This is a genomic window from Brooklawnia propionicigenes (assembly GCF_030297015.1).
GTDB classification, from domain to species: domain Bacteria; phylum Actinomycetota; class Actinomycetes; order Propionibacteriales; family Propionibacteriaceae; genus Brooklawnia; species Brooklawnia propionicigenes.
The window spans coordinates 286133-401475 of sequence record NZ_AP028056.1 but is presented as its reverse complement, the minus strand read 5'-3'; the positions used below and the strand labels follow the sequence as shown (position 1 = coordinate 401475).

At 64.8% G+C, this 115343-nt stretch carries 93 protein-coding genes, 1 tRNA gene, 3 rRNA genes and 6 pseudogenes (2 of these 103 running past the window's edge); 72 read left to right on the top strand and 31 right to left on the bottom strand.

Going from position 1 to position 115343, the window contains the following annotated elements:
• The 8 genes from QUE25_RS01840 to QUE25_RS01805 form a co-directional block, all read left to right on the top strand.
• Nucleotides 1-68: the 3' end of a hypothetical protein gene (locus QUE25_RS01840; RefSeq protein WP_286267014.1), read on the top strand. The gene continues 535 nt to the left of window position 1, outside the view; only the last 68 of its 603 coding nucleotides appear in the window; the start codon falls outside the window, past its left edge; it ends in the stop codon at nucleotides 66-68.
• Complete coding sequence (locus QUE25_RS01835; RefSeq protein ID WP_286267012.1) at nucleotides 65-1066, top strand: MvdC/MvdD family ATP grasp protein; 1002 nt, start codon at nucleotides 65-67, stop codon at nucleotides 1064-1066. Before QUE25_RS01840 ends, QUE25_RS01835 begins: the two co-directional genes overlap by 4 nt.
• Nucleotides 1067-1076: 10 nt before the next feature.
• Entirely contained in the window at nucleotides 1077-1643 is a 567-nt protein-coding gene (locus QUE25_RS01830; RefSeq protein ID WP_286267010.1) for a hypothetical protein, read from the top strand.
• A 270-nt stretch (nucleotides 1644-1913) separates the two neighbouring features.
• Nucleotides 1914-7379: a hypothetical protein gene (locus QUE25_RS01825; protein ID WP_286267008.1), complete on the top strand. Its 5466-nt coding sequence runs from the start codon at nucleotides 1914-1916 to the stop codon at nucleotides 7377-7379.
• Nucleotides 7376-10645: a hypothetical protein gene (locus tag QUE25_RS01820; RefSeq protein WP_286267007.1), complete on the top strand. Its 3270-nt coding sequence runs from the start codon at nucleotides 7376-7378 to the stop codon at nucleotides 10643-10645. The genes QUE25_RS01825 and QUE25_RS01820 overlap by 4 nt, the downstream gene beginning before the upstream one ends.
• 56 nt (nucleotides 10646-10701) lie before the next feature.
• The gene (locus QUE25_RS01815) at nucleotides 10702-11574 is read left to right on the top strand and encodes a peptidoglycan-binding domain-containing protein (protein ID WP_286267005.1); all 873 of its coding nucleotides are present in this window, start codon (nucleotides 10702-10704) and stop codon (nucleotides 11572-11574) included.
• 67 nt (nucleotides 11575-11641) lie between these two features.
• Nucleotides 11642-12403 (top strand): peptidoglycan-binding protein, encoded by a 762-nt coding sequence (locus tag QUE25_RS01810; RefSeq protein WP_286267003.1) that lies wholly within the window; start codon nucleotides 11642-11644, stop codon nucleotides 12401-12403.
• A gap of 65 nt (nucleotides 12404-12468) precedes the next feature.
• A complete protein-coding gene (locus QUE25_RS01805; protein ID WP_286267001.1) occupies nucleotides 12469-13677 on the top strand; it encodes a peptidoglycan-binding domain-containing protein in 1209 nt (402 codons plus the stop codon).
• Between the two features lie 131 nt (nucleotides 13678-13808).
• On the opposite strand, the gene QUE25_RS01800 is transcribed toward QUE25_RS01805, so the two are convergent.
• Nucleotides 13809-14030 carry a type II toxin-antitoxin system PemK/MazF family toxin gene (locus QUE25_RS01800; protein WP_286266999.1) on the bottom strand — a complete coding sequence of 74 codons (222 nt, stop codon included), beginning with the start codon at nucleotides 14028-14030 and terminating at the stop codon, nucleotides 13809-13811.
• Nucleotides 14031-14350: 320 nt separating this feature from the next.
• On the opposite strand from QUE25_RS01800, the gene QUE25_RS01795 reads away from it, so the two are divergent.
• Both QUE25_RS01795 and QUE25_RS01790 read left to right on the top strand, forming a co-directional pair.
• A complete protein-coding gene (locus QUE25_RS01795) occupies nucleotides 14351-15910 on the top strand; it encodes an SIR2 family NAD-dependent protein deacylase (protein ID WP_286266998.1) in 1560 nt (519 codons plus the stop codon).
• Nucleotides 15911-16547: 637 nt separating this feature from the next.
• Nucleotides 16548-16967 (top strand): annotated as a pseudogene (locus tag QUE25_RS01790) (transposase); the annotation flags it as partial.
• 56 nt (nucleotides 16968-17023) lie between these two features.
• On the opposite strand, the gene QUE25_RS01785 reads toward QUE25_RS01790, so the two are convergent.
• On the bottom strand, nucleotides 17024-17779 hold the full coding sequence (locus tag QUE25_RS01785) for an SDR family oxidoreductase (protein ID WP_286266996.1): 756 nt from the start codon (nucleotides 17777-17779) through the stop codon (nucleotides 17024-17026).
• Nucleotides 17780-17903: 124 nt separating this feature from the next.
• On the opposite strand from QUE25_RS01785, the gene QUE25_RS01780 reads away from it, so the two are divergent.
• Entirely contained in the window at nucleotides 17904-19145 is a 1242-nt protein-coding gene (locus tag QUE25_RS01780) for an IS256 family transposase (RefSeq protein ID WP_043537034.1), read from the top strand.
• Here the strand turns inward: QUE25_RS01780 and QUE25_RS01775 are convergent.
• Both QUE25_RS01775 and QUE25_RS01770 read right to left on the bottom strand, forming a co-directional pair.
• Nucleotides 19135-22701 (bottom strand): non-ribosomal peptide synthetase, encoded by a 3567-nt coding sequence (locus QUE25_RS01775; protein WP_286266993.1) that lies wholly within the window; start codon nucleotides 22699-22701, stop codon nucleotides 19135-19137. The genes QUE25_RS01780 and QUE25_RS01775 overlap by 11 nt on opposite strands.
• A 3-nt stretch (nucleotides 22702-22704) precedes the next feature.
• Nucleotides 22705-23529: a SagB/ThcOx family dehydrogenase gene (locus tag QUE25_RS01770; RefSeq protein ID WP_286266991.1), complete on the bottom strand. Its 825-nt coding sequence runs from the start codon at nucleotides 23527-23529 to the stop codon at nucleotides 22705-22707.
• A 327-nt stretch (nucleotides 23530-23856) separates the two neighbouring features.
• Between QUE25_RS01770 and QUE25_RS01765 the strand changes: the two genes are divergently transcribed.
• From QUE25_RS01765 to QUE25_RS01755, 3 genes and pseudogenes are all read left to right on the top strand, one after another.
• On the top strand, nucleotides 23857-24396 hold the full coding sequence (locus QUE25_RS01765; protein ID WP_075888572.1) for an HXXEE domain-containing protein: 540 nt from the start codon (nucleotides 23857-23859) through the stop codon (nucleotides 24394-24396).
• Entirely contained in the window at nucleotides 24393-24812 is a 420-nt protein-coding gene (locus QUE25_RS01760) for an HXXEE domain-containing protein (RefSeq protein ID WP_075888570.1), read from the top strand. The genes QUE25_RS01765 and QUE25_RS01760 overlap by 4 nt, the downstream gene beginning before the upstream one ends.
• Nucleotides 24813-25020: 208 nt before the next feature.
• Nucleotides 25021-25893 (top strand): annotated as a pseudogene (locus tag QUE25_RS01755) (malate dehydrogenase); the annotation flags it as partial.
• Between the two features lie 234 nt (nucleotides 25894-26127).
• Here QUE25_RS01755 and QUE25_RS01750 read toward each other — a convergent pair.
• A complete protein-coding gene (locus tag QUE25_RS01750) occupies nucleotides 26128-26691 on the bottom strand; it encodes a TetR/AcrR family transcriptional regulator (protein ID WP_286266986.1) in 564 nt (187 codons plus the stop codon).
• A gap of 319 nt (nucleotides 26692-27010) precedes the next feature.
• Between QUE25_RS01750 and QUE25_RS01745 the strand changes: the two genes are divergently transcribed.
• The 5 genes from QUE25_RS01745 to QUE25_RS01730 all read left to right on the top strand — a co-directional run bounded on the left by QUE25_RS01745 (nucleotide 27011) and on the right by QUE25_RS01730 (nucleotide 34435).
• Complete coding sequence (locus QUE25_RS01745) at nucleotides 27011-27724, top strand: ABC transporter ATP-binding protein (RefSeq protein WP_286266984.1); 714 nt, start codon at nucleotides 27011-27013, stop codon at nucleotides 27722-27724.
• Nucleotides 27725-28422: 698 nt separating this feature from the next.
• The gene (locus tag QUE25_RS01740) at nucleotides 28423-30048 is read left to right on the top strand and encodes an ABC transporter permease (protein WP_286266983.1); all 1626 of its coding nucleotides are present in this window, start codon (nucleotides 28423-28425) and stop codon (nucleotides 30046-30048) included.
• Nucleotides 30045-33263, top strand: coding sequence for a non-ribosomal peptide synthetase (locus tag QUE25_RS01735; RefSeq protein ID WP_340312733.1), 3219 nt, complete (start codon nucleotides 30045-30047; stop codon nucleotides 33261-33263). Before QUE25_RS01740 ends, QUE25_RS01735 begins: the two co-directional genes overlap by 4 nt.
• Complete coding sequence (locus QUE25_RS14785) at nucleotides 33212-34000, top strand: beta-ketoacyl [acyl carrier protein] synthase domain-containing protein (protein WP_425332727.1); 789 nt, start codon at nucleotides 33212-33214, stop codon at nucleotides 33998-34000. Before QUE25_RS01735 ends, QUE25_RS14785 begins: the two co-directional genes overlap by 52 nt.
• Nucleotides 34001-34033: 33 nt before the next feature.
• Complete coding sequence (locus tag QUE25_RS01730) at nucleotides 34034-34435, top strand: NINE protein (RefSeq protein WP_286266979.1); 402 nt, start codon at nucleotides 34034-34036, stop codon at nucleotides 34433-34435.
• Between the two features lie 199 nt (nucleotides 34436-34634).
• Here the strand turns inward: QUE25_RS01730 and QUE25_RS01725 are convergent.
• Nucleotides 34635-34720, bottom strand: a tRNA-Leu gene (locus tag QUE25_RS01725).
• Between the two features lie 307 nt (nucleotides 34721-35027).
• On the opposite strand from QUE25_RS01725, the gene QUE25_RS01720 reads away from it, so the two are divergent.
• The gene (locus QUE25_RS01720; RefSeq protein WP_286266977.1) at nucleotides 35028-35279 is read left to right on the top strand and encodes a DUF5703 family protein; all 252 of its coding nucleotides are present in this window, start codon (nucleotides 35028-35030) and stop codon (nucleotides 35277-35279) included.
• 81 nt (nucleotides 35280-35360) lie between these two features.
• On the opposite strand, the gene QUE25_RS01715 is transcribed toward QUE25_RS01720, so the two are convergent.
• From QUE25_RS01715 to QUE25_RS01705, 3 genes are all read right to left on the bottom strand, one after another.
• The gene (locus QUE25_RS01715; protein ID WP_286266975.1) at nucleotides 35361-35876 is read right to left on the bottom strand and encodes an AMIN-like domain-containing (lipo)protein; all 516 of its coding nucleotides are present in this window, start codon (nucleotides 35874-35876) and stop codon (nucleotides 35361-35363) included.
• A 113-nt stretch (nucleotides 35877-35989) separates the two neighbouring features.
• Nucleotides 35990-36952: an aldo/keto reductase gene (locus tag QUE25_RS01710; RefSeq protein WP_286266973.1), complete on the bottom strand. Its 963-nt coding sequence runs from the start codon at nucleotides 36950-36952 to the stop codon at nucleotides 35990-35992.
• Between the two features lie 5 nt (nucleotides 36953-36957).
• A complete protein-coding gene (locus QUE25_RS01705; RefSeq protein ID WP_286266971.1) occupies nucleotides 36958-37848 on the bottom strand; it encodes an undecaprenyl-diphosphate phosphatase in 891 nt (296 codons plus the stop codon).
• 189 nt (nucleotides 37849-38037) lie between these two features.
• On the opposite strand from QUE25_RS01705, the gene QUE25_RS01700 reads away from it, so the two are divergent.
• Nucleotides 38038-38604 (top strand): DUF3090 domain-containing protein, encoded by a 567-nt coding sequence (locus QUE25_RS01700; protein ID WP_286266969.1) that lies wholly within the window; start codon nucleotides 38038-38040, stop codon nucleotides 38602-38604.
• Nucleotides 38605-38651: 47 nt separating this feature from the next.
• Entirely contained in the window at nucleotides 38652-39908 is a 1257-nt protein-coding gene (gene mshC / locus QUE25_RS01695; RefSeq protein WP_286266968.1) for a cysteine--1-D-myo-inosityl 2-amino-2-deoxy-alpha-D-glucopyranoside ligase, read from the top strand.
• 75 nt (nucleotides 39909-39983) lie between these two features.
• Here mshC and ftsH read toward each other — a convergent pair whose 3' ends face one another.
• On the bottom strand, nucleotides 39984-42044 hold the full coding sequence (ftsH, locus tag QUE25_RS01690; RefSeq protein ID WP_286266966.1) for an ATP-dependent zinc metalloprotease FtsH: 2061 nt from the start codon (nucleotides 42042-42044) through the stop codon (nucleotides 39984-39986).
• A gap of 70 nt (nucleotides 42045-42114) precedes the next feature.
• Here ftsH and dhaK point away from each other — a divergent pair, with 70 nt between their 5' ends.
• From dhaK to hisG, 5 genes are read left to right on the top strand one after another with little or no spacing between them, the layout of a single operon-like run.
• Complete coding sequence (gene dhaK, locus QUE25_RS01685) at nucleotides 42115-43107, top strand: dihydroxyacetone kinase subunit DhaK (RefSeq protein ID WP_286266964.1); 993 nt, start codon at nucleotides 42115-42117, stop codon at nucleotides 43105-43107.
• Between the two features lie 5 nt (nucleotides 43108-43112).
• On the top strand, nucleotides 43113-43721 hold the full coding sequence (dhaL, locus tag QUE25_RS01680; protein ID WP_286266962.1) for a dihydroxyacetone kinase subunit DhaL: 609 nt from the start codon (nucleotides 43113-43115) through the stop codon (nucleotides 43719-43721).
• Nucleotides 43718-46099 (top strand): dihydroxyacetone kinase phosphoryl donor subunit DhaM, encoded by a 2382-nt coding sequence (gene dhaM / locus QUE25_RS01675; protein ID WP_286266960.1) that lies wholly within the window; start codon nucleotides 43718-43720, stop codon nucleotides 46097-46099. Before dhaL ends, dhaM begins: the two co-directional genes overlap by 4 nt.
• A 23-nt stretch (nucleotides 46100-46122) precedes the next feature.
• Nucleotides 46123-46389 carry a phosphoribosyl-ATP diphosphatase gene (locus QUE25_RS01670; RefSeq protein WP_286266958.1) on the top strand — a complete coding sequence of 89 codons (267 nt, stop codon included), beginning with the start codon at nucleotides 46123-46125 and terminating at the stop codon, nucleotides 46387-46389.
• Nucleotides 46390-46428: 39 nt separating this feature from the next.
• Nucleotides 46429-47292, top strand: coding sequence for an ATP phosphoribosyltransferase (gene hisG / locus QUE25_RS01665; RefSeq protein ID WP_286266956.1), 864 nt, complete (start codon nucleotides 46429-46431; stop codon nucleotides 47290-47292).
• A 57-nt stretch (nucleotides 47293-47349) separates the two neighbouring features.
• Here the strand turns inward: hisG and QUE25_RS01660 are convergent, their stop codons facing one another.
• On the bottom strand, nucleotides 47350-47859 hold the full coding sequence (locus tag QUE25_RS01660; protein ID WP_286266954.1) for a hypothetical protein: 510 nt from the start codon (nucleotides 47857-47859) through the stop codon (nucleotides 47350-47352).
• A 325-nt stretch (nucleotides 47860-48184) separates the two neighbouring features.
• Between QUE25_RS01660 and infC the strand changes: the two genes are divergently transcribed.
• From infC to pheT, 6 genes are all read left to right on the top strand, one after another.
• Nucleotides 48185-48871 carry a translation initiation factor IF-3 gene (infC, locus tag QUE25_RS01655; RefSeq protein WP_286268464.1) on the top strand — a complete coding sequence of 229 codons (687 nt, stop codon included), beginning with the start codon at nucleotides 48185-48187 and terminating at the stop codon, nucleotides 48869-48871.
• A 78-nt stretch (nucleotides 48872-48949) separates the two neighbouring features.
• On the top strand, nucleotides 48950-49168 hold the full coding sequence (rpmI, locus tag QUE25_RS01650) for a 50S ribosomal protein L35 (protein WP_286266952.1): 219 nt from the start codon (nucleotides 48950-48952) through the stop codon (nucleotides 49166-49168).
• A 39-nt stretch (nucleotides 49169-49207) separates the two neighbouring features.
• Nucleotides 49208-49573 carry a 50S ribosomal protein L20 gene (gene rplT / locus QUE25_RS01645; RefSeq protein ID WP_286266950.1) on the top strand — a complete coding sequence of 122 codons (366 nt, stop codon included), beginning with the start codon at nucleotides 49208-49210 and terminating at the stop codon, nucleotides 49571-49573.
• A gap of 13 nt (nucleotides 49574-49586) precedes the next feature.
• Nucleotides 49587-50393, top strand: a complete 807-nt coding sequence (locus QUE25_RS01640; protein WP_425332751.1) for a TrmH family RNA methyltransferase — start codon at nucleotides 49587-49589, stop codon at nucleotides 50391-50393.
• A 274-nt stretch (nucleotides 50394-50667) separates the two neighbouring features.
• Nucleotides 50668-51714: a phenylalanine--tRNA ligase subunit alpha gene (pheS, locus tag QUE25_RS01635; RefSeq protein WP_286268463.1), complete on the top strand. Its 1047-nt coding sequence runs from the start codon at nucleotides 50668-50670 to the stop codon at nucleotides 51712-51714.
• Nucleotides 51711-54206 carry a phenylalanine--tRNA ligase subunit beta gene (pheT, locus tag QUE25_RS01630; RefSeq protein ID WP_286266947.1) on the top strand — a complete coding sequence of 832 codons (2496 nt, stop codon included), beginning with the start codon at nucleotides 51711-51713 and terminating at the stop codon, nucleotides 54204-54206. The genes pheS and pheT overlap by 4 nt, the downstream gene beginning before the upstream one ends.
• A gap of 142 nt (nucleotides 54207-54348) precedes the next feature.
• Here pheT and QUE25_RS01625 read toward each other — a convergent pair whose 3' ends face one another.
• Entirely contained in the window at nucleotides 54349-55566 is a 1218-nt protein-coding gene (locus QUE25_RS01625; protein WP_286266945.1) for a pyridoxal phosphate-dependent aminotransferase, read from the bottom strand.
• 136 nt (nucleotides 55567-55702) lie between these two features.
• Between QUE25_RS01625 and QUE25_RS01620 the strand changes: the two genes are divergently transcribed.
• Complete coding sequence (locus QUE25_RS01620) at nucleotides 55703-56251, top strand: TetR family transcriptional regulator (protein WP_286266943.1); 549 nt, start codon at nucleotides 55703-55705, stop codon at nucleotides 56249-56251.
• Between the two features lie 20 nt (nucleotides 56252-56271).
• On the opposite strand, the gene larE is transcribed toward QUE25_RS01620, so the two are convergent.
• The gene (gene larE / locus QUE25_RS01615) at nucleotides 56272-57120 is read right to left on the bottom strand and encodes an ATP-dependent sacrificial sulfur transferase LarE (protein ID WP_286266941.1); all 849 of its coding nucleotides are present in this window, start codon (nucleotides 57118-57120) and stop codon (nucleotides 56272-56274) included.
• 79 nt (nucleotides 57121-57199) lie between these two features.
• Here larE and argC point away from each other — a divergent pair, with 79 nt between their 5' ends.
• The 13 genes and pseudogenes from argC to QUE25_RS01550 all read left to right on the top strand — a co-directional run.
• Nucleotides 57200-58228, top strand: coding sequence for an N-acetyl-gamma-glutamyl-phosphate reductase (gene argC, locus QUE25_RS01610; RefSeq protein ID WP_286266939.1), 1029 nt, complete (start codon nucleotides 57200-57202; stop codon nucleotides 58226-58228).
• The gene (gene argJ / locus QUE25_RS01605; protein ID WP_286266936.1) at nucleotides 58225-59376 is read left to right on the top strand and encodes a bifunctional glutamate N-acetyltransferase/amino-acid acetyltransferase ArgJ; all 1152 of its coding nucleotides are present in this window, start codon (nucleotides 58225-58227) and stop codon (nucleotides 59374-59376) included. The genes argC and argJ overlap by 4 nt, the downstream gene beginning before the upstream one ends.
• Entirely contained in the window at nucleotides 59376-60287 is a 912-nt protein-coding gene (gene argB / locus QUE25_RS01600) for an acetylglutamate kinase (protein ID WP_286266932.1), read from the top strand. The genes argJ and argB overlap by 1 nt, the downstream gene beginning before the upstream one ends.
• Nucleotides 60287-61483: an acetylornithine transaminase gene (locus QUE25_RS01595; protein ID WP_286266931.1), complete on the top strand. Its 1197-nt coding sequence runs from the start codon at nucleotides 60287-60289 to the stop codon at nucleotides 61481-61483. The genes argB and QUE25_RS01595 overlap by 1 nt, the downstream gene beginning before the upstream one ends.
• Nucleotides 61480-62013, top strand: coding sequence for an arginine repressor (argR, locus tag QUE25_RS01590; protein ID WP_286266929.1), 534 nt, complete (start codon nucleotides 61480-61482; stop codon nucleotides 62011-62013). Before QUE25_RS01595 ends, argR begins: the two co-directional genes overlap by 4 nt.
• A gap of 124 nt (nucleotides 62014-62137) precedes the next feature.
• On the top strand, nucleotides 62138-63490 hold the full coding sequence (gene argH, locus QUE25_RS01585; RefSeq protein WP_425332750.1) for an argininosuccinate lyase: 1353 nt from the start codon (nucleotides 62138-62140) through the stop codon (nucleotides 63488-63490).
• A gap of 29 nt (nucleotides 63491-63519) precedes the next feature.
• On the top strand, nucleotides 63520-64788 hold the full coding sequence (tyrS, locus tag QUE25_RS01580; RefSeq protein WP_286266925.1) for a tyrosine--tRNA ligase: 1269 nt from the start codon (nucleotides 63520-63522) through the stop codon (nucleotides 64786-64788).
• Nucleotides 64789-65524: 736 nt separating this feature from the next.
• Nucleotides 65525-67042 (top strand): 16S ribosomal RNA (locus QUE25_RS01575).
• 339 nt (nucleotides 67043-67381) lie between these two features.
• A 23S ribosomal RNA gene (locus tag QUE25_RS01570) occupies nucleotides 67382-70472 on the top strand.
• Nucleotides 70473-70567: 95 nt separating this feature from the next.
• A 5S ribosomal RNA gene (gene rrf, locus QUE25_RS01565) occupies nucleotides 70568-70684 on the top strand.
• Together the 16S, 23S and 5S rRNA genes form the textbook arrangement of a ribosomal RNA operon.
• Nucleotides 70685-71004: 320 nt before the next feature.
• Nucleotides 71005-71868 (top strand): annotated as a pseudogene (locus tag QUE25_RS01560) (ISL3 family transposase); the annotation flags it as partial.
• Nucleotides 71869-71972: 104 nt separating this feature from the next.
• Nucleotides 71973-73469, top strand: coding sequence for an IS1634 family transposase (locus tag QUE25_RS01555; protein ID WP_425332726.1), 1497 nt, complete (start codon nucleotides 71973-71975; stop codon nucleotides 73467-73469).
• A gap of 15 nt (nucleotides 73470-73484) precedes the next feature.
• A pseudogene (locus QUE25_RS01550) lies at nucleotides 73485-74114 on the top strand (ISL3 family transposase); the annotation flags it as partial.
• 22 nt (nucleotides 74115-74136) lie between these two features.
• On the opposite strand, the gene QUE25_RS01545 reads toward QUE25_RS01550, so the two are convergent.
• Nucleotides 74137-74898, bottom strand: coding sequence for a hypothetical protein (locus QUE25_RS01545; protein WP_286266924.1), 762 nt, complete (start codon nucleotides 74896-74898; stop codon nucleotides 74137-74139).
• Between the two features lie 292 nt (nucleotides 74899-75190).
• Here QUE25_RS01545 and QUE25_RS01540 point away from each other — a divergent pair, with 292 nt between their 5' ends.
• From QUE25_RS01540 to QUE25_RS01520, 5 genes are all read left to right on the top strand, one after another.
• A complete protein-coding gene (locus tag QUE25_RS01540) occupies nucleotides 75191-75916 on the top strand; it encodes a VIT1/CCC1 transporter family protein (RefSeq protein ID WP_286266922.1) in 726 nt (241 codons plus the stop codon).
• A gap of 208 nt (nucleotides 75917-76124) precedes the next feature.
• Entirely contained in the window at nucleotides 76125-77501 is a 1377-nt protein-coding gene (locus QUE25_RS01535; RefSeq protein WP_286266920.1) for an ABC transporter permease subunit, read from the top strand.
• Between the two features lie 18 nt (nucleotides 77502-77519).
• On the top strand, nucleotides 77520-78497 hold the full coding sequence (locus QUE25_RS01530) for a branched-chain amino acid ABC transporter permease (protein WP_286266918.1): 978 nt from the start codon (nucleotides 77520-77522) through the stop codon (nucleotides 78495-78497).
• On the top strand, nucleotides 78490-79455 hold the full coding sequence (locus QUE25_RS01525) for an ABC transporter ATP-binding protein (protein WP_286266915.1): 966 nt from the start codon (nucleotides 78490-78492) through the stop codon (nucleotides 79453-79455). Before QUE25_RS01530 ends, QUE25_RS01525 begins: the two co-directional genes overlap by 8 nt.
• A complete protein-coding gene (locus QUE25_RS01520) occupies nucleotides 79452-80198 on the top strand; it encodes an ABC transporter ATP-binding protein (RefSeq protein WP_286266913.1) in 747 nt (248 codons plus the stop codon). The genes QUE25_RS01525 and QUE25_RS01520 overlap by 4 nt, the downstream gene beginning before the upstream one ends.
• A gap of 256 nt (nucleotides 80199-80454) precedes the next feature.
• On the opposite strand, the gene QUE25_RS01515 is transcribed toward QUE25_RS01520, so the two are convergent.
• On the bottom strand, nucleotides 80455-81729 hold the full coding sequence (locus tag QUE25_RS01515) for an ABC transporter substrate-binding protein (RefSeq protein ID WP_286266911.1): 1275 nt from the start codon (nucleotides 81727-81729) through the stop codon (nucleotides 80455-80457).
• A gap of 320 nt (nucleotides 81730-82049) precedes the next feature.
• Between QUE25_RS01515 and QUE25_RS01510 the strand changes: the two genes are divergently transcribed.
• Genes QUE25_RS01510 through QUE25_RS01485 form a run of 6 tightly spaced genes read left to right on the top strand, consistent with a single transcriptional unit; the run spans nucleotide 82050 to nucleotide 86532 of the window.
• A complete protein-coding gene (locus tag QUE25_RS01510) occupies nucleotides 82050-82976 on the top strand; it encodes a ParA family protein (protein ID WP_286266910.1) in 927 nt (308 codons plus the stop codon).
• Nucleotides 82961-83290 carry a hypothetical protein gene (locus QUE25_RS01505; protein ID WP_286266908.1) on the top strand — a complete coding sequence of 110 codons (330 nt, stop codon included), beginning with the start codon at nucleotides 82961-82963 and terminating at the stop codon, nucleotides 83288-83290. Before QUE25_RS01510 ends, QUE25_RS01505 begins: the two co-directional genes overlap by 16 nt.
• On the top strand, nucleotides 83287-84132 hold the full coding sequence (locus tag QUE25_RS01500) for a segregation and condensation protein A (protein ID WP_286266907.1): 846 nt from the start codon (nucleotides 83287-83289) through the stop codon (nucleotides 84130-84132). The genes QUE25_RS01505 and QUE25_RS01500 overlap by 4 nt, the downstream gene beginning before the upstream one ends.
• Nucleotides 84125-84739, top strand: coding sequence for an SMC-Scp complex subunit ScpB (gene scpB / locus QUE25_RS01495; RefSeq protein WP_286266906.1), 615 nt, complete (start codon nucleotides 84125-84127; stop codon nucleotides 84737-84739). Before QUE25_RS01500 ends, scpB begins: the two co-directional genes overlap by 8 nt.
• Complete coding sequence (locus QUE25_RS01490; protein WP_286266905.1) at nucleotides 84720-85463, top strand: pseudouridine synthase; 744 nt, start codon at nucleotides 84720-84722, stop codon at nucleotides 85461-85463. The genes scpB and QUE25_RS01490 overlap by 20 nt, the downstream gene beginning before the upstream one ends.
• 34 nt (nucleotides 85464-85497) lie before the next feature.
• Complete coding sequence (locus QUE25_RS01485; protein ID WP_286266903.1) at nucleotides 85498-86532, top strand: FKBP-type peptidyl-prolyl cis-trans isomerase; 1035 nt, start codon at nucleotides 85498-85500, stop codon at nucleotides 86530-86532.
• A gap of 13 nt (nucleotides 86533-86545) precedes the next feature.
• On the opposite strand, the gene gluQRS is transcribed toward QUE25_RS01485, so the two are convergent.
• Nucleotides 86546-87460, bottom strand: coding sequence for a tRNA glutamyl-Q(34) synthetase GluQRS (gene gluQRS, locus QUE25_RS01480; protein ID WP_286266901.1), 915 nt, complete (start codon nucleotides 87458-87460; stop codon nucleotides 86546-86548).
• 60 nt (nucleotides 87461-87520) lie between these two features.
• Here gluQRS and QUE25_RS01475 point away from each other — a divergent pair, with 60 nt between their 5' ends.
• The 11 genes and pseudogenes from QUE25_RS01475 (at nucleotide 87521) to era (ending at nucleotide 97484) form a co-directional block, all read left to right on the top strand.
• Nucleotides 87521-88504, top strand: coding sequence for a helix-turn-helix transcriptional regulator (locus QUE25_RS01475; protein WP_286266899.1), 984 nt, complete (start codon nucleotides 87521-87523; stop codon nucleotides 88502-88504).
• Nucleotides 88501-89448, top strand: a complete 948-nt coding sequence (locus tag QUE25_RS01470; protein WP_286266897.1) for a helix-turn-helix transcriptional regulator — start codon at nucleotides 88501-88503, stop codon at nucleotides 89446-89448. Before QUE25_RS01475 ends, QUE25_RS01470 begins: the two co-directional genes overlap by 4 nt.
• A 115-nt stretch (nucleotides 89449-89563) precedes the next feature.
• Nucleotides 89564-89731, top strand: a pseudogene (tatA, locus tag QUE25_RS14780) (twin-arginine translocase TatA/TatE family subunit); the annotation flags it as partial.
• Nucleotides 89732-89959: 228 nt separating this feature from the next.
• The gene (gene tatC, locus QUE25_RS01460; RefSeq protein ID WP_286266893.1) at nucleotides 89960-90865 is read left to right on the top strand and encodes a twin-arginine translocase subunit TatC; all 906 of its coding nucleotides are present in this window, start codon (nucleotides 89960-89962) and stop codon (nucleotides 90863-90865) included.
• Nucleotides 90855-92153, top strand: a complete 1299-nt coding sequence (gene tgt / locus QUE25_RS01455; protein ID WP_286266890.1) for a tRNA guanosine(34) transglycosylase Tgt — start codon at nucleotides 90855-90857, stop codon at nucleotides 92151-92153. Before tatC ends, tgt begins: the two co-directional genes overlap by 11 nt.
• Nucleotides 92138-93142 carry a ferrochelatase gene (hemH, locus tag QUE25_RS01450; RefSeq protein ID WP_286266888.1) on the top strand — a complete coding sequence of 335 codons (1005 nt, stop codon included), beginning with the start codon at nucleotides 92138-92140 and terminating at the stop codon, nucleotides 93140-93142. Before tgt ends, hemH begins: the two co-directional genes overlap by 16 nt.
• Before the next feature lie 69 nt (nucleotides 93143-93211).
• Nucleotides 93212-93682 carry a DUF5709 domain-containing protein gene (locus QUE25_RS01445; protein WP_286266886.1) on the top strand — a complete coding sequence of 157 codons (471 nt, stop codon included), beginning with the start codon at nucleotides 93212-93214 and terminating at the stop codon, nucleotides 93680-93682.
• A gap of 149 nt (nucleotides 93683-93831) precedes the next feature.
• Nucleotides 93832-94821, top strand: a complete 990-nt coding sequence (locus QUE25_RS01440) for a PhoH family protein (RefSeq protein WP_286266884.1) — start codon at nucleotides 93832-93834, stop codon at nucleotides 94819-94821.
• Nucleotides 94818-95276, top strand: coding sequence for an rRNA maturation RNase YbeY (gene ybeY / locus QUE25_RS01435; RefSeq protein ID WP_286266882.1), 459 nt, complete (start codon nucleotides 94818-94820; stop codon nucleotides 95274-95276). The genes QUE25_RS01440 and ybeY overlap by 4 nt, the downstream gene beginning before the upstream one ends.
• On the top strand, nucleotides 95273-96550 hold the full coding sequence (locus QUE25_RS01430; RefSeq protein WP_286268461.1) for a hemolysin family protein: 1278 nt from the start codon (nucleotides 95273-95275) through the stop codon (nucleotides 96548-96550). Before ybeY ends, QUE25_RS01430 begins: the two co-directional genes overlap by 4 nt.
• Entirely contained in the window at nucleotides 96543-97484 is a 942-nt protein-coding gene (gene era, locus QUE25_RS01425; protein ID WP_286266880.1) for a GTPase Era, read from the top strand. The genes QUE25_RS01430 and era overlap by 8 nt, the downstream gene beginning before the upstream one ends.
• A gap of 134 nt (nucleotides 97485-97618) precedes the next feature.
• Here the strand turns inward: era and QUE25_RS01420 are convergent, their stop codons facing one another.
• The gene (locus tag QUE25_RS01420) at nucleotides 97619-99094 is read right to left on the bottom strand and encodes a mannitol dehydrogenase family protein (protein WP_286266878.1); all 1476 of its coding nucleotides are present in this window, start codon (nucleotides 99092-99094) and stop codon (nucleotides 97619-97621) included.
• 337 nt (nucleotides 99095-99431) lie between these two features.
• Here QUE25_RS01420 and leuA point away from each other — a divergent pair, with 337 nt between their 5' ends.
• Nucleotides 99432-101213, top strand: coding sequence for a 2-isopropylmalate synthase (gene leuA, locus QUE25_RS01415; protein WP_286266876.1), 1782 nt, complete (start codon nucleotides 99432-99434; stop codon nucleotides 101211-101213).
• Nucleotides 101214-101308: 95 nt separating this feature from the next.
• The gene (folP, locus tag QUE25_RS01410; RefSeq protein ID WP_286266874.1) at nucleotides 101309-102196 is read left to right on the top strand and encodes a dihydropteroate synthase; all 888 of its coding nucleotides are present in this window, start codon (nucleotides 101309-101311) and stop codon (nucleotides 102194-102196) included.
• A 7-nt stretch (nucleotides 102197-102203) separates the two neighbouring features.
• Here folP and QUE25_RS01405 read toward each other — a convergent pair whose 3' ends face one another.
• The 7 genes from QUE25_RS01405 to QUE25_RS01375 form a co-directional block, all read right to left on the bottom strand.
• On the bottom strand, nucleotides 102204-102374 hold the full coding sequence (locus QUE25_RS01405) for a hypothetical protein (protein WP_286266872.1): 171 nt from the start codon (nucleotides 102372-102374) through the stop codon (nucleotides 102204-102206).
• A gap of 10 nt (nucleotides 102375-102384) precedes the next feature.
• Nucleotides 102385-103305 carry a carbohydrate ABC transporter permease gene (locus QUE25_RS01400; RefSeq protein ID WP_286266871.1) on the bottom strand — a complete coding sequence of 307 codons (921 nt, stop codon included), beginning with the start codon at nucleotides 103303-103305 and terminating at the stop codon, nucleotides 102385-102387.
• Nucleotide 103306: 1 nt separating this feature from the next.
• Nucleotides 103307-104248: a carbohydrate ABC transporter permease gene (locus QUE25_RS01395; protein ID WP_286266870.1), complete on the bottom strand. Its 942-nt coding sequence runs from the start codon at nucleotides 104246-104248 to the stop codon at nucleotides 103307-103309.
• Nucleotides 104249-104280: 32 nt separating this feature from the next.
• Nucleotides 104281-105591 (bottom strand): ABC transporter substrate-binding protein, encoded by a 1311-nt coding sequence (locus QUE25_RS01390; RefSeq protein WP_286266869.1) that lies wholly within the window; start codon nucleotides 105589-105591, stop codon nucleotides 104281-104283.
• Nucleotides 105592-105625: 34 nt separating this feature from the next.
• Entirely contained in the window at nucleotides 105626-106657 is a 1032-nt protein-coding gene (locus QUE25_RS01385) for a LacI family DNA-binding transcriptional regulator (RefSeq protein WP_286266867.1), read from the bottom strand.
• On the bottom strand, nucleotides 106654-109683 hold the full coding sequence (locus QUE25_RS01380; RefSeq protein WP_286266865.1) for a glycoside hydrolase family 2 TIM barrel-domain containing protein: 3030 nt from the start codon (nucleotides 109681-109683) through the stop codon (nucleotides 106654-106656). The genes QUE25_RS01385 and QUE25_RS01380 overlap by 4 nt, the downstream gene beginning before the upstream one ends.
• 172 nt (nucleotides 109684-109855) lie before the next feature.
• Entirely contained in the window at nucleotides 109856-110659 is an 804-nt protein-coding gene (locus QUE25_RS01375; RefSeq protein ID WP_286266862.1) for an isoprenyl transferase, read from the bottom strand.
• Between the two features lie 97 nt (nucleotides 110660-110756).
• Here QUE25_RS01375 and recO point away from each other — a divergent pair, with 97 nt between their 5' ends.
• Nucleotides 110757-111497 (top strand): DNA repair protein RecO, encoded by a 741-nt coding sequence (gene recO, locus QUE25_RS01370; protein WP_286266860.1) that lies wholly within the window; start codon nucleotides 110757-110759, stop codon nucleotides 111495-111497.
• 23 nt (nucleotides 111498-111520) lie between these two features.
• Here recO and QUE25_RS01365 read toward each other — a convergent pair whose 3' ends face one another.
• From QUE25_RS01365 to QUE25_RS01340, 7 genes and pseudogenes are all read right to left on the bottom strand, one after another.
• Complete coding sequence (locus QUE25_RS01365) at nucleotides 111521-112924, bottom strand: S1C family serine protease (RefSeq protein ID WP_286266858.1); 1404 nt, start codon at nucleotides 112922-112924, stop codon at nucleotides 111521-111523.
• 90 nt (nucleotides 112925-113014) lie between these two features.
• A complete protein-coding gene (locus tag QUE25_RS01360) occupies nucleotides 113015-113377 on the bottom strand; it encodes a hypothetical protein (RefSeq protein WP_286266856.1) in 363 nt (120 codons plus the stop codon).
• Complete coding sequence (locus tag QUE25_RS14775; RefSeq protein ID WP_425332725.1) at nucleotides 113374-113562, bottom strand: Rossmann-like domain-containing protein; 189 nt, start codon at nucleotides 113560-113562, stop codon at nucleotides 113374-113376. The genes QUE25_RS01360 and QUE25_RS14775 overlap by 4 nt, the downstream gene beginning before the upstream one ends.
• A 107-nt stretch (nucleotides 113563-113669) precedes the next feature.
• A pseudogene (locus tag QUE25_RS14770) lies at nucleotides 113670-113921 on the bottom strand (enolase N-terminal-like fold-containing protein); the annotation flags it as partial.
• Nucleotides 113922-113936: 15 nt separating this feature from the next.
• Complete coding sequence (locus QUE25_RS01350; RefSeq protein ID WP_286266852.1) at nucleotides 113937-114335, bottom strand: Fur family transcriptional regulator; 399 nt, start codon at nucleotides 114333-114335, stop codon at nucleotides 113937-113939.
• Nucleotides 114325-115302: a metal ABC transporter permease gene (locus tag QUE25_RS01345; RefSeq protein WP_286266850.1), complete on the bottom strand. Its 978-nt coding sequence runs from the start codon at nucleotides 115300-115302 to the stop codon at nucleotides 114325-114327. Before QUE25_RS01345 ends, QUE25_RS01350 begins: the two co-directional genes overlap by 11 nt.
• A 1-nt stretch (nucleotide 115303) precedes the next feature.
• Nucleotides 115304-115343 carry the 3' portion of a metal ABC transporter ATP-binding protein gene (locus QUE25_RS01340; protein WP_286266848.1) on the bottom strand. The gene runs 737 nt beyond the window's last position, so 40 of the gene's 777 nt are visible here — the last part of the coding sequence; the start codon falls outside the window, past its right edge; the stop codon is at nucleotides 115304-115306.

Below are 115343 nucleotides of genomic sequence, written 5' to 3'. Positions count from 1 at the left end.
CCCCGGTCGGGTGGAAGAGCGATCGCACCTCCGATGACTGCGCTCCCATCGACACCATCCTGACGTGACCTCGAGCGATCAGCGCCCCGTGCTGATCGTGGCGCCCACCGAAGACGTTCATGCCCGAGCGGTCGCCGCCGTGCTCGACCGCGATTTCGCCGTGCCCGCGGTGATCTGGGATCGGGCCACACTACCCAGGGACACCGCCATCGATTTTCGGGTGGGTGCCGCCGGCAGTACCGCGCAGCTGCACACCGACGCGGGCGACTTCCCATTGGACGACTTCCGCAGCGTCTGGTGGCGCCGGGCGCTCGGATTCGAGATCGACCCGGCGGTGAGCGACCCGCGCGTCCGCAGGTACTGCGCCACCGAATGCGATGCCTTCGTCAAGGGCGTCACCAGATCGCTGGCCGTTCCGTTCGTCAACGATCCATTCGCCGAGATCGTCGCGTCCCGGAAGCCGTTCCAGCTCGTTACTGCCAGCCGACTCGGAATCCCGATTCCAGAGACGCTGGTGACAAACAATCCGGCCGCGGTGACCGATTTCTGGCAGGCCCACCACGGCGATTGCATCTACAAGCCGCTGAACGCGCCCGACTGGACGCTGCCGGAGACCCGCGTCCTCACCCAGGACGACCTGACACATCTGGTAAAGCTGCGGCACGCGCCGATGATCGTCCAGGAGAAGATCGAGAAGGGAGTCGACGTCCGGGTGAACATCTTCGGCTCGCAGGTGTTCGCCTGCGAATTCGACTCTGCGTTGCCCGAGGCGCAGCTCGACTGGCGTCTCGACCTGACCGCGCAGTGGCGCGCGCATGACCTGCCAACCGCGCTCGGCGACCGACTTGTCGACCTGTTGCGAGTGCTGGGCCTGCACTATGGCTGCATCGATCTGCGACGTCAGCCGGACGGAGAGTACCGATTCTTCGAGGTCAACCCCTCGGGTCAGTTCCTGTTCGCCGAGATCGACACCGGCCAACCGCTGCTGAACGCCCTGGCGACCCTTCTCGTGGCGCAGGAGGCAGCCGCTTTCGAGCACCACCCAGAACCATCCGTTCGAGTTTGAGGAGCATGCAATGAACACCAGCCACGATGATCATCCCGATCCGACGGTGAATCCACTGGTCAGCGAAATGTTGGCCGCTGGGAAGGACCAGACCACGAGCATTGAGGGCTTTGTGGGCAAGGTCGAGGCAGGCATGGTCCGGATCTACGCCAATCTGGGGCTGAATCACTACATCGAGGTGCCCGAGGCCGCTCTCGTCCGCGTGGTGGAAGCGCGCGATCCGAAGGGGCCGGCCGTGTTGATACTGCGACGCGACGTGCCGATCACCTACGTCCAGACACACCACAGGGCCGGGATCTCGGTCAGCCAGTCCATCACCACCAGCATCGACGCGCTGAGCGCCATCGACATCGGTGACGTGAATGCGGCGCACGACTGTGGTTGCGGGCCGGTCCCGGCGCAGGCGATGGCGCGGCAATCGGGCGGCGGGCCCGAGGTGTCGATCTGTACCTGGAGTTGCCAGGAACGGGCGCTGCAGTGTCTGGCACGCAGTGGCCCTCTCACGTCGCTGTGGTGCTACCTCAACTACGGCCTGTGCCGGGTGGGCTGTGAGATTCCGCCGGTCATTTATGTCTGAGGCCACGAGACGCACTTGGCGTGATGCCTGCTGAGCCCGGGCCGCAATTGGTCACTCCGCACAGGTCGGTCCTGGTCCCATGGCCACCTAGAATGCAGCATCAACGCAGTTCCACGACCTTCGGTTTGCAGCTTGCGGCAGCTGAGGGCCCACAGTGATCAGGACCTCGTCCAGGAGTTGTCGCCCTCGGCGTGCGTCGCCTGATCTTGGCGCGGCTCGGCTTGATCGTGAGCCTCCCGCTTGGCCTCAAGGTCGACCACGGAGCGCCCCATGGGAACCTCGATCAAGGACTTGCTCGACAGATCCGGTGTCTTCCACCAGGTCATCTGCCCCCGCGAGATCGACCTGCTGCTGTCGGCTCTCGAGCTGACCGGGCCAGCGGAGCTCCCTCCCGGCGGCGTTCTCCAGGGAGAAGTCCGACTGACTCAAGACCTCAGCCAAAGTCCCATCCCAGGCTTCGACTTCGCGCTGGCCCTGCCCACCGGTGTCGTGCAGCCGGCACCGTTCAAGCTCGAGCTTCTGCCCGCGCAGGATCCGACGTCCTTCAAGTTCTGGCTGGTCCTGGCCGAGCAGGGGCAGGCCCGCTTCGTGTTCAAGTTCGTCGAGGGCATCGCGGGCATGGCGCTGACCGGCGCAAGGCTGGTCGTAACACCCGAGGGTGATGCCCACCTTCAGGCGCTACCGCCGGACGATCCCAAGCACGCGCCCGTCCTGGTCAGCCGTTCGGCGGAAGCCGGCGTCGTCCTGGGACCGGCGCTGCTTGTCGCCGGGTCCGCAGACACCCCGGCGAGAATCCGCTTCACTCCGGACACATCGTCTACCGCTGGGATCGTGGCCCTTGGACTCGAGCCGCCGACGGTGGTCTTCGGGTCGTCGAAGATCGGGTTCGACCTCCCTGCGCTGGTGATCGACGACAGCATCGAGGCCGGGGCGGCCGGAACGGGAGCGCCGGGGCTCGATCCACCGCTTGCGACCATTGCGGCAGACGAGCCATCGTGGCGGGGCCTGCTGGCTCGGCAACTCGACTTCTACCTGCCTGCCGAAGTGCCGTTGTTCGGCGGCCAACCGATCAAGGGCTATCTCGCCGTCCGGACCGGGGGTGGGGGAGTGAACCTGGTCGTGGAAACCAAGGTGCCGGCTCGTCCGGCCAGCGGCCAGCGCGGCGCACTCCCGGCGTATTCCGTGCGGATCGAGTGCATCGACCCCACGGCAAGTGGGCTGTCGGGGCTGCTGCCCACCTGCATCACCGCGACCATGGAGCTGCCTCTGGATGGTGCGAAGGCCGGCTTCAGCGAGCCCAGCGGAGCGAATCGGGAGATCACGTTCGCGGCCGGAAAGCCGGTCCGGGTCACGGCAACACTCGCGCGCGACCCCGTGAATGCGCCCGGGGAATTCAGGATCTCGGTTGGGGCAGCCGCCCAAGGGCAGGCCGGCATCCTCTCGGTCACCTCGACCTCGATGGGCGGAGCGAAGATATTCAATACGGCCGCCGCGCTGGCGACGGCGCTCATCGCCGACAAGGATGTCGAGCGCGCCGCCAAGGTCGGCGATGGTACCGGCGTGGTGCTCTACAGCCTCGTCGCGGTCGGGGCTGCGCTGTCGTCGCTGCTCACCGACGACAGCCGCTTCGTGCTGCACGGAGTGGAATTCGAGTCCAGCGGCCACGGGCTGCCGGTCGGTGGACCCTTGACGCTGAAGCTGGATTACTCCGTCGCGGTCCGCATCACCAAGGTCGACGTCGGGGTGCTCGCCGTCTCGATGCGTCCCGACCAACCCATGCGGATTCGGGTCCGGGACGCGCGGATGAGCATCGATCCCCGCAAGAGCGGGCTCCAGATGATCGGGCTGGACTTCGACCGCGCGCAGTTGGAGGTCGAGAACCCGGGCGCCTGGAACGTTGCCGGCCTCGAGTCGCTGTTCGACGTGCTGGGCAGCCGGTCGGGCCGCGGTTCCACCTTCGTGGAGGTCGACCTGCGCTTCAAGCTGAATCTGGGCCCCATTCGGGTGTCGGGCGCGACGATCCGGGCAACACTGAACAACAACGGCACGGTCGATGCCACTATCCGCGGCCTTGAGGCCGGGCTCACGATCCCGGGCGCGATCGAGGGGACCGGCCGGATACAGCTCCGCTCCGGAGGATTCGGTGCGGACCTGCTCGCACGCCTGCTTCCGCTCAACCTCGCCGTCGACGCCGGGATCGAGTACGCCCCGCCGATGATCGTGCTGCGGCTGGGAGTCGACCTGCCGGCGCCGATTCCACTCGCCAATTCCGGATTCGGCCTGTTCGGCGTGGGCGGGCTGTTCGGAATGGCCGCCGTGCCGCAGTATGCCGCCGACGCCGAGGACGACCCGGTGCTGCGCCAGCTCCAGTGGCAGCCGAAGGGTGTGGGCAGCTTCCGCGTGCTGCCCGGGCAGTCGACCTTCGGTTTGGAGGCCGTGGTCGGGACTCTGCCCGATCTCGGGTTCTCGTTCTCGTCCAGGGCCGGGCTGTTGATCTCGGTGCCCGATGTCGCAGTCCGAGGCGCCCTGAACGGGCGCGTGCTTCAGCCGCGCGTCCAGATCAGCGAGCCGAGTTATCCGCCGCCATCGGGGTTGAGTTTCCTCGGCTTCATCGGCGTCGACAGTACGGCGCTGAGTTTTGGGGTGCTGGGCGTGGTCGATCTCCGACCGCTGCTCGAGATCCGCGTCCCGATGGCTGGGCACTTCCCCCTCCAGGCCGACAGCGATGACTGGTACGTCTACCTGGGGGCCGACGGCGCCCCGGTGCAGGGCCGCTCGATGGGACCGATCTCCGCGAAGGTGCTGCCCGGAATACTCGATATCGGGGCGGACGCGTACCTGATGCTGCGGGGGCGGGGGATTGCCGACTGGCCCTACGGCCGCGGCTCCGCAGCCGCGCAGCTCACGATCACCGACGGGTTCGTGGCCACCTTCGGGTTCGGGGTGCAGACTATGTTCGGCGCCCGGCCGATCGCCTGGGCCGAGCTGTTCGCGAGCCTCGACCTGCTGCTCGGCACCAAACCCCCAACCCTCGCCGGCTTCGGCCGTGCGGGCGGCAGCCTGCATCTGGGGCCGTTCTCGCTCGGCGTGCAAGCGGCGGTCAACTTCATGGTGCGGGAGCAGGCCAGCTACCTGTGGGCCCAGGTCACCGGACGCATCGAGTTGCTGTTCTTCGACCTCGAGGCGACGGTGACGCTGGCCTTCGGAGATGAACCGCAGCTCACCCTGCCCGACGCCGACCGTCACCCGCTCGACCGTTTCGCCGGCTCCGTGCGCGACGGATCGCTGGGCGCGCTCACCGACGACAGCTACCGAGTGCTTGCCCCGCTCGTCGAAGACCCGAACCGGATCACCCCCGAGATGTATGTCTGGCCCGACGCCATCGTCTCGCTGCCCTTCGCCATTGCGCCGGTGATCGGACCGGACGCCGGCTCGCAGTTCCCCGGGATCCTCGGACCAGGCGCCCTCGCGCCCATGAAGGTCGGCAGCGAGATGCTCTGCTACCAGTGGCAGCTCGATGCGCTGACACTGCGGGACGTCACCGCAGAGCCCGACCCGACCGTCGGCGGAACCGTGCCGCCGGGCGCCGGGCTCGCGGCCAGCTGGCAGGTGCCGCGCATCGCAGGTGCCGGTTCGTCGGACGTCGCGGAACTCGTCCTGCTGTCGAACGGCAGGGATCTGTGGGTCAATCGCCTGGCCGATGCAGGCGAGGAACGACGGCCGCCGATACTGCAGGCGTCGGCCGACCTGTGCCGGCGACGGGTGAGCGCCCAACCGGGATGGGCGGTGGGGTGGCTGGCAGGCCCGGCGAATCCCGGCTTCCGGCTGCCGCCCGAACCGGTGACCACGAACCGCCTGCACAGCCGCGTCCAAGCCACCATGCATCACTTCGGGGTGGCTCTGGAGACCGGGCCGACGGCACTGGACGAGGTCTTCACGGTGCCGCCACCGTTCTGGATCGACCCTGCGCAGCTGATCGGCTGGCCCGCATCCGAGGAGATCAAGCACGTCTTCCACGGTCACCTGGACGCTCCGAACCTGCGCGCTCCCGCTGACATGACCGTCGGTGAGCTGATCGAGGCAGGCTGTGCGTTCGTCGCCCAGCAGATCACCCTCGATCCGGTGGAAACGATCCTCGACGGCCTGCTCGTCCTGGCTGCAGAACGTGAGTTGTTCGAGATCGGTGAACGATTCGCCGGCATCCAGGTGTGGGACGACCTGGGTGAGCAGTGGCCGGTCACCGACTTCATCGACCTGCCAACCGGGCAGAGCGCCGCGCTGCTGCGAGCGCCCTCGGCCGATGGCGTCTCGTCGATCACCGTGACCTTCCCGATCGGGGCGACGCTGGGCGTCGTCGGTCTGGGCGGGGTCACGGTGAGCGCCTGGGAGGCCGCGAAACGCGAGAACGACGCCATCGCCAGCGAGGTCAGCAGGCTTCAGCAGGCAGCCTCCCAGGGCCCGAAGACCGACCCGAGCGTGAACTCGCCGCACGAGCGCGCCATCTTGGCCCCCGGTCGGCTGTATCGCATCGACGTCGACATGTCCTGGTCCGGTGAGATCTCGAAACAGGATAAGTCGGGGCAGATCGTGGTGGTGGCGACCAGGTCGGACGAAACCACATACACACCCCAGGGCTCCGCCACCGCGCTGCCGACCCGGCGGCAACTGTTCTTCCGGACCGCGCCGGTACCGCAGCCGCAGCCACTGCCCCGTTACGGTGCGCAGGGCTACCTTCCATGGCTGCTCATCAGGCAGGACATGTTCCAGCCCGAGATGCTGGAGCGTTACCTGGGCGGTTACGAGCCTGCCCAGAGCGAGGCGTACCGGTTCTGCGATGACCCGCTGCGCGCGCATTTCCGTCAGGATCACGTTGCCGCGTTGGCCAAGACCTATGGCTTCGATCTGCGCGTCGCCGTCCGGCGGCTCGACCGGCCGGGCCCGCAGCATGCGCTGCCGCAGTTGTTGCCGATGGCGTGGACGGCTGCACTCCGTCCGGGTCACCTGTCGTACGCCGACCAGCTTCGCTGGAGCTATGCCGTCGACTCCGCATGCGGCGTGCCGAGACCCGGAGCGACGGGCAGCGCCTCGCTGCAGCTCGATCCCGAGGCCTGGTACGAGGTGTATGTGCTGGCGAAGGCCGCCAATCCGCTGCTCGCGGACGGGCGTTTGCCGGGGGTGACGTTCCGGACCTCGCGGTGGCGAACACCGCGCACGATGCTCGCCGGTCTGGGGTTCCCGACGGCGGGTGAACCCAGCCCGGCCGGTCTGGTCGTCGGAGATCTGCTGGTCAACACACCCGTGAGCGTCGGCGGTGGTTTTTCCGAGGACGACCAGGAGTACCAGCGGGCACTGTCGGCGCTGGGGCTCGAGGGCTGGCCGCTCGCCACGGTGCCGCGGCTGAGCCGGCTCTGGGTGCGGGGCGCGGGCGCCGGCTGGCTGCTGGCCGGTCTGATGATCGAGTCGCCCGAGCCGATTCACCGGCCCGGTCGGCTGACGGTCAGCCTCGCACTGAAATCCGCCGCCGGCGGTGAGACTTCGTTCGATATCGGACGAAGCGATCGTTCCGGATCGCGGCTGATCCACCTGGCCAGTCGGCCGTTCCAGGTCAATGATCCGCTGGGCGGGTTCGCACAGTTCGTGCTGAGAGCCAGGAGCTGGCTCGGCACGGAGGTAATCGATCTACGCGGTATGTCGGCCGTCCCACGCAGGCCCGCGTTCTGGGAGGACCCGTCATGAGCTCACTGTTCGCCCCACCCGAACTGCTGTCCGCCTACGCCATGGCCGAGGACGGCAGCGGCCCCGACCTGCCCTTCGGCACCCACCTGCGCATCTTCGCCGGGTTCGGCGCCAGCTTCCCGCTCGCCCCATTCGCGGTGTACAAGATCGTCAGCCAGCCATCGGAGCTGCTCGACGTCCGAGTTCTCGACCGCGAAGGCCGGCCTCATCGCGACCTCGACCTTGCTCGCCTGGGTGTGGCCGACATCCAGCTGGGACTCCACGACGACGACAACTGGCGGACCGTCCGGCTGGAACTGATCGACCCCGACGCCCGGTTGGAGGGTGCGGCAGTGCTGGGCCCTCGCGGCAGACGATTCGCCGGCCTCGTCCGCGACGAGCCACGCTGGCTGTTCTCCGGGCCGTTCATGCACCGGCTGCACCTGTGGGGCAGCTCCAGCCAACTCGGGATCAACCCGTGGCGCGTGCCCTGGTACGAGTTGTTCGAGGGCTCCCACGAGCTGGCCGGAGTGCTGGCTCTGCCCATCGACGGCGAGTACACCTGGTACGCCCACGGGGACTCAACTGCCGCCGAGGGACGAGTGGAGCGCGGCGCTCCGCAGCGCCTCAACCCGATGGACCGCCCGGACGGTCAAGACGTGGGCATCTCGTCGGATCAGGAACTGCGGCGGGTGGCGGCGATGCTGGCATCGGGGCAGTTGGGTGGCGGGCTGGAGACGCTGCTGGCCCACCTGGTCGACGATCGGCCGCCGCCCTGGAAGCAGCACGAGCACCAGCCGATGCAGGACCCGAACGGCAAACGGCAGGTTGTTCGCGCTCCCCGGCTCGGGACCCTGCAGACCGCGGTGATGGATCCAGGGTTGGCCCGCCACTTCGGCTTCGCAACGCAGTTCGATGATCTGCCCGACCTGGATGGCGGGGGCGGCTGGGACACCTTAGCCATCGTCGGCCTGCTGGCGCTGGATCCCCGCGAGTACCTTCGCCGAGGTCTGGACCTGACCGCCCTGCACGATGACCAGCGTCCGGGAACCCATGCCCTGCTGGAGTCTTTGATGTGGGCGCTGGAGAACTCGAGCGGGCTGGACCCTCGTCCGGCCATCGCGGAGCGGATGCGTTTCGTGCGTAACGAAGGCTTGGTCGCGGCCCCCTTCCTCACGGTGGTGGCACCCGTGCCGCCCTGGCTGCCGCCGACCCTCGCCAGACCCCAGGTCGTCGATCACCGCTGGCAGAGCGCCACCGATGGATACCCTTCGCGGCTGTACCGGGCGAGCCTGGCGTTCCCGCAGCCACAGGTCGCCTCCCTGGCCGCCCTGGCAGCTCAGTTCGACGGCGAGTGGACGGCGCGTCACGACCAGCTGGATATCGCCGATGGTGATCCGGGGCAGCGGGCCGTCCCGCGGGTCGTCGGCCATGAGACCGACCCGTCCGCTCGGGTGCGGGGGCTGGGTGGTGGCGCGCTGGAGCCGGCGGGCCTGCTGTCCGACAAAGCCATTCCCGACGTCGGCCCCCTCGACTACCGCGTCTGGGCGTCGGACATGTTCGGGCGATTTGGTCAGCCGGTCGATTTCACCGTTGAACCGCCGCCCCGCCCGGTTCCGCCACCGCCCGTGCTCAGATACCACCTCGAGCGAGCCGAGATCGACCCTTTGGTCAGTGCGGATGAGTCCCCCGGCGTGATCAGGCTCATGGTCGCGATACCTCACGCATTCCCCGCCAGCAGGTTCACCCCGGCCGAGTCGCAACTGCTGGGATCGGCGATCGTCGTCCCCCGCATCGACGATCTGGCCGCAGGCTCCTGGACGATCGAGTCGTTGACCCTCAAACTCGGAGGCAGCAATAGAACAGTAGGAACCACAGATAGCGGGTTCACCGAGGTCGAACTGCCGTTGCCGCGCCTGTCTCCGCAACAGCGCGGACGCTGGACACTGACCGGATACTTCACGGACACCACCGGTGTGCATTCCGAGGTCGCGACACTGCCCATCGAGGTGACCGACCCGCGTCCACCGAAGGTCTACCCGACGGGCATCGGGTTGTTCTGGAGTTCGGCGCCGGGTCCATCGTCCGAGGTCGAACTCATGCTCACCTGGCCCGCTGTGGACGGGTCGAAGCATCGGGTCTATTTGAGCGACCAGCAGGGGCTGAGGCTTCGGCCCCAGGACGTCGCGGAGGCTGTCGCAGGGGTGGCGCCCTCACGTGGCCGCGTCGCGGCGGCGGGCTGCCGGCGGGTGCTCGACGGTGGCCAGATCGACCGCACAGCGTTTCGGCTGCTGACCGAATCGCCGGTGGTGGCCGGAGCAGACGGGGCGGTCTTCACCACCCGGCTGCCGCGCAGCCTGGAGACGGTGCAGTTTCTCCGGATCGTGCCGCTGGGGCCCGACGGAGCCGAGCCACCCTTCGACAGCTGTGGCATCGTGGCGGTCGCCGTTCCCGACAGCCGTGGCCCGGTCGCCCCACGCATCGACGGTCACGTAGATCCGGCCACGGGTGCGGCGACGCTGCGCGTCGTGACCGATGGATTCGACCGTAGCGCTCTCCAGCGGGACGAGCCCGGTCTGTTCGATCCGGGTGTGGCGGGGACAGAGCCCCCACGATTCCGGATCAGGCGCGCGGTCGGCCCGGTCGCAGATCCGGTCTACGCGCGGGTGCTGCGGGAAGGACCGATGCAGATCCTCAACTCAGCCGCGACGCCCGCCGTGTTCGAGGCGACATTCCTCGACGATGGCGGCGTCGGTCGAGGGCTGGAGCCCTTCGTCCGGTACGTCTACTGGGCAGAGGTTCGGCTGCCGCCCGAACGCCGGATCCCGGCCGGAGTCACCCTGCTCGACCCACCGGGGGGCGTCACCGTGCCGAATCCGGCGGCCAGGCAGCCGCACCCACGACCGCTCAGCCCACCGTCGGCGCCGCGCGTCCTGATGCACCTGCCTCCCAACCCTCCCGACCGGCCCGGCGTCGACACAATCACCGTCCTGCGGGAGCCCGGAGACGCCGTGGACGAGGTGAAACTCACCATCACCGTGGCGGACGCGCCCCGATCGCACGCCTTGGCGATCGGACCCTACCGGGCCGCCATCTGGTACCAGTGGCCCGGCCACACCATCCGCCCGGCGGTGGCCGAACTGGCGTGGCCTGAACTGTCTGACGGCGTCGTCCCCATCGTTGTGAAGGTGCCGGTGGCGGTCGACCCGGATGCAGTCCTGGGCCTGCGGGTCGCGTTCGTCGATCCTGCCGGCCGAATCGGCGAGATCGCCTCGCTGAACGTCTGAACAATCCGAAACCGGTCGATCCTGTTGGATCAGTCCCACTCAGAGTAGGAGCAGTCATGCACGAGATGGTTCGGCAATCCTGGATGCGCTTCAATGAGCCCCTCGAGGGCATCGTCAACTTCATGTACCTGGACGTCAAGGGCTGGGTCAGCACCGGCATGGGCAACAAGATCGACGAGACCGTGCGGCCGAACTCGGCACCGTCGGCAGCGGAGCGTCAGGCATCCTTGCGGCTGGCCAATCAGCTGAACTGGTACGACCAGAGCACCGGCGCAGCCGCTTCACCAGCCGAGGTGGCGGCCGCCTGGGACGCGGTGAAGGCACGCCTTGATCTGGCACCGCAGGGACACAGGGCCTTCGAAGGGCTGACCCGACTACGGGTGACGAACGCGGAGATCGCGCGCATCGTCCAGCTGAAGCTGTTGGAGATGGAGCGCACGCTGATCACTCGTCCGGAGTTCAGCGGCTTCGCGGCATGGCCGGCCAATGCGCAACTCGGCACCCTGAGCATGAGCTGGGGGATGGGTCCGATGTTCCGCTTCCCCAAGTTCCAGGCGTTCGTGGCGAGCGGGCGGTGGGCAGCGGCCGCGGAGGAGTGCAAATTCAACCCGGACGAAGGCACCATCCGCTATCGCAACAAGCTCGACCGAATGTACTTCCTCCTTGCTCAGAAGGTCGCCGACCAGCACCTGCCCGTCGAGTACTTGGTCATTGCGCTCGACTCGGTCTTGGCCGTTCAGCACGGCCTGTGGATGCTGGGCTACAACCCCGGTCCCCAAGACGGTGGGGACGGCCCGAAGACCCAGGCCGGAGTCAGGTCCTTCCAGACCGCCGTGGGTCTGCCGGCCAACGGCGCCTGGAATGACCCGGCCACGCAGATGGAGTTGGCCGGCGCGCTGGCCTCCGACGGATGGACGATCGCCGGCTGACCAGTCCATGCGGCCTGAACGAACACTCACCGAAACTCAGGATCATCTCAACGAAACGGAGTCCACCATGTCATTCACCATCGAAATGAGTCATCCGCTGGGTCCCGCATCGCAACAGGGCGGTTATGGCGGGCCAGGGGTCGGCGGTCATCAGGGTCCGCACTGGTACATCGCATTCGGCATGGATCTGGCGGCACCCGCCGGCACCAGCGTGTTCGCCGCATTCGATGCGCACCTGACCAAGGTGCAGCAGCACGTACCGGCCGCCGACACCGGCGCCGTTTACGGCGCCCAGCTGTTCATGCGCTCACCCAACGACATGATGGGCGCCTTCTACACCCACATCACAGGCGTGCCGGCCGCGCTCACGGTCGGGTCAAGGGTCTCCCGCGGCGACTACCTGGGCCGGATCTACGCGTCCGGAGGAATCCCGGCGCACCTGCACATGGCCCTCGTCGAGATCATCGGCGGCGCCCCGAACGGCCAATACACCGGTGTCAACCTCTACAACAGCTTCCTCAACACGCCGGGACCGTGGACGGTCACGTTCTTCCAGAACGGCACCCCGCCGAGCATCACCGCAGGCGGTGGGGGACCGACCACGATCGACCTGTCGTCCCTGCGCGGCGTTCAACAGGGTCTGGCCGCACTCGGGTTCGATCCGGGCCCAATCGATGGGATCAACGGGCCACGGACGCGAGCGGCCGTCTCCGCCTTCCAGAGCCAGGTGATGCTGATGAGCCCGCCGACCGGATCGGCCGATCCCGTGACCAAGGCCGTGCTGGCTGCCAAACTCCGCCTCGCCGGCTTCGTTGTGGTGGGCGCCTAGCGTGGCCCGGACTGTCGGACGATGTCGTCCCAACCATCCACCTCATTGAAGGATTCGAGGTCATCATGGAAAAGTGCTTCGCAGGTTCTGCTTCGGGAGCGAACACCGAAACCCTGTCGATAGTCGGCAACATCGTCGAGGTGGTCGTCATGGTGGACTACCTGACCCATCGAGTGTCCAATGGTGGTGCTCCGATCGTCTTCGACGCTCCCGGTGCAACGGACTTCTTCGATGTCAAGGGAGATCGCTGTGAGCAGTTCGCCCGCTTCCTCAAGCTCAAGAACGCGCACGTCGACCAGGCACTGATCGATGCCTTCTGCCGTCAGAGGAAGGTCCGCGATGGGGACAAGAGCATGGTCCCGGACATCATCACCCACGAAGGCGCCCTCAGGGAGTTCTACGAGGTCAAGCCCGCCTCAACGACGGGACGAAGAGACGGCCGGCAGAAGATCCGCAACTTCTGCGAACTGAACGCCGGCCACGGCATGCCGTACTGTTCAGACCCCAACCCGGAAGGGGGCGCCGTACCGCGGGGGAACACCTACAACCCGAACTACCGCAGAGTGTTCTGGAGAGGGCAGTACAGCAGCATTCCGGCTCAGGTATCGCTGCGCTTCGAACGCGATTCCGACTCCTTGGTGCTCTACCGGTTCTGCGTCGAAGTGACCCCGGAGGTGGTCAACGAAACGGTTCTCCTGTTGCTGGTGAAGGCGGCCATCGTCACACTCATTCTCACGCGTGGTGCCGCCATAGGTGTGCTGGTGCCCGCGGCCGCCGCCTATCTGCTTTTCATGCGATCGCCGTTGCTGGGCAGCGTGGGCCAAAATGGCGCCAACGGGCGGGCCGACGCCAAGTACGCGCAGCGGCTCTTGAATCAATGGCGAGCGCCTCGCGGATTGCCTCTGCTTGCTGTGGATGGCGTGCCGGGCAACAACACCATCACCGCCATCCGTGACTTCCAGCGCGCCGAAACACCTGCCTGGGTCGACGGTCTCATCGAACCGGGGAGAAACACGATCAAGCGAATGGAGACGCTCTTCCTCAACTCGCTCAATGACGGCTTCGACGCGTCCATCATCAACGATGGTGAACGCCGGGAATGGGTGGACGATGTCACCTACGCCGCGGCCCTGTTGGCACCAGGCAATCAGGATCCTGCGCCCGCGCCGGGGGAGGCCGTGGTCGTGCCGATCGAGCCGAACGCGGTCGTCGTGACCGAACTCCAGCAGATCCTCGACATGGTGCATGACGCAGATTTCGGCCCGAATCAGTAGCGAGATGGGGCAAGACGGCCAGTGCGCCTTGGCACTGGCCAGACTGTGGAAACGGCCTGCCCTCAAGCACCCGGCGCGTGCGTGAACTCAGAGTTGGAGATGGACGCGGAGCGCGTCGTCCAGTTCGGCCATCAGGTGGTCGAAAGACGCCCGATTACGCGGCCGAGCCGCTCGACCGAGACCGAACGAACCTGTTCGGCCTGGGCTTTCGAATCCACGTGGATGCCCGTTTCGGCAGCGGGGAGGAGAACTTGAAAGGGGAAGACCCGAGTGGTGTTGCTCGTCACGGGGACCACGGTGACCACACCACGACCCAGCCGGGCTGCGGTGGCGTTGGCATTGTCATTGCTCACGATCACCGCTGGCCGACGCCTGTTTGCTTCGCCCGTTCCTACCACGGTAGCTTTCCCGCTCGTGTCCCCTTGCCCACTCTTGGGCGCGGATCAAGTGCGTGGGGGTCGGCCCGCCGGACTGGCCGAGTTCCATGAGGACCGTCGCGAGAATCGGCGATCAAACGGCTCAACATGAGCCGCGAACACGGCCCAACTCAAGTGCTCTGTCGGCTCACTTCCAGTTGACACAACGCAGCTAGTTCCAACCGTCGGCGGACGGGCGGGGCCGTCGGGAGGAGGGCCCGTGAGTTCCCGGCGCGGATACGCGGTAGGGTCCAGTCATGGCTGATCGTGGGCATCTTTTCGTGGTGCAGGCGGATCTGACAAGGCTCGCCGCCGATGCGTTCCTCATCCCATGCGACAGTGAGCTCCATGTGACTGGCACGTGGCGTCCATTCGTCGAGCCCGGCGCGCCCTGGCAGGCCAAGCATGAGTGGTTCCGGCCCGAAGGCGTCCAGCTCGAGGACGGCGTCGCGGTGCTGCCCGACCCGACCCCGAAGGACCCTTCCCCCGACCAGGTGGTGGGCCTGCGGGTGCTGGTCGATACCGTCGGCGTCGAGAGCATCCCGGCGATGGTGTCCAGGTCGTTGGACGCCGTGCGCCGCGCGGCCGCCCGCGCCACCCGGCACGGCGGCCGGGCGCTGCCGCTGGTCGCGTTGCCGATCCTCGGCGTCGGTCAGGGCAAGTTCCCCGGGCGCCGGGCCGAGGCCGTCCGTGAACTGGTCGGTCAGCTGCTCGACTTCGTGACGATTCACCCGGTCGACGTCGCCCTCACCCTGCGGCGCACCGCCGACTTCGCCGCCGCCCAGTGGGAGCGCCAGCGCAGGACCCGTGACTTGGGCGCGGACTTCTGGCCGGAGCTGACCCCGGAACAGGGAGAGCTGGCCGATGAGCTCGGGACGAAGGCCGCCCACGGGGAGTTGTCGGTGTTCGCCGGAGCCGGCGTGAGCCGCCCGGTCGGGTTCCCCAGCTGGAAGGACCTGCTCCAGGGCCTGTCGCCTGACCAGAAGCTCGTGTTCACCGAGGAGACCGACTACCCGCAGGTCGCCCAGGACCTCAACCGGCCGGACCTGAACGACGAGGTGGCCAAGAAGCTCACCACCGGCAAGCACGCCCTCGCCCACGCGCTGCTGGTCGACCTGCGGACGCCGTCGCTGGTGACCACCAACTACGACCCCTGCTTCGAGAACGCCGCCATCGTGATCCACCAGGATGAGCCTTTGCGGGTTATCGCCCGCCAGTTGGTCATCGGCGGCGGGCCGTGGCTGCTCAAGCTCCACGGTGACGTCGCCTACCCCAAGACGATCGTGCTGACCCGAGGCCAGTACGACGCGCTCGAGAATGATCTCCCGGCGCTGCGCGGCGTGGTGCAGACCCTGATGCTGACGAGCCATCTGCTGTTCGTCGGGTTCGGGTTCGCCGACGACGACTTCCTCGCCATGTCCCAGGCCGCGCAGAAGGTGCGCGATCTGGCCACCGACCAGCCCGCAGACGCCAAAGCTGGCACCGCGATCGGGTTGTGCCAGGCTAAGGGGCGCACGTATGCCGAGCTGGATTACCACCATCTGCGCAGCGATCACGACCTGACTGCCGCTGCCCGCCAGCTCGAGATCCTGCTCGATCGCGTTGCTTGGCGGTGCCAGATCGCCGGACGTGGCCGGGCCAGCTATCTCCTCGACCCGGGCTACCAGCAGGACGGCACCGATCAGGACCGGGTCCTCGCGGAGGCTCTCACCCAGCTCCGTGCCACTGCCGAGCAGTGGCAGGGCAGTTCCGGCGCCCAGGCGGTGCGCGACCTGATGGACGACCTCGGCTGGCAACCCTCGGCAGCCGACCGGTAGCGCGCTCCTCCAGCTTCTGCCCACACGTTCCCCGCTCGCTTGGCCGGGCACTGGAGGGAATCGAGAGTACGTGGACCGATTTCACCGTCGTCCCATATGGGCTGTTCCCGGCGATACCCGCATGGGTCCACTCGGGAATCGTGGCTGCCGAAGTCGAACTCATCTGCGGAGGCAGGTATGAGATACCGGAGCCTATCCACGCAGAGGCGGATCCACAACGGTTCATCTGCGTTTCGTCGGCCTCCCCCGATGCCCGCTCGGTCCCGGGCTAGTGATGAGTTCAGTTTTAGTGGACGAGACAACGCATTGACATAAAACCATGAGCAACGAACTGGATCCGCTTGACGGCGGCCTGAATGCCATGAATGCAGGCACCGCATCTTCGACGATGTGAAGAAGACGCTAGCCCAGTTCATGTCCAAGCCGTGAACACAGCCAAGGGGTGGAGGGCCTTGTCTGTGCAGACGTCCACCCATCTCGATGCCAGAGAAAGGATTTGAACCTCTCACGGATTCGCACAGATATTGCGCTGACTAGGAAATGAGCTTCTGGCTTTTGGGCGTTCTTAGGCATCAGGGGCTGGATAGGGCTTGATTCAAGTTCTCTCCGATCTCGTACGAAGGCCGGCACCGGCCTGGTCAAGGCCATGCTCCACTCGGTCTACGACCAGCCCGACGCCCACGCCGTCCACGCCCAGTTCGACCGGTTGCTCGACTACACCAGCGACAAGCTCCCCGCCGTCACCGACCACCTCGACCACGCCCGGGCCGACATCCTCACCTTCACCAGCTTCCCCGTCGAGGTCTGGCACCAGATCTGGTCGAACAACCCCACCGAACGCCTCAACCGGGAAATCCGCCGCCGCACCGACAGCGTCGGGATCTTCCCGAATCGCGCAGCGATCGTCCGGCTCGTCGGCGCCGTCCTGGCCGAGCAAACCGACGAATGGGCCGAAGGACGCCGCTACCTCGGCCTCGAAATCCTCGCCAAGAGCCGCATGGCCCTCATCACCAACCAGCCCGAACAGGAGACCACCATGCCCGCACTCGCCAGCTAACCCCGCCCTACAGGATCACCAACGGCTACACCACTACCCGGGACTTGACCGAACGATCAGGCTTGTGCCAACAAGGATGCAGGTTCTGGCCAGTGCACCCCTAGGTCAGCCAACAATGAGTTGGTTTCGCGGGCAGAGAACTGAGCGCCGTAACGGTCCTGCCACACGTGCGCGTTGAGCAGACAGTTGCGCACCGCCACGTCATCCGGATGCTCGGTGAAGTGCGATTCCAACAGGGACCGGAATGCGGAGCTGGGGACTTGCCTGCAGGGGGCGGACACCAAGGCGTGGAGGGTCTCCATCGACGGGCGATGGGGGTTCATGATATGGAAACTGTGACTGTCGGGAAGCATGGGCGCATGGACCAGAGCGCTCACCGCGTGGGCCGCTGTGTCCACGTATGACAGATCAGTGATTTCCGCGAGATTGTCGGGGATCGATCCGAACCTGGCGATGACGTTGATGAGCGCAGCATAGGTGTTCGCGAGCCCTGTCTGGGCCATGGCCCCTGTCCGAGAATCGAAGCACAGATTACCCAGTCGGAGCGCAGCACCGTGCAGCCCGGAATCGAAAGCCTCGAAGCACTGCTTCTCAGACTCGAATTTGCTGTGTGAGTACTGGTCCAGGAAACTTTGCCCGACGTCACGGCACAGCTCCCCATAAATTCCGGACTCCTCTGGGGGAACCCCCATGACCTGGGAGGTCGAGACATGGAAGAGCCGAGCGCTCGCATGGCGGGCAAGATCAATGACGTTCTCCACTGCCCGCAAGTTGCGGGCGTCAATGGTCCCCGGAGCGGCGAAGTGCGACACGTAGTAGAGCCCCCTAGAGTGGTGTAGCCCCCACAGTGGCCGTGGCCGTCGATGACGGCAGGGCGGTCACCGTGGGATCCTTCGAGTTCACCTACCAAAGCTCTCTCAAAGGAAATCAACCACGATGACCGCTCCTCACATTGTCGACCCCGCCCGCGTGCTGGGCAACCTGCTGACCGAAGCCTCTCCGGACATGATGCGCCAGCTGCTGCAGAACATGATCAACGCCCTCCTCTCGGCCGATGCCGACGCCGTGTGCGGCGCCGAATGGGGACAGCCCTCAACCGAGCGGGTCGCGCAGCGCAACGGCTACCGCCACCGCCCGCTGGACACCCGCGTCGGCACCATCGACGTGGCCGTCCCGAAGCTGCGCTCCGGCAGCTACTTTCCCGAGTGGCTGCTGGAGCGCCGCAAACGAGCCGAAGCGGCCCTGATCACGGTGATCGCTGACTGCTACCTCGCCGGCGTCAGTACTCGTCGGATGGACAAACTCGTCAAGACCCTGGGCATCGACGGCCTGTCGAAGTCACAGGTCTCACGCATGGCCGCCGACCTCGACGAACACGTAGCGCAGTTCCGGCACCGCCCCCTGGGCGAGGCCGGGCCGTTCACGTTTGTTGCAGCTGACGCGTTGACGATGAAGGTCCGCGAAGGCGGACGCGTGATCAACGCCGTGGTCCTCGTCGCCACCGGCGTCAACGGCGACGGACACCGCGAGGTCCTGGGCCTGCAGGTCGTCACCTCCGAGACCAAACCGGCGTGGAACACGTTCTTCGCCGATCTGGTGGCCCGCGGCCTTGCGGGGGTCCGACTGGTCACCAGCGATGCCCACGCCGGGCTGGTGGAGGCGATCGCGGCGAACCTGCCTGGCGCGTCCTGGCAGCGCTGCCGAACCCACTACGCCGCGAACCTGATGTCCGTGACCCCGAAGAGCATGTGGCCCGCGGTCAAAGCGATGCTCCATTCGGTCTATGACCAACCCGACAAAAAGTCGGTCCAGGCGCAGTTCGACCGTCTGCTCGACTACACCGCCGAGAAGCTACCCGAGGTTGCAGAGCACCTCGAAGCCGCCCGGGCAGACGTGCTCGCGTTCACCGGCTTCCCCAAGGACGTGTGGACCCAGATCTGGTCGAACAACCCCGCCGAACGCCTGAACCGTGAGATCCGCCGCCGCACCGACGCGGTCGGGATCTTCCCCAACCGGGAAGCGATCATCCGCCTCGTCGGCGCTGTCTTGGCCGAGCAGACCGATGAGTGGGCAGAAGGGCGCCGCTACCTCGGCCTCGACGTCCTCGCACGATGCCGACTCAGCACCATCACCAACGCCGTTGAGGAGGTGACCGAACCCCTCGCCCTCACCGCCTAGACGAAGGAACCGCTACACCACTCCACTGGACTTGACCCGACACGTCCGCAGCTGCGTGGATGATGGTGTCCACGTTCATACACGAGTCCAGCTGTGCTTCGTCCAGCCCAAGGTTGGCGCGTTCCATGTCCCCGACGACAACGTGCACCCGATCTGTAAGTGTGTCTGTCACCTCATCGCCGAAGCGTGCTCGAAGTATCTCCCACAGACGTTTCTCGGCCTCGTCCTGGGACCCGCCCCGAACCAAGCACCACAGTTCTGTATCCTGCGGCATCTCCTGAATCATGAGGTAGCCGCCCAGGAAGCCGGTAGCTCCGGTTATGAGTATTCGCTGTGGGTCGGGTTGCCTGAGTAGGGCGAGCCCTCCCCACGCGCGGGCATGATCGGCTGGGTCATACAGCCGCCCCGAAATGGGCTTTGCTGCAGGCCGACACGAGGCGGTCTCAGGCACCTGCTGGCCCACCACTGTGGCCAAGGACTGAACAGTGGGGTTCTCGAAGACGTCGTATACCGACACCGTGAGACCAGCGGCTCGCAGGGTCGCATGGAACTGAATGACCGAAAGCGAGTCCGCGCCTGCCTCGAAGACGTCGTCGCTGAGCCCGAGATCGTCCAGATCCAGCACATCCAGCCACACCCTCTGGATGAGGCGTTGTTGCGGGGTCCACTTCTGAGTCGTCGACGCGGTGTGATGCCGTGGTTGAGGGACAGGCAACAGTGCAGTGTTGACCTTTCCGTTGCTCGACATGGGAATGCAGTCAACCCGCATGACATGGGACGGCAGCATGTACTGGGGGAGCCGGGCTCGCAGGGTGTCCCTCACATCGCTCGGGGTGAACTCCTGGTCACTGACGTAATAGAGGCATAGGACGCTCTTTGAATCGGGCGGGACTTGTTTGACCGCCGCCGCCACGTGGATGACATCCAGCTCACGGATCGTGGCGGACTCGATCTCCGCCAGCTCGATCCGGTGGCCGTTGACCTTGACCTGGGAATCCCGACGCCCGAGGAACTCTATCTCGCCATCTTGGCCCATACGTCCGAAGTCGCCCGTTCGATAGACGCGACCCAGCTCAGGTGTTGACACAAAGGCTTGGTCCGTCTGCTCCGGTGCATTCAGGTAGCCGAGGGCAACTCCTTGACCTCCGATGCAGATCTCGCCGATGCATCCCACTGGGCTGACCCTCTGGTGATGATCCGTGATCCACATTGTTTGGTTGCGCATCGCATGTCCATAGGGAATGCTCCGCCATGTGGGGCTGACCTCGGCCACATCGAACCAGATGGACCAGATTGCCCCTTCAGTTGCGCCGCCGAGACTCAAAACATGCGCTCCGGTGGCAAGACGAGAGATACGATCCGGCAGATCCACCGGGATCCAATCACCGCTGAGCATGACCAGGCGAAGGTCCCAAGGGACTGAGAACGCCTGAGATCCGGTCGCCTTCCAGTACGGTCGCAGGAGCCCCGCGCCAGTTCGTTCCAGCTCCTCGACTACGAGTCCCATGATCGCTGGAACCGTGTTCCACACGGTAATCCCATCCTTGACCAGCCCGTTGGCCAGTGTTGGGATGTCACGCTGGTCCTCATACAGAAACAGCTGGGCCTGCGAGATGAGGGCCCCGTGGATGTCGAAGACAGACAGATCGAAGGAGAATGAGGAGACTCCGGCGATTCGGTCGGATGGGCCGATGCTGTGGGTTTCGATGACATCCTCGATCGTGTTCATCACGGATCTGTGCGAGATGACCACCCCCTTGGGGGTGCCAGTGGTGCCCGAGGTGAAGATGGCATATGCGGGACTGTCGAGGGTCACGGTGTCGCGCTTGCGAGGTGATTCCTTGTGCAGCTCGATCGTCCCCTCGGGAGTGATCCGGGCTCGTGCCCGGCTGGTGTCCAGAATCTGTCGGTGGCGGGCTGGAGGCTGTCCCGGATCCAGAGGGATGTAGGCGGCACCCGTCTGAAGGACGCCCAGCATCGCTGCGATGGTTGAAGCCCGTCGATAGCCATCGACCGCTACGTAGTCACCCACGCCCACACCCATCGCGACCAGTTGTTGGTGGACGAGCCGTGCGTGATCGAGTAGTTCTCGATTGGTGTGCCAGCCTTCGTTGTCGCAGACGATTGCGTGGTCGGGTCTGGCCGCCATGGCTTGGAGTGCCGCTTCATGGAGCAGACGGGTGCCCTGACGGCCGCCGGTGGAGTTCACCGTTGTCCATACTGTCTGATCACCCTTCGGGAGTCGGACGGCTGACACCGGATCCTCGCCGTCGATGATGGCTTCCAACATGGCGACCACGTCATCAAGGATCCCTTGCGCGATTCGATGGGTGATGTAAGGCTCGCGATAGTCCACCGACAACGCGACGCCGCGATGAGACTCCAAAAGCTGGAAGTCAACGAGCACCTGTGGGGTTGAGGAGCACGACCACACAATCTGGCCAAGGGATTCCGAGCCATCGTTGAAGCCACGTGAATCCGCCATCATCGCAGTGAACACGATGGGCAATCCACCACTGATGGTCTCCCCGGTTCGGTCCCTGAGCTCTCGAGCCAGATCAAGAGTGCTGAAACCGCTGTGGGCCAGGCATCGGCCCAAATGAGTCCAGTTGTTCGACGCGTCCAACCAGAAGTCGTCGTCGGCAGCCCTCACCGGGAAAGGCATCGTTGACGTGTACTCCCCCAGCACCATGCCGCCAGGATGATGACGTGAGGGACGGTCGGCGGTCGTGAAGTTGACTGTGAACTCGGCGGTGCCCGACCATCGACGCAGCGCTTCGACATAGGACTCGATGACTACAGCAAGAGGCGGCAGGCTGCGAGCAGAGGCGGCTGTGCGGAGCCTCTCCCAGCGCGGGGAGTCCAAGACGGTGCGTACTCGGCGGAAAATCCCAGTAGGCCTTCCGGAGGTAGGAACTGCGACTGGCAGATGTGGGGCCTGCGGGACGGAGGAGAACTGGCTGGTCCAGAATGCCCGGTCCACGTCGAGGTGTCTGGCGTGTCTGGCGGCGATGTTCATACAGAGGTCGGCGAAGGTGGGTTCGTCGTTGGGGCGTTCCGTCAGTTCATGCCCATTCACAACATCATTGATCTCCTTCAACACAGCGAAGATGCTTGGGCCGTCGAGGAAGAAGAGGTCGAAATCAACGGCGAGGATCTGTCGGTCACCGGGAAGCCGTACGACAGTGAAACGGAAACAGGGCCATGTCGTGACGTCCATGACCTCCGAGACCCTGTCGTCCCTGAACTGGTCAAGACGCTGCGCGGCATAATCATCGTCGAGTCGGCTCCAATCGACGACCTCGACGGTGTACGGGGTGGTTTCAACCGGGCGCTGGACTCCGTCATTCGGTGAGGCAACCATACGCAGCATCGGATGACGGGCCACCACTTCGTCTATCGCGTGGCCAAGCGCCTGTGGATCCAGTGCACACTCGAAGTCATGATGCCCTGCTGTCGAGACTCCTCCGAGTGGGATCTCAGAGCTTCGACCTTGGAGGTATGCCGTCTGGAGTTGGGTCAACGGCACTGAAGTGGTCACTCGACTGGACGCCATGAGTCAGCTCCTCTCGTCGATTCGACCGACTTCGATTGAATGGACAACTTGCTGGGTTGGTCGAAGCCCGAGCATCTCGTGGGCCCGATCGAAGTCGAGGTCTCCGATACAGCAGGATCCGAGTCCACAGGTGCAGGCTGCCAAGCTGATAGTGGCGGCAAGAACCCCGGCATCGATGAGCGCCAGCGGATATCCCATGTCGTGGTACTTCGGCATGATGACTGCCAGGTCGGCAATCAGGATGAGCGACAACGCGGACGATTGGTGGATCATTCGGTTGGTGAGGAAGTGGAGTGACTCGTCCCACGAGCGAGCGTCGCTGTGGCGCACCAGTCGATTGTCGATGGGATCGACCGCATAGACACCGGAGGGCACTCCGGTGACCCGATTCGACTTGATGTGCACGTAGCAGTCGATGGCGTACAGTCCGCCAGCGCTCGGCCAGCCGCGTCTGCCCTGAGGGAGATCGTCGGCAGGGCGATGTCTTAGGCCGGACAGCAGAGTGGCCAACTGTGCAAGCTCGACGGGCTCGTCGTTGAAGGAACGAATCGTCCGCCGTCGGGCGAGCCAGTCGGCGAGTTCAACATCCGGTAGTTGAACCGTTGTCGTGCCACGAGGTTGTCTGGTCGCCTGCGTGGTCCGGTAGGCCGTCGCATGCTCGCTGTCCGCCAGTGTCTGGTCGTCCATGAGCAGATCGCCGAGGGTAGCTGACAGGCCATGTGCCAGCTGCCTCAGGCCCGGTGGAGAAGTGACCAGGGCACCCAGTTCGGTAAGGGCATCGATGAGCTGTTCGCTTCGTTGAGGCTCAAGGCCAAGCAATGAGAGCACGTCATCCTTCGTCGCTCCCGTTTGGGTGAGTTCCGCAATCGCTTCGATGGGTTCCCCGCAGGATCGCGGGAACATGCATCCGGCGATCACGCAGCCATCAGAAGTCGGGCGGACATTGACCGCCTCATTCCAGAAGAGCTCCTGTACATGAGACAGGGCACCTGAGCTTGGCGTGGGCATCTCGCGTCGCTTCTCCTCTGTGGATGTGCATTGTGCGCGTCGAGGACGTGGCGGTTCGTCGTCATTGGCTGGGAACCTCGCCGTTCTCTCCGATTGGGTACTACGCTACTGCGGGTAGCGTAAATACGCCAAAAGGGAGGTTATCCCATGAATGGGCAGCTTGAAGGTCATAAGCGGTGGACGGTCCCGCTGAGTCTCGCGTTGTCATTCCTCGCCAACGACGGTGAGGAGCTCCTGACCATCGTCCCATCGTTACCGGAGACCCTGGACAGAGTGTCTGAGCGAACGGCGGGCAGAGTCCCGATTCCCGGGCTGCTGCGAGACATCGACCAGACCCACATCAACGTGGGTGTCGCCATGATGGGTGCCCTGTGTGCCGCTGCCGTGGCGGACGGCGTGCGCAGCCGGGGCAGGGGCGCGCTGTACCAGGACTTCCAGTGGGTTTTCGGGCTGCACGGCCTCAGCCACATCGGCGCCTCGCTCGTCACCAAGGGCTACACGACAGGAGTGCTGAGTTCGCCCACCGTCGTGCTCCCGCAATTCGCCTACGTGATGCGCGCCCTGGATCAGGCACAGGTTCCCCATCGAATCCATCCTGTCCGTGCGATCAGCCGGGTGGCTGGCTGGTTGGCCGTGTCCCACCTGACCGGCTACATCGTCTCCCGGGGTAGGCGGACGGCCCGATGACCGACACGGATCGCGCCTGGGCCTGGACCGCGCTGCTGCTCGGCATCCACCAGAGCGAGGAAGTGGCGCTGTCCATCGCCGCATGGCTCTCCGACGTCGGCACCACCGGGATCGGCTGGTTCGACGAGCACATCCGCACCAACCCGCTGGCCGGAACCAATCCTGCAGCTCGTGCGGGGGTCGTCGCCGGGCAGGGCGTGGCGCTGTGGGTGGTGTATCGACTGACCCGCGACAGTCGCACCCTCACCAGGTGGGTCACCAGTGCTCTGGTGCTCAGTTGGGCGGCAGCCTTCTGCATGCATCTGGGCATGTCAGCCCGCACCCGCTCGTTCATGCCGGGCACGGCGACGTCGATCATCCCCGGAATCCCCGGGGCCATCTGGGTGTTGCGCAGGATCCGTGAGTTGACGGCGTGAGACCCCGGGTACTGGTGCAACGATGCAATGTCCGGCTCGCTCCACTCCCGGCGTGAGGCCATGAGTGGGGGAGACCGGTCTGTCGCCGCCACCGCACCGATCCGACTTCGCGTCGGGTCACTGCGTCGGCACAGCCCAGGGTTGGGCTTCCTCAGCGCCCGTTCTGGTTGGCCATCGCGTCCAGGACCGGGCGCAGCGCCATCCACCACTGCTCGAGGTGCCGGGGGCGGTGAAGGTCCTCGAGGGCGTGGCCATGGAGCTCGAGGACTGCGCTTTCCCGACGCTGTGCGGGGTGGAGATCGGCGACGGGGCCAACCACATCTTCGACGGCGCGAATGTCGCGATGCTGGTCGGGGCCTCGCCCCGCACCAAGGGCATGGAACGTTCCGATCTGCTGGGGGCCAACGGGGCGATCTTCGCTGCCCAGGGCCAGGCGCTGGCGGCGAACGCGGCCAGTGATCTGCGTGTGGTGGTGACCGGTAATCCGGCGAACACGAACGCCTACATCGCCTACCACAACGCGCCGGGTGTCCCGGCTGAGCGGTTCACGGCGTTGACCCGTCTGGACCACAATCGGGCCCTGCACCAGTTGGCGGTCAAGGCGAAGCGGCCGGTGGGTGAGGTGACGAACATGACCATCTGGGGCAACCATTCGTCGACCCAGTATCCGGATGTGTTCAATGCGCGGATCAACGGTGAGAATGCCGCCTGCTGGGTCGGTGACGACGCCTGGATCAATTTCGAGTTCATCCCGACCGTCGCCAAGCGGGGGGCTGCGGTCATCGCGGCGCGTGGCGCATCGTCGGCGGCGTCGGCGGCGGATGCGACGATCAAGCATGTGCGGGACTGGTTCGCGGGGACTCCGGCTGGTGGTTGGACGTCGATGGGTGTGGTCTCCGACGGGTCCTATGATGTCCCTGCTGGGTTGGTGTCGTCTTTCCCGGTGACGACCTCGAAGGGTGACTGGAAGATCGTGCAGGATCTGCCGATTTCGGCGTTTGCCCGGCATTTCATCCAGACCTCGGTGTCCGAGCTGGTCAGTGAGGCCGAGGCGGTGAAGGAGCTCGGCTTCGTCAAGTGAGGCAGTGCGCCTGATACAACAGGGTCGGTCACCGCTGTGGTGGCCGACCCTGTGCGTTGACTCCAGAGGAACACGATGGCGCGGGCTGGGTACTGCTCGGGGAGCACACGACGGGTGCCGAGCATTGAGCACGTCGAGGGGTCCCGAACGTCACGACCAACCCGACCCCATTGGGTGATGTGACGGGCGCGGAGACCCGTGTGCCACGTCGAGGCGCGCCAAGCGACCCCGGGCTCAGCGGGCTGTCAGCAGACCACCAATGATGGTCGTCACCTCATCCTCAGTGAGAGGTGAGTGCAGGAACACCAGTCGATAGACAGTGCCTCCGATGAGCATGTCGGCGAGCTGATCCGTAGGTATGGTCGTCGCCAGACAACCGGCCAGGGCCGTGCGTTCCAGAACCTCGGCGAGTAGCTCTCGAACCGGATCGATGATGCGTTCTCGGTAGCGGAGGCGGAGTTCAGAATCACTCTGCTCGTGAAGACTCAGTGCGATGCTCACCCATGAATCTTTTCCCGCATTGACGGACTGCACGAGCATGGAGGAGACAGCTCGTAGGTCCGCGACCGGATCGTCCGTCGGTGTGAATGTGCGGTCGCCGATTCTGGAGACCACTGCGTCGACGACGATGTGTGCCAAGGACGGCCACCGCCTGTACAGGGTGGTCTTGGCAATGCCACATGATGTCGCGATGTCATCTATCCTCAAAGCGGAGTAGCCCTTCGTTGACAAGAGATCCCACGTAGCCGCCAGCGCTCGTTGAGTGACCAATGGATCCCGTGGCCGTCCAGTCCGCATGATGGTTCCTCCCCACTTGAACCCCTCCCTGTTACGCTACTCGAAGTACCGTAAGTGTGTGAACGGAGGTTACGCATGGCGTGATGGTACTGCTCGGTGGTCGGGAGTCAACGAAAGGTGCGTCTGCCGGCGCGATGTGACCACGACGAGTGACGCCCAGTGTTCTTGTGGTCTCGAATGGCGGGGCCGTTCACTGTCTCAGGAAAAACGCGGTGGTGACGTGTTTGTTGCGCAGTCGACAGTGATTGCGGTGTGCCGGGAACTCTAGGTCGTGAGCTCGTCTTGATTGCGAGAAAGCCACGCCACAAAGGCTCGTCACGTGATCGTCGCTGATGTCAAAGGAATGATTATGGCGCTTATCGCTGCTCGGGACGTGCGCCGGGTGTATCGCACAGGCAATGTTGATGTCCGTGCGCTGGATGGTGTGTCGCTGAACATCGAAAGTGGTCAATTGACCACGATTGTTGGCCCTTCCGGTTCAGGGAAATCGACCCTGCTAAATATTCTCGGCGGAACGGATCAGCCCACGTCTGGTTCGGTTGTCTGCGATGGTGTAGAGATCGAGAACCTGTCTGAAGCTGGGCTGACCAAGTACCGGCGCGAACGTGTGGGGTTCGTTTTTCAGTTCTACAACCTGATTCCCACCCTGACGGCGGCTGAGAACGTCGGTATTGCTTGCAGAGGCATCAAGGGCGCCATCGAACCATCCGAGATCCTGGAGACTTTGGGCCTGGCGGGCCGCGAGCGGTCGTTTCCCCATGAGCTGTCGGGTGGCCAGATGCAGAGGGTGGCCATCGCCCGTGCGCTCGCCAAACGGCCAGCTCTGTTGTTGTGTGACGAGCCAACTGGTGCCCTCGATTCCAAGACCGGTGATGAGGTCATGAGGACTCTGCGCCAGGCTGCCGAGACCTCGAATGCGGCTGTGGTCGTTGTCACCCACAATGAGGGTTACTCGCGGTTGGCGGATCGAGTTGTCAGGCTGCGTGACGGAAAGGTCTCGACGGCGCGACGGATGCTTGAGACGGATATCTGATGCACGCGTCGGGAGCCAGGTACAAGCGGGCCATGCTTCGGCGGGGCATGGCTGGCTCATGGACCCAGTTCGTTGCCGTGTTCTGCATGGCGATGCTCAGCGTCCTCGCATACACCGGACTGGAAGGTGGATGGCGAGGGATGCGGGTCAGTTTAGACGACTATGCGAGGCAATCGCAGACCGCCGACATCTGGGTGACTCTGGCTCCGGGGGTCGCCGACGTCGAGTTGCCCGAGGTCCGCGACACGCCTCATGTGGTCGGGGCGGAATCGCGCCACGCCTCCGTTGCTCGAGTTGTCACCGATGCTGCAGACACATGGCTGTCCCTGACTTCCACTGAGGATGTGGACTTTTGGTCCATCAGCCTGCCCCGCCCGGTTGAAGGGAGTACGCCTACGGATGGCGGCGAAGGAGTGTGGCTCAGCGAAGGGTACATGGACGCCCATGGCTTCGATGTCGGAGATCGGCTCATGATCAGGTCGATCACCGGTCAGGATGTCCAAGTGATGATCCGGGGAGAGGTTCTGTCGCCGGACCAGTTGTACGATGTCGAGGAGTCCGTGTTCTTGGTCCCCGAGCAGGACATGTTCAGCTACGGGTACGTGACTCCCGCGACGGCGACCAAGTTGTGGGGTGAAGGCTGGACCAATCGCACTCCAGGCCGCGTTGTCGTGAGGGCCGATGACTCCGACGCGGCCGTGGACGCGTTGTGGGGAAGCATCGGTGACCGCGCTTCCCGGATCACCACTCGTGAAACCGACCCGCACATCGCCCCTGCATATGATCGGGTCAAGGTGATCCGCAACGTGTCGGTGCTCTTCGCGTCGCTGTTTCTCCTTGTGGGGATCCTTGCGATGTACTCCTCCACGAAACGCTTGGTGGATCGCGAACTCAAAACTATTGCAACCCTCCAGTCCATGGGCTATGGACGCGGAGAGTTGCGTCTCCACTTCTCCATGTTCGGTGTGATCACCGGCCTTGCCGGGTCAGTGGTGGGCCTGGGACTGGCCCCAGTCCTGTCGAGAGTCGTACTTGCCTCACAGTCAGGCCAGTTCGATCTGCCCTCATGGCGTGTCAGCTACACATTGGTTCCGCTTGTGGTCACCACATTGGTTGTCACCGCCTGCGTTGCTGGTGGGTTCTTGGCATCAGGTTCGGCGCTCACGGATGCCCCGGCACTTCTCATGAGGCCGGGACTGGTGAAGGTCTCATCGGCCGCTGTGAGAATGCGCAACATGGGCTCCGGAAATCACTGGGGTGTGCGCTGGGCGTTGCGGGACACTGCATCCAATCTCATGCGATTTGTCATGGGAATTGTGGGGGTTGCCGGGTGCCTCATGCTGCTGTTCACGGGTTTCGGTCTTCCGGACACGATGCAGAATCGAGCGGATACGTCGTTCAGTCCCACCTCGCTTGACTATGCGTATCGAGTCACTGTCACCGGGATGTCGAGCCGTCCAGTGGCCATCGAGGGGCTCGGTGCTCTGCCCCAGTACCTCATGCAGATCCCAGTCCTCACCGATCCGTCTGACGGATTTGACAGGGTACTCACCATCTTGGACGAAGGCGACAGGTTCCGACAGAGAACCTCCGACGGGCCTCTGCCTGCTGAGTCCGGCCTGCGGGTCACCGAGGACACTGCCACGCGTCTCGGTCTGGCCGAGGGGTCCAGGGTCGTCTTGGATCTTCCAGGCGATCTTGGACGGTTGGACCTGGAGGTCTCGGTAATCGTCGCCACGGAGATGCCTCAGGGGTTCTTCATGTCCCGCGCTCAATGGGAGTCCTTGGGGCAGCAGTTCTCGCCTTCCGCGATCCTGGTGGGTGATGATGCGGTCCCCGACGTGATCCAGGCCGATCCACGAGTGGTCAATGTGGTCAGCCGAGCCTCCCAGCAGGACAACGCTGTCAACATCAGATCCAGCCTTGGAGGGATTTTCAACCTCATGAGGGTGATGGCGATCATCCTGTGCGTCATTGTTCTCACCTCCTTGGGAAATCTGACCTTCGATGAGCGGCGCCGTCAGTACGCGACATTGAGCGTTCTGGGCATGTCATCGGGACAGTTGCGCCGCCTCTCCTCCCTCGAAGTGCTGGTGTCTGCCCTGATCGGAGTGCTGCTCGGAATACCCGGTGGCCTGTGGTTCCTGGGGATCTATGTGAGGCAGGTTGCGAGCCCGAGGCTGCACTACGCGCCGGTCATCACGCCCAGGTCGGTGGGAATCGCGGTTCTGATCGCTTTGCTGTCAGCCTGTGCCACCGTCATCCCGTTGGGTCTTCGCATTGCACGGATCGACGTGGTCGAGGCCTTGAAGGAGGCAGAATGACGAGGACAGAAGCCGCGGTGGCCCCGAGCACCGGTTGCGGAGAGCCCGGTCGTCCCACGTCGTGGCCTCAGAACACCATGCTCAGACAGTTCGAGCTCAATCCCGCCGACACCACGCTCACGTTGGTGCGCCTGATGCGAGTTCGTGGCGAAGTAGATCCTGAGCTTCTTCGGTGCGCGGTCGACTCGGTTCTGCGTCGGGATCCGGGTCTCGCTGTACGCCTAGCCCGCACTCAGTCGGGGTGGAAATCCATCCCGGGTCCTCACCCTGACCAGCGGTGTCGACTCGTGGAGATGGACCCGGAAACAACAGAGGGCGATGTGATCACAATGGCCCGTCATCTCCAAGAGATGGCGATGCCGATTGAGAATGCCCCCCTGGTAGACGCAGAACTCATCGTCACTGACAAGCGGGCGACATACCTGCTGGTGCGGGCGTCTCATCTGGTCTGGGATGCGCGTACCGGATACCTGGTGTGCGATCGGGTGGGGCAACTGTGCGCGGGCCATGATCCCTACTCGGACCCTGACGTCGCAGGTGCTGTCCTGGATCCTGTCCGTGCTGATGAGGCGGAGATGGAGAGGGCTACCGAGTCCTTTCGTCAGGATTTCAAGGACTTCGCGACCTTCGGGCATTCGGCGATGCTGGGCGTCAAGGACGAGAAGGGACGGTTGACTGGTCGTCGCGATGAGTTGGTCCTGGATGGTGAGTTTGCATCGAGCCTGCGGTCCACGATGTCAACTCACCGGATTCCGGCGAGCGCCTTCTTCATCGCAGTGGCGGCGCTGCTGCAGGCCCGACTGACCGATGAGGAAGTCGTGGTCTTCGGCTGTCCGGTGAGCACCCGAGTCTGTCAGCAGGCCTGTGGATGTCATGTGAACACCCTTCCGGTGAAGGTTGCGGTTGAGGGCGGCCGTACCTTCTTGGAGTACGTCAAGACGGTTCAGATCAGCATTCTGGAATCGTTGCGTCGACGTGGAGTGGACTACTCGGCGACGGGGATGACTCCGGTCCTTGGAAGTCTGGCTTCCTGCTTCACACACCAAGGTGTGGAGCCCTCAGGGCTCGACGAGGAGATCAGGCTCGAGCCACTGCAGGTCCCGCTTGGTCATGTTGCCTTCCCTTTGTCGGTGGTGTCCTCGGAGTTCATTGACGCAACGGGAGGAGGATTCCGATGCGTGATCGAGGTGGGCAGCTGGGCTGACGACATCGACGTCGTGGGTGCGTTCAGCAGCCTCATTCGTCAGATCTTGTCCGACCCATGCTCTCCGTTGGACTCGATCGGGCTGGTCGATCCGGACGGACCAAGCCCGGTTCTCGAGGCCCTGGCGGCGTACGGGCGGGGATCGACAGCCACGGTGGTCGACATGATGGGGCGGACGGCCCAGCGCTATCCGGACCAAGTGGCGCTCATCGAACCGGGCCGAATCGTCAGCCACCGGCAACTGGATGTTGATGGCAGGCGTCTGGCCTCTGAGATCAATGCTCGGTGGCCCGAAGCGGAGCATGTTGTCGTCTGTCACAGGTGGGGCATCGACGAGGTCCTCGCGGTGACGAGTGTACTCCGAAGTGGACGAGCATATGTTCCGATCGACCCCGATCTGATATCGCGAATCCCGTCTGTCTTCGAGACACTGGGTCGAGTACCTGTCATCGGGGATTGCGAGACCGTCGCAACACTGGCGGATCATGGTGTCACCGCGGTGGAGCTGTCCGAACTCCTTGCAGGGGCTCAGGACACTGTTCCGGATCAAGCTGAAGTGGATCTCGATGCTCCGGCCTACGTCATGTTCACCTCCGGATCCACGGGACGCCCCAAGGGTGTGGAAGTTTCCCACCGTGCCTTGGGGGCGTTCCTCACTTCATGGCTGCAGGTGGTGACCTGTGGCCCGGGTGAGTCATGGGTACGGCTCCATCATCTGGCCTTCGACGCTTCAGTGCTGGACATCTTGGTGCCGCTTGTTTCGGGTGGGGCAGTCCACTTGCCCGACCTTGATGTGGTCCGCGATGTCCAGAGATGTGCTCGCGCCCTGGTCGATTCGCGTGCGACCTCCGTACTGCTGACGCCCAGTCTTGCTGATCAGATCATGCGATTCCTTCCCGACGAAGGGTTACCAGCGCTGCGCGTCACGGTGCTGGGTGCAGAAGCGGTGCCGATCGCAGTGGCGTCCCAGTGGGCGACTCGCGTGATGCCCCGTGGCGGTCGCGTCCTGAACGCTTACGGGCCGACGGAGTCAACCGTCGCCTGTATCACGGGGGATCTGACATCTGATGACCTGAGTCAGGACGGTGGGGGTGCCCCCCTGGGTACTCCTCTTCCTCATGCTGGCGTGGCCACGGTGGACTCAGCGCTGCGCTTGGTACCGCCGGGTGTCCCCGGCGAGTTGCTCGTCGCCGGAGAGAGCTTGGCGACGGAGTACTTGGGTATGCCCGAGGAGACCCAACGTGCGTTCATCACGGATCCCGGACGGTTGAAGGGGCGGTGGTACCGCACCGGAGACCGAGTGAGGTTGTGCAGAGACAACAGGTTCGTGTTCTTGGGGCGAATGGACGGCCAGGTGAAGCTCGGTGGGTTCCGAGTCGAGCTCGGAGAAGTGTCGGCGGCGCTCAGGCGCGTGACGGGCGCTGCTGTCGTCGCCGCCTTTATGGATCCTGAGCAACCCTCGCGGCTCATGGCTGCTGTGGTCTCTGACAGAGCCAGGGACGTGCCCACGTGGAAAGCGGGAATGCGCCAGTTGCTTCCCGCGTGCATGGTGCCGCAGCGCATCGCGTGCGTGTCATCGATGCCGACCAACGGTAATGGGAAACTGGACGTGGCTGCACTGGCAAGGCTGATCGCCCATGAACAGGTGCCGGCACGGACCATCACTGATCCTGTCGAGCGGGAGATTCATCGAACTGTCGCCTCAGTGATCGGCCACGAGGATTTCACATGCACGGAGAACCTCTTCGATGCAGGGCTGACATCCCTCTCGCTGATTCAGGTGTTTGACGTGCTGCAGTCCGCCTACCCCGAGGCTGGTCTGGCTGTCGTCGACCTGTTCCAGAACCCGACGATCGAGTCATTGGCACTTCGCGTGCGTCCTGCCCGCGAAGTGGAACTCCGGGATCGAGAACTTCAGGAAGCACGCGAGGCGGAACGTAGGGCTCGGCGCGAGCACGAATGGCAGAGAAGACGCGAGATCAACGCGAAGCACCACCGGAGGGATGGCTAATGAGCGGGTTCGACGTTGCGATCACCGCTGTGGCGGGTCGCTACAGCCAAGCAGATTCGACTCGCGAGCTGTGGGAGGCGTTGGTCGACGGGAGGGAACTGAACGTCAACGCTCCCGATCCGGTGTCCGATGGCCACATTCCGCGGGTACCCAGTGTGGCGAACATCGACGAGTTCGATCATGAGTTCTTTGGGATATCCCCAGCTGAAGCGGAACTGATGGATCCGCAGCAGAGGCTCATGCTGACCTGTGCGTTCGAGGCGCTCGAGAACGCGGGTCGCGCCAGTGGCGATGAACTGAGATGGGGTGTGTTCGCCTCAGCATCGTTCAGCACATACCTGCTGAACAACGTTCTGTCCGCACGTCCTCAGGTGGTTGAGGACTCCAACATGCTCGCCCTCATCGGGAACTTGCCGGATTCGGTCGCGACGCGCCTCGCCTACAAACTGAACCTGGTGGGACCGGCCATGACCGTCCAGACAGCGTGTTCTTCATCGTTGGTGGCGTTGCAGGTGGCATGCCGGAGCCTCCTCGACTATGAGTGTGATGGGGCCATCGTCGCGGCGTGCTCATTGACGGTGCCTCAAGCGCGGACCCGATCGCGTGGTCGCGGGCCGACGACCCCGAGCCAGGCTCCTGAGGACGAGGCGAATTGCGCCGACCGCCGGGTCAGTTCGATGCCTACCAGGGCCCCTGGCCTAGGAGGACGCCCAGGTCATCGCCCCCGGGCAGCTTAGGATCGGGGTCACGATGGCGCGAGGAGACTGACAGTGACAGCATCATCACCCGGACAGTGGAGCGTGCCACCGCAACCTCCATCGAGCGAACCACTGTCGAAGAGGAAGGCAGCGTTGTTTGCTTTCTTTCTTGGTGTCTTTGGCGTCCACAACTTCTATCTGGGCCAGCGCAAACGCGGTTTCGGCCACATCGTGCTGCTCGGCGTCGCGTTGGCCGGACTCCTCGCTGCGATGCTCTACATGCTGTTCATCGTGTTCTGGTACTCAGATCTCTACCTCGGCAACACCATGGATCGCAGGGCCGAGGTTCTGCTTAACGTGCTGGTGGTGCTGCCTCTCGTGCTCATCGGCGCCAACCTGGCCTGGGCGATCATCGAGGGGATCGCGATCCTGGCTGGCCGGAGTTCCCAGAGCAAACCGGGGCCGTCACCTTGATTTGGGTCTCGAAAGAATGAACCTGTACCGGGAATTCGCGCCTCGTGTCGAAGGGCCCTGAGCAGTTCTCGGGCCGGGCCGGCTTGGGGGGTTGCCACACGAGATTTGGAGCCAGTTGCGGCTGGCCCCGAACACTTCCCGAAACGACAAAACCCGGACCTACCAGGAAAGATGCCTAGTAGAGCCGGGTCGAGACGAGTGTCCGAGAGAGGACTTGAACCTCCATGCCCTAAAACGGGCACTAGCACCTCAAGCTAGCGCGTCTACCTATTCCGCCACCCGGACCGGTGTCGTTGCTCATTTTTCGAGCGCCAAGAAACAATAGCATCAAAGCGCCCCGAACCGCGAACTGGTGGTCGTAGCTGGTCAGCACTCAATGAGCCGCCGATTCCGTCCGTAGCGTCGATGCCTTGGCTCGGTCTTGCAGCGACCGTGCAGCACCATCACGGAGCGCCATCACGGTGCATTCGGCAGATGCGCACACTCTCACGCAGGCGGCATCCTGGGCGCAGAGAGCGGATATCCCCCCACCGTCCCCACGCTGGTGGCACGATAGGACATCAACCGGATGCGACTCATCTTGGGAGGTGTGATGGGAGAACCAGCCACCACATACATCACGTCGTGGTCGTTGAGGAAGGAGTTCGTCTCGGGGGCCGAGTTCGAGGTCGGCCAGATCAGCCTCCCCAGGTGGATCACCAACCGGCAGGTGCAGCGAGTGCTCACCGAGCAGGCCGAGGTGGGTGGCTGGGAGCTCATGAGGCTTCGCCGATATCGCGACGGTAGCTGCCAAGCCTGGCTGCGACGCAGGATCATCCGAGCCAGGCCCACTTACCCTCTGTGAATCCGCTCGGTTGCGACGCCGCCGACCTCCGCGAGTAGTCCTCCCCGTCGCGTGCGCCCGCTGCCTGCACCGGACGAACGGTCAACTCTGGATGTCGATGACCAGCCGGTTCGGCGCCTCCATACCGAAGACGTAGAAGCCGCGCTGAGCGTCCAGGCCGATATTGATCACCGAGATCCCCTCGAAGACCGGGTCGAGATAGACCCCGCGAATCCCGCCGTGCGCGCTGCCGTCCAGCAATCCACTGAGCACCGTCTCCCCGTTTGGAATCCTGAGCCCATGCACGGTGACGCCGAGCACCGCGGACGCGCCCGGAATCACGATCGGTAGGCCGCTGCCCTGCGCGCGGGGATCGGTCACATAGCCGGCCGACCAGGCCACCGAATTCGAGGCGCCGGCGTCGAATTCGATCACGACCCGGTCGAAGCCGTCATGGGCGCCGGTGCGCACATCGGTGATCAGCAGGTCGCTGAGCGCGCCGGCAGGGGCTGCCGAGGTGGAAGCGGTCGCATATGGAGCGGGACTCACCGGATCGTTCTCATCGGTCGGGTAGACCGTGGTCTCCACGGTGACCGTTGTCGTGGGAGCTGGCGCCATCGGCGTCGTTGTCGGCGAGGGTTCAGGCGTGCCGTATGATCCGCACCCCGATAGCACGAGCGCGACCGCCGCCGCGCACACCGCCACGTTCATTCTCATGCCTGATTCTGGCATCACTCCCGGCCAAGATGAGGCCCTCCGGTGACATCGTCCAGCGCAGCCACGATCGGTTTCGGCAGGGTCTGATCGTCCACCGAGAGCAGGGACGACAGCTGCTGCACGGTCCGAGCCCCCAGCAGCGGCGCGGTCACGCCCGGGGCGTCGCGCACCCACAACAACGCCACCTGGGCAGTCGTCAATCGCAAGCCATCGGCGGCGCGGGCCACCGCATCCACCACGGCATTCGAGCGGGCGTCCAGGTAGGGCTCGATGAACCACGCCATGTGGTCGCGTCCGCCGCGGGAATCCCGCGGAGTCCCACCTCGGTACTTGCCGGTGAGCACGCCGCGGCCCAGTGGCGACCAGGGGAACAGCCCCATCCCGTGATGCTGCAACGCCGGCAGCACCTCGACCTCGGCGCGTCGCGCCAGCAGCGAGTACTCGATCTGGCCACTCACCAGCCGGGCCCGGCCGGGCACCGCCCGCTGCCAGGCCGCCGCCGTGCCCAGTTGCCAGCCGATGTAGTTGCAGACCCCCACGTACCGGACCATTCCGGCGCTGACGGCCTGGTCCAAGGCTGCCAGGGTCTCCTCCAGAGGGGCATCGCCCCAGGCGTGCACCTGCCACAGATCCACGTGATCGGTGCGCAGCCGCCGCAACGAATCGGCTAGATCGTCCAGCAGCGCGCCCTTCGAGGTGTCGACCACCTGGGATCCGCCATGGGTACCGAAGCCGGCTTTGGTGGCGATCACCAGATCATCGCGGCGCAGATCGCTGCGCATGAACCGGCCGAGGAGTTCCTCGGCGCGTCCACCGCCGTAGGCGGGGGCGGTGTCGACTAGGTCGCCGCCGGCGTCCACGAAGGTCCGCAGCAGCGCCCGCGCAGTGTCCGGAGCGACATCTCCGCCCCAGGTCATGGTGCCCAACCCCAGGCGGCCGACGCTCAGCCCGCTGGCGCCCACCGCACGTCGTCGCATGGGCTTCAGCTTACGCAGCCGGTGACGATCGGGGCCTGCGGATCGAGGTAGCCGGTCAGGAGCAGCACGGCGAGCAGCACGGCCAACCCCAGCCGGTAGAGCACGAACGGTGTGAACGAATGCGTGGTGATGTAGCGCAGCAGCCAGGCGATCACCGCATACCCGACGAAACCGGCGATCAGGGTCGCCAGGATCGTCGGCCCCCAGGCCACGCAGGCGTCTTCGCCGATGTCCTTGAGCTTGTACACACCCGATCCGAAGACCGCGGGGATCGCCAGCAGGAAGGCATAGCGAGTCGCCGCCGGGCGCGAATAGCCCAGGAACAGGCCGGCCGAGATGGTGCCACCGGAGCGGGACACCCCCGGGATCAGCGCGCAGGCCTGCGCGAGGCCGTAGATGATCGCGTCCCGCCAGCTCAGATCGGTCAACCCCTTGGGGCCCAGCTGCCGGCGCGCCGCGCCCGGCACGGGCTCCCGTCTGGCGGCCATCCGGTCGGCCCAGCCCAGCACCAGACCGACACCGCCGAGCATCGCGACGGTGATCCACAGATTACGCAGCGTGGTGTCGATGGCGTCCTGAAAGAACAGACCCAAGATGATGATCGGCATCGAGCCGGCGATCACGAACCAGCCCATCCGGGCGTCCGGATCGCTGCTCGGGACCTTCTTCACCAGCGACAGCGCCCACTGCTTGATGATGCGGACGATGTCGTGCCAGAAGTAGATGAGCACGGCGGTCTCGGTGCCCAGCTGGGTGACGGCGGTGAATGCCGAACCCGGATCGTGACCGGAGAAGAAGAGCTGCCCGACAACCAGTTGGTGGGCGCTGGAGCTGATCGGCAGGAACTCGGTGAGCCCCTGGACGATGCCCAGCACGATGGCTTCTAGCCAACCCATTGGCGATCCTTCCGACGCGCAGACAGCCCTCGGCAGGGCCAATCCCGCCCGCTAGCCTAGCTGTCGGCCTCCCCCCGGCCTGCGCACACGCCCGTTCGCGAGCAAGCCCCGAGCTGATCCCTGGCACAGATTCAGCGAACCGGTGCTCAATCCCAGCGGCCCGTCGCCAAGACGCTTACCCTGAGTTTCATGGAGCTGACCCATCGGTACGCCTTCCCTGACAGGTTTGTCAGTGGCGCCGTGGGCGAGCCCGAAAAGCGGGTTTTCTTCGTGCAGACGCGCCAGGGATCGCGGATGACCAATGTGGTTTGCGAGCGCCAGCAGATCCGTGTGCTGGCCGAACACATCAGTCAGGTACTCACCGAACTGGAGCAGATCGGTGGCATCCGCTCCGATCGTGAAGCCGGTCGGGCGCGTCCCTGGGACAGCGATCCTCTCGATGTTCCGCTCGATGAGGATTTCCGCGCCGGGACGATGGCCATCACCTGGGTGCCGGAGACCTCGTCGTTGAAGGTCGAGTTGTTCGCGCAGGGGGTCTACCGCAAGATGGCCCATCCCGGCGCACTGGGCGAGGACGACAAGGTGCTCCAGGTGGTCATCACGCTCGATCAGGCGCGGGACTTCATCGTCCGCACCGGCAAGCTGCTCGGCTCGCACAATCCGAGCTGCCCGTTCTGCGGTCAGCCCATCTGGCCGAACGGGCATCTGTGCCCGCGCTGCAATGGTTACCGCAAACAGCTGATCGACTTCGCGTAGTGAACCGGCGGCCAGCCGGATTGGGTGCTACCGCTAAATTTAGGGTCATGCATGCCTGGCCTGCCGCTCGCGTTCCGAACCTGCCCCGCAACACCAATCCTGAGATCGATGATCGGGTCCGGGTGTGGGACACCGAATCCCGTGCGCTGAAGGCGGTAGGGCCCCAGACCGGTTCTGCCGGTCTCTATGTCTGTGGCATCACCCCGTACGACGCCACCCATCTGGGTCACGCGTTCACCTACCTGACGTTCGACCTGCTGCAGCGGGCCTGGCGCGACCTGGGGCTCGATGTCACCTATGTGCAGAACATCACCGACGTCGATGATCCGCTGCTCGAGCGCGCCGAGGAGACCGGCGAGGACTGGCGGGAGCTGGCCGCATCGCAGGTCGAGCTCTTCCGCACCGACATGCGCTCGTTGCGGGTGCTGCCGCCCGACCACTATGTGGCGGCGACCGAAGCCCTCGACCTGGTCATCGGCACCGTCCAGGAGCTGGACGCCAAGCAGTTCGCCTACCGGGTCGCCGATGAGCAGTATCCGGACTGGTACTTCCGCTCCGACGCCGTGGAGGGATTCGGGCAGATCTCCCATCTGACTCGCGCCGAGCAGTTGGCCGAGTTCGCCGAGAAGGGTGGTGATCCGGATCGTGCCGGCAAGGTGGACGCCTTGGACTCGCTGGTCTGGCTGTTGAAGCGGGACGGTGAGCCGTCGTGGCCCTCCGCGCTGGGGCAGGGGCGCCCGGGCTGGCATGTGGAGTGCACGGCGATCGCGCAGCACTACCTCGGCTCGGACTTCTCAGTGCAAGGCGGCGGACGCGACCTGGCCTTTCCGCATCACGAGATGTGCGCGGCTGTCGGACGCGCGGTCACGGGGGAGCGCTTTGCCCAGGCATATGTGCATGTCGGCATGGTCGCTCTCAACGGCGAGAAGATGAGCAAGTCGCTGGGCAATCTGGAGCTCGTCTCGCGGTTGCGTGCCGGGGGAGTCGCGGCGCCGGTCATCCGGCTGGCACTGCTCGCCCATCACTACCGCAACGATTGGGAATGGTTCCCCACCGACATCGAGAGGGCGCAGCGGCGGGCCGACGCCTGGGTCGCCGCATTCCGGGCACCCGCCGGCACTCCCGCCGGACCGGTGATCGATGATCTGCGTCGTGCCATGCGCGGTGACCTCAACTCGCCTCGGGCGCTTGCCGCGGTGGACGAATGGACGGCCGCCGCGCTGGCCGGTGATGGCACCGACTCCCAGGCGCCCACCCAGGTCGCCGAGGCTGTGGACGCCCTGCTGGGGGTTTCGTTCGACTGAACAAGAACCATCGTGTGGGATTCCTGGCAGGCAGGAGTCCCACACGATGATCATTCAAGCGGTGAGTTGCGCCGGTCAGTCTGCGCTGGTGCCGACCGACTCGGAATGAAAGTCGTCTTGCACCGGACGCTCGATTCCGGCGATCTTGTAGACCTCGGCCTCGTCCAACGTCTCCTTGATGAGCAGCTCGTTGGCGATGGCATCAAGCTTGTCCCGATTCTCATTGAGCAGCTCAACCGCCTTGGCATGGCACTTGGTGATGATCGCCCGTACCTCTGCGTCCACCACCGACAACGTCTCGTCGGAGATGCCGAGCTCGCGCGGGTTCACATCGTCGAACAGCACGGTCATGGGGCCGACCTTGGCCGACATGCCCCACTTGCCGACCATCTGGCGGGCGATCGAGGTGGCCGAGCGCAGATCCGACTCGGCGCCGGTGGTGACCACGCCATAGACCGCGGCCTCGGCAGCCATGCCGCCGAGCGCGCCGACGATGCGTCCGAGCAGGTACTGCTCGTCATAGCCGTAACGGTCGGTATCGGGTGTCGACAAGGTGACACCGAGTGCCTGGCCGCGCGGGATGATCGACACCTTGCGCACCGGGTCGGCGCCCTTCTGCAGCATGCCGAGCAGCGCGTGACCACCCTCGTGGTATGCGGTGCGGCGCTTCTCGTCCTCGGGGATGAGCACGCTGCGCGCCACACCCAGCTGGATCTGCTCCAAGGCGTTGGTGAAATCAGCCTGGTAGACCAGCGTGTCGTTGCGCCGTGCCGCCCGCAGCGCCGCCTCGTTGGCGAGGTTGGCCAGGTCGGCGCCGGTGGCGCCCGGCGTGGTCTGGGCCAACGCCTTCAGGTTCACGTCGGTGGCCAGCGGAATCTGGCGGGTGTGCACCTTCAGGATCTTCTCGCGGCCGATTTGGTCGGGCGGGCTGACCGTGATCACTCGGTCGAAACGCCCCGGCCGGGTCAGCGCGGGATCGAGCACGTCGGAACGGTTCGTCGCAGCCATCACGACCACACCTTCGGTGCCATCGAAGCCGTCCATCTCGGTGAGGATCTGGTTCAGCGTCTGCTCGCGCTCGTCGTTGCTGCCCGAGGCGCGGCTGGAGCCGCGCGCACGTCCGATGGCGTCGATCTCGTCGATGAAGACGATCGCGGGCGCTACCTTCTTGGCTTCGTCGAACAGCTGACGCACCCGCTGGGCGCCGACGCCGACGATCATCTCGATGAACTCGCTGGCCGAGGCGCTGAAGAAGGGCACATCGGCCTCGCCGGCGGTCGCCCTGGCCAGCAGCGTCTTGCCGGTGCCGGGTTGGCCTTCGAGCAGAACCCCGCGCGGCGCGCGGGCTCCCACCTTCCGGTACTTGTCGGGGCTCTTGAGGAAGTCGACGATCTCGTCCACCTGCTCTTTGACCTCGTCGATGCCGGCAACATCGGAGAAGTTGACTCGCACCGCCGTCTTCTCGATGGGCTTCACCTCGCGCTGCATACCGAAGCCGCCGAGGCCACCGCCCGCCTTCGCGATCTTGCGGAAGGCCCAGATCGACACACCGATCAGCAGGCCCCACAGCACCAGCGAGGAGATCAGATTCGCGACTGCGCCGCGCTGCTCGACCACCGGTGTCGCGCGCACGACCGCCCCGTGGGCCTGCAGATCGGACAGCAGATTGTCCTGCGCAAACGTCGGGCGCTCAGTGGTGAACTGGGTGTAATTGCCCTCTTCGGTGCTGTCGTCACCGTCGTCAGGCAGCTTCGCCTCGTTGGTCAATTCGCCCTGGATGGTATCGCCCTGGGCGTAAATCTCCTTGACGTTTCCGGCCTCGACCTGCGAGATGAACTCGGTGTAGGGGATCGTCGGTGGCGCGTTGCTGGCGTCCTGCCAGGTCAGCAGACCCCACAATCCGAGCAACGCTATCCCGGCTATCACCCAGAACTGCCACAGCCGCGATTTCTTCGGCTCCTTCTTGCCGTTCTGCCCCTTGGACTCCTTCGGCAAGCCTTCGGTGCGCCACGGGCGCGGTGAATCCAGCGGCGGCGGGCCCGAAGGCGCCTGTGAGCGGACGGGACGATGAGGCTCGTCGGACGAGCGCTCTGGCGTGGGTACCTCGGCCTGTTGCGACGGCTGGGGATCGGTCATGAAACCTCCTGCATGGTTCCTCAATGCTAGACGCCGCGGCTAATAGGGTCTCAGTGGTTGACTGGTGGGCATGAAGAAGTTAATCAACGATCCTGGCACTGTCGTTGCTGATGCGTTGCGTGGCATTGAGGCCGCGCATCCCGGGACGCTGAAGGTAGACCACACGAACCGTCTCATCGTCCGCGGTGATGCTCCCCGGCCCGGCAAGGTCGCTGTCATCTCCGGTGGCGGGTCCGGACATGAGCCGCTGCATGGCGGATTTGTCGGCCCGGGCATGCTCGACGCAGCAGTGTGCGGCGAAGTCTTTACCTCCCCCACGCCCGATCAGGTGCTGGCCGCGCTCCAGGCCGTCGACTCGGGCGAGGGCACCTTGATGATCGTCAAGAACTACACCGGCGACGTCATGAACTTCGAAATGGCCGGCGAGCTCGCGGCGGCCGACGGCATCGAGGTCACCAGCGTCGTGGTGGCCGATGACGTCGCAGTCACCGACTCCCTGTACACGGCCGGACGCCGAGGTGTCGGCGGCACGGTCGTCGTGGAGAAGATCGCTGGTGCCGCTGCCGAGGCCGGGCGCAGCCTGGCCGAGGTCACCGCGCTCGCTCAGCGAACCGCCGATGCCGCCCGTTCCATGGGGCTGGCCCTGACCTCGTGCACCGTGCCCGCGGCCGGACGTCCGACCTTCGACCTCGCCGACGACGAGATCGAACTGGGCATCGGTATCCATGGTGAGCCGGGACGCAGTCGCGAGAAGCTCGCTCCGGTACATGACCTGGCGGCCCGGCTGGTCAATCCGATCCTGGACGATCTCGACTTCACCGGCGCTCCGGTCATCGTCATCTGCAACGGAATGGGTGGCACGCCGCTGATCGAACTCTACGGGCTGTATGCCGAGGTCAGCGATCTACTGGCTGCCCGAGGCGTGCAGATCGCCCGCAATCTCGTCGGCAACTACATCACCTCGCTCGAAATGGCCGGAGCTTCGATCACCTTGGTCAAAGCCGACAGCGAACTGCTCGACTACTGGGACGCCCCGGTGTCGACCACGGGCCTGCGGTGGTAGCGAGAATGGAGCTGTCACCACAGATACTCGGCGGCTGGCTGGATGCCTTCGCAGCCGAGGTCGCCGAGAACGAGGCACTGCTGACCGATCTCGACCGTCAGATCGGCGACGCGGACCATGGCGCGAACATGGTCCGCGGCACCAAGGCGGTCGCCGCGCTCGATCCGGCCGACTTCGCCGACGCCCGCTCATATGCGAAGAAGACCGCCATGACACTGATCAGCACGATCGGCGGCGCCTCCGGTCCGCTGTACGGCACCTTCTTCCTGCGGCTGGCCGCGGCTCTGCCCGACGACGGCCCGATCGGGCACGCCGCCTGGCTGGAGGCGCTGCGAGCCGGCGTCCAGGGTGTCATGGATCGAGGCAAGGCGAACCTCGGCGACAAGACGATGCTGGATGCGCTGATCCCGGCCACGGATGCCTTCGAGAATGAACCCGACCATCCCTGGCAGTCGGCGGCCGACGCGGCAGCAGCAGGCCGCGACGCCACGGTGCCGATGGTGGCGCGCAAGGGCCGGGCGTCCTATCTCGGCCAGCGCAGCGCCGGAGTCGCCGATCCGGGCGCGACCAGCGCCACCCTGCTGCTGGTTGCGGCGGCGAGGACGCTCGCGTGATCGGAATCGTTGTCGTCTCGCACAGCCGTCCGCTGGCCGACGACGTAGTGGCCTTGGCCCAGCAGATGGTCCCGGCGGATGCACCCAGAATTGCGGTGGCCGCCGGCATGGACGACGGCAGTTTCGGTACCGATGCCGCGGCCATCGCTTTGGCGATCGCCTCGGTCGATTCGCCCGATGGTGTGCTGGTGCTGCTCGATCTGGGCAGCGCGGTACTCAGCACCGAGTTGGCGATCGAGTTCTTGGATGGTGACCTCGCCAAACGGGTCATGATCAGTCCCGCGCCCTTGGTGGAGGGGCTGTTGTCGGCAGTCGTGAGCGCCTCTACCGGCGCGTCGCTGGTCGAGGTCGATCAGGAGGCTCGGGGTGCGCTGCAGGCGAAGTCCGCTCACCTGACCGACGGCAAACATAGCCCCGAGCTGTTGCAGGTGGCGCGTCCGCCGGCGAAACAGCCAGCGCCCAACCACCGAGTGGTCTGGCGGGCGACGGTGCGCAATCCGCACGGCATTCATGTGCGGCCGGCAGCGATGATCGTCACCTCGTTGCGCGGCTTGGACGCCGACGTTACTTTCAGCAACGCCTCCACCGGCAGAGGCACCGCACGGGGCGACAGCTTGTCGAGCATCGCAGGACTAGAAGTGGCCTGCGGACAGATCCTCGAGGCGCGGATCTCGGGACCGGACGCCGACACCGCCCGCGATGTGCTGGCCGGACTGGCCACCCAGAACTACGGTGAGGATCTCAAACCCCGGGCCGCACGCACGAGCGAGGCCGGCAGCGGACACCCAGGACGCGCCGCCGCGGTACGGGCATTCGGTGACGTCCCGGCGGCCGCCGAACGCCGAGCGGTCATGGCCCCGGTGACCCAGGTCGGCCTGCGTCCACCGGTCGGTGACTACCGCCCGCTGACACCCAAGGACGAACTGGCGCGCTTCAACGGGGCCGTGGCAGAGGTCGACGAGTTCTTGGACAGCATCATCGCCGGCGGCGAAGCGGTGCCGGGCATCCTCGAGGCTCAGCGGATGATGCTGGCCGATCGCGAGTTGCAGCACGGCGTGGTCGGGCGGATCACCGCCGGTTTCAGTGCCGTCGATGCGGTGGACGACCAGCTGACCGGCATGGCGCGTTCCTTCGACAAGTTCACCGATGCCTACCTGCGTGAACGTGGCCAGGACCTGCGGAGCCTGCGGCGGATGCTGCTGCTGGCGCTGCTCGGGCGTCGGCTCGAACAGGAGACTCCCGACGAGCCGCGGATCTGGGTGCTCGAAGAACTCGACGCGGCGACCGCGATGCGGCTTGATCCGAGGTTGTGCATGGGTGTGGTGACCATCGCCGGCGGTTCCAGTGGGCACGGCATGCTCGCCGCTCAAGCCCGCGGTATCCCGGTGCTGACCGGCTGCCGGGAGGCCGCCGAGATCACCGACGGCCAGTTGGTGGCTTTCGATCCGGTTGCCCGCGAATTCTGGCCGCATCCCGACCAAGCCCTGCGCGTCGAACTGGCACGCCGTAACGCCGAACGCACCGCAGCCGCCGAGCGAGCGCAGCTGCGCGCTCATGAACCGGCGGTCACCACCAGCGGCCAGACGATCAAGGTGGAGGCCAACATCGGTTCGGTGGACGACGCTCAGGCGGCGGCTCACCAGGGCGCCGACGGCAGCGGCGTGGTGCGCACCGAGAACATCTTCGCCAAGGACCTCACCGCTCCGAGCGTTGAGGCACAGACCGAGGTCTTCGTGCGGATCGGTCAGACCATCGGGGGACCGATCACGATCCGGACCTGGGACCCCTCCGGCGACAAGCCGCTCGCGTTCATGCCCAATCAGCCCGAGGACAATCCGGCATTGGGGGAGCGGGGCATCCGGATGATGCGGAAGGTGCCTCAGATCTTCCGCGATCAGATCAAGGCGGCATTGCTGGCCGCCCAGCAGGTGGACTTGCAGTTGATGATCCCGATGGTCACCGACCCCGAGGAAATGGCCTGGGCGAAGCAGCAGGTCGAGACCGTCCGGGCCGAACTGGGCGTTGATCCGGTGCCGGTCGGGATGATGATCGAGGTGCCTGCCGCCGCGTTGCGGGTTGCCGAGTTCGCTGCACTGGTCGATTTCGTCAGTGTCGGCACCAACGATCTCAGCCAGTACACGCAGGCTGCGGACCGCACCAATGACGCGGTCCGGCAGCTGGCCAGGCAGGATTCGCCGGCGGTTCTGGAGCTGATCCGGCTGATCAGAGCCGCATTGCCCGGCATCCCGATGGCGGTCTGCGGCGATCTGGCCAGCGACCTCGACGCCACCCGGACCCTGATCGAGTTGGGTGCCGATGAGCTGTCCGTGCGTCCGGGCATGGTGGCCGAAATCAAGGAGGTCGTCAGGGCCATCTGAGCGCTGCACTAGGCTTAGCCCACGTGAGCAAGACTTTCGAAGACCTGTACGCCCAGCTGACCGAGATCGCAGCCACCCGTCCCGAGGGTTCGGGCACTGTGGAACGACTGGACGCCGGCGTCCACGCGATCGGCAAGAAGATCGTGGAGGAGGCCGCCGAGGTGTGGATGGCATCGGAGTACCAGACCTTGGACGAGACCGCCGAAGAGATGAGTCAACTCATTTATCACGTGCAAACGATGATGGTGAAGCTTGGTCTGACACCCGATGACATTTACCGCTATCTGTGACTTTCACCTGCGATATCCCGACGGCAAGAAAGAACTGACGTGCCAGAAATGCTGAGAATTGCTGTGCCCAACAAGGGTGCTCTCTCGGAGTCCGCCGCCGCCATGTTGAGCAAGGCCGGTTACCGCCAGCGCAGCGATACCAAAGACCTCGTCCTGGTCGACGACATCAACAATGTGGAGTTCTACTACCTGCGTCCGCGTGACATCGCGGTGTACGTGGGAGAGGGCACGCTCGACCTGGGTATCACCGGCCGCGACATGCTGCTCGACTCAGGGGCCAATGCCGAAGAGATCATGGCGTTGGGCTTCGGCGCCTCGAAGTTCCGCTTCGCTGCGCCCGCCAATGGGGCCTGGACGCTCCAGGATCTCAACGGCAAGCGGATCGCGACCAGCTACCCGGGCCTGCTGAGCGACTACCTCCACGCGCGCGGCATCAGCGCGCGACTGATACATCTGGACGGGGCCGTGGAATCATCGATCCGGCTGGGCGTCGCCGACGCGATCGCCGATGTGGTCGAGACCGGAACCACCCTGCGCAAGGCCGGGCTTGAGCTGTTCGGTGATCCGATTCTGCTGAGTGAGGCCATCTTGGTGCAGCGCCCCCAGAACAGGGGCGACATCGATCCGCTTGCGCTGGCCCACCTGCAGCAGCGGCTTTCCGGGGTCATCGTCGCCCGCGACTATGTGCTGATGGACTACGACATCCCCGTCGAGCAAGTCGAAGAGGCCTCGGCGCTGACCCCGGGCCTGGAGAGCCCGACCATCTCGCCACTGGCGAAGGAGGGCTGGGTCGCGGTCCGCGTGATGGTCCCGGCCAGAGGCCACCAGTTGCTGATGGATCATCTGCACGACCTGGGCGCTCGCGGCATTCTGGTGAGCGAATTGTCCGCCTGCCGTTTGTGACAGAGCTGGGCCCGACAATGTGAATGCCCACCGGCCGCTGGCCGGTGGGCATGTCGTCTACTCGATGTTGTGTTTGCGCAAGATGTTGGCCACCTCGTCATCGGGGTCGGTTGATTCGCCGGCGCCGGGCGCGGCTGGCGGCGGAGCAACCGTCGGCTCGGCGGGCTTCGGTGCAGGCCCCTGGGCCTTCTTCGCCAGGCGGTCGGCCTTCGCTGCGGCCTTCGCGTCCTCCTCGCGTCGCTTGGCCTGTCGCTCATACTCGCGCAGCTTGGCCTCGTCCTTGGTGGGGGCCTTGATGGCCCCGCCAATGAAGTAGGCGATCAGCCCGAGCGCGGCCAGCCCAAGACCGATCGAGATGGTGGTGGTGAGCTGTGCCAGATGACGCATCCACTCGACGACCTGCCCGGTGAGACCGGCGAACGCGGCCCCCACGACCATCAGAATGACTCCGGTAGCGCGCATCAGGTAGCGCGCACTGCGCCGCGAGTTCCATTTCAGGACTGCCCAGACAACTGCGACCGCTGACAGCGCGACGCTGATCAGCACGATGATCGTCGTATCGTTCATAGTGAAAGCCTGTCACGGGTGAGCACCAGTTTGGGTCCCGACACCCGATCGCGGTACAATTCACCATGCTGATCGGTCTCGTGCAGACCGGAGCCAACGAAGTGAGGGCCTGACCCTCCACCCACGACGGCAGAACGCTGGTCTTGGGTCGGTACCGCAGTGGTTCCCGGGAGAAGGATACCCGGGGAGGGCGGGTGCGAGAGCGCCCATGACGCCCGTGAGCCACTCATCGTCAGGTCTTCGCGTCCGCGAAGGCCTTTTTTCATGACCGCGACCGGGCCGCCCAAGCCGATCAGCCAAACCAACGACATATTGGAGGACAGTCATCAGCAACGAATTCCGTATCAATGAGCGGATCCGGGTACCCGAGGTACGCCTGGTCGGACCGCAGGGCGAGCAAGTAGGCATCGTGCGCATCGAGCAGGCACTGCAGCTTGCTCACGAACACGATCTGGATCTCGTTGAGGTCGCCCCCAGCGCACGTCCGCCGGTGGCGAAGCTCATGGACTACGGCAAGTTCAAGTACGAGAACGCCCAGAAGGCCCGCGAATCGCGCCGCAACCAGGCGAACACCGTCATCAAGGAAATGAAGCTGCGTCCCAAGATCGACGAGCATGACTACGAGACCAAGAAGGGTCACGTCGTCCGCTTCCTCAAGGGCGGCGACAAGGTGAAGATCACCATCATGTTCCGCGGTCGTGAGCAGTCGCGTCCCGAGTTGGGCGTCAATCTACTCAGACAACTCGCCAATGACGTCTCGGAAGACGGTGTGGTTGAGCAGGCTCCCCGCCTGGAGGGCCGCAATATGCACATGGTGCTGGCTCCCACCCGCAAGAAGAGCGAGGCCAAGGCAGCCGAAGCCGTCCAGCGCGAGAAGCGGATGGCCGAACGCCAGGAGGCGGCGGAGGAGAACAGGCGCGTCGAGGCCGAGCTCCGCTCGAAATCTGCCTCAGGCCAGCCCAAGAAGAAGAAGGGGCCCGCGGACAACATGGACCCCGACGTCCTCCTATAAGACCCAGAGGGTCTCGTAACGGACCCTGCCCCGGTGCGGCATCCCGCCTCGGGACGATCGAGAGAATGGAGCGGCACCATGCCGAAGATGAAGACGCACTCCGGTGCCAAGAAGCGGTTCAAGGTAACCGGCAGCGGCCAGCTGAAGCACAAGCGTGCCGGCAAGGGCCACCTGAACGAGCACAAGCCGTCGAAGCGTACCCGTCGGCTGAACGTGGACGGCATTCTGGAGACTCAGGATGCGAAGAAGATCCGCAAGCTCATCGGTAGCTACAAGCCGAAGTCGAAGCGCGGCTGACGTCGCCATCCACCCGAACCACTTTTCAAGGAGCACGAAATGGCACGCGTCAAGCGCGCAGTCAACGCACAAAAGAAGCGCCGCGAAGTATTGGAGCAGGCCTCCGGTTACCGCGGTCAGCGGTCCCGCCTGTACCGCAAGGCCAAGGAACAGACGCTGCACTCCGGTGTCTACTCATTCCGCGACCGCCGCGCCAAGAAGGGCGACTTCCGCAGCCTGTGGATCCAGCGGATCAACGCGGCCTGCCGGGAGAACGGCATGACCTACAACCGCTTCATCGCGGGTCTGAAGGCCACCAACGTCGAGGTCGATCGCAAGATGCTCGCTGAGCTGGCGGTCAACGATCCGGTTGCTTTCGCCGGCCTCGTAAAGGTCGCCCAGTCTGCTCAGCAGCCTGTCGCCTGAGGTAGTGACCGACATCCACGGCGGGCCGAATGCCCTCGCGCCGATCTCCCAGGCGCAGGTGCGTTCGGCCCGCCGACTGCATCAACGCAAGGGCCGCCAGGCCGCCGGCGAGTTCCTGGTCGAGGGCACTCAGGCCGTCCGGGAGGCGCTCGCCGACCCCGAGCAGATCAGATTGCTGATCGTGGACGATCCCGGCCGGCATCGCGAGATCCTTGCGCTCGCCACCGGCATCCCGCTCGTCCAGGCCGGCCAGCGCGAGATCGCCCAGTTGGCTGACACCGTCACCAGCCAGGGAATCTTCGCCATCGTCCACGACACTGCCGCCCGGCTCGAGGATCTGCCCTCCGGATCGCGGCTAGTGGTCATCTGCGCCCAGGTGCGCGACCCCGGCAATGCGGGCACCGTGATCCGGTGCGCGGACGCGTTCGGGGCCGACGGGGTGATCCTCACCCACGGCTCGGTGGAACGCACCAACCCCAAGACGGTGCGAGCCTCGGTGGGCAGCATCTTTCACCTTCCGGTGGTCAGCGGACCCTCGCTGGACGAAGCCGTGAGCTGGGCGCGCGACCAGGGCATGCAGGTGCTGGCCGCCGATGCCGGCGGTCGCGGCCTCGACCGGATTCCGCACGCCGAGCTCGCGCGTCCGACGGCCTGGGTGATGGGCAACGAGGCGTGGGGGTTGCCCGCCGACGTCGTCGATCTGGTCGATGAGGTCGTTTCGATTCCCATGTGGGGGCGCGCGGAGAGCCTCAACCTGTCGACCGCGGCGGCGGTCTGCCTGTACGCCACGGCCAGCGCCCAACACCATGCGATAGCATGAGCCCATGCTTGTCGGTGCAATCTTCCGTGGAGCCAGCCGGGTCGCTGGAGTCGCGACGTTTATCGCGCAGGTCTAGGCCTGCTCTTCGATCACCGACCATTGCCACCTCGCCAGTCGATATGTCGGCGGGTGGCCCAGCAAACTGACGACCATGCCCGTGCGCAGCAGGCTGCGAGCGGCCTGATGCCGTCGAGAATCAGAAACCCGAGGGGAGCCCATGACTACCTCAGAATCCGCAGACCAAGACCCCAATCCGCTCGATGTCGGCGAGATCATGCGACTGGTTGATGCCGCGCTCGCAGCTGTCGGCGCCGCAACGACCACCGCCGAGCTCAAGCAGGTGCGCATCGATCATGCCGGCGACAAATCGCCGCTTGCCCTGGCGAACCGTGCTATCGGCAAGCTGGAGCCCGGCCAGCGCAAACACGCCGGCCAACTCGTTGGACAGGCCCGCGGCTCGGTGAACGCTGCAGTGGCGGCCCGGCAGAACGAGCTCAACGCGGCCGAACTGGAGGCCGCCCTGCAAACCGAACGCGTCGACGTCACGCTTCCGGTCGACATGCATCCCGAAGGGGCCCTGCATCCGATCACCGCGCTGATCAACGACATGTGCGACGTTTTCGTCGCCATGGGCTGGGAAGTAGCCGAAGGACCCGAACTCGAGTCGGAATGGCTGAACTTCGACTCGCTCAACATCGGCCCCGATCATCCGGCGCGCGGGCTGTCGGACACCTTGTTCGTCGAGCCGGCGTCCGATCACAAGCTGCTGCGGACCCAGACCAGCCCGGTCCAGATGCGTACTCTGCTGAGCCGTGACCTGCCGGTCTACATCGTCAGCCCGGGCAAGGTCTACCGTGCCGACGAGTACGACGCGACCCATCTGCCGGTCTTCCACCAGCTCGAAGGACTGGTCGTTGACAAGGGCATCACGATGGGTCACCTGAAAGGCACCCTCGATCATCTCGCGCAGGCGATGTTCGGCGAGGTGCGCACCCGGCTTCGTCCGCACTACTTCCCGTTCACCGAGCCCAGCGCCGAAATGGACCTGGAATGCTTTGTCTGCCACGGCGATTCGGTGGGCAACCCCGACCGCCCCTGCCGGACCTGCAAATCGGAGGGCTGGATCGAATGGGGTGGCTGCGGCGTGGTCAACCCGCGCGTGCTCAAGGCGGCCGGCATCGACACCGACGTCTACTCGGGTTTCGCGTTCGGGATGGGCGTGGATCGCACGGTCATGTTCCGTAACAACGCCGCCGACCTACGCGACTTCGTCGAAGGCGATATCCGGTTCCCCCGTTCACTGCAAGGAGGCGCCCGATGAGGGTTCCCATGTCGTGGCTGCGCGAGATGGTCGCGCTGCCGGCAGCTGTCACCACCCAGCAGGTCGCCGACGCGCTCACCCGCGTGGGCCTACAGGTCGAGCGCATTGAGGTCACGGGCGCTGAAGTCAGCGGCCCGGTCGTGGTCGGACGCGTCCTCGAATCCGTGGACGAGCCGCAGAAGAACGGCAAGGTCATTCGCTGGTGCCAGGTGGACGTCGGGGAGGCGGAACCCAGAGGCATCGTCTGTGGTGCGCACAACTTCGCCGCCGGTGACGCCGTCGTGGTGGCGCTGCCCGGTGCGGTGCTGCCTGGGGGATTCGCGATCTCCGCCCGTAAGACCTATGGTCACATCTCCGACGGCATGATCTGCGCGGTCGATGAGCTGGGCATCGGCGAGGACCACACCGGGATTCTGGTGCTTCCCGAGCTGGTGGACGGCAAACCACCGACCCTCGGTGCCGACGCGATGGACCTTCTGCAGGCCCGCGACGAGGTGCTCGAGATCGATGTCACCCCCGATTGCGGATACTGCCTGAGCATGCGAGGCATGGCCCGCGAAACGGCGCAGGCCTTCGGCGTCGAATTCACCGATCCGTACGCCGAGGTTGTCGCCACCCAGACCGATGCCGGATATCCGGTCCGGCTGGATTCGTCCAACTGCTCGCTGTTCAGTGCGCTGACCATCACCGGCGTCGACCCGCAGGCGCCCACCCCGCTGTGGATGTCACACCGGCTGGCTGCGGCGGGCATGCGTTCGATCAGCCTCAACGTCGACATCACGAACTACGTGATGCTCGAATCCGGGCAGCCGCTGCACGCCTACGACGCGGACGCACTCCAGGGCACCATCGTGGTGCGTCAAGCGGTCGACGGTGAGCATCTGGTAACCCTCGACGATGTCGACCGGACACTGTCGGCCGAGGATCTGCTGATCACCGATGATTCCGGCCCGATCGGCCTGGCCGGCGTCATGGGCGGCCGGACCACCGAGCTCTCGGCGTCGACCCGCAACATCGTGCTGGAGGCGGCTCATTTCGATCCCGCCAGCATCGGACGCACGTTCCGCCGTCACAAGCTGGCGTCGGAAGCGTCGGTCCGCTTCGCCCGGGGCGTCGATCCCGCGTTGCCGCTTGCCGCGGCACAGGCAGCGGCCCGGCTGATGGCCGAACTGGGTGGCGGGAAGCTGGCCGACGATTACACCTTGACCGGTGAGGTCCCGGTGATGCCCACTCAGCGGATCCGGGCCGACCTGCCTGCCAGGATCCTGGGAGCGCAGATCAGTGCGCAGCAGGTGGTCGACGTGCTGAGGGCATCGTGCGTCGAGGTCACCGAGCAACCCGATGGCTGGCTCGACCTGGTGCCGCCGACCTGGCGCGGCGACCTGGTGGATCCCTACGACTACGTCGAAGAGGTCGGATGCAAACTCGGCCTCGAGCTGATCACCGCCGAGGTGCCGCGTGCTGCCGCGGGACGGGGGCTGAGCTTCGAACAGCGTTCGCGTCGTGCGGTACTCGCCGCGATCGCGCAGGCCGGATTCGCCGAACTCATCACGCTGCCGTTCATCAGCTCCGAGGAACTCGACAAGCTCGGGCTGAGCCCGGACGATCCGCGCCGCGCACTGGTGCAGCTGGCCAACCCGCTGGCCGATACCCAGCCATTCATGCGAACCACCCTGCTGCCGGGGCTGTTCACCGCGGTCGCTCGCAACACCTCGCGCTCGCAGGACGATCTGGCACTGTTCGAATGCGGTTCGGTGTTCTGGGCCAACGGCTCGGCCCCGGCTCCGGTGCCCGATGTCTCCCATCGTCCCAGCGACGCCGAGATCAAGGCGGTGACCGGCAACCTGCCCGACCAGCCGCGGATGCTGGCCGCTGTGCTCACCGGCAACTGGCTACCGGCCGGCTGGCAGCATCCCGCGATCAGGGCGGACTGGACACACGCCGTCTACTTCGCCGAGACGGCCGCCTCGGCGCTCGGGTCGACACTGGTTCGGCGGGCGGTGGCCCACACACCCTGGCATCCTGGTCGCTGCGCCGAACTCGGCGTCCAGGTCGGCGACCAGCTCGTGGTGATCGGGCACGCGGGAGAACTGCACCCATCGGTGGTCAAGGCCTACGGTCTGCCGGAGCGGGCCTGCGCGGTAGAGCTGAATCTGGATGTCCTGATCGCCACGGCACCACGCGGCGGCGAGATCGCGCCGCTGTCGTCCTACCCGATGACCAAGCAGGATGTCGCCTTGATCGTGGACGTCGACGTGCCGGCCGCCGAGGTTCAGCGAGCGCTGATCGACGGCGCCGGCGAGCTGCTGGAATCGATCCGGCTCTTCGACATCTACACCGGGGCGCAGATCGGGGAAGGCAAGAAGTCCCTGGCCTTCGCGCTGGGATTCAGGGCCGCCGACCGGACGCTGACCGAGGCTGAGGCCGCCGTCGCGCGGGAGGCCGCCGTGGCCAAGGCCGCTCAGGACTGCGGGGCCAGCCAGCGCGCTTGAGGCGCCCAGGTCCCGGTCGCCCCGTGGCCGCCCATCGGGCCAGCCTGCGGCCCTCGCCAACGGCCACCCAGAACAGCGTCCGCTGCCGAACACTCGGCAGCGGACGCGATTGTCGGAGGCTGTGGTGTGCTGGACGAGGCGCTCAGTCGATGACGCGGGTCTCCTCGCAATACTCGGCGATGCGTCCGACGGCCTCGCGCAGCACCGACTCCTCGGGCAGCGCCACCAAGCGGAAGTGATCCGGATGCGGCCAGTTGAAGCCGCGGCCATGGCTGATCAGGATCTTCTTGCGGCGCAGTAGACCCAGCGCCCATTCCTCGTCGTCCTCGATGTCGAACATCTCGGCATTGAGGTGCGGGAACAGGTAGAGGGCACCGCGAGCAGGTTCGCAGCTGATCCCGGGAATGTCATTGAGCAGCTTGTGGGCCACCTGCAGTTGATCGTGGAATCGTCCGCCCGGCTTCACCATGTCATCGATCGACTGATAGCCACCGAGCGCAGTCTGGATCGCGTGCTGAGCCGGCACGTTCGCGCACATTCGCATATTCGCCAGGAGCTGCAGACCTTCAAAAAGGTCCGTCGCATCGTCCAGTGGTCCGGTCGACACCAGCCAGCCGGCCCGCCAACCGCACGCCCGGTAGGCCTTGGAAAGCCCGGAGAATGTGAAGCACAAGACATCCGACCCGGTCAGGCCGGCCATATTGAGATGCTCGCCCGAATAGAGGATCTTCTCGTAGATCTCGTCGGCCAGCACGACCAATTCATTCTCCCGGGCGATGTCGGCGATCTGTTGCAGCAACTCCCGTGAATAGACAGCGCCGGTCGGATTGTTGGGGTTGATCACGACGATCGCCTTGGTGCGCCGAGTGATCTTCGACTTGATGTCCTCGATGTCCGGCTGCCAGCCGTTCGACTCGTCACACAGATAATGCACCGGATGCCCGCCCGACAACACGGTCTGCGCCGTCCACAGCGGGTAGTCCGGCGCGGGAATGAGGATCTCGTCGCCGATATTGGTCATGGCCTGCAGAATCATGGAAATCAGTTCGCTGACACCATTACCGATCAGTACCTGCGGGACATCGACGTTCAGCCCGCGGGTCTGGTAGTAGTTCGCAACCGCGGTGCGCGCCGAATAGATGCCACGCGCATCGGAATAGCCATCGGATTCATGAAGATGGGTGATGAACGTGCGCACCATCGTTTCGGGCGGAGCGAATCCGAAGCTGGCGAGATTGCCGATGTTGAGGTGCAGCACCCGCTGGCCCTCAGCCTCCATGCGCTGAGCCTCAACCATGTTCTTTCCGCGCACGTCGTAGTGCACACCCTGCAATCTGCTCGCCTGTTCGTATTTCGACATCTGTCGCCCTTTCATTTGGTGAGGCCTCGCGATCGTGCATGGCAACTCGCGGAGCCCCTGAGCAAGTATCGCCGATCGCGGCAACGAAACAGAAACAGTGCGCCGATGGGGCAGGACACCCGGGTATGGTCAGGGGGTGGCTGTGAGTAAGGCGGGCATCGTCGATGCCGCTCTCGGAATCCTCGACCAATACGGTTTGGCGGACCTGTCGATGCGCCGCATCGCCGATGCGCTGGGCGTGCAGGCTGCCGCCATCTACTGGCATTTCGCGAACAAGCAGACCCTGCTCGCTGCGGTCTCCGATGCCATCCTCGCCGGTCAGGCGCCCTGCGATGAATCGATGTCGATCGCGGGATGGGCACGTGATCTGCGCGAGGTGCTGCTGACCCATCGCGACGCCGCCGAGCTCGTCGCGGCCAGCCTGGCAGTGGGCTTGTGCACACGTGTCCCCGATGCCGGCGCCGTCGAGGTGCTCGAAGCCGAGGGGTGGCCGCCGGACGATGCCCGGCGCGCGACCCGCGCAATCGTCCACTTCGTCTTGGGCCACGTCATCCAGGAGCAGACCAGGCAGAACCTGCTCGCGGTGGGGGTGCTGACCTCGCCGACCCCAGCCCTGGACGAGGACGGTTTCGAACTCGGCTTGCGGATGCTGGTCAGTGGAGTCCAGGCGGTGGCGGCGGGCTGAGGCGCGCGGAGCCGGGGAGTTCAGTCGTGCCGGGTAATGATCTGCATGGTGAACGCACCCGACTGCATCCCGGCCAGATCGATGGTCACGTAGGCGAACCCGGACGCCCGGATCGCCCGCAGCGCCTGCTCACGGACGGTGTCGTCGGCGAACCGTCCGATCTCTGCCAGCGGGACCTCGATTCGGGCGATCTTGCCGTGATGACGCACGCGGGAATCGGAGAAGCCCAGGTCGCGGAGCACCTGCTCCGCAGTCTCCACCTGACGCAGTTTCTCGGGGGTGACCTGTTCACCGTGCGGAATCCGCGAAGCCAGGCAGGGCGCGGCGGGTTTGTCGGCCACCGACAACCCCAGATCGTGCGCCAGGGCCCGCACGCGAGCCTTGGTGATCCCTGCCTGGGCAAGCGGACGCAACACCCGGTGCCGGGTCGCGGCCTCGGCCCCAGGCCGGTCGAGACGCTTGGCATCGTCGGCGTTCTCACCGTAGGCGACCGCGTCCAACGACAGGTCTTCGGCCAGCGTCTCGGAGATGACGGTGAACAGCTCGTCCTTGCAGTAGAAGCAGCGATCGGCTCCATTGGCCCGGTATTGCGGACGATCGCCCTCGTGAGTGGCGAATTCGACCACGTCCGCGCCCAGCTGCGCGGCGACCGAGCGAGCGATCTGCAATTCGTGACGAGCCAGCGACGGCGAGTCGGCGAGCAGGCCCAGCGCCCGATCGCGTCCCAGCACGCGCACCGACAGAGCCAGCAGGACCGCCGAATCGACGCCGCCCGAGTAGGCGACGCCCAGCCGTTTCACGTCGCTGAGCGCATCGGCGACGGCTTCGGCGTCGGCGCGGGTCGCCGTTGACAGATCATCGAACCTCACAGCCTCGGAGTCTAGCGCCGGCACTGGAACGCACCGGAAGAAGTTGCATATCTATTACCTCCACGGCATAGTTATGCGCATGACGTATTCGATAGCGGTGGCAGGCTGCACCGGTTATGCGGGCGGCGAGGTCTTGCGTCTCGCTGCTGCGCACCCCGAGCTGACCATCGGAAACCTGACGGCGCACTCCAATGCGGGTACGAAGCTCGGTGAGCACCTGCCGAATCTGCCACAGCTGGCCGACCGCGAGGTGCTCGACACCACCCCCGACAACCTGGCCGGGCACGACGTCGTTTTCCTTGCGTTGCCGCACGGCGCATCCGCGCCGATCGCCGCCGAGCTGGGCGCCGACACGCTGGTGATCGACTGCGGAGCCGACTTCCGGCTCATCGATCCCGCGCAATGGACGAAGTTCTACGGCAGCGAGCATGCCGGAACCTGGCCCTACGGCCTGCCGGAACTGCCCGGCCAGCGCGCCAAGCTCGCGGCGACCAAGCAGATCGCGGTACCGGGCTGCTACCCGACCAACGTCACCCTTTCCCTGCTGCCGGCACTGACTCACGGACTGATCACCGGCCAGGACATCACCGTCGCCGCCGCCTCCGGCACCTCGGGTGCCGGCAAGGCAGCCAAGCCGCACCTGCTGGGCAGCGAGCTGTTCAATTCGATGAGCGCCTACGGGGTGGGCGGGATGCACCGTCATGTGCCCGAGATCCTGCAGAATCTCAGCCTGCTCGGCGCCACCGACCCGACCGTCAGCTTCACCCCGATGCTCGCCCCGATGTCGCGCGGCATCCTCGCGGTGGTCACGGCCCCGATCAGCGGGGTCGGTGCGGCTGATGTCCGGGCGGCATACGCCGATAGTTATGCCGACGAGCCGTTCTGCCGGCTGCTTCCGCCAGGCCAGTGGCCCGCATCGAAATCGGTGCTCGGCAGCAACGGCTTCCAGGTGCAGGTGACCGTGGACGAAGCGGCCGGCCGTCTGGTCGCCGTCGGCGTGCTGGACAACCTGACCAAGGGCACCGCAGGTGGTGCCATTCAATCCATGAACCTGGCGCTCGGACTGCCCGAGACGACCGGACTATCGGCGATAGGAGTCGCACCGTGAGCATCACCGCAGCCCAGGGATTCGCCGCCGCAGGAATCGCGGCGGGCATCAAGTCCACTGCCAAGGCCGATCTGGCGCTGGTCGTCAACCAGGGTCCGCGGTTCGATGCGGCCGCGGTCTTCACCTCGAACCGCGTGGTCGCGGCTCCGGTCATCTGGTCGCGACGAGCTGTCGCCGACGGCGTGCTGCACGCGGTGGTGCTCAACTCCGGCGGTGCCAACGCCTGCACCGGCGCTCCCGGCCTCGAGGATGCGGCAGCCACCGCCAAGGCCGTCGCTCAGTCCGTGGACTGTGAACCGGACGATGTTGCGGTCTGTTCCACCGGGCTGATCGGCGTCCGGCTTCCGATGGCTGCTGTGCTGTCGGGTATCGCGGCGGCCGCTGACCAGCTGAGCGCTGACGGTGGTGACGCTGCGGCTCACGCCATCATGACCACCGACACCGTGCCGAAGCAGGCGCTTGCCGAGGGCGAGGGCTACACCATCGGCGGCATGGCCAAGGGAGCCGGCATGCTGGCACCCGCGCTGGCCACCATGCTCGTGGTCATCACGACCGACGCCGAGATATCGGCGCCCGACCTGCAGACCTGCCTGCAGAAGGCCACCGCGCTGACCTTCGACCGGATCGATTCCGATGGCTGCATGTCCACGAACGACACGGTGCTCGCGCTCGCCTCGGGGGCCTCCGGCACCATCCCTGACCTGGACGATTTCACCACCAACCTGGCCAGGGTCTGCTGGAGTCTGGCCCGTCAGCTCATCGGCGATGCCGAGGGCGCCAGCCATGACATCGCCGTGGAGGTGACCGGGGCCGCGTCCGAACAGGACGCTCTGGAGGTGGCCAGGGAAATCGCCCGCAGCAATCTGTTCAAGTGCGCGATCTTCGGCAACGATCCCAACTGGGGACGAGTGCTCTCGGCGATCGGCGTCACCTCTGCCGCCTTCGAGGCCGACGAACTGGATGTCACGATGAACGGCGTCCAGGTCTGCCGGGCCGGGGGAGTAGGTGACCCGCGCGAACTGGTCGACCTCACGGGGCGCGAATGCCAGGTCCTGGTCGACCTGCACGCCGGCGAGCACAAGGCGACCATCTGGACCAACGATCTGACCTACGGCTACGTCAAAGAGAATGCGGAGTACAGCTCCTGATGGCACTGCACAGAACCAACGACGAATCGACCCTGATCTCCAAGGCCGGGGTGCTGATTGAGGCACTGCCGTGGTTGATGGACTATGCCGGCAAGATCATGGTCATCAAGTACGGCGGCAACGCCATGATCGACGACGAGCTCAAGTGTGCCTTCGCGCAAGACATCGTCTTCTTGCGCCAGTGCGGTGTGAAGCCGGTCGTCGTCCATGGCGGCGGTCCGCAGATCTCGTCCATGCTCAAGCGGCTCGATATCCGCTCGGAATTCCGGGGCGGACTGCGGGTGACCACGCCCGAGGCGATGGATGTCGTCCGGATGGTGCTGGTTGGTCAGGTCGGCCGTGAGCTGGTCAATCTGATCAATCGCTACGCGCCGTTCGCGGTGGGCCTGTCGGGTGAGGACGCCGGGTTGTTCACCGCCGAGCCCAAGACGATCCAACTCGACGGCGAGGACATCGACCTGGGTCAGGTCGGTGACGTCGCGACGGTGAACCCGGACGCAGTGATCGACCTCATCGACGCCGGGCGCGTCCCTGTGGTGGCGACGGTCGCGCCCGGCCCGGGAGACCTGGTCTACAACGTCAACGCGGACACCGCCGCTGCGGCGCTGGCGACTGCGCTGGGTGCCGATCGCCTGGTCGTGCTGACCGACGTGGCCGGCCTGTACGCGGACTGGCCCGATTCGCAGAGCATCATCAAGGAGATCGACTCCACCGAACTTCGCCAGCTGATGCCGACCCTCGAGTCGGGCATGCGTCCCAAGATGGAAGCCTGCCTGCGGGCAGTGGAATCGGGGGTCGAGCGCGCCACCATCATCGACGGCCGCATCAAGCACGCCCTGCTGCTGGAGATCTTCACCGACGAGGGCATGGGCACCATGGTCCGTGCCGCCGAGCAGATTCAGGAGGCATGATGCCCACCCAGACAGAGTGGCTGAAGCGATACCAGAACTCCATGATGCACAACTTCGGCCTGCCGAAGACCGTCTTCGTGCGCGGCGAGGGCTGCTCGTTGTGGGACGCCGACGGCAATCGCTACACCGACATGTTCAGCGGCATCGCGGTCGGCGGGCTGGGCCAGGCCCATCCGGCCGTCGTGCGGGCGGTCAGCGAGCAGATGGCAACCCTCGGCCACATCTCGAACCTCTTCGCGTCCGTCCCGCAGATCGAACTGGGTGAGCGGCTGGCCGAGCTGGCCACCGGCGGCGCCAGAGATCGAGCGGCCCGGGTCTATTTCGCGAACTCGGGCACCGAAGCCAACGAGGCGGCCTTCAAGATCACCCGGCTCACCGGCCGGACCAAGATCATCGCCATGGAGGGCTCCTTCCACGGCCGGACGATGGGAGCGCTCGCGCTGACGTCGACCGCCAAGTACCGCGAGCCGTTCGAACCGCTGCCCGGTGACGTGGTCTTCGTGCCATACGGGGATCTGGACGCTGCCGCGGCGGCCATCGACGACCAGACCGCTGCTGTGGTCGTCGAGACCATCCAGGGTGAAAGCGGCGTGGTGTGCCCACCCGCCGGGTTCCTGCCGGGTCTGCGGGACCTGACCCGTGCGCACGGTGCCCTGTTGTGGGTCGACGAGGTGCAGACCGGTGTCGGACGCTGTGGGGAGTGGCTGACCTCGGTGGCCGACGGGCTGGATCCCGATCTGATCACGATCGCCAAGGGTCTGGGCAACGGGGTGCCGATCGGCGCATGCATCGCCATCGGGCCCGCCGGAGAACTACTCACGCCCGGCAGCCATGGCAGCACCTTCGCTGGCAATCCGATCGCGGCTGCGGCCGGGCTGGCCGTCCTCAAGACCATCGAGGACGACGACCTGCTCGTCCGGGCACGCGAGCTGGGTGATCGTTTGGCCGAGGCGGTCATGGATCTGGGGCTGCCCCAGATCGAGACCGTGCGTGGCCGGGGCCTGCTGCGCGGCATCGTGCTGAGCGTTGACATCGCCCCGCGGGTGGCCGATGCCATGCTCGATAGCGGATGGATCATCAACGCGCCTCGTCCGAGCGTGCTGCGGCTCGCACCGCCACTGGTCGTCACCGACGAGATCATCGACAGATTCGCGCAGGTGCTGGGCGTGGTCATCGCCCAGGAGTCGGCGCCGTGAGTGAGGAGGCTCAACCACGAGCATCGACGCGAGTCGCCCGCCAGGCCCGCATCATCGAGCTGATTCAGCGCCGCGAGATCGGCTCGCAGGCTGAACTGGCCGATCTGCTCGCCGCGGGCGGCATCAGCGTCAGCCAGGGCACGCTCAGCAAGGATCTCCTGGAGATCGGGGCTGTGCGGGTCCGCAATGCGGCAGGTGCTCTGGTCTATGCCCCGCCGGCCACCGAGATCGCCTCCGATCATTCGGCCCATGAGGCGAGGCTGGCACGAGTATGCGCCGAGCTGTTGATCTCCGCGTCGGGATCGGCCAACCTGACCATTCTCAAGACCCCGCCGGGCGCGGCCCAGTACTTCGCTTCGGTGATCGATCGTGTCGCCCGCGACGCCATTTTGGGCACTATCGCCGGTGACGACTCGATCCTGGTGATCGCTCGGGATGCCGATGGCGGTCAGGAGCTGGCGAACTGGTTCAGTGGGCTGGCGTCGGGGGAGTCCCGCGAGGGCACCGGAGACGACGCGGCGCGTGGCTGAGATGGCAGGCGATCATCAAGTGCGCCATGATGAACGCGTGACACACGTATCCGATCAACCAGCAGCACAGCACGCCGAAGGATTCCTGTGGGGTGGCCGCTTCGCAGGGGGCCCCGCCGATGCGATGTTCGCGCTGTCGGTCTCTACTCACTTCGACTGGCGGCTGGCACTGGACGACCTGGACGGCTCGATCGCTCATGCCGCGGCGTTGCACCGGGCCGGGCTGCTCACCGACGAGGACCACGAGGCCATGGTGGCTGCGCTGCAGCAGCTGCGCGCCGACGTGGCCCGCGGCGCGGTTACCGCCGATCCCGGCGACGAGGATGTGCACGGTGCGTTGGAGCGGCTGCTGATCGAACGCATCGGACCGCAGCTGGGCGGACGCCTTCGCGCCGGCCGCTCACGCAATGACCAGATCGCGACACTGATCCGGCGTTGGCTGCGCCGCGAGATCCGCCTGCTCACCCTCGACGTGCTCGGCGTCGTCGAGGCGCTGCGCGATCAGGCGAACGCGCATCTGGGCGCGATCATGCCCGGACGCACCCACATGCAGACCGCGCAGCCGGTGCTGCTGTCCCACCAGTTGTTGGCGCACGCCTGGCCGCTGCTACGCGACATCGCCCGGCTGCAGGACCTCGACAAGCGAGCCGCCGTGAGCCCCTACGGCTCGGCCGCGCTCGCCGGCACCTCGCTGGGGCTGGATCCCGAACTGGTGGCGACCGATCTCGGATTCGATTCGTCGGTACCGAACTCGATCGACGGTACCGCTGCCCGCGACGTGATCGTCGAGGCGAGCTACGTGCTCGCTCAGGTGGGCGTGGATCTCTCGCGGCTTTCGGAGGACGTCATCATCTGGGTGACCCCGGAGTTCGGCTTCGCGAAACTGGACGACGCATGGTCGACCGGTTCGAGCATCATGCCGCAGAAGAAGAATCCCGATGTCGCTGAGCTCGCTCGTGGCAAGGCCGGACGCCTGATCGGCAATGTCAGCGGCCTGCTCGCTACCTGCAAGGGACTCCCGCTGGCCTACAACCGCGATCTCCAGGAGGACAAGGAGCCGCTGTTCGATTCGGTCGATCAGTTGCACGTGCTGTTGCCCGCGGTCGCCGGCATGGTGGGCACCCTGCGCTTCGATGCCGACCGGATGGCCCAGGCCGCGCCGCGGGGCTTCTCGCTGGCCACCGACATGGCCGACTGGCTGGTGCGACGGGGCGTTCCGTTCGCCCGGGCACACGACATCGCCGGGGCCGCGGTCCAGTTCTGCGAGGGCGCCGGCATCGGGTTGGCCGATCTCACACCCGAGCAGTTGAGCGAGATCGCGCCGGAACTGACTCCGCAGGTCCTCGACGTGTTGACGATCGAGGGGTCGGTCGCCTCGCGTAACGGACGCGGCGGCACGGCACCCGATCGGGTGCGCGAGCAGATCGCCGAATTGGGTGCAACCGCGGCGGCTGCCGCCGCCTGGGCGAAGGCCTGAGTTCGGGGCCGGCCCGCTAGTCTGGCCGGGTGAATGCACTGCTTGATGAACTGACCTGGCGTGGCTTTGTAGCCGAATCGACGGACGTGGACGCTCTTGCGGCCCATCTGGACAGCGGGCCGGTGACGTCTTATGTGGGTTTTGATCCGACAGCGGCAAGCCTTCACATCGGCCATCTGATGCAACTGCTGGTCGCACGCAGGTTTCAGGAAGCCGGGCATCGCCCGATTCTGCTGGTCGGTGGCGCAACCGGCCTGATCGGCGATCCGAAGATGACCGGTGAACGTGTCATGAACGAGACCGATGTCGTCCATGAGTGGGCTGAGCGGCTTCGTGCTCAGGTGAGTCGCTTCGTCAGCTTCGAGGGCAGCAACGCCGCGATCGTCGAGAACAACTACAGCTGGACGTCGCAGATGTCCGCGTTGGACTTCCTGCGCGAAGTGGGCAAGCATTTCTCGGTCAACCGGATGCTCGCCCGCGATGTGGTGGCCCGCCGGCTGACCGACGGGATCAGCTACACGGAGTTCTCCTACGTGCTGCTGCAATCCCTGGATTACCGGGAGCTGTACCGCCGACACGGCGCAACGTTGCAGACCGGTGCTCAGGACCAATGGGGCAATATCACCGCGGGTATCGACTACATCCGGCGGACCGAGGGCGCCACCGTGCACGGCCTGGTGACCCCGCTGCTCACCAAGGCCGATGGAACCAAGTTCGGCAAGACCGAATCGGGTGCGGTGTGGATCGATCCGGAACTCACCTCGCCCTTCGCGTTCCACCAGTTCTGGTTGAACGCCGAGGACGCGAAGGTCATCGACTACCTCAAGATCTTCTCCTGGCGCAGCCGCGATGAGATCGAGGAGTTGGCGCTCGAGACCGCGCAGGCCCCGCACAAGCGCGCGGCGCAGCGCGCGCTGGCCGATGACATCACCGATCTGGTGCACGGGCGCCCGGAACGCGAAGCGGCCGAACTGGCCGGCCGGGCCCTGTTCGGGCGCGGGGATCTGGCCGAGCTGCCCGACTCCACCCTGACCGCTGTCATGTCGGAAGTGCAGGCGGCCGAGATCGCCCCCATCGATGGACAGCTGCCCCTGGTCGCGGACGTTCTGGCCGCCAGCGGGGTGGTGTCATCGAAGTCGGCCGCCCGGCGCGCAATCGCCGAAGGCGGGGCATACCTGAACAACCAGAAGGTGACCGACGTCGAGGCCCGCCTCACCAACGACGACCTGCTGGCCGGACGGTGGGTCCTGCTCCGCCGTGGAAAACGAACCGTGGGCTCCGTGAAACTGGTTGGCTAGGACGAACGGCGGGACTTAGGGTCGCCTAAGTCCTGCCGGTTTGCCGGGCTTCTCGTGGGTGTGTAATGTTGGCGAAGCCTTCTGCGGGAGGCGATCGGCGGGATTCGGAGCTTTCGAGCTCTGGCTAGGGGTTTTATCCCTGATGTTCTGGTGGTTGCCTGTTGTGGTGGGTGATCAATTTGATATCGGGTTTCTGGTGGTTTGTCAGGAACGGTCGCACCTGTTGGTTGGGTGTGCCGGGCTGGGCGGCTGACGGGGGTTCGACGGGGTTGGACCTGCGGGTTTGATTCTGGCTGATGTTTAAGCTATAGTTGGTCGGGTCGCTTCGGGAGGGTTTTGGTTCTTCTGGGGTGGTTGATAAGTGAAGATGGCCTTGATGGGGATTGTTGGGGGCGGCTCTTTTTGGGGGTTGTTTTTGGTGGTCTTTTGATGGGTTGGTGGATGGTGCTGGGCCTGGTTTGCTGGGTTTTGACTTGGTGGTTTTGGTCTGGTATTGTTTGCTGAGTTGCCTCGCTGGGGTCCTGTGGGATTTTGGTGGTGGTGCCCGAAACTTGAGAACTCAACAGCGTGCTTTATAGTCAATGCATTTTTTATGTGCAGGCATCATGTTTTGTGGTGTCTGTTTTCCCGTGCCTGGCTGGGCCTTTTGGTTTGGTTGGGTTGGGATTCCTTTGATGAGATCCGTGATGGATTTTTGTCAGTGTTTGGATTCTCTGGGGGAACATTTTTTGTGTTTTCATTGGAGAGTTTGATCCTGGCTCAGGACGAACGCTGGCGGCGTGCTTAACACATGCAAGTCGAACGGTAAGGCCCTTCGGGGTACACGAGTGGCGAACGGGTGAGTAACGCGTGAGTAACCTGCCCTTCACTCTGGGATAACAGTTGGAAACGGCTGCTAATACCGGATATTCAGCTCCTGTCGCATGGTGGGGGTTGGAAAGTTTTGGTGGTGGAGGATGGGCTCGCGTCCTATCAGCTTGTTGGTGGGGTGATGGCCTACCAAGGCGTCGACGGGTAGCCGGCCTGAGAGGGCGACCGGCCACATTGGGACTGAGATACGGCCCAAACTCCTACGGGAGGCAGCAGTGGGGAATATTGCACAATGGGCGGAAGCCTGATGCAGCAACGCCGCGTGCGGGATGACGGCCTTCGGGTTGTAAACCGCTTTTAGCAGGGACGAAGCGTGAGTGACGGTACCTGCAGAAGAAGCACCGGCTAACTACGTGCCAGCAGCCGCGGTGATACGTAGGGTGCGAGCGTTGTCCGGATTTATTGGGCGTAAAGAGCTTGTAGGCGGTTGGTTGCGTCGAAAGTGCAAACTCAGGGCTTAACTCTGAGCCTGCTTTCGATACGGGCTGACTGGAGGAAGGTAGGGGAGAATGGAATTCCCGGTGGAGCGGTGGAATGCGCAGATATCGGGAGGAACACCAGTGGCGAAGGCGGTTCTCTGGACCTTTCCTGACGCTGAGAAGCGAAAGCGTGGGGAGCAAACAGGCTTAGATACCCTGGTAGTCCACGCTGTAAACGGTGGGTACTAGGTGTGGGGGACATTCCACGTTCTCTGTGCCGTAGCTAACGCATTAAGTACCCCGCCTGGGGAGTACGGCCGCAAGGCTAAAACTCAAAGGAATTGACGGGGCCCCGCACAAGCGGCGGAGCATGCGGATTAATTCGATGCAACGCGAAGAACCTTACCTGGGTTTGACATATATCGGAAACGTTCAGAGATGGGCGCCCCGTAAGGTCGGTATACAGGTGGTGCATGGCTGTCGTCAGCTCGTGTCGTGAGATGTTGGGTTAAGTCCCGCAACGAGCGCAACCCTCGTCCAATGTTGCCAGCGGGTTATGCCGGGGACTCATTGGAGACCGCCGGGGTCAACTCGGAGGAAGGTGGGGATGACGTCAAGTCATCATGCCCCTTATGTCCAGGGCTTCACGCATGCTACAATGGCCGGTACAAAGAGTTGCGAGCCTGTGAGGGTGAGCGAATCTCAAAAAGCCGGTCTCAGTTCGGATTGGGGTCTGCAACTCGACCCCATGAAGTCGGAGTCGCTAGTAATCGCAGATCAGCAACGCTGCGGTGAATACGTTCCCGGGGCTTGTACACACCGCCCGTCAAGTCATGAAAGTCGGTAACACCCGAAGCCGGTGGCCTAACCCGTTTGGGGGGGAGCTGTCGAAGGTGGGACTGGTAATTAGGACTAAGTCGTAACAAGGTAGCCGTACCGGAAGGTGCGGCTGGATCACCTCCTTTCTAAGGAGCCTTTTGGCTGGCCGGCTGTGCTGGTTGGTTCATTGTTTCATCACTGTCAGCGTGTTGTTGGTGGTGGTGTGGGCTGTTAGTTGTGGAAGCTTGACTAGTAAAGTTGTCGTGGTCTGCTGATGGTTAGTACTGCCCTTGTGGGGTGTGGAACGTGGTTGGTGGGTTGGGATGGCCTGGGCGCGCTGTTGGGTGTCTGAGGGGTCGGTTGCCTGTGGGTGGCGATTCTTCTGCGGACGCTGATTTGTGGCTGGCCTGTGGGTTGGTTGTGGGTTGGTGGCTCGCCCGTATTTTGAGAACTTCACAGTGGACGCGAGCATCTTTGTAGTGAGTAAACAAGCTACTAAGTGCAATCGGTGGATGCCTAGGCACCAAGAGCCGATGAAGGACGTAGGAACTTGCGATAAGCCTCGGGGAGTTGGTAACCAAACTGTGATCCGGGGATTTCCGAATAGGGAAACCTTGAAGGTACCGGAGTTATGTCCGGCGACCTCTGCCTGAATGTATAGGGCAGTTGGAGGGAACGTGGGGAAGTGAAACATCTTAGTACCCACAGGAAGAGAAAACAATAGTGATTCCGTTAGTAGTGGCGAGCGAACGCGGATGAGGCCAAACCATGTGTGTGTGATAGCTGACAGGTGTTGCATGTGTGGGGTTGTGGGATCGTCTTGATCATACTGTCATGTGGTCGGGGAGTGATAAATGGCTGGGGAAGTGGAAGCATTCTGGGAAGTTGCGGCATAGAAGGTGAAACCCCTGTAGACGTAATTCAGCCACTCTCGGACGAGATCCCAAGTAATGCGGAACTCCTGAAATTCCGCATGAATCTGGCGGGACCACCCGCTAAGCCTAAATACTCCTTGGTGACCGATAGCGGACTAGTACCGTGAGGGAAAGGTGAAAAGTACCCCGGGAGGGGAGTGAAATAGTACCTGAAACCGATTGCATACAATCCGTCGGAGCCCTGTGGGGTGACGGCGTGCCTTTTGAAGAATGAGCCTGCGAGTTAGTGGTGTGTGGCGAGGTTAACCCGTGTGGGGTAGCCGTAGCGAAAGCAAGTCCGAATAGGGCGGTTGAGTCGCATGCTCTAGACCCGAAGCGGTGTGATCTATCCATGGCCAGGGTGAAGCGACGGTAAGACGTCGTGGAGGCCCGAACCGACCAGGGTTGAAAACCTGGCGGATGAGCTGTGGATAGGGGTGAAAGGCCAATCAAACACCGTGATAGCTGGTTCTCCCCGAAATGCATATAGGTGCAGCGTCGCGTGTTTCTTACCGGAGGTAGAGCACTGGATGGTCTAGGGGGCCTATCAGCTTACCGAAATCAGCCAAACTCCGAATGCCGGTAAGTGAGAGCGCGGCAGTGAGACTGCGGGCGATAAGGTTCGTAGTCGAGAGGGAAACAGCCCAGATCATCAGCTAAGGCCCCTAAGCGGTAACTAAGTGGAAAAGGATGTGGAGTTGCGGTGACAACCAGGAGGTTGGCTTGGAAGCAGCCATCCTTGAAAGAGTGCGTAATAGCTCACTGGTCAAGTGATTCTGCGCCGACAATTTAGCGGGGCTCAAGTTATCCGCCGAAGCTGTGGCATTCACATGGTGCCTAGTCCCTTTTGTGGGGTTCAGGTGTGTGGATGGGTAGGGGAGCGTCGGGTGTGCGAGGAAGCGGCGGGGTGACCCAGTCGTGGAGTGCACTCGAGTGAGAATGCAGGCATGAGTAGCGAATGACGGGTGAGAAACCCGTCCGCCGAATATCCAAGGGTTCCAGGGTCAAGCTAATCTGCCCTGGGTAAGTCGGGACCTAAGGCGAGGCCGACAGGCGTAGTCGATGGACAACGGGTTGATATTCCCGTACCGGCGGAGCGACGTCCCTGTTGAGGCGAGTGATGCTAAACACGCGAGACATTCTGTCAGGCCTTCGGGTTTGTGGGGTGTTGAGTCTGTGACCCGAACTTGTAGTAGACAAGCTGCGGAGGGACGCAGGAAGGTAGCCGTACCGGGCGATGGTTGTCCCGGGGTAAGTGTGTAGGGAGTCAGGTAGGTAAATCCGTCTGGCGTGTTCCTGAAGCATGACGCATAGACCGTATGGTCGAATTCGGTGATCCTATGCTGCCTAGAAAATCTTCGTGAGCGAGTTGTGAGCCGCCCGTACCCTAAACCGACACAGGTGGATAGGTAGAGAATACCAAGGCGATCGAGAGAATCGTGGTGAAGGAACTCGGCAAAATACCCCCGTAACTTCGGGATAAGGGGGACCGGAGGGGTGCAAGCCCTGAGGGTCGCAGAGACCACGCCCAAGCGACTGTTTACCAAAAACACAGGTCCGTGCTAAGTTGTAAGACGATGTATACGGACTGACTCCTGCCCGGTGCTGGAAGGTTAAGGGGAAGTGTTAGCTTTTGCGAAGCGCAGAACTTAAGCCCCAGTAAACGGCGGTGGTAACTATAACCATCCTAAGGTAGCGAAATTCCTTGTCGGGTAAGTTCCGACCTGCACGAATGGAGTAACGATTTGGGCACTGTCTCCACCACGAACTCGGCGAAATTGCATTACGAGTAAAGATGCTCGTTACGCGCAGCAGGACGGAAAGACCCCGGGACCTTTACTATAGTTTGGTATTGGTGATCGGGACGACTTGTGTAGGATAGGTGGGAGACGTTGAAGCAGTCACGCCAGTGGTTGTGGAGTCATCGTTGAAATACCACTCTGGTCGTTCTGGTTATCTAACTTTGGACCGTTATCCGGTTCAGGGACAGTGCCTGATGGGTAGTTTGACTGGGGCGGTCGCCTCCTAAAAGGTAACGGAGGCGCCCAAAGGTTCCCTCAGCCTGGTTGGCAATCAGGTGTTGAGTGTAAATGCACAAGGGAGCTTGACTGTGAGACAGACATGTCGAGCAGGGACGAAAGTCGGGATTAGTGATCTTACGGTGGCAGGTGGAAGCGCCGTAACTCAACGGATAAAAGGTACCCCGGGGATAACAGGCTGATCTTGCCCGAGCGCTCACAGCGACGGCATGGTTTGGCACCTCGATGTCGGCTCGTCGCATCCTGGGGCTGGAGTCGGTCCCAAGGGTTGGGCTGTTCGCCCATTAAAGCGGCACGCGAGCTGGGTTCAGAACGTCGTGAGACAGTTCGGTCCCTATCCGCTGCGCGCGTAGGAATCTTGAGAAGAGCTGTCCTTAGTACGAGAGGACCGGGACGGACTAACCTCTGGTGTGCCAGTTGTTCTGCCAAGAGCACGGCTGGTTGGCTACGTTGGGAAGTGATAACCGCTGAAAGCATCTAAGTGGGAAGCACGCTTCAAGATGAGGGTTCCCTCACCGTTAAGGTGGTAAGGTCCCCGGTAGACCACCGGGTTGATAGGTCGGACGTGGAAGTGCAGTAATGCATGGAGCTGACCGATACTAATAGACCGAGGGCTTGTTTCTTCTACAAAGATGTTACGCGTCCACTGTGGAGTATCTGAAAATACGGTCGACGAACCCCCCCGTGCGGGGGTGTTCTCCCGATATTTTCATAGAGTTTCGGTGGCCATAGCGAAAGGGAAACACCCGGTTCCATTCCGAACCCGGAAGTTAAGCCTTTCAGCGCCGATTGTACTGCAGGCGGGAGCCTGTGGGAGACTAGGACGCTGCCGGACAAACAAAACTCCCCTTGAGGACTTCGGTCTTCAAGGGGAGTTTTTTGTGCTCTCTTTTGTGCTCTCTGGGGGCTGTCATCCCTTTCCAGGGAGTCCGTCCCATTCCGGGGAGTCCGTCCCATTCCGGGGAGTCCGTCCCATTCCGGGGAGTCCGTCCCATTCCAGGGAGTCCGTCCCATTCCAGGGACTCGCCTTATGTGGCTCTTCACAATCGAGGGTGTAGGTCCAGGGTGAGCGTGTTCGGCGTGGCGGTCCCGGGATAGGGGTCGAGGTCTTCCGATGATGGGAGCTCTCACACCGCCCGTCTGGAAGACCTCGACATGTCTCACGCTACCTTCGCTGTGCCTGATCTGACCATGTTCTGCCGTCTCGATGGGCTCGGATTGGAAGTCACTGGGCAGCAGGTCGAACCGGATCGCGCGGTCTTGGCCTGCCGGGTCATCGCACCAGATGACTGGTGCCGGCGATGCGGCTGCCAGGGCATGGTGCGGGACACGGTGATCCGTAAGCTCGCGCATCTGCCGTTGGGGTGGCGACCCACGATCTTGTATGTCAGGGTCCGTCGTTATCGGTGTGTCGGGTGTGGGCATGTGTGGCGTCAAGACACCACCGCGGCGGCCGAGCCGCGAGCAAAGCTGTCGAGGGCCGGCCTGCGGTGGGCGTTGGAAGCGATCGTGTGTCAGCACCTGTCGATGGCCCGGGTCGCCGAGGGCTTGCAGGTGTCGTGGAACACCGCCAACGACGCTGTGCTGGCCGAAGGCCACCGCGTGCTGATCGCCGACCCACACCGGTTCGACGGTGTCACCACTGTGGGTGTCGACGAGCACGTGTGGCGCCATACCCGACGCGGCGACAAATATGTCACCGTGATCATCGATCTGACTCCGGTCAGGCAAGACACCGGCTCGGCACGGTTGTTGGACATGATTGAGGGCCGCTCCAAACAGGTGTTCAAGACCTGGCTCGCCGACCGGCCCAAGGCCTGGCGCGACGCCGTCGACGTGGTCGCGATGGACGGCTTCACCGGCTTCAAGACCGCCACCGTCGAGGAGTTACCCGACGCCGCCACCGTCATGGATCCCTTCCACGTCGTGCGGCTGGCCGGGGACGCTTTAGATGGATGCCGCCGACGGATCCAGCACACGCTGCACGGCCACCGAGGCCGCGCGAGCGACCCGCTGTACCCTGACTTGGGCCACGATTCCCGGTTTCGATGTTGATCATGGGATTGGCTAGGTGTGTCGTGTTTGGGGTTGCGCACTAATTGGGGGGTTGTGAAGCTATCAGTGTGGCGTATGTGCGGACGGTGATCACCGGGTCGGGGGCGACGGCTGTTCAGATCGTGTGGAAGTCGGTGCGTGGGTCACGAGATATCGAGCATGTGGGTTCGGCGCATAGCCCGGCCGAGGTCGAGATGTTGAAAGCGTCCGCGGTGCAGCGGATCGCTGCGGGGCAGGACCCGCTGCCGCTGGACCAGCCGGTGGATGATGGGCCCCGGATTCAGGTGGTGGGGATGAGGATGGGCCTGTTGCTCGACGCGATCGCCCAGGTCTATCGCTGGCTGGGTTTGGATAAGGCGAGTGGCGGCGATCTGGTTTTCGAGCATTTGGTGACCGCGCGGATCATCGAACCCTCATCGAAACAAGACGCTGCCCGGGTTCTGGCTGAGGCCGGTGTCGGGTCGATGTCGTATCGCACGGTGAAGCGAAGGCTCCCTACCTTCGCCGAGCCCGCGTTTCGTCGCCGCTTGTCAGGGGCTGTTTCCGCGAGGTCTGATCTGGGTCCCGCGGCCCTGGTTTTATATGATGTGACGACGCTATGGTTCGAAACCGATACCGGTGACGGGTTCCGTGAGCCAGGATTTTCGAAGGAACGCCGCCTGGAGCCACAGATTACTGTCGGGTTGTTGACCGATGCCACTGGCGCCCCGTTGATGATCGAAGCGTTCGAAGGCAACCGCGCCGAGACCAAGACGATGATCCCGTTGATCCGGGGGTTCGTGGAGGCTCACGGGATCGCTGATGTGGTCGTGGTCGCTGATGCCGGGATGATGAGTGAGCAGAACCTGAAAGATATCGAGGATGCCGGCTGGTCGTTCATCGTGGGAGGGAAGATCCCGGAGATCCCGTATGCGATCAGCCAGTGGCGCAAACACCATCCGGACGCTGAGCCGCCCGATCAGCTCGTGGTGTCGCAGAAGCTGGTGCATGGCGTGAAAGCTGATACCCGGCATCGGATGGTGTATTTCCAGTACCGGGCCGCCCGTGCCCGCCGTACCCTGCATGGTGTCGATCAGCAACTCGCGAAAGCCGCGAACGCGGTCGCGGGGAAGGCCCCGGTGAAACGCAACCGGTTCATCACCTTGTCCGGGGCACGTCCGTCGATCAACCGGGAACTGGAGACCAAAGTCCGGACGCTGGCCGGGTGGAAGTCGTATGTGACGAACCTGGACAAGCCGGCCGAGTTCGTGATCGGGGCGTATCACCAGTTGTGGCATGTCGAACACGCGTTCCGGATGTCCAAGAGCGATTTGAAAGCCCGCCCGGTCTACCACCACAAGAAAGAGTCGATCGATGCTCACCTGGCGGTCGTGTTCGCTGCGCTGGCGGTCAGCCACCACATCGAACAAGCCACCGGCTGGACCATCAAACGCTTCGTGCGTACCTTCCGTCAATACCGCGACGTCACCCTCTCGGTCGCCGGTCAGACCATCACCGCGAGCCAGCCCATCCCCGCAGACGAAGCCGACACCCTCACCAAGATCAAAAACTCAGATGCGCACTAAATTGGCCCAAGTCGGGACGTGGTCGCGATGGACGGCTTCACCGGCTTCAAGACCGCCACCGTCGAGGAGTTACCCGACGCCGCCACCGTCATGGATCCCTTCCACGTCGTGCGGCTGGCCGGGGACGCTTTAGATGGATGCCGCCGACGGATCCAGCACACGCTGCACGGCCACCGAGGCCGCGCGAGCGACCCGCTGTACCGAGCCCGCCGCACCCTACACACCGGCGTCGAACTACTCACCACCAAGCAACACGCGCGGCTGAACGCGCTATTCACCGGCGATGATCACGTCGAACTCGAAGCCACCTGGGGCGTGTACCAGGAGATGATCGCCGCCTACCGCGAACCCGAACCCGCCACCGGCCGCACCCGAATGGACAAACTCATCGCGACCATCAGTGCCCGGGTTCCCCGGGCCCTGCAAGAAGTCATCACCCTCGGTCGAACCCTCAAGAAGCGATCCGCCGACATCCTGGCCTACTTCGACCGACCCCACACCTCGAACGGGCCCACCGAAGCGATCAATGGCAGACTGGAACACCTCCGCGGCTCCGCCCTCGGCTTCCAGAACCTCACCCACTACATAGCCCGATCACTACTCGAAACCGGAGGATTCAGACCCCGCCTACACCCTCGATTGTGAAGAGCCCCTTATGTCGTAGTCATCAGCCGCCAGTCGTATTCGAGGTCGGACCCTGCTGGCGCGAGGTGTCTTCGGCCTGAGCTGAAGCCGGTGCCTGAGCAGAGGTGGGCGGGGCGGATGCCTCGGTGGTCGTGCTGGTCGTGGCGGGGTTCGTCGTGCGGGTGGTTGCGGTGCCCGCCGGGCGGGGGGACGAGGTCTGCGTCGCCGCGGGGGACGAGGCTGACGGCAGCTGGGATGTCGTCGGCAAGCTGTCATCGGTGCTGTCGTCTGTTGGATCACTGCGCGATACTTGCTGCTGCAGCTGACCTGTGCCGGTCGACAGCGAGTGCCCGAAGAATGCTTGGATGGCGAAGATGACCCCGAAGGCCAGCACGAACGCGATCAGCGTGGTAACCACGGCGACGTGAATGCGGTGCCGGCGGGTTGCGCTATCAGCCTTCGTGCGCTGACCCTTTGCGTTGCTCTCGCCTTTGGCATGTGTCGCGTCCTTCGACGATTGCGCCGCAGTACCATGCCCGTTCGCAGCCAAGTGGTGGAGCTTTTCCTCGCCGGTACGGAGGGGACGTCGCAACAGTGGCAGTGTGATGCCGGCGACGATACTCACCACGAAGGCGCTCACCACGCTGCCGACCGCGCCCAAGGTGCCGCCCACCACCGCAGCGATCGCCGATGCCAGCCCGCCCGCAAGGATGTCCGAGACCCTGATGCCCCCTTCTTTCACCGCGGGGCGGCTGGTGTCAGTGTTGTCGGCCGAGTCGCTACTCGTCCCACTCGTGCGTGCCACTATCTCGACTCCTTCTGCCGATCAGAGGGGCGCTCCGAGGGGCACCACGCCGACCGGACCTGTTGGGACCTTCTGTCGCCCACAGTAATACCTTCACCTGAGCTGCTTGTGATGGGCCGGTTCGTCACAACAGCAGGTCTCGGTGCCGCCCGGCCGAGGCAGTCGGCGTCACCGGCTACCTCCTGGGGAACAAGCGCGCGATGTCCGGGATTGACCTGACGAGGCCGACCCGGGCACATGCGGGGCATAATTGCACAGGGAGCTCTAACACTGGCAAGCAGAGGAGGACCGCATGGCACGCCCTCGGGCACGTCACCCGCATTCAGGTGAGCAGCACATCGGCTCGGTCGACCAGCGACTCAACTGGCTGCGCGCCGGAGTCCTCGGCGCCAATGACGGAATCGTCTCCACCGCAGGGGTGGTCATCGGTGTTGCCGGCGCCACCAGCCAGCCATTGGCGATCGCGACGGCAGGCATCGCGGCGTTGGTCGCCGGGGCGTTCTCAATGGCGGGTGGCGAATACGTGTCGGTGAGCACGCAGCGCGACACAGAACGTGCGCTGCTGGCCAAAGAGCAGCAGGAACTGAACACCATGCCCGCCGCGGAGCTCCAAGAACTCACCGATATCTACATCGACAGAGGCGTCTCTCCCGATGTGGCAGCGTTGGTGGCCAAGGACCTGACCGCCCATAACGCTCTCCAGGCCCATGCCGATGCCGAGCTCGGGATCGACCCCGACGACCTCACCAATCCGTGGGCCGCGGCCATCTCGTCGCTGACCGCCTTCAGCCTCGGCGCGATGATCCCCCTCATCGCGATCGTGCTGCCCGTCAGTCACGCGGAGTGGATCTGCGTGGCCGCGGTCGTCATCGCGCTCGCCGTGACCGGCTGGGTCAGTGCCCGGCTGGGCGGCGCACCGGCGGGGCCGGCGTTACTGCGCAACATCGGTATGGGGCTGCTGACCATGGCTGTCACCTTCGGGGTGGGGCACCTTTTCGGCACCGCAGTCGGTATCTGATCGGACCGCCGAGCACATCCGGGCCGTCGCCGGCACTTTGACCAGCCCCCGAAAGCGGCCACGCTGGTCGAAAGAAACATGGCGGGAAGAGCACCGTAACACCCCTGTGATGAATGGCTCCTAGCATTCCAGTGGTTGGTGAGCCTTTTAACACCCCTGACTGAGGAAACCCAACCGGTGTCGATTGTCCATATCCGGGAGATCAAACATGGCCCCAACTGTTCGCAATAGGATTGCATTCCTAAGCATCATTTCGGCCTTGGTGTTCGCGGTCTGTGGACTCATTGCCGCTTCGCCTGCCCGCGCTGCCGCAGACACCATCCGGGTGACGGTCACTTATGAAGGTCAGCCCGTCCCAGGGGTGGACGTCGTGGTGAGCGGCACATCGGGGGATTCCTCGGGGACGACCGACGCAGCCGGTCGTATCGAACTCGAAGTGTCCGGAACGGGCCTGTACACGATCGCGGTGGATCCTGCCACCCTTCCCGAGGGAGTTCCGGCTCCGAGTGCGCCGCTGGAGTTCAACAAGATCTCATCCGGATCCTCGTTCGTGGTGTTGAAGCTCGGCGAGGACGCAACGACGGGATCATCGGCATCCAGTCCGTCCAGCTCAGCATCCTCGGCATCAGCCAGTCCCACACCGGGCGGCACCGATACATCTGGGACCGGCAATGGCGAGGCGACCACCCAGGACACCGGCTCCTTCGGACACCAGCTCGCGACCAAGGTGGTACGCGGGGTCATCTTCGGCCTCATACTTGCGCTCGCGGCCATCGGTGTCTCACTGATCTACGGCACGACCGGGCTCAACAACTTCGCACACGGCGAATTGGTCAGCTTCGGTGGCTTCGTCGCCTACGTCGCGATGACCTCGTCCGCGGGAATGAACGGTTGGGCGGCCATGCTGCTCGCGCTGATGGCCGGCGCCGGGTTCGGCTGGCTGCAGAATGCGACGATCTGGCATCCGTTGCGCAAGAAGCGTGTGGGTCTCATCCAGATCATGATTGTCTCCATCGGCCTATCCCTGTTGCTGCGCTATATCTACGCCTTCATCTTCGGCCCGAACCGCCTGGTGATGCCGCAATCGTTCGACGCCGTGGCCACCCCGTTCGGGGTGCCGGTGAGCTACTGGGGCCTTTGGGGTTCGGTGCTGTGCCTGGTGCTGTTGGCAGCCGTGGTTCTGATTCTTGAACGAACCCGTTTGGGGAAGTCGATTCGAGCAGTCGCCGACAACAAGATGCTGGCTGCTACTGCCGGCATCGCCGTCGAACGCGTAATCCTCATGGTGTGGATGGGTGGAGCCGCGCTTGCCGCCGTCTCGGGCGTGCTCGTGGCCTTCTACCAGACCCTGAGCTTCCAGGGTGGTGCGCAGATCCTCCTCCTGATCTTCGCTGCCGTAACGCTGGGTGGTTTGGGATCGGCCTACGGAGCCCTCGTCGGCGCACTCATCCTCAGCCTGTTCGTCGAACTGTCGACCTTCATCATCCCAACCTCGATGAAGAACGTCGCGGCGATGATCGTCATGATCGCAATCCTGCTGATCAGACCTAGCGGCATCCTAGGCAAGGCACAACGGGTCGGCTGAGGCCAGGAAGGAACGATGATGAACTGGAACTTCCTATGGGTGGCGCTCAGTGAACTGATCACACCCCAGACGGCAGCCTACGCACTGGCCGCACTGGGCCTGGCGGTTCACTTCGGCTACACGGGGTTGCTGAACTTCGGCCAGGCCGGCTTCATGGCGGTGGGTGGCTATGCCTTCGCCATGTGCGCCGTCACCTTCAACCAGCCGTTCTGGGTCTGTATCCTCGCTGCGGTCCTCGGCTCCGTGCTGCTGGCCCTCCTGCTCGGCGTCCCGACCCTGCGGCTGCGGGCCGACTACCTGTCGATCGTCACCATCGGTACTGCTGAGATCGTCCGGCTGGTCGTCCGATCGCCGGAAATGGGTACCTGGACCGGGGGATCAACCGGCATCAACCGGTCGGGCGCCAGCTTCTTCGCGATGAATCCGCTTCCGGACGACCTTTCGTGGACGCTGGGAACGATCCGCTACAACTCGGACGCAATCTGGGTGCGTCTGGTCGCCTGGACCGTGGTGGTGCTGGCCGGACTGTTCGTCTGGCAGATCATGCGCTCGCCTTGGGGTCGGGTCGTGACGGGCATCCGCGAGAACGAGGACGCGGTACGCGCGCTCGGCAAGAACGTATTCGCCTACAAGATGCAGGTGCTCGTGATCGGTGGAGTGCTGGCCGGGGTGGGCGCGATATTCGCGATCATGCCGACCTCGCTGCAGCCGGACAACTACGGAACGCAGACGACATTCTTCTTGTGGGCAATCCTGCTGCTCGGTGGCGCCGCCACAGTCCTCGGTCCGATCGTCGGGGCGATGATCTTCTGGGCGCTGCTGGCACTCACCGACGGCATTGTCGCGGCGGGCGTCTCAACAGGTGTCCTGCCGATCACCACGCTGCAGTCCGGTCAGATTCGCTACATGATGGTTGGTCTGGCGATCATGCTGCTCGTCATCTTCCGCCCCCAGGGGATTTTCGGACGCAAGTCGGAGGTTTTGTTCAATGGCTGACGATATTGCAGCTGAGCGCGCGTCCCTGGATGAGACCGCGATCGAGGAATCCGCCGCCGACGCCTACCCGCTACCCGATCCGCTGTGGAAGGGTGACATCGGGCCGGGATGTGCGAAGGTCGATCCGATTCTCATCGCCGACAGCGTGCGCAAGACCTTCGGTGGCCTGGTGGCAGTCGATGTCGAGCACGTCGAGATCCCGCGCCACGCCATCACGGCACTCATCGGACCGAATGGCGCCGGCAAGACCACCTTCTTCAACCTGTTGACCGGCTTCGACAAGCCGGACAGCGGAAGCTGGGAGTTCGACGGCACCGACCTGGCCGGGGTCCCCGCGTGGAAGATCGCGCGCCGAGGGGAGGTCCGCACATTCCAGCTCACGAAGGCGTTCGGCGGACTCAGCGTGATCGACTCGATGAAGCTTGGCGCCCGTGACCAGCTCGGCGAAAGCTTCTGGGCCTGCCTCATCCCGCCCTTGTGGAGGGCGCAGGAACGCGGCATTGAGGAACGCGCCCTGGAGCTGCTCAAGCAGTTCAAGCTCTACGAGAAGCGCGACGACCTCGCCCTGTCGATGTCCGGCGGTCAGCGCAAGCTGCTCGAGATGGCTCGGGCGCTGATGTCGGCCCCCCAACTCGTCATGCTCGACGAACCGATGGCGGGCGTCAACCCCGCCCTCACACAGTCGCTGCTGGGGCACATCGTGCGCCTCAAGCAGCAGGGCATGACGGTCGTCTTCGTCGAGCACGACATGCACATGGTGCAGGCGATCGCAGACTGGGTGGTGGTGATGGCGGAGGGTCGTGTCGTCGCCGAGGGCAAGCCCACCGAAGTCATGAAGGACCCGGTCGTTGTGGACGCCTATCTGGGCGCCAACATGGATCGCGACCTCGGAGAGGTCGTCAAGGAGATCCGCGCCAGCTACGCCGCATCGCGGCCCGAAGGGGGATCCGCCCAGTGACCACCACTCCTCAGCCGGTCCTGAAGGTCGAGAACCTGGTCGCCGGCTACGTTCCCGAGGTCAACATTCTCAACGGCACGAACGCCTACGTCGGCAAGGGTGAGCTCGTAGGGATCATCGGACCCAACGGCGCAGGCAAGTCGACCCTGCTCAAAGCCATCTTCGGGCTGGTGACGATCCGATCTGGCTTCGTGACACTCAACGGAAAAGACATCACCGGGCTGCGGGCCAACCGGCTGGTCAGCAAGGGAGTCGGCTTCGTTCCGCAGACGGAGAACGTCTTCGAGAGTCTCACTATTGCCGAGAATCTCCAGATGGGCTGCTATCAGAACCCGAGCCTGTACCCGAGTCGCCTCGATTTCGTTGTCACGCTGTTCCCCGAACTCAAGAAGCGGCTCGGCCAGCGCGCTGGCTCGCTGTCCGGCGGGGAGCGTCAGATGGTGGCGATGTCGAGGGCGCTGATGATGGATCCCCACGTGCTCCTGCTGGACGAGCCGTCGGCCGGGCTCTCCCCGGTACGTCAGGACGAGACCTTCTTGAATGTCGCCCGCATCAATGCCGCGGGCGTCTCGGTGATGATGGTTGAGCAGAACGCGCGTCGATGCCTGCAGATCTGTGATCGCGGCTACGTCCTCGACATGGGGCGCGATGCTTACGTCAACACCGGGCACGAACTGCTCAACGACCCGAATGTGATCCAGCTCTACCTGGGTACTCTCGCTGCAGATCACAAGGCCGGCTAACTCTCAGAAGTCTGGTTGATCCCTGTCGGATTGACCCCTCGGACGCCCCTCTTGCGCGGTCTCCTGACCGTTCGGGGGGCGTCTTTGTGGTCCGCGTCTTTGTGGTCCTTGGCGTGGCGGCGTGGTCCTTGACGCGGCACGGATCTGCCTGCGCGGCAGTGAGGGTGTTTCGTCCGTGGACAGACAATCACTCCGGGCCCCGGCGAGGCTCGCACCTCAACCGGAACCCGGAGTGATCGAAATGAGACAGCAGACCTCAGCTGAGGGTGCCTGACACCTGGTCAACCCAGGCGGACTCGTTGCCGGCGCTGTACTTGTAGATCGAGATGGTTGCCTCGGTCACATCGCCGTTCGCATCGAAGGTGATCGGGCCGGACAGCCCGTCGTAGTCGATGTCGGTACCGGAAGCCAGCAGCTCGGCGCAGTCACCGAAGGTGGTGCACTTGGTGCCACCCTCCGAAACCGACTGCAGGTTGTCCCTGATGGTCTGGCCATCGGTAGCTCCACCCTGCAGCGCTGCGAGCGCTGTCAGGACGGTGGCGTCGTAGGCCTCCGCAGCATAGCTGAAGACGTTCAGCGGGCTTGCTCCCTGGGAAGCGACGAGCTCCTGCAGTCTGGCCTGGAAGTCGTCGGTGGCCTTGACGCCGGGGCTCGTGAACTGGGCACCCGCGATGTCGGGCTGATCACCGGGCGCCAGCTGACCGTAGTTGCCATCGGTACCGTACAGGTTCGCGAAGTCGAAACCCTCGGTCGCCAGGTTGGAGAAGATGATCTTGGATTCCTCGAATCCGATCACCGCGACGGCATCGGGGCTCTGAGCGAGCACCTGGCCGACTTCCGAGGTGAAGTTGGAGGCCGACGGATCGTAGGTGATGTTCGAGGAAACAGTGGCCCCACCGGCTTCGAGGGTCTTGACGAGGTTCTGGGCCAGGCCAATGCCGTACGGGTCGTTCATGTACAGGACGCCGACCTTGGTCTTGCCGTCCTCCAGGATCTTGTTTCCGAGGATCTGGCCCTGCAGGACGTCCGATGGCGCGGTCCGCCAGTAATACCCGTCGTCGTCGTAGTCCGTGAAGTCGGGCGACGTATTCGCCGGCGAGATCTGAACAACGCCCGCACCGGTGATCTGGTCGATGATCGTCATCGAGACACCGGACGACGCAGCTCCGACGATCGCGGACATTCCCTGGGACAGCAGCGAAGTCGCCGACTGGGTGGCGATGTTGGTTGTCGTATCGCCGGAGTCCGTGTGGGTGACCTGGACGGACAAGCCCTGCGCCGCATCGTTGATGTCCTTGACGGCCAGGTCCACGCCGGCGATCTCGGGCGGGCCGAGAGTTGCCAGCGAGCCGGTCTGGGGGAAGATGGTGCCGACCTTTAGGTCCAGATCACCGGCGGCGCCGGTGGGTGAGGAACCCCCGGAGGTCTCTCCACCAGAACAGGCCGAGAGCGCGAGCGCCGCGATCCCTGCGACCGCGGTCGTGCGAAGGATTGCCGAGCGGGTTGATACCCGGCGTCGTTGGATATTCATGGGCGACTCCTGCGTTTGCGTATGAGCAAGCCACACGTGATTGTGTCTTTTCGCAGGACGCTAGGTCCCGTTTGTTACGGCCACGCAAAAATCAGTCGCGCCCTCCATGACGAAATGGACACAAAATGGAAACCGCGGGTTTATCGAGCATGGGCGTCCTGCCGGGTGACTCAAGAAGAGACCGACCCAGCATCTGGCTCAACTGTGGAGCCCTTGTCGAGACTCTGGGCGCCATTCGGGCGAGTCGGCGGCCGGGAGGCCGGCCGAGGGGACATGTCGACTAATCTTGGCTCGTCACCCGGCCTGTAAGGAGCACCTGCATGAACAACCGATCAACGCGGGCAGACGATGGGCTGTTCGAGGTCGAGACCTCCGAGGATGTCGAGCCTGTCGAACCAGAATCTGAGCTCGGACCGACCGGGCGTCCGCTGCCTGATCTGCCCGAGCCGACGCCTCCGGAGCCCGGGCCCAAGCACGCGATCATCATCTCGATGACCAATCAGAAGGGTGGCGTCGGCAAGACGACGAGCACCATCAACCTGGGCGCCGCGCTGGCAGAAACCGGACGCCGCGTTCTCCTGGTCGACTTCGATCCGCAGGGTTCGCTGTCGGTGGGGCTCGGCGTGAACCCGCACAACCTCGACCAGTCGATCTACAACCTGTTGCTCAGCCGTGAGTACTCGTTCGACGAGATCGTGCTGTCCACCGCGACCGAAGGCATGGATCTGCTGCCGGCCAATATCGATCTGTCGGCGGCCGAAGTGCAGTTGGTCAGCGAAGTCGCCCGGGAACAAAGCCTGAAGCGGGTGCTCGATCGGATACGCGACCGCTACGACTTCATCCTCATCGATTGTGCGCCGTCGCTGGGTCTGCTGACGGTCAATGCGCTGACCGCCTCCGACAAGGTCATCATTCCGCTCGAATGCGAGTTCTTCGCGTTGCGCGGTGTTGCCTTGCTGACCGATACGATCTCGAAGGTCATCGACAGGCTCAATCCCGATCTGGAGATGATCGGGATTCTCGCGACCATGTACGACTCCCGCACGCTGCACAGCCGTGAGGTGCTCCAGCGAGTATTGGAGGCCTTCGGGGACAGCGTCTTCCATACCGTCATCCGCCGCACCGTGAAGTTCCCCGAGACCACCGTCGCAGGTGAACCGATCACCAGCTACGCGCCCACCTCTCCCGGCGCCGAGGCCTACCGGATGCTCGCGAGGGAGGTGCTCGTTCGATGCCACGCCGGGTGAGTCTGCCGGGCGCGGACGAGCTGTTCCGCGGCCAGGCCGAGACCCCCATGCCGGACGTCCCCGCGTCCGCTTCGCCGCCACCGATGAAAGTGCCGGCCGGTCCGACCGGCCGGATCCGCCACGATGAGAAGATCACCGTGTACGTCAGCACCGAAGAACTGCTCAACCTAGAGCAGATTCGGTTGCGGTTGCGGGCCGAGTACGGCATCAATGTCGACCGCGGGCGGCTGGTCCGCGTGGCCATCGGCATGCTGGCCGATGAGCTCCAAACAGGCGGTGACGACTCAGCTGCGCTGCAACGGCTGCAGCAATGACCAGCCCCCAGCCGGCCTCGGAACCCGACGGCTCATTCCTGCTCCGCCTGACCAACTTCGAGGGGCCGTTCGACCTGCTCCTTCAGCTGATCGGACGCCGGCAGCTGGACATCACCGAGGTCGCCCTCAGCCAGGTCACCGACGAGTTCATCGCGCATGTCAAGGTGGGAGGCGAGGTCTGGGACCTGGAGCAGACCTCGTCCTTCCTGGTGGTCGCGGCGACGCTGCTCGATCTCAAGGCCGCCCGGCTGCTGCCCAGCGGCGAAGTGGAGGACCAGGACGATCTGGCCGTGCTCGAAGCACGAGACCTGCTTTTCGCCAGGCTCCTGCAATACCGCGCCTACAAGCAGATCTCCGCCTGGTTCGCCGACCGGATGGCCGCCGAGGCATTGGTCCGGTCGCGTCCGGGGGGACTGGAGGACCAGTTCCGCCGGCTGCTACCGGAGGTCACCATCCCCGGCGGGCCCGCGCGGCTGGCGAAGCTCGCAGAGCGCGCCTTCACCCGTGAGGCCGAACAGCAGATGCCGCTGTCGCAGCTGCATCTACCGCAGATCAGCGTGGCTGCGCAGGCCGGCATCATCGCGGCGCGGATGCGCGCAGCGCGCACGCTGACCTTCCGCGCATTGACGCAGGACGCCACCAGGCTGGAGTGCGTCGCGAGATTCCTGGCACTCCTCGAACTGTTCCGCCAAGCCCAGGTGAGTTTCGAACAGCTGAGCCCGCTGGGTGAACTCACCATCCGCTGGACCGGGCAGGAGTCGGGTGAGATCGAGATCTCCGACGAGTTCGATCTGCCCGCCGTCCAGGACAATCAGGAGAGGACACCAGAGCCGAATGAGTGAGATCACCGAAGCAGCCACTGGCGTACAACCCGAGCTGGAGGCTTTGCTGCTGCTGGCTACCGAGCCGCTGCCCGTCGTCGTGCTGGCTGAGACCGTGCGGCAGCCCGAGTCCGTCGTCACCGAGGCGCTGGTGGATCTGAAGGACTTCTATGACCGCACCGGGCGGGGTTTCCAGCTGCGTGAGGTCGCAGGGGGCTGGCAGTACGCGACGCGTCCGGAGCAGGCCGATCTGATCTCCCGCTGGGTCGTCGAGGGCCTGCAGAACAGGCTCAGCCAGGCGTCCATGGAGACGCTCGCGGTGATCGCCTACTCGCAGCCGGTCGCCCGTTCGCGGGTCTCGGCCGTGCGCGGGGTCAACGTGGACGGCGTGGTGCGCACGCTGATCGCGCGAGGCCTGATCGCCGAGCAGGACCGCGACGAGAGCACCGGCGCCGGGTTGCTGTGCACGACCGACTATTTCCTTGAGCGGCTCGGGCTGGCTAGTCTGGATGATCTGCCACCGATAGCCCCGCATCTGCCTGAGGCTGCCGACCTGGCCGCTGAATTGTCAGCCCTGGCAATCATTCCCGACAACGTGGAGAAGACTGATGACCGACGACCCAACTGAAGGCCTGCGCCTGCAGAAGGCGCTCGCGCAAGCGGGCGTAGCCAGCCGACGGGCGAGCGAGGAGCTGATCGCCGAGGGACGCGTCGAGGTCAACGGCAGGGTTATCACCGAGCAGGGGACCCGCGTCGATCCGGAACGGGATGTCATCCGGGTGGACGGCTCCCGCATTCCGCCGCCCCGGCGCCACCTCTACCTCGTGCTCAACAAGCCGCGAGGTGTCATCTCGACGATGGACGATCCGCAGGGCCGGCCCAGCCTCCAGCAGTACGTGCCCCGGCATCAGCGGCTCTTCCATGTCGGGCGTCTGGACACCGACACCGACGGTCTGCTGATCCTGACCAACGACGGTGAGTTCGCCAACCAGCTGGCCCATCCCAGTCATGAGGTGCCGAAGACCTACCTCGTGGAGGTCGAGGGTCTGCTCGACAACAAGACTCTGCGCCGCCTGGAGAAGGGCGTCACCTTGGAGGACGGCCCGATCAAGGCCGACAAGCTGAAGCTGGTTCAGCGCGCCGCCTCGCGCAGCCTCGTCCAGATCACGCTGCATTCGGGACGCAACCGCATCGTGCGCCGGATGATGGACGCCGTCGGGCATCCGGTGCGTCAACTGTCCCGCATCGCGATCGGCCCGGTGCGACTCGGACAGTTGCAGTCCGGGCAAACCCGCGAGTTGACGCAAGCCGAGCTGGGTGCGCTGCTGGATGTCATTGACCACCAGGGATGAGCTGGTTATCAGGCAGGTCGGGTAATCTGCACTGGTGCATGACCATAGATTCCAGTCTCCCAAACGCCGGTCGGCGCGCCTGGGTGCGATCGCCGGAGCCCTGGCTCTGGTATTGACCCTCGCAGCCTGTGGTGGCAGCGATACCGACGACAGCCCGAGCCCGACGCCGTCCGACACGCCCGCGAGCGCGACGCCGAGTGCTACGCCGACGGTCGATCCCACCGTGCTGACCGATCTGAGCAGTATCGATGTGACCGGTGACTGGGGTACCGAGCCGACGGTCAACGCCCCCTACCCCTTCAAGGTCGACGAGACGATGACGAAGGTCGTCATCCAAGGCACCGGAACGGAGGTCCCCAGCGCGACCGCGACGGTCAACATGCACTATGTCGGCATCAACGCCCGCAGTGGTTCGGTGTTCGACTCCTCCTGGATCTCGGGAGCCCCAACGACCTTCCAGCTGTCCGGAGTGATTACCGGCTTCGCCAAGGGCATCGTCGGTCAACGCGTGGGCAGCCGCCTGGCGATCGCAATCACCAGTTCCGAGGCCTACGATCCCAACGGGCAGGCCAGTATCGGCGTCGATCCCGGAGACACACTGCTGTTCGTCGTCGACATTCTGGACAGCGAACTTGCCGGCCCGGTGGGTTCGACCGTGACACCGCCCGATGGTCTGCCGGTCGTCACCGAGACAGCCGATGGCGTCCCCCAGATCAGCATTCCCGCCGGGCTCGCCGAACCCACCGAGGTCGGCGTCCAGCCGCTCATCCAGGGCAGTGGCGCGGCATTGCAGGCGACCGACGCGCTCACCTCACACGCAGTCTGCGTCACCTGGGACGGCACCGAGTACTACAACGACTACGGCAGCGCGTCGGTCACCGATGCGGCCAGTGCTGCGGTGCACCAGGCGCTGTTCAATGCCCTGGTCGGCCAGCAGGTCGGCAGCCGAGTCCTGGTGACACTGCCCGGCTCGGTCGCCTACCCCACCGGCAACCGGACGCCGTCCATCGCGCCGAATACCTCGGTTGCCTGCGTGGTCGACCTGCTGTTCACCCAGGCGTACAGCTAGACCCCGGGACGGCTCAGCGGCGGTCGATGATCGCCCGAGCGTCCACGACCCAGGGCCGCCAGATCGCTTCGATCGTCCACCAGTCCCGGCCCCGGACCGCGTCCAGCAGTTCCGGGGCCGAGCCGGCTGCCGGCAGTCCGGCCGAGCGGCAGATCGTCTCGAAAACCTGCCGACCGGACAACCCCGAAGACTCCAGCTCGCTCAACGTGACCGCCCCGTCGCGCTTGGCCAGCCGTTCGCCGACCCGATTCACCGCCAGCCCGACATGGGCGTAACTCGGCGGAACGAAACCGAGCTCGCGCGCCAGCCACGCCTGACGGGGTGCTGAATCGAGAAGGTCCGCGCCCCGGCAGACCTGGGTGACGCCCTGCAGGCCATCGTCGACCACCACGGCAAGGTTGTAGGCCGGGGTGCCGTCGGCGCGGAAGAGGACGAAATCGTCGACCTCACCGCTCACCTCGCCGGCATGCAGGTCATGCACGGTCATGGCTGCGCCGTGGGCGCGCACCCTGATGGCTGCCGGCCGCACTGCCCGTCGGGCGGCTCGCTCGGACCGGGTCAGATGCGCGCAGGTTCCCGGATAAGGGCGGTACGAACCGTGCGGGGCCTGGGAAGCCTCGGCGATTTCGCGGCGCGTGCAATAGCACTCGTAGGTCTCCAGACCGGCCGCAGCATCCCGGTAGAGGTCCAGCCGCTGTGATTGCCGCACGACCTCGCCATCCCAGTCGATGCCCAGCGCTGCCAGATCGGTCAGCTGACGCTGCGCGACCTGCGGGGCGGCCGCGACCCGCTGCTGATCGAGATCCTCGATACGCAACAGGAAGGCACCGGCATCGTCGCGGGCCAGCAGCCAGGCCAGCACAGCGGTGCGCAGATTGCCCAGATGCAGATCGGACGTGGGGCTGGGAGCGAAGCGTCCGGTCGTCACGGGTGGTAGCTTACGTGGCCCATCACAGTGCATCGAAAAGCTGCCTGCTAGCGTGGATACGTGGCTGCGCGCAAGACCGAGAGACTCGTCAATCTGACGATTCTGTTGCTCAGTTCGCGACGATTCGTCCCACGCGAGAAGATCCGCGAGACTGTCGAAGGCTACCGCGGTCTGGGCGACGAGAGCTTCAACCGTGCGTTCGAACGCGACAAGGACGAACTGCGTGCGATGGGCATTCCGGTCGAGACCGGCAGCGATGAACGCTTCTTCGACGACGAGCCGGGCTACCGGATCGTGCGCACCGACTTCGAACTGCCGCCCATCGAATTCACCGGCGAGGAAGCCATGGTGCTGGGGCTCGCCGCGACAGTCTGGCAGCAGGCCAGCGTCGCCGATCAGACCAGTCACGCGCTGGCCAAGCTGCGCGCCGCCGGCGTCGACCCGGATCCGAGCCGATTGCGGGCACTGGCTCCCCGGCTGAGCGCCCGGGAGGCTGCCTTCGACCCCCTGTGGCAAGCCATGATCGACCGGCAGACCGCGCAGTTCGACTACAAGTCGGGCCAGCGGCGTACGGTGCAGCCGTGGCGGCTGGTGCTGCGCAACAACAGCACCTATCTGCTGGCTTTCGACTGCGACAGACAGGCCCCTCGCATGTTCAAGCTGTCCCGGATCAGCGGAACGGTATCGACAATCGGACGCCCTGGTGCATTCGTGCCGCCCGACGATGCCGCGCTCAGCGGCCACGTCGACGCTCTGATTCCGAAATCCGACCTCGAGGTGGTGCTGGCCATCCGCACCGAACGCGCCCCGGCCCTGCGCCGCAGGGCCGAGCAGGTGGCGTCGTCCATCGAGCTGCCAGCCGGCTTCGAGGCCTATCGTCTGCAACTCAACGCGGCAAATGCGGTCGCCGAGATCGCCAGTCACGGAGCCGACGTGATCGTGCTGGAACCCGCCGGACTGCGCGCTGGGGTGCTCGACCAGCTGCGTGAGGTGGTGGCCGCGCACGCCGACACGCCGCTGCGGGCCGTGGGGGAGCAGCCATGACATCCCAAGAGCAGGTGGCCCGGTTGCTGGCCATGGTTCCCTATCTGCAGGCCCATCCGGGTATCGGTGTGGCCGAGGTAGCCGCTGACTACGGCATCACCCGAAGGCAGCTGCTTGCCGATCTGAACGTGCTGTGGATGTGCGGACTGCCGGGTGGCCTGCCCGACGATCTCATCGAGATCGACATGGACGCCGCGGAGAGCGAAGGCGTCATCCACCTCAGCAACGCCGACTACCTGTCCCGGCCGATGCGCTTCACCCCCGACGAAGCGGTCGCCCTGCTGGTGGCTCTGCAAGCAGTCGCCGAGATGACCACCGGCCCGGTCCGGGAGGCGGCCCGCAGCGCCGCCAGGAAGCTGTCCGAGGCCACCGGTCAACAGGACCTGGTGTGGCTCTCGGTGAGCACCGGGGACGAGCGCATTCGTGAGACGCTGGCGTCGGCCATCGATCGGCGGCAGCGGGTGCGGCTCACCTATGACGGAGCGGCCCGCGGGGTCACCAGCTATCCGGAGGTGGACCCCGCCGAGATCCAGATGCGCGACTCGATCGCCTATCTGCAGGCCTGGAGCCTGGAACGCCAGGACTGGCGCACCTACCGGCTCGACCGTATCGCCGATGTCGCGTTGACCGGGCAGAGCGCCGACAAGCACGGCTCGGCACCGGAACTTCCCGAAGGATGGTTCGATCAGTCGAATGGGGAAGTCACCTTGGAGTTGGCGGCGAGCGCAACCTGGGTGGTCGACTACTATCCCGCACGCGAGATCCAGAACCATCCGGATGGCAGCGCGACCGTCCGCTTCGCCGTGGCCGATCCGGCCTGGCTCGACAGTCTGCTGTTGCGGCTGGGTGACCAGGCGCGGGTGAGGTCGCCCGAAGGAGTCGGCTCGGCGGCAGCCGCGGCGGCGCGGGAAGCGATCGAACGTACCGAGACGCTTTTCGGTTGACTGCCTGATCCGGCAGCGCCGCTACACCAACAGCCGACACCCGGAAGAGTTCGGGCCTGGCGTGCCCGTGCGCATAGCATGGAAGCCACGCGCGTTGCGAAAGCTGGAGGAAGTCATGGGTTCTATCGGTTGGCCGGAATTGATCATCATCTTGATCGTGGTCTTGCTGCTGTTCGGAGGGACCCGGCTGGCAGGGCTCGGAAAGGCGTCCGGCAAAGCCATTCGCGAGTTCAAGGAAGAAACCCGCGATCTCAAGAAAGAGGATTCCGCTGCGGCCCAGCAGCCCCAGATCACCGCCGCGCCCCAACAACCCGCCCCGCAGGTGCAGCAGCCCTACGTGCAGCCGGCACCGCAGCCTCCGCAGGCCTACGATCCCGCCCAGCCCCAGCCGCAGTTCCCGCAGCAGGCTCCGCAGGCGCAGCCCTACCCCTCGCAGTCGCAGCCGGTCTACGATCCGCAGCAGGCCCCGCAGAACCAGCAGCCACCGGCCGACCAGCGGTAAGTGGGGTCGATGTCGACCGATACCAGCACCAGCGGCAAGCCCGGGGGGAGGTTTGCGTGGCTCAAGCCACCCCAGTTCGATGAGAACGGGGCGATGAGCATCTGGGACCATCTCCGCGAGATCCGCTACCGTCTGATCGTCTCGATGGTGGCGATCGTGGTCTTGTTCATCGTCGCCTTCATCTTCTACGCTCCGATCGTCGAGTTGATCCTGCGTCCGTACCAGATCGCGGCGGACCGGGTGAGTGCCAAGAACCCCGACGCGATGATCCAGGTGGTGAACTCCGGTGTTGCCTCGCCGATGCTGCTGGCCCTGAAGGCGGCGGGCCTGGCTGCGATCATCGCCGCCTGCCCCGTCTGGTTGTATCAGCTGTGGGCGTTCATCGTTCCCGGCCTGCTGAACAACGAGAAGCGCGTCGCCCAGCTCTTCTTGTTGTCGGCGATCCCGCTCTTCCTGGCCGGTGTGGTCGTCGGCTACCTGACGCTGCCGAAGGCGTTCGAGTTCATGCTGGGCTTCACCGTCGCGCAGGCCGGAGTGGCCAACCTGCAGGACCTCAACGACTTCCTCTCGCTCGAAATGCGCATGCTTCTGGTCTTCGGGATCAGCTTCTTGTTGCCGGTCATCCTGGTCATGCTCAACATGTTGGGCATGCTGAAGAGCTGGCAGCTCAGGAAGGCGCGCACGATCGCGATCTTCGTCTGTTTCGTGTTCGGGGCGGTGGCGACACCCTCGGGTGATCCGTTCTCGATGCTCGCGCTTTCGCTGCCGATGGTAATCATGTACGTGGTCAGCGAGCTCATCTGCTCGCGGCGAGAGAAGAGAAGCCTGAAGCTGCGGATTCGCAGCGGCGAGATCAGCCCCGAAGAAGCCGAAGCCGCGTACCTGGGAAAGACAATTCAGACCGATGACAAGTGAGCCACCAAGTCCCGACGACTTCGGTTTCCGGGTAGATGCCAGACTGCCCAACGGCCTGGGACGCGCCGGCGTCATCCGGACTCCCCATGGCCAGATCGAAACCCCGGCGTTCATCGTGGTCGGCACCAAAGCCAACGTGAAGGCCGTGCTGCCCGAACAGATCGCCCAATTGGGCGGCCAGGCCGTGCTGGCCAATGCCTTCCACCTCTATCTGCAGCCCGGCAGCGATATCGTCGACGAGGCCGGCGGCGTCGGGGCATTCATGAACTGGCCCGGGCCCACCTTCACCGATTCCGGTGGCTTCCAGGTGATGAGTCTGGGAGCGGGCTTCAAGAAAGTGCTGGCCATGGACGTCACCGGCCTGCAGAACGACGAAGTGATCGCCGAAGGCAAGCAGCGCCAGGCCCATGTGGACGATGACGGTGTCTGGTTCAATTCACCGATCAACGGCGACCGGCATCGCTTCACCCCCGAGATCAGCATGACGGTGCAGCATCAACTCGGGGCAGACATCATCTTCGCGTTCGACGAGTTGACCACTTTGCTGAACACCCGCGGGTACCAGGAAACCTCGGTACAGCGGACCCAGGCCTGGGCTCAACGGTGCCTGGTGGCCCAGCGCGAACTGACCGCGCAGCGCGCCCATCGTCCGTATCAGGCGCTGTTCGGTGTGGTGCAGGGTGCGCAATACGAAGACCTGCGCAGGCAGGCTTGCCGCGGGCTGCTGGCGACCGAGGCCGATGGTCAGCACTTCGACGGCTACGGTATCGGCGGTGCACTGGAAAAGCAGCGGCTCGGTGAGATCGTCTCCTGGTGCACCTCGGAGCTGCCGGAGGACAAGCCGCGGCATCTGCTCGGCATCAGCGAACCGGACGATTTCTTCGCCGCGATCGCCGCGGGAATCGACACCTTCGACTGCGTCAACCCGAGCCGGGTCGCCCGAAACGCCGCCATCTACACCGCGGACGGCCGCTACAACGTCACCACCGCGGCCAACCGGCGCGCCTTCGTCCCGCTCGAGGACGGTTGCGACTGTTACACGTGCACCCACTACACCCGCGCCTATCTGCATCATCTGTTCAAGGCCAAGGAGATGCTGGCCGCCACCTTGGCCACCATCCACAATGAACGATTCACCGTGCGGCTGGTCGACACCATCCGCGCAGCCCTGGTGTCCGGCGACTTCGAGGGCTGCCGTACCGAGGTACTCGGCCGCTTCTACGGCAGTGTCCCTTCGATCAAGAGCGACTCTCACGACCTGAGGAGGCCCACGTGCCCGGCACTGTAACGCTGCTCGTCAACACCGGTACTCCCGACAGCCCCGACAAGACCGCAGTGAAGGAGTACCTGTCGGAGTTCCTCAATGATCCGTACATGATGGGCATGCCCGACGCGGTCCGCCGGGTACTGGTGGACAAGATCATCGTTCCTGGACGGGTGGGCGGTTCCGCGGCCCGCTACCGGGATCTTTTCGCGCAGGCAGGCGGACGCTCGCCCCTGGCCGTGCACAGCGAAGCCCTGGCGGTGCGGCTGAGCACCGAACTGGGGCATCCGGTGGTGCCGTTCATGAGGTACGGGCATCCCGGGATCGATGATGTCGTCGATCAGCTGGCCGGCGCCGATCAGATCGTGGTGGCTCCGATGTTTCCCCATGAGACCTACTCCAGCTACACCAGTGCGGCCGAGTACGCGATCGAGCAGGTGAGCGCCCGCTGCCCGCAAGCCCGGCTGCGGCTGCTGCGTCCCTACTACGATCACCCCGGCTATATCGACTCGCTGGCCACCAGCGTGCGGCCGTACTTCACCGACGACTACGACCTGATGGTCATCTCGTTCCATTCGATCCCGGTGAGCCATCAGGTGCGCGGTGCCCGCACCGGCATGGACTACGAGCAGCAGTGCCGCTCCACCGCCCACCTGCTGGCCAAAGCCGTGGGCGTACCCGACGACAAGCTCCGGGTGACCTTCCAGTCGGCGATCAAGCCGATGAAATGGCTCGAACCGGCGCTGGAGACCGAATGCGTCGCATGGGCGCGCGACGGTGCCCAGCGGGTGCTGGTGGTCTGCCCGGGGTTCGCCGTGGATTGTCTGGAGACGGTCTACGACATCGGTTCGAAGCTCGCCAAGACCTTCACGTCGGCCGGCGGCGCCGAGTTCACGCTGGTGCCGGCATTGAACGCTCAGGAGCACTGGGCTCAGGCGCTGGCCGGTATTCTGCGTTCGGATCTCGTGCAACCGGTCGGGAACTCGTCGGACGGTTCCACGGCCCGCGTTTAGGCCACTGCCCGACGGCCCAGTTGGGCGCGTCTGGGCACGCCGTATTGCCGGTGATGGCAGTATCGATACATGACAGAGAACATGGCACACAGTGAGGACGCACCTGAGCCCTCTGTACAGATGGAGCAGCTCAGCCAGTCCGATTCGCTGATCAACCGCGGCGTGGATGATGTTCTCGATGAGGGCTATACCGCGCCCGACAATTGGTCGCCTGCGCAAGGATTCGGCAACACACCCGCAGAGATGCGCCAGGGGGAGACTCTCGAGCAGCGCATCGCTCAAGAAGAACCCGAAGAGAACCCGAAGAAGCTGCGCGGCCCCTGGAACCCGAACCGCGAGAACCGCCAGGTCGGCTCCGCCAGAGCAGGACGCTTGATCTCGGCCGGCGGTGGTATCGACGCCGAGGACACCGAGGCACAGTCGGTGGCCGCCGATGTGGGCATTTCCGGTGGCGCGGCCAGCGCTGAGGAAGCGGCGGTGCACATCATCTCGGAGGAAGACCTGGAGAACCCCGGGGACGACGAGGACGACGAGAGCTGAGACGCGCTGGATCGCCGCCGCGGTGCCGACGGTTGGCGGCGCGCGCATAGAATTGACGGGAACGCTACGGAAGGATCGTCCTGTCTACCAGTCATCAACCTCTCGAGGATGCCGCTGACCCCCGATCGGCGGCAGGCACTGTAGCCCACATGCCCGGCAGCCGCACATTCGTGGTACCTGCCTCCATCGACATGGTCAACGTCCTGGGCCCCCGCGACGAATTCCTGCGAATCATGGAACGCGAGCTGGCGGCCGACATCCATGTGCGCGGAAACGAGTTCACGCTCACCGGCACAACCAGCGACATCGCCGCTGCGACCGAGGCACTCACCGAGGTCATCACCATCCTGCGTACCGGCCAGGGCCTGAGCACCGAGACCGTCGAGCGGGTCATCGCGATGGGCGCCGACGGCGTGCGTCCGGCCGAGATCCTCACCCAGGACATCTTGTCCAGCCGTGGCCGCACGATTCGTCCCAAGACCCTGAACCAGAAGCGCTATGTCGACGCCATCGACAAGCACACCATCACCTTCGGCATCGGTCCTGCTGGCACCGGCAAGACCTATCTCGCGATGGCGAAGGCGGTGCAAGCGCTGCAGTCCAAGCAGGTCACCCGCATCATCCTGACCCGCCCCGCCATCGAGGCAGGGGAGCGGCTCGGCTTCCTGCCGGGCACCCTGAACGACAAGATCGACCCCTACCTGCGTCCGCTTTACGACGCGTTGCACGACATGCTCGATCCCGAGTCGCTCCCCAAGCTGCTGACCGGAGGCGTGATCGAGGTGGCACCGCTGGCCTACATGCGCGGGCGTACGCTCAACGACGCTTTCATCGTGCTGGACGAGGCCCAGAACACCTCGATGGAGCAGATGAAGATGTTCTTGACCCGGCTGGGATTCGGCTCGAAGATCGTCGTCACCGGTGATACCACGCAGGTCGACCTGCCCGGCGGGGTCCGCAGCGGTCTGCGCGCGGTGCAGGGCATTCTCGACGGAGTGCGCGATATCGCGTTCTGCCAGCTGACCAAACGCGATGTGGTGCGTCACAAGCTGGTCGGTGACATCGTGGCCGCCTACGACCGGTACGACTCGACCTTGGCCGAGGCCTTCACCTCGCGCGGACAGCGAGGGACCCGATGATCGAGGTCAACAACGAGTCGGGTGCCGAAGTCGACGAATTGGCGCTGGTGCAGCTGGCGGAGTTCGCCCTCGCCAGGCTGCGCATCCATCCGCAGGCCGAGCTGTCGATCCTGCTGATCGATCCGGACGCGATGGCCGAGCTGCATCAACGGTTCATGGATCTGCCGGGTCCCACCGACGTGATGAGCTTTCCGATGGACGAGCTACGGGCCCCCGAGCCGGGTCAAGAGCCACCTCGCGGCATGCTCGGTGATATCGTCATCTGCCCGCAGTTCACCTCGGCGCAGGCCCCGGAGAACGGCCGTGAGCCCGCCGAGGAGATCCAGTACCTGCTGATTCACGGGCTGCTGCACTTACTCGGCCACGATCACGGCGAGCCGGCGGAAAAGGCCGTGATGTTCGGGCTGAACGACACGATCATCGCTGAGTGGCGACGATCGAGGGCTGGACAGTGACCGGTCTCGACTGGGTCATGGTCGGTTGCGCGGTGCTGGCAGCCGTGCTGGCCGGGGTCGGCTCCGCGGTCGAGACCGCCTTGGTGAGCATCACACCGACTCGCGCCGAACAGATGGTCGCCGACGGCAAACGGGGTGCTGCAGCGGTCAAGCAGATCACCGATGATCCCGCGCCCGAGACCACCACCGCCGCATTCCTGCGGGTGGCCTGCGAAGTCACCTCGGTGGTGCTGGTCTGTCTGGTGCTGGTCGACAATTTCCACGGTCTCGGCGCCCGGCTGTGGCTGACCGTGCTGATCATGACGCTGGTCGCCTTCGTGGTCTGGGGCGTCGCACCGCGGACCCTGGGCCGGCAGAACGCCGAAGGCATCGCCGGCGCCTCGGCGCGGATCTTGTCGGTGCTGTCGGTCATCTTGTGGCCGATCTCGCAATTGCTGATCTGGGTGGGCAACGCCATCACTCCCGGCCACGGCTACGCGGACGGCCCGTTCATCGCCGAGGCCGAGAAGATCGCGGGCGCCAGCGAGGGCGAGCGCGAGATGATCAGGTCGGTCTTCGAGCTGGGTGACACGATCGTCCGAGAAGTCATGGTGCCACGCACCGATGTGGTCTATCTGAACCGCGACAAGACGCTGCGGCAGGGGCTTTCACTGGCGCTGCGGTCCGGTTTCAGCCGGATCCCGGTGATCGGGGAAGACCTGGACGATGTCGTCGGCGTCTTGTACGTCAAGGACTTGATGCGCCGCGTCTACGACAATCCGGACGCGGACAAGCGGGAAACGGTCGGCTCGCTGATGCGTCCGGCCTCGTTCACACCCGACTCCAAGCCGATCGACGATCTGATGCGGGAGATGCAGACCAGCCGTCATCACATGGTGATCGTCATCGACGAATTCGGCGGCACCGCGGGGGTGGCCACCATCGAGGACATCGTCGAGGAGATCGTGGGCGAGATCACCGACGAGTACGACGCCGAACCCGACATGGCCGAGGAGGTCGAGCCGGGCGTCTGGCGGATCTCGGCGCGCATGCCGGTCGACGACATGGGGGACCTGTTCGGTCTCCAGCTTGAGGACGAGGACGTCGAAACGGTCGGCGGACTGCTCGCCAAGGAGCTCAACATGGTGCCCATCTTCGGTTCGCAGATCATCTGGAACGGACTCGAGATCACGGCAGAGAAATCCACCGGCCGCCGCCATCAGATCGACACCGTGCTGGTGCGCCGGGCAGCAGTCGAAGACGACGACGAATCAGGGGACAACGACGATGACTGAGCAGGTAGCAACTCCGGAAGGCTTCAAGTCGGGCTTCGTCTGTTTCGTCGGGCGTCCCAATGCCGGCAAGTCGACCCTGACCAACGCGCTGGTGGGCAGCAAGGTCGCCATCACCAGCAGCAAACCGCAGACCACCAGGCATGCTGTGCGAGGCATCATTTCGCGACCGGACGCCCAGCTGGTGATCATCGACACCCCCGGGCTCAGCAAGCCGCGCTCGTTGCTTCAGGAGCGGTTGAACGATCTGGTCTACGCCACCTGGAGCGAGGTGGATGTGATCGCGATCATCTTCCCGGCCAACCAGCACGTCGGGCCCGGAGATGAGTATCTGGTGCGCGAGGTCGCATCCCTGCCGCATCCGCCACGGCTGGCCGCGATCTGCTCGAAGACCGACCTGGTCAGTCCCGAGCGCGTCGCCAAGCAGCTGCTGGAGATCGCCGCGCTGCAGGAGAAGGCGGGGCTCACGTTCGACGAGATCGTGCCCTGCTCGGCGTTATCAGGCGGCCAGGTGGATGAGGTTGCCGACGTGCTGATCTCGATGCTGGACGAAGGCCCGGCCTACTATCCCGACGGCGAGGTGACCGACGAGCCCACCGAAACGCTGGTCGGCGAGCTCATCCGCGAGGCCGCGCTCGAGGGCGTGCGCGACGAACTGCCCCACTCGATAGCCGTCGAGATCGACGAGATGGGATTACGAGCCGGACGCCCGGATGATCGTCCACTGCTGGACATCTACGCATCGCTGGTAGTCGAACGCGATTCGCAGAAGCCGATCATGATCGGACGCGGCGGTGAACACATCAAACAGGTGGGCACCGATGCGCGCCGCCAGATCAGCGCCCTGCTGGGTACCCCAGTGCATCTGGACCTCAAGGTGAAGGTGCTCAAGGAGTGGCAGCGCGATCCCAGACACCTCAACCGGTTGGGTTTCTGAGCGCCGGCAAGTTACTGAGTCGCCAACAAATACTGAGTCGCTAACAAACACCGTCGCTAACAAACACCGAACGCCCGGTCCGGCGCCGCATGATCGCGGCGGCGGCCCGGGCGTCGATTCGTCCGACTCGAGGATTACTCTCCGAGGGCGTTGTTCGCGGCGGCCTCGACACCGTCGGTGACGATGATGTCGAGCAGCTCGGCGACACGATCAGTGAACTCGGCGTGCTCACCGAGTTCGGTCGGGAAGAACCCGCCGGTCATGATCTTCTCGACATGCTCGTGGGTGTTCTTGGCGCCCGCGGTGGCCTTGGCGAGGTTCTCGCGCTGCGGCTCTTCCATCTCCGCGGCGATCTCACCGGGATCGAAGCCGGCCGGCGGAGCGACGCAGGCGATCCAGGACGCGGCCGTCAGCGCCATCTCGTTCGGCATCTGGCCCATGTTCAGCAGCCGCAGCGCGGGCTCGGGGATACGCTGCAGCAGCTTGGCCGAGCCGTCCGACCCGACCCGGGCGGTCTTGTCGCCCAGCGCATGGTTCTGCCAGCGGTGGAACAGCTGAGCCACGTAGGCGTCCGCGTCGAAACCGTGCGGCAGCTCAATGCTGGGCAGGAACTCGTTGTAGATCGCGGCATGCACCGACTTGGCGACGAACTCCTTGTCGCGCGCCGATGGGATGGTCGGGGAGTTGCTAAGCCCACCCAGGTAGCTGATCAGCGAGTGTGAGCCGTTGAGCAGCCGCAGCTTGACCAGCTCGTACTGCTCGACCTCGTCGGAGAAGGTGACACCGGGTGCCGCCTGCCACGCCGGCCGGCCGGCCTTGAAGTGATCCTCGAGTACCCACATGGTGAACGCCTCGGCAGGCACCGGTGCCTCATCGCGCAGACCGAGGATCTGCTCGACCTGGGCCTTGGTCTGCTCCGTGGTGCCCGGCACGATCCGGTCGACCATCGCGTTCGGGAAGGAGACGTTCTCGGCGATCCACGACATCGTGTTGTCGTCGACCCCGGCGGCCTGGAGGAACTCGGTGACCATCGCCTTGGTGGTGTTGCCGGCCGACTGCATGTTGTCGCAGGACAGCACGGTCACGGGCGCCTTGGACTCCTGGGAGCGCTTGACGAGTCCCCAGGCCAGCTGAGCCAGCGGAGCCTTGGCGCCGTCCGGTCCGGCCAGCCCGGGAGCGATCTCGGCCGAATCGGTCATCAGATGGCCGGTGACGCCGTCCTTGTTGTAGCCCTTCTCGGTGATGGTCAGCGTGACGATCTTGTGGTTGGGGTCGGCGATCGCGGCCAGCACCTCGGCCGGCTGCTCCGCGGCCACGAACAGGCGGCGGTGCACATCCACCAGCTGCACGTCGGTGCCCTCGGGGCTGAGCTGCAGAATCGAGTAGATGAAGTCCTGATTGAGCATCGGGTCGATGATGCGGCGGGAGCGATTGGCGACGCCGACGATACCCCAGTCGCCACCGGCTTCGGCCATCGCGAGCGCCGTGTTCACAGCTGCGTGCGCGCGGTGGAACTGTCCAATTCCCAGGTGCACAATGCCGGTGGCATCGGGAGCCGACGCCCCGATTCGGCGTTCAACCGGGAAATTGGAGCGATTCAGGTTTGCCATGTACATCACCAATCTGGTCGCGGATGGTTTCGAGGCATCGCAGCTGCCGCTCCGATCACGGTGGATGGCCTGCTGCGGTCTCGTCTGTGCCTATTGTCGCAGCAACAGCCGAAGCCTGGCGAGAATCTGTCCGTTGTTGCCATCACCGTCGCATGTTCGGCATTTGGTTCAGTTGGCCATCTGGTTTATCGTGGATACGTGGTTCAGACCCTGCGCGCCATGTTGGCGCTGCTCCTTGGTCGCCGCAGCGAGACTAGCTAAAGCCAGTCCCTCTCGCTGCGGAGTTTTTGGCGCGTCCGACTGACATCAACCCTCATCCGCAGCCAAGGAGACCACCATGACCACCGAAATCCGCAGTACCCCCAAGCCCCGCACCAAGCCGCAGCCGCGTCCGGTTCAGCAGCCGAGCCCGATGCCGTTCCAGCGCTACCAGCCGTTCCAGCCGATCGTCCTCAGCGACCGCACCTGGCCGGCGAAGTCGGTGACCAAGGCGCCGCGCTGGCTGTCCACCGATCTGCGCGACGGCAACCAGGCGCTGATCGATCCGATGACCCCGGGCCGCAAGCGCAAGCTGTTCGATCTGCTGGTGCAGATGGGCTACAAGGAGATCGAGGTCGGATTCCCGTCGGCCTCGCAGACCGACTTCGACTTCGTCCGTTCGCTGATCGAATCGGACGCCATACCCGACGACGTGACGATCTCAGTGCTGACCCAGGCGCGTCCCGACCTGATCGATCGCACCGCCCAGTCGCTGATCGGAGCCAAGCGCGGCACGATCCATCTGTACAACGCGGTCGCCGAACTGTTCCGCAGGGTCGTCTTCCACATGGACGAGCAGGAGTGCAAGCAGCTGGCCAAGAACGGCACCCGCTGGGTGATCGATGCCGCCGAGAAGTACCTGCGGGATGTCGAGTTCGGCTACGAGTATTCACCGGAGATCTTCACCCAGACCCCGACCGAGTTCGCAGTCGAGGTCTGCAACGGCGTGATCGATGTGTGGCAGCCGGACGCCGACCGTGAGATCATCCTGAACCTGCCGGCAACGGTCGAGATGAGCACTCCGAACACCTACGCCGACCAGATCGAATACTTCTGCCGCAACATCGACTCGCGAGACAGCGTCTGTGTCTCGCTGCACACCCACAACGATCGCGGCACCGCCGTCGCGGCCACGGAGTTCGGTCTGATGGCGGGCGCCGACCGTGTCGAGGGCTGCCTGTTCGGACATGGCGAGCGCACCGGAAACGTCGATCTGGTCACCCTGGGCATGAACCTGTACACCCAGGGCATCGATCCGAAGATCGATTTCAGCCGACTGGACGAAGTCCGGCGCACCGTCGAATACTGCACCGGCATGCCGGTACCGGCCCGCCAGCCGTATTCGGGGGATCTGGTCTACACCGCCTTCTCCGGCTCCCATCAAGACGCCATCAAGAAGGGCCTGGAGGATCTGGAGACCAAGGCCGAGCGTGAGCGCGTCGGCATCCATGAGGTTGCGTGGCAGGCGCCGTATCTGCCGGTGGATCCGCACGATGTGGGCCGCACCTATGAGGCCGTGATCCGCGTCAACAGCCAGTCCGGCAAGGGCGGCATGGCCTACCTGATGAAGGCCGACCATTCGCTGGTGCTGCCGCGCCGGCTGCAGATGGAATTCAGCAGGGTCGTCCAGCAGCATTCGGACTCCGAGGGCGGCGAGGTCACCAGCGAGCAGCTGTGGCAGATCTTCTCCGACGAGTACCTGAACCGCACCGAGCCGCTCAAGGGCAAGGGATTCACCTTGGAGACCACCGAGGACGGCCGGGCCACCATCAAGGCCCGGATCTCGTCGCACGGTGTCGAGAAGGTCATCACCGGTGAAGGTAATGGGCCGGTGTCGGCGTTCGTGGACGCACTGGGCAACGTGGGTGTGCGGCTGCGCGTCCTGGACTACAACGAGCATGCGCTGACCGCCGGCGGAGACGCCACGGCGGCCGCCTATGTCGAGTGCGAGATCGAGAACGGCGACATCGAAGTGCACTGGGGCGTCGGCATCGACCCGGACATCACTACCGCCTCGCTGAAGGCCGTGATGAGCGCGGTCAACCGGCATCGCAGGGAGGCGTACGCCGTCGCGATGTGAGTTTTGAACCCTGAGGGCGTCCCGGTGGTCTCGCTGGGGCGCCCTTGGCGTCGGCTGCGGGGGAGACGCCGCGCAACAGTGGCAGACTCGAAAGCATGACCTTGCCCCAACCTGCGCCCTTAGTGCTCCGCGGCCGACGGTTTGACGCGGCTCGTCCGGCGGTGATGGGTATCATCAACCGCACCCCCGACTCGTTCTACCCTCCGGCCCGCCACCTCGAACTGGACGACGCGCTGTCCCGGGCGGCGAGCATGATCTCCGAGGGCGTGGACATCATCGACGTCGGCGGTGTGCGGGCCGGCCAAGAGGGAGACTGGGTCACCGAGGCCGTCGAGATCGATCGCGTGCGGCCGTTCCTGGTGGCACTGCGCCTGGCGCACCCTGAGCTGTTGATCAGCCTGGACACTTGGCGCGCCGAGGTGGCGGACGCCTGTGCGGGGCTGGTCGACCTTGTCAACGACACCTGGGCGGGGGCGGACGCCGGCTTGGTCGCGGTGGCGGCCGAACAAGGCGCCGGCTACGTCGTGTCACACACCGGCGGGCTTGCGCCACGCACCGATCCGACGGGGGTGTACTACGGCCCCGGGGATGGCGTGGTTGAGCATGTGCTGAGTGGGCTGGCCGAGGGTGCCAAGCGTGCGGTCTCGGCGGGGGTGGCGTCCGAAGCGGTACTGGTCGACCCCACCCTCGACTTCGGCAAGCGGACGGTCGACTCGCTGCGCCTGGTGGCTGCCACAGGGCGCTTCCTGGCGCTCGGTCACCCGGTGCTGATGGCGATCAGTCGCAAGGACTTCGTCGGTGAGACCCTTGATCTGCCGGCCGACGAGCGTCTCGAAGGAACGCTGGCGGCCACCGCAGTGGCCGCTTGGCAGGGCGCCACGGTCTTCCGGGCACACGACGTGCGGGCGACCCGCCGGGTGGTTGACATGGTCGCCTCGATCCGTGGCGACCGGGCGCCGCTGCGCAGCGAACGGGGAAGCTAGCGTCGGTTCAGCCGGCCTTGCGGACGCGCAGGCCCGAGTCGATCAGTGCCCGGACCAGCACGCGTCCGCTCACCGGCTGGGCGCCGGCGGCCACCAGATCGGCAGGCATCAGTTCTGTGCCGAAGAGAGCCACCAACGCACAAGACGCCGGGCCGCCAACGGCAGCCCGGCGTCCCATTTGCCCATGATCAGCCCTTGTCGGAACCCAAGGTCAAACCAGAGACGAACTGCTTCTGCAGGACGAAGAAGATCACCAGAACTGGCAAGGCAGCGATGATCGAGCCGGCAGAGAGCAGGTTGAAATCGGTGAAGAAGGTGCCCTTCAGGTTGTTCAGCGAGCTGGTCACCGGCATCTTGTCACCGGATTGCAGCAAGACCGTCGCCCAGAAGAACTCGTTGTAGATCCAGGCCACCTGCAGCGTCGCCAATGCCGCCAGTGCGGGTCGGATCAGTGGCAGGGTGATGCCATAGAACTGCCGCCACAAGGACGCGCCATCGATCTCGGCCGCCTCGTACATCGCCTTGGGAAGCCCGATCATGTAGTTGCGCAAGACGAACGTGCAGAAACCGGTCTGGAAGGCGACGTTGATCAGGATGACACCGGCGTGGGTGTTGAGCAACGAACCCGAATCCGACAACCATGCCGGCAACTGCACCCAACGGAACATCCGGTAGACGGGGATCAGCAGCGATTGCGGTGGTAGCAGGTTGGCGGCCACGAAGACGGCAAGCATGGCGAAATTGAACCGGAACTTCACCCGGGCGAGCACGAACGCCATGCAGCTCGACGCGGCGAGTGTGAAGACCACCGCGGCGATGGTGATGACAGCCGAGTTGCCGAAGCTGGTGGCGAACCCGCCCCGACGCCAGGCATTCGGGAAGTTCTCCAAGGTGAACCCGCCAAACGAGACATAGCCGTGTTCCAGCGTGTAGCCATAGTCGCGCAGTGAGTTGTACACCGCCCACAGCATCGGGAACAGCCACATCAGCGCCATGATCGTCAAGAAGACGTAGAGCGCCACGCGCCCGGGTGAAACCTTCCGCTTGCGAAGTTCGATGTCACCGTCCCAGCCTGTTGCGTTGACTGGTGCGGTAGTGGTGGTGGCCATGTCAGTCGTCTCCCTTCACCATGATGCGCAGTTGGATGATGATGAAGATCGAACTCAGCAGCAGCATCAGGGCTGCCAGTGCCGATCCGAATCCGATTCGGCTGGCCTCCCCGATCACATTGGCCGTGACCAGCGTCGCGATCAACTCCAGCCCATTGCGGCCCTGGTTGATGATCCAGACCAGGTCGAATGCCCGCAGCGCGTCGATGAAGGTGATCACCATGACGATGATGTTGGTCGGACGCATCACCGGGAACGTGACCCGGAAGAACGTCTGCATCTGGCTGGCCCCATCGATGGAGGCGGCCTCGTGGATGGCGGGGTCGACACCCTTCAGCCCGGCTAGGTAGAGCAACATGATGTAGCCGGTGTGACGCCAGCCGTTGGCGATCATCGCGGCGTAGATGTTGACCTCCGGGTTGCCGTACCAGTCGATCGTCGTGCCGAGGACTGCATTGATGAGGCCCTGATCGCGCGAGAACAGCAACTGCCAGATGAAGCCGATCAACGCGCCGGCCAGGACGACCGGCAGGTAGAAGGAGGTCTGGTAGAACCGGGAGGCCCGGATCTCCCGATCGACCAGGACGGCGAGCAGCATGCCCAGCGGTGTGAAGATCAGGAAGAGCGAGATCAACCACATGAGGTTGTGCTGCAGGGCCGGCCAGAACGGCGGGTAGATGGTGAAGATGTCGACGTAGTTCTTGAAGCCGATGAAGTTGATATCGCTCAGCGGGCCGATGCCGTTCCAGTCTGTGAACGACAAGATGACCGAGCTGATCGCTGGGAACCAGACCAGCCCGAGCACCAGCACGGTGGGGATGGCAGCCATCAGGACGACGGTCGTGCGATCTTGGGAGTTCATCCGCTGGTGACGGAGTTTGACCTTTCCGCCACCAGCGGGTGCTCCCGTGCCCGCCTGGGTGGCGGGCTGGGCGGTTGACATGGTGGTACCTCCTGGGGTCGAAGCTGGATGGCTCAGCCGAAGATCGACTTCTTCTGTTGTTCGACGTTGGCGAGGATCTTGTCGATGTCGGCAGGGTTCTGGATGAACGACTGCAGGGCCGGGCCGACTACGGTGGACGCGAAGTCGGGCCGGGTGTCGCGGTCGAGGAACTGCGAGATGTTCTTGGCCTCACCAATGATTTGGACGGCCTTCTTCTGCAAGGCGGAGTAAGCCGTCTGATCAGCGTTGCTGTTGGCTCCGATCACCGAGGGGTCGAACTGGAGGGTGATGTTGACGGCTTCTGGCGAGGCAAGGTAGGTCAGCAAGTCCTTGGCGCCGGCTTCATTCTTCGGTTTGGCGGCCATCATGAAGCCGTCGATCGGGGCCTCCACCACGTCAGCGCCGATGGCCGGGTCGAACTCCGGGAAGATGAAGAAGTCGAGATCGTCTGCGTACTGCGTGGTCTCGAACTGCTGGCCGATGAACATGCCCAGCGTCATCATCCCAGCCTGCTCATTGATCAGCGCCTGGGCGCCTTCCTGCCAAGTGCGACCGTTGGCGTCCGGCTGCTCGAACGGCGTGAACTCGCTCCAGGTCTTGAAGACGTTCTTGACCTTCTCACCGTCCCAGGCTTCCTGGCCTGCCATCAGCGAGACGTGGAAGTCGTAGCCGTTGACGCGAAGATTCATCATGTCGAAGGTGCCCATCGACTCCCAGCCACCCTTGTTGGCGAAGGCGAGCGGGATGATGCCGTCGGCCTTCATCTTCTCGCACAGCGTCAGCCATTCGGCCTTGCTGTTCGGCTCGGTGTAGCCGCGGGCCTGCCAGACGCTCGGCCGGTAGAACACACCCCACGGGTAGTAGGTGGATGGCACGAGGATCTGCTTGCCGTCGGTGGTCGACGAGGCGTTCTTCATCGACTCGGGCATGCCGTCGAAGTTCTTCCAGATATCCGACAGGTCGCTGACCAGCCCATTTTGGGCGAAGAAGCGGGCGCGGTAGCCGGCGAACCAGGTGAACACGTCGTCGGGGTTGCCCTGCAGGTAGTTGTTGATGTTGTTCTTGAAGGTCTCGTGGTCGACGAAGTTGATCTTTACGTTGCTGCCGTGTGCGTAGCCGTCGATCATCGCCTGCATGGCCTTGCGGGGCACCTCGTCGCCTTGGTACACGCCCAAGGTGACCTCGCCACCTACGGTGCCGCCACCGGAGCTGCTGCCCCCGCCGCCGCCGCAGGCAACGAGGGAGCCGGCGCCGGTGCTGGCTAACCCGGCGGCCAGGGCGCCTCTGATCAGGGTGCGGCGGCTGAAGCTCGGCAGCGACCCCGTGGGCTTGAGATGTGACATGGGTTCTCCTCCTTGGTTGGATGGTTGGTTGGGTTCAGTGGGAATCGGTTGGAGTCGACTGGGGCCAAGTGCTGCCACGGACGACGAGTTGGGTCGGGAATATCTTGTCGGATGGTGTTTCGCCAGCCATGGCTGCGAGCAGCGTGCTGGCCGCGGTGCGTCCGATCTCGCGGATGGGTTGGTGGATCGTGCTGAGCGGCGGGTCTGCCTGCGCGGCGATCTGGTGGTCGTCGAAGCCCATCACCAGCAGGTCACCGGGGACGTGCCGGCCCCGTCTGTAGGCGGTCTCCAGCGCCCCGATGGCCATGCGGTCGGAGGCGCAGAAGAGCGCGTCGATGCCCGGACGACGGTCCGGGAGACGTCCGAAGGCGACGTTTCCGGAGCCGGTGCCGTAGTCACCAGGTTCGAACAGGTCTGGGTCGAAGTTCGGGCCCAGCCAGTCGCGGTAGGCCTGGAACCTGATGCCGGCCGAGACTCCGCGCGGATCGCCACCGATCATCGCGATCGTGCGCGCTCCCCGGGATGCGAGGTGGTCCAGCGCTTGGCGGACGCCACCCACATCGTCCATCGTCACCAGCCAGTTCCGGCGCGGCAACGGGATGGGCGGACGGGGACCGCACAAGACCAACGGAAGCGCACTGTCAGCCAGCCCCGCGGTGATCGGGTCGTCGATGAAGGGATTGAGGTGGATCAGACCGTCGACGTGACCAGCCTTGATGTAGGAGACAGTGCGGTGATCCTCGATTTCGCTGCCCCCCATCAGGATCACCAGACTGAGATCGCTGTCGAGAAGTCCGTCGCGCACTCCTTCAATGAGTTCGGCGAAGGTCGGGTCGTTGAAAAGCTGTTCACTTGCTGCGGCGATCAACAGGGCGATCGCATTGTTGCGCCCGGTGGCCAGCGAACGGGCATGGACGTTCGCCCGGTAGCCGGTTTGCGTCACCGCCTGCCAGACGGCCTCTTGTGAGCGCTCGGAGACTCGCGGATGGCCGTTCAGGACGCGCGAGACGGTGCCCTTGGAGACCCCGGCGAGCGCGGCGATGTCGTTGATCGTCGTACGGCTCATCGCATCACCCCAAGCTGAAGGTCGATTCGCACTGCCTTGGCCCACAGTTGGAACTCTGGTCGTACATCGGGGCCACACGAACGGCTGCCCAACCCGTGCTGGGCGGCGTCCAGATACAGGTGGACCCCGCGACTGGTGCCCAGTTCGCTGCAGTGGCTGGCGGCATCGAGTTCGTGGGCGTCATGGCGGGCCAGAGTGAAGCCCGGATGGTGCGGACCGCTGGAGGAGACCTGCAGGGTTGGTAGTCCCGCCCCGCTGATCGCCAACCGGCGCAGGTTCGGTCGGTGCCCAGTTTCCTGCGGGACGATGTAGCCGAAGCACAGGTCGTCGATGTCGGCGCTGAAGCTGCCCAGCCAGACTCCGGCGTCCGAGTCGGGATACGCCTCGCCCGGGCCGGTGCCTACCCAGCTGGCCTCGGAGTATCCGCCGGGCAACAACAGATGCCAGCCGACCCGCGGCCACGTGCAGTCGAAGCGCCCGAACGGGACGATGTCGATGCCGAGGGCCGCCTGGCCTTCGAGTTCGGTCCACTGTTCGATGACTTCGACACCCCAGGTGCCCTGTGCCGGGGCTTGCCGGCGCCGGACGGTGATGCGGTCGCCGTCGTGCCGCAACTCCACGAGTCGGGAGACCAACCGGTCGAGCCCGGCGTCGCGCCAGCGCTCAGCAGAGGAGGGTGCATCGACGCCCAATCCTCTGGTGGCCACCACGTCGGCCAGTTCATAGGAACCGAACGTGCGCAATGAGTCGTTGCTGGTGGGAGCCCGCCACAGTGTGGTGTCCGATTCGCTGACCGGCACACCCGCCCAGCTGGACGGGCGCCCGGTGACCGGGTCTAGCGTGACCGGCCCGACCTGCCAACCGTCGAGGTGCGCCGGACGCGGACGCGGTGTTGCGGCTGGGCCGTGGGTTGGTTCGATGATGACCTGGGCGCGGGCCACCACGTGACCGGCCGGCGCCCACGCGCTGTCATCGCCCAAGCTCGCCACCACACTCAGCCACCGCTCGTGGGCCGATGGTGCGACGCTGGGCAGGACCACCGCGATCTCGTCGCCGGATTCGATCACCGGCACGTCCATCTCTTCGCGACCGACCTCGCCGTCCGGCCCGTCGACCACCACGGTGAAGACCAGATCGGACGTGTCGGCGCTGTGCCGCAGATTACGGATGAAGACCACCTCTTGATCCATCTCAAGGCGGATCGGGGTGAATTGGGCGGCGACCTCGGCCATCGCCGGGCTTGGGTGTCCGTCTGGGGTGGTCAGGCCATCGATGACGAACGTCGCGTCGTGGAAGACCTCGCCGAAGTCGCCGCCGTAGCCGAAGTCAGGCTGGCCGTTGATGGTGGTGCGCAGGCCGTGGTCGCGCCACTCCCAGACCAGGCCGCCGATCACGCCCGGCAGGGTGTCGAACAGGTGCTCGTAGCCAGCTACGCCGCCGGGTCCGTTGCCCATGGCGTGCACGAACTCGCAAAGCATGATCGGACGATCGGTCTGCCGGGCCGCTTGGCCGGGGATGTCGGTGAGAGCGGAGCCCAAGCCGTCGCTCAGGTCTTCCAGGCCCTCCAGCGGGGGGTACATGCGGCTCAGGATGTCGGTGTAGCGGCCGGCGTGATCGCCCTCGTAGTGCACAGGACGTCCGGGGTCGCGGCGGTGGGTCCACGCGGACATGGCGGCCAGGTTGGCCCCGGTGCCGGATTCGTTGCCGAGTGACCAGATGATCACGCTCGGGTGGTTCTTGTCGCGCTCCACGGTGCGGCGCATCCGGTCGACCAGGTGATCGGTCCAGGTCGGGTCGTCGGTCGGGTTGCCCACCCAGCCGGCCAGTTCGAAGCCATGGGTTTCGAGGTCGTTCTCCAACACCACGAACAGGCCGAGTTCGTCGCAGGAGTCGAGGAACCTCGGGTGTGGGGGGTAGTGGGAGGTGCGTACGGTGTTCATGCCGTGCTGTTTCATCATCATCAGGTCGGCGCGGAGCCGTTCCTCGCTGACAATGCGGCCCTTGTCGGGGTCGAACTCGTGGCGATTCACCCCGCGCATCCGCAGCGGCCGACCGTTGACCAGCAGTTCCCGGCCGACCACCCGCACCGTTCGGAAACCGATCTTCGCCTCAATGGTCTCGCCGTTGGACGCCAGAGTGGCGGTGTAAAGCCGGGGGGTGTCGCAGTCCCACGCCACGACCTCACCCAGATCGAGCGGCAGCAGTTCGTCTGCGGAGGCGAAGGTCTGCTCGAAGTGCAGGTCGTCGATGCGCAGCGTGATCGGCCAGGCGTCGTCGGCCGCGGTGATTTCGGGGACGATGCGGCCGCGCCCGGTGCGGTGGTCGTAGCCGGCGTCCAACCAGAAGTCGTCGATGCCTCCGGCGGGGCGTCCGATCAGGCAGACACTGCGGAAGATACCGGGCAGCCACCACTGGTCCTGGTCCTCCACGTAGGTCATGGCAGACCACTGGTGGACCCGGACGTGCAACAGGTTGCGTCCCGGCCTGAGCAGGTCGGTGACGTCGAGTTCGGTGCGTAGCCGCGACCCCCGCACCACCCCGACCCGCTTGCCGTTCAAGTGCACCAAGCCGATCGACTCAACCCCGTCGAAGCGCAGCAGGACGCGCTGGAAGTCGCGCCAGCCCTGCCACGGCTCACCGGGCCGAATGCCTTCGGTGGTGGTCTCGGCGCCGGGGAGTTCGAACTCGAGGCGGTAATCGCCGGTGAGGTTGGCGTCCGGCACGTGCGGTGGGTCGAGAGGGATCGGGAACTTGACGTTGGTGTAGATGGGCCGACCCCAGCGGGAGTCGTCGGTCAGCACGAAGTGGCTGGGCACCTGAATCGGTTCCCAGCCCGAGTCGTCGAGGTCGACCTCTGCCGCGTCGGCGGGGGCGGCGCTGGTCGTGGGGGAGAAGTGGAATCGCCAAGTTCCGTCCAGACTCCAGCACAACGGCTCATGCTGACGGTGGCTTACTACACGATCGTGGTCACCCGGTTCGGTGGAGATGAGGTAATCCACGGATTCCAGGCCAGTCTCGGTGGACATCGACGGCTCCTTCTCAGCAGCTTTGCTGTGACCGGTTACACCTAAAGGTGTTGAGAGTAATGAAACGGAACTTAGCGGCTTGCTGACAGCTTTGGCCGAGATCGAGACCAAATCGTGATGGAAGGGCAACGCTGAACCGGCCTGCCCAATCGATCGGGAGGCGCGTCTGGGGTCAGGCTCCGGGCGGCCACTCGTTTGGCACTGCACCACCGAACCTTCGATCCCTGGACGCGTACCGTTCCACGGCAGCCCAAAGGTCGCGTCGGTCCCAGTCAGGCCAGAACTTGTTGACGAAGACCAACTCGGCGTAGGCCGACTGCCAGATCAGGAAGTTCGAGATTCGCTGTTCGCCCGAACTGCGGACGAACAGGTCAACGTCGGGGATCTCAGGCTCGTCCAGGTAGCGACGGAAGCTCTTCTCGGTGATCCGGTCCGGGTTGATCCGGCCGGCGGTGGCGTCGCGGGCGATCGCTCTGACCGCGTCGATGATCTCGGCGCGTCCGCCGTAGTTGACGCAGAACTGCATGGTCAGCACGTCATTGTCTTCGGTCTGCTCCTCGGCGTCCTGGAGCTCGCGGATCACACTGGCCCACAGCTTGGGCCGACGTCCGGCCCAACGCACCTTGACTCCGAGCGCGTCCAGGTCGTCGCGGCGGCGGTGGATGACGTCGCGGTTGAAGCCCATCAGGAAGGAGACCTCCTCGGGGCTCCGCTTCCAGTTCTCGGTCGAGAAGGCGTAGGCGGAAAGATACTTGATGCCCAACTCAATGGCGCCCTCGATCACCTCGAACAGCACCGCCTCACCGGCCTCGTGACCCTTGGTCCTCGGCAGGCCGCGTTGCTTGGCCCAGCGGCCGTTGCCGTCCATCACGATCGCGACATGCTTGGGCAGCGCCGACTGGGGAATCGCCGGCGGACGGGCACCGCTGGGGTGCGGGATCGGGGCGCGCTTGGCGGGACGGACACGGGCAGCCATGACTAAACCGTAGCCCCGCCGACCGCCCCGGCGTCGGCAGCGGCGGGGTGCGGGTGTCGGTGCCGGGCTGCTTCGGTGCCCGGGAGACAATGGACGAGTGCCGACCTATCGAGACCATGCCGTGGTCTTGCGCACCCACAAGCTCGGTGAGGCCGATCGCATCATCACACTACTGAGCCGCAGCCATGGCAAGGTGCGAGCAGTCGCCCGGGGGGTTCGGCGCACCTCGTCCAAGTTCGGGGGACGCCTGGAGCCGTTCAGTCATGTGGACGTCCAGTTCGCCAACGGACGCAGCCTCGACGTGGTGACCCAGGTCGAGACGCTGCACGCCTACGACGGGCCACTGCGGCTTGACTACGGTGCGTTCACGGCAGGTCAGGCGATGCTGGAGGCCGCCGACCGGCTGGTCGCCGAGGAACGCGAACCTGCCCTTCGGCAGTACCGGCTGCTGCTCGGGGCGTTGCGCACGCTGGGCGAGGGGACGCCGGTGGGTCCGCGTCCGGCCACCATGGTGCTCGACTCCTATCTGCTGCGGGCGTTGTCGGTCGCCGGCTATGCGCCAGCCCTCACCTCATGTGCCCGCTGTGGTGCAGAGGGCCCGCACGCCGGTTTCGCCCCCGAGACCGGCGGCATGGTCTGTGTCGAGTGTCGTCCGCCACGAACCGTGTTGCCCGCCCCGCCGACTTGGCAGTTGCTGTCCGCGCTGATCAGCGGGGATTGGCAGGCCACCGCCGATGTACCTGAGGCAGTCTGCCAGCAAGCCAGTGGGCTGGTGGCAGCCTTCGCGTCCTGGCACCTGGATCGCGGCCTGCGGTCGCTGCGCCTGGTCGAACGCTGAATCCTGACGCCAGCCCCGGCCGGTCAGCGGGGCGCCGCCACCGGCGTGACCGTCACTGTTTGCGTCTGGCCGCCGCGAATCAGGGTCAACTCGATCGGTTCGCCGACCCGGCCGGCTCGCACCAGCGCCACCAGCGACTCGGTGGACGGGACCGGCACGCCGTCAACAGCGGTGATCAGATCGCCGACCTGAACCCCGGACTGCTCGGCAGGGGAACCTTGGGTGATCCGGACCACTCGGGCACCGAGTTGGCCGCTGCCACTCTCATCGGTCGCGGATAGGCCGACCTGGGGATGGTCGGCGTACCCCTGGGAGATCAGCTGTTCGGCCACATACTGCACCTGGTCGGCCCCGATCGCGAAGCCCAACCCGATGTTGCCTGACTGGGAATCGGACGAGGACGACAGCGTGGCGATCGAGGAGGTGACGCCCACCAGTTCACCGGATGTGTTCACCAGCGCGCCGCCCGAGTTGCCCGGGTTGATCGCGGCGTTGGTCTGAATGGCTGCGGTCACCACCACTTCGCCCTGCTGCGTGGTCGGCGTGTCGGTCACTGCGCGGGTCGACACCGGACGGTTGAGGGCCGAGACGATGCCCGTTGTTACGGTGTCGTTGAGGCCCAGCGGGTTCCCGATGGCCATCACCGGATCACCCACTTGAACCGAACTCAGATCGGCGAAGCCCATGACCTCCAGATCAGCCGGGAGTTCGTTCAGCTGGATCACCGCAAGGTCGGTGGTGGGGTCGGTGCCCACGATCGTCGCAGAGTATGCGACGTTGCCGAGCACCACGGTGATAGCGGACCTCGCGCTGCTGGACGCCACCACGTGGTTATTGGTCACTATGTGGCCCGCGCCGTCGATGACGACACCCGAACCCTGGCCGGCGGTTCCGTCGCTGCCGACCACCTGGATGGCTACCACCGCCTGGGTCGCTGAATCGGCCACCGTTGTCCAGTCAGGGTTGGACGGGTCCGCCTGCACCACCTCGGTCTGCGTGACTTGCGCGGGTGAGCCGAGCTGGGTGACGGTGTAGCCCGCCGCGCCGCCTCCGACTGCCCCTGCCAGCAGCGCCACGAGCATCAAACCGGCAATCTTGCCCCGGCCGGCCTTCGCCGACTTTTCAGCCTGACCAGGCAGCTCGGGCGCGACAGTGCTCGTTGTCGTGAAGGCGGCCGGGGCGCTGGCGCCGGCACCGGGCGGGTACTGCCCGCCGGATGGATTCGGGTAAGGGGTGCCTGGTGCGCTGGGGTAAGGGGTGCCTGGTGCGCTGGGGTATGGGGTGCTTGGTGCGCTGGGGTATGGGGTGCCTGGTGCGCTGGGGTATGGGGTGCCCGTGGCGCCTGAGCCGTCCAGCCCGGGCGCGCTGGCGTCCCAGGCCGGCGTGGCCGGGCGGCTCCACGGGTTGGGAGTTGGTTCGTTGCTCATTCTTGCCTCCTGAGTTGTCGATCCAGCCAATCCGTTCCAACTGTGAGTTTGCTGTGGGTCTGCTGCGAGGTTGCTGAGCAACAGGGATGCTCAATCGCCGAAGACCCAATCGGGCCCGTCTGAGTGGGCGTCCGGCCGGTGCAGGATCGCACCAACGATGTCCACCACCAGCCGGTCGCGGTGGACGGCGGCGCTTCCGTCGACGATCAAGCTGTGGCCATGATGCACCAGCGGCGGCCAGACGATCGTGACCCGCGGGTCCTGGCCGGCGTTGTCGATGGCGGAGCGATGCTCACAGGGCACCAGCAGGCGTCCATCGTCGAAGACGGGATCGACGCAGTGCACCTTCACCGCTGGCCCGTCGGCTTGCGGAGGCTTCAACGTGAGCAGATAGCCGGGCCCGAAGCGGCCCAACACCTTGGCAAGCTGGTCGACATCGACCGGGATCGTCATTCCCGTCCTCCATGATCGAAAGATGCGTTGAACCTAGTGAAAACCTGCTTCATCGACCGCATCGAGGCCCCCATGCGTGCCAGTTGCCCCGCCATGGCGGCGTCGGCGACCCACGCCCCACCGATCTCGTCCACCCTGCCACCGTAGACCTCGGGCGCGAACGGGGTGGACGGGCCGACCAGCACGGTCCGAGCATCCGCCGCCAGCTCCAGCAGCCGGGACAGGGTGCGTCCCCGATCAGTGTCGCGGCCGAGTCGAGCACCCGCTGCTCGGTGTTGAACCAGGAGTTCATGGCGGCGACGCCGAGTGCGGCCAGCTCGAAGTCCCACGACTTGGCCAGCGCCGCCACACTGCGCAGGTCCTGTCCGATCACCGACCCGGGGACGCGAGCCGCGCGCCGGCCCGCACGATCTGCCAAGGCCAGACCGTGGCCCCCGGCGCTGGTGGCCACCAGCGCGAAACGGGACACGACGCAGTCGTCCACCACGACGTCTTCGGGCAGGGCGTCAACGAGGTCGTCATACAGCTGCCAAGGATTGCTCATGCCCCGATTCTGGCCTCAGCAGGACGAGCAGATGCCGTAGACCTCGACGAAATGCTCGGGCTCGCGGAAGCCGTGCTCGGCGGCGACCTGTCGGGACCACGCCTCAAGAGGCTCCCCGGCCACCTCGACCGCGCGTCCGCAACGCCGGCAGATCAGGTGGTGATGGTGGACCGGTGAACAACGGCGATAGGTAGTTTCGCCCTCGGAATTGCGGATGCTGTCGACCAGGCCGACGTCCACAAGCCACTGCAGCCCGCGGTAAACGGTGGCCAGCCCGATCGACTCGCCATCGGCTCGCAGCAACCCGTAGACCTGTTGTGCGCTCAGGAACTCGTCGGCCTCGGCCAGCCGGTCGAGGATCAGCTGACGCTGCCGGGTCAGCCGCGGAAGCGGGGGATGGGCCTCAGTGCTCATCGAAGTGGTCCCCATGGGGGGCATGCCGATGCCCATCGTGCAGATAGTCGACATGGTCTCCGTGCAGCACCGCCGGGTGCAAGTGGGCGTCCGACAACGAGTCGTGAGGCTCGGCACGCTCAAAGATGCGCTCCTCGTCGGCCTCGAGCCGGTTGGCTCGTCGATGGCGTTCCAGCACGGAGTTCACCGGAAGTGTCCCGACGAAGACGATGACCCCGAGCACCACGATCGTCGCCCCTGTTGCAGTGTCGAGGTAATAGGACGCCACCACGCCGGCCAGGGCCAGTATCAGGCCGAGCCCCATCGCCGTGGCCAAGCCGCGGCGGAAACCCAACACCAGGTTCTGGCTGGTGGCCACCGGAACTACCATAAGTGCGCTGACCAGAAGCAGTCCAACGGTTCGCATCGAGATCGCCACCGTGACCGCCGCCATGATGACGATGATCAAATTCAGTGCCCGGGTGGGTAACCCCTGAGCGCGGGCGTAGTCCTCGTCGGCGCAGACCGCGAACAGTTGTGGTGACAGGCCGAGCGCGGTGATGAGCACCACGACGGCCATCACCGCCACTGCCGCCAGGTCGGGATTGCTGACCGAGGTGAGGGAGCCGAACAGATACTGGGAGAGGGTGCCGGCGCCTTGCCCGGCCAGCCCGGCCATCAGGACGCCGGAGGCCAGCCCGCCGTAGAACAGGATCGCCAAGCCCACGTCACCGGATGCCCGCCCGGATTGACGGAGCAACTCGATCGCCACCGCCCCGACAACCGTGACCGCAATCGCGATGGGGACGGGCGCCCGGCCGGTCAGCAGCGCCAGCCCGACCCCGGCAATGGCGACGTGCCCCAGGCCATCGCCCAGCAGGCTCAGCCGACGTTGCACGATGTAGGTGCCCACCGCAGGTGCCATCACCCCGGTGAGCGCCCCGGCGATCAGTGCACGAACCATGAAGTCGAGCGCCAGCATGCCCATGTCAGTTCGTCCCCCCGGTGACCTGAGTCAACTGCGGTTCG

What these genes read in the sequence shown, in the direction of transcription:
- QUE25_RS14785 (WP_425332727.1), top strand. Translation starts at nt 33,212, where the DNA reads ATGGCAGAGAAGACGCGAGATCAACGCGAAGCACCACCGGAGGGATGG.
- QUE25_RS01360 (WP_286266856.1), bottom strand. Translation starts at nt 113,377, where the DNA reads ATGACGATCCCGGTCGATGTCGACCAGCTTGCCAAGGTGTTGGGCCGC.
- QUE25_RS01510 (WP_286266910.1), top strand. Translation starts at nt 82,050, where the DNA reads ATGAACAACCGATCAACGCGGGCAGACGATGGGCTGTTCGAGGTCGAG.
- QUE25_RS01700 (WP_286266969.1), top strand. Translation starts at nt 38,038, where the DNA reads ATGGAGCTGACCCATCGGTACGCCTTCCCTGACAGGTTTGTCAGTGGC.
- QUE25_RS01535 (WP_286266920.1), top strand. Translation starts at nt 76,125, where the DNA reads ATGGCCCCAACTGTTCGCAATAGGATTGCATTCCTAAGCATCATTTCG.
- pheT (WP_286266947.1), top strand. Translation starts at nt 51,711, where the DNA reads ATGAGGGTTCCCATGTCGTGGCTGCGCGAGATGGTCGCGCTGCCGGCA.
- QUE25_RS01345 (WP_286266850.1), bottom strand. Translation starts at nt 115,302, where the DNA reads ATGGGCATGCTGGCGCTCGACTTCATGGTTCGTGCACTGATCGCCGGG.
- QUE25_RS01765 (WP_075888572.1), top strand. Translation starts at nt 23,857, where the DNA reads ATGAATGGGCAGCTTGAAGGTCATAAGCGGTGGACGGTCCCGCTGAGT.
- QUE25_RS01775 (WP_286266993.1), bottom strand. Translation starts at nt 22,701, where the DNA reads ATGGCGTCCAGTCGAGTGACCACTTCAGTGCCGTTGACCCAACTCCAG.
- QUE25_RS01705 (WP_286266971.1), bottom strand. Translation starts at nt 37,848, where the DNA reads ATGGGTTGGCTAGAAGCCATCGTGCTGGGCATCGTCCAGGGGCTCACC.
- QUE25_RS01820 (WP_286267007.1), top strand. Translation starts at nt 7,376, where the DNA reads ATGAGCTCACTGTTCGCCCCACCCGAACTGCTGTCCGCCTACGCCATG.
- dhaK (WP_286266964.1), top strand. Translation starts at nt 42,115, where the DNA reads ATGAAGAAGTTAATCAACGATCCTGGCACTGTCGTTGCTGATGCGTTG.
- QUE25_RS01830 (WP_286267010.1), top strand. Translation starts at nt 1,077, where the DNA reads ATGAACACCAGCCACGATGATCATCCCGATCCGACGGTGAATCCACTG.
- mshC (WP_286266968.1), top strand. Translation starts at nt 38,652, where the DNA reads ATGCATGCCTGGCCTGCCGCTCGCGTTCCGAACCTGCCCCGCAACACC.
- tgt (WP_286266890.1), top strand. Translation starts at nt 90,855, where the DNA reads ATGACAAGTGAGCCACCAAGTCCCGACGACTTCGGTTTCCGGGTAGAT.
- QUE25_RS01750 (WP_286266986.1), bottom strand. Translation starts at nt 26,691, where the DNA reads ATGCGGACTGGACGGCCACGGGATCCATTGGTCACTCAACGAGCGCTG.
- QUE25_RS01400 (WP_286266871.1), bottom strand. Translation starts at nt 103,305, where the DNA reads ATGGCCACCACCACTACCGCACCAGTCAACGCAACAGGCTGGGACGGT.
- QUE25_RS01710 (WP_286266973.1), bottom strand. Translation starts at nt 36,952, where the DNA reads ATGCGACGACGTGCGGTGGGCGCCAGCGGGCTGAGCGTCGGCCGCCTG.
- QUE25_RS01595 (WP_286266931.1), top strand. Translation starts at nt 60,287, where the DNA reads ATGCCCACCCAGACAGAGTGGCTGAAGCGATACCAGAACTCCATGATG.
- QUE25_RS01760 (WP_075888570.1), top strand. Translation starts at nt 24,393, where the DNA reads ATGACCGACACGGATCGCGCCTGGGCCTGGACCGCGCTGCTGCTCGGC.
- QUE25_RS01365 (WP_286266858.1), bottom strand. Translation starts at nt 112,924, where the DNA reads ATGAGCAACGAACCAACTCCCAACCCGTGGAGCCGCCCGGCCACGCCG.
- QUE25_RS01440 (WP_286266884.1), top strand. Translation starts at nt 93,832, where the DNA reads ATGCCCGGCAGCCGCACATTCGTGGTACCTGCCTCCATCGACATGGTC.
- pheS (WP_286268463.1), top strand. Translation starts at nt 50,668, where the DNA reads ATGCGACTGGTTGATGCCGCGCTCGCAGCTGTCGGCGCCGCAACGACC.
- QUE25_RS01815 (WP_286267005.1), top strand. Translation starts at nt 10,702, where the DNA reads ATGCACGAGATGGTTCGGCAATCCTGGATGCGCTTCAATGAGCCCCTC.
- argB (WP_286266932.1), top strand. Translation starts at nt 59,376, where the DNA reads ATGGCACTGCACAGAACCAACGACGAATCGACCCTGATCTCCAAGGCC.
- QUE25_RS01515 (WP_286266911.1), bottom strand. Translation starts at nt 81,729, where the DNA reads ATGAATATCCAACGACGCCGGGTATCAACCCGCTCGGCAATCCTTCGC.
- QUE25_RS01525 (WP_286266915.1), top strand. Translation starts at nt 78,490, where the DNA reads ATGGCTGACGATATTGCAGCTGAGCGCGCGTCCCTGGATGAGACCGCG.
- folP (WP_286266874.1), top strand. Translation starts at nt 101,309, where the DNA reads ATGACCTTGCCCCAACCTGCGCCCTTAGTGCTCCGCGGCCGACGGTTT.
- rpmI (WP_286266952.1), top strand. Translation starts at nt 48,950, where the DNA reads ATGCCGAAGATGAAGACGCACTCCGGTGCCAAGAAGCGGTTCAAGGTA.
- QUE25_RS01625 (WP_286266945.1), bottom strand. Translation starts at nt 55,566, where the DNA reads ATGTCGAAATACGAACAGGCGAGCAGATTGCAGGGTGTGCACTACGAC.
- QUE25_RS01420 (WP_286266878.1), bottom strand. Translation starts at nt 99,094, where the DNA reads ATGGCAAACCTGAATCGCTCCAATTTCCCGGTTGAACGCCGAATCGGG.
- QUE25_RS01795 (WP_286266998.1), top strand. Translation starts at nt 14,351, where the DNA reads ATGGCTGATCGTGGGCATCTTTTCGTGGTGCAGGCGGATCTGACAAGG.
- dhaL (WP_286266962.1), top strand. Translation starts at nt 43,113, where the DNA reads ATGGAGCTGTCACCACAGATACTCGGCGGCTGGCTGGATGCCTTCGCA.
- QUE25_RS01810 (WP_286267003.1), top strand. Translation starts at nt 11,642, where the DNA reads ATGTCATTCACCATCGAAATGAGTCATCCGCTGGGTCCCGCATCGCAA.
- era (WP_286266880.1), top strand. Translation starts at nt 96,543, where the DNA reads ATGACTGAGCAGGTAGCAACTCCGGAAGGCTTCAAGTCGGGCTTCGTC.
- QUE25_RS01390 (WP_286266869.1), bottom strand. Translation starts at nt 105,591, where the DNA reads ATGTCACATCTCAAGCCCACGGGGTCGCTGCCGAGCTTCAGCCGCCGC.
- ftsH (WP_286266966.1), bottom strand. Translation starts at nt 42,044, where the DNA reads ATGACCGATCCCCAGCCGTCGCAACAGGCCGAGGTACCCACGCCAGAG.
- QUE25_RS01470 (WP_286266897.1), top strand. Translation starts at nt 88,501, where the DNA reads ATGACATCCCAAGAGCAGGTGGCCCGGTTGCTGGCCATGGTTCCCTAT.
- QUE25_RS01385 (WP_286266867.1), bottom strand. Translation starts at nt 106,657, where the DNA reads ATGAGCCGTACGACGATCAACGACATCGCCGCGCTCGCCGGGGTCTCC.
- QUE25_RS01505 (WP_286266908.1), top strand. Translation starts at nt 82,961, where the DNA reads ATGCCACGCCGGGTGAGTCTGCCGGGCGCGGACGAGCTGTTCCGCGGC.
- QUE25_RS01395 (WP_286266870.1), bottom strand. Translation starts at nt 104,248, where the DNA reads ATGTCAACCGCCCAGCCCGCCACCCAGGCGGGCACGGGAGCACCCGCT.
- QUE25_RS01380 (WP_286266865.1), bottom strand. Translation starts at nt 109,683, where the DNA reads ATGTCCACCGAGACTGGCCTGGAATCCGTGGATTACCTCATCTCCACC.
- tatC (WP_286266893.1), top strand. Translation starts at nt 89,960, where the DNA reads ATGTCGACCGATACCAGCACCAGCGGCAAGCCCGGGGGGAGGTTTGCG.
- QUE25_RS01780 (WP_043537034.1), top strand. Translation starts at nt 17,904, where the DNA reads ATGACCGCTCCTCACATTGTCGACCCCGCCCGCGTGCTGGGCAACCTG.
- rplT (WP_286266950.1), top strand. Translation starts at nt 49,208, where the DNA reads ATGGCACGCGTCAAGCGCGCAGTCAACGCACAAAAGAAGCGCCGCGAA.
- QUE25_RS01805 (WP_286267001.1), top strand. Translation starts at nt 12,469, where the DNA reads ATGGAAAAGTGCTTCGCAGGTTCTGCTTCGGGAGCGAACACCGAAACC.
- QUE25_RS01405 (WP_286266872.1), bottom strand. Translation starts at nt 102,374, where the DNA reads ATGGGACGCCGGGCTGCCGTTGGCGGCCCGGCGTCTTGTGCGTTGGTG.
- QUE25_RS01530 (WP_286266918.1), top strand. Translation starts at nt 77,520, where the DNA reads ATGAACTGGAACTTCCTATGGGTGGCGCTCAGTGAACTGATCACACCC.
- QUE25_RS01735 (WP_340312733.1), top strand. Translation starts at nt 30,045, where the DNA reads ATGACGAGGACAGAAGCCGCGGTGGCCCCGAGCACCGGTTGCGGAGAG.
- argC (WP_286266939.1), top strand. Translation starts at nt 57,200, where the DNA reads ATGACGTATTCGATAGCGGTGGCAGGCTGCACCGGTTATGCGGGCGGC.
- QUE25_RS01715 (WP_286266975.1), bottom strand. Translation starts at nt 35,876, where the DNA reads ATGGCGCCAGCTCCCACGACAACGGTCACCGTGGAGACCACGGTCTAC.
- QUE25_RS01825 (WP_286267008.1), top strand. Translation starts at nt 1,914, where the DNA reads ATGGGAACCTCGATCAAGGACTTGCTCGACAGATCCGGTGTCTTCCAC.
- scpB (WP_286266906.1), top strand. Translation starts at nt 84,125, where the DNA reads ATGAGTGAGATCACCGAAGCAGCCACTGGCGTACAACCCGAGCTGGAG.
- leuA (WP_286266876.1), top strand. Translation starts at nt 99,432, where the DNA reads ATGACCACCGAAATCCGCAGTACCCCCAAGCCCCGCACCAAGCCGCAG.
- QUE25_RS01540 (WP_286266922.1), top strand. Translation starts at nt 75,191, where the DNA reads ATGGCACGCCCTCGGGCACGTCACCCGCATTCAGGTGAGCAGCACATC.
- QUE25_RS01500 (WP_286266907.1), top strand. Translation starts at nt 83,287, where the DNA reads ATGACCAGCCCCCAGCCGGCCTCGGAACCCGACGGCTCATTCCTGCTC.
- QUE25_RS01490 (WP_286266905.1), top strand. Translation starts at nt 84,720, where the DNA reads ATGACCGACGACCCAACTGAAGGCCTGCGCCTGCAGAAGGCGCTCGCG.
- argH (WP_425332750.1), top strand. Translation starts at nt 62,138, where the DNA reads ATGTTCGCGCTGTCGGTCTCTACTCACTTCGACTGGCGGCTGGCACTG.
- QUE25_RS01350 (WP_286266852.1), bottom strand. Translation starts at nt 114,335, where the DNA reads ATGAGCACTGAGGCCCATCCCCCGCTTCCGCGGCTGACCCGGCAGCGT.
- QUE25_RS01660 (WP_286266954.1), bottom strand. Translation starts at nt 47,859, where the DNA reads ATGAACGATACGACGATCATCGTGCTGATCAGCGTCGCGCTGTCAGCG.
- QUE25_RS01720 (WP_286266977.1), top strand. Translation starts at nt 35,028, where the DNA reads ATGGGAGAACCAGCCACCACATACATCACGTCGTGGTCGTTGAGGAAG.
- QUE25_RS01445 (WP_286266886.1), top strand. Translation starts at nt 93,212, where the DNA reads ATGACAGAGAACATGGCACACAGTGAGGACGCACCTGAGCCCTCTGTA.
- QUE25_RS01375 (WP_286266862.1), bottom strand. Translation starts at nt 110,659, where the DNA reads ATGGCTGCCCGTGTCCGTCCCGCCAAGCGCGCCCCGATCCCGCACCCC.
- ybeY (WP_286266882.1), top strand. Translation starts at nt 94,818, where the DNA reads ATGATCGAGGTCAACAACGAGTCGGGTGCCGAAGTCGACGAATTGGCG.